Here is a 113530-nt window from a genome sequence, read left to right as displayed (position 1 = left end):
CTCGAGCCAGAAGCCGATCTCGCGCAGCGCTTCCACCGGACCGGGCGTGTCGGCCCTGTCCGGTTCGGCGATGCGATCGGCGTCCGTCACGCGGCTAGTGGATCCGGCTGTACTTCACGAATGCCACCCCGTCCTCGAACACCCGGCTGGTGATCACCCGGAACCGCGCCGCCTCCGGCAGGCGTGGCCCGGAGCCGAACAGCGAGCGGCCGCGGCCGAGCACGATCGGATACAGCTTGAGGAAGATCTGGTCGATCTCCGGAAGCAGTACCTGAGCCAGCTCGCCGCCGCCGCACAGCCAGATGCCGAGTCCCCGGTCCCGCTTGAGTTCTCGGACCCGCCCCAGCGGATCGTCCGAGATCAGCTCGACGGCCGGGTCCGGGCTCTCCGGCAGCGTCGTGGACACGACGAACTGCCGCAGATGCGCGTACGGGCTCGAGGTGCCGGTCCGCACCCCGAAGTCGTGCGTCTTGCGGCCCATCAGCACCGTGTCGAAGTTGGCATTGCGCTTGTCGATGCCGCGCGCTTCCCGCACCTTGGTCGGCAGGGTCTCGGGATACTGCGCGGTGATCGCCGGGCCGTGGTCGCCGCCGACCGGGAAGAAGTCGACCGACCCATCCTCGGTGGCGATGAACCCATCGATCGTCGACGCGACGTAATAGGTGAGCTTGCGCATATGTCCTTCCTCCAGGCGACCGGGCGGGGGTCCCGGACCGCATGAGGAAACGGTAGCTCGCTCGGCTCAGCGGTGGCGCGGCTTCGGCTGGCAGCGCGGACAGTAATAGGAGGAACGGTTCATGAAACGCTCGCGGACGATGGGCGCGCCGCAGCGCAGGCACGGTTCGTCCGCCCTGCCGTAGACGGCGAGCGCGCGTTCGAAGTAGCCGGACTCGCCGTTGACGTTCACGTAGAGCGCGTCGAACGAGGTGCCGCCGGCGACGAGCGCCTCGCCCATCACGGCGGCAGTCGCGTCGAGCAGCGCGCGGACCGCGGGGCGGGTGAGACCGGAAGCCGGACGACCGCCGTGCATACGGGCACGCCAGAGGGACTCGTCGGCGTAGATGTTGCCGATGCCGGAGATCACCGACTGGTCCAGCAGCACCCGCTTGATCTCGGACTGCTTGGCCCGGATCGCCGCCACCGCCGCCTCGCGATCGAAGCGCGGGTCCAGCGGATCCCTGGCGATATGGGCGACCGGCTCGGGCACCAGCGTCCCGTCGACCTCGACGAGCGGCGCGAGCGCCCAGCCGCCGAAGGTGCGCTGGTCGATGAAACGCAGCTGGGTGCCGTCGTGCAGGGTCGCCTGGATGTGCGCGTGCTTCTCCAGCGGCGCGTCGGCGGGCTGCACCAGCATCTGGCCGCTCATGCCGAGATGCACGACCAGCGCGTCGTCGCCGTCGTCGAAGGTGAGCCAGAGGTACTTGCCGCGCCGTTCGGCCGAGGCCACCCGCTGCCCGGCCATGCGGGCGGCGAGATCGGCCGCGCCCTCGAGGTGGCGGCGCACCGAGCGCGGGTGCGTGACGGTCACCGATTCGATGGTGCGGCCGACGACGTGCTCGGCGAGTCCGAGCCGGACCGTCTCGACCTCGGGGAGTTCGGGCACGTCAGGCTTCGGCGGTCAGCGCCTGGTAGGCGGCGCCCGCGGCCTTCTGCTCCGCTTCCTTCTTGGACCGGCCGATGCCCTGCCCGTAGGCACGGCCGCCGATCACCGTGGTCGCGGTGAACTCCTTGTCGTGGTCGGGCCCCGTCGAGGTGATCTCGTAGCTGGGCACGCCGAGTCCGCGTTCCGCCGTGAGTTCCTGCAGGCTGGTCTTCCAGTCGAGACCGGCGCCCATGCGGGGACCGCGCTCGAGCAATTCGGCGAACAGCCGCAGCACGACGCCGCGCGCCACGTCGATGCCGTGCTGCAGATGCACCGCGCCGAGCAGCGACTCCATGCCGTCGGCGAGGATGCTCGGCTTGTCCCGGCCGCCGGTGAGCTCTTCGCCCTTGCCCAGGAGCAGGTGGACGCCGAGCCCGCCCTCGCCGAGCCCGCGCGCCACCTCGGCGAGCGCGTGCATGTTGACCACGCTCGCCCGCAGCTTGGCCAGTTCGCCCTCGGACTTGTCCGGGTGCTCGTGGTACAGCCGCTCGGTGATGCTGAGGCCGAGGACGGAGTCGCCCAGGAATTCCAGGCGCTCGTTGGTCGGCAGCCCGCCGTTCTCGTAGGCGTACGACCGGTGCGTCAGCGCGAGGCGTACCAGATCCGGTCGCACGTCGACGCCGAGAGCTTCGAGCAGGCTGGCATGTTCACCGGACGAGCCGGCTTCGTCCTTGCTGACGGTCACGTCGATACGACAGGTCGAACTGTCAGACGGCGGCGGTGACCTGGCGGCCCTTGTAGGTGCCGCAGGACGGGCACGCGATGTGCGGCAGGGTCTTCTCGCCGCAGGCGCGGTTCGGGCAGGTGATCAGGGTCGGCGCGGTGGCCTTCCACTGGCTGCGCCGCGACCTGGTGTTGGAACGGGACATCCGGCGCTTGGGAACGGCCACGACTAACTCTCCTCTGTGCTAATTGCTCTGCCGGTTCGGCTGACGGTCTTGCGTTTATCGGTCTGGGTCGGCGTCCGCGTCGGGACTGCCGTTGCCGGGCGATTCGGTGGCGAACTTCGCCAGCCCGGCCCAGCGAGGGTCAAGTATCTCATGCCCATGATCGGAACCCGCAATCGCCATCCGCACGCCACATTCCGGGCACAGCCCGGCGCAGTCCGGCGTGCACAGCGGCTGCAGCGGCAGCTCGAGGCCGATGGCGTCGACGATGACCGGTTCCAGGTCGATGAGGTCGTCGTCCATCCGGTAGACCTCGTCGTCCTCGGTGGTCTGCTCGGTGGTGCTGTCGGGGTAGGCGAACAGCTCCGTGACCTGAAGGCGGACCTCGTCGGTGAACGGCTCGAGGCAGCGCGAGCACTCCCCCGCCGTCGGCGCGGTCACCGTCCCGGTGACCAGCACACCTTCGGACACCGCCTGCAGCTGCAGGTCGAGTTCGACCTCCGACCCCTCCGGGATGTAGATCAGGTCCAACCCGATCCGCGCGGCGGTGGTGACCGTGCGCTGCTGCTCCCGCATGGTGCCGGGGCGGCGCCCCAGGCTGCGGGTGTCCAGCACGAAACCCGCGTCCACCTTGCGGTGCGAGGCCGCACGGTGACGCGACGCGGAACCGGAACCGGCGGGCATCACGAACTCACTCACGATCGAAGGGAAATGGGCAACCACTCAACAATACGCGAGGGGTCGGCCGAACCTCAAAACGCCGACGGCCCTGGGGCGTCGGTTCCGCGGGCCATCCGCGGTGGCGTCGGCGCGGCGACGGGCCGCGGCCGGGGTCAGCGGCGGAATTCCGCCGCGTAGTCGGGCACGCCCGCACCGCTGCGCAGCTGCTGCCGTCCGCGACCGACGACGCGCAAGGTGCCGTTGAGCGTCTCCTCGAACTGCGCGAGCGTCGAGTCCACGTAGTGGTCGCACTCGTCGCGCATCCGGTCGACCTCCTCGTGCGCGCTGTCGATGAGTCGCGCCGATTCGGCGTGCGCGGCCCGCACCACCTCGGTCTGGGTCACCAGGCGTTCCTGTTCGGCGAGGCCCTCGGCCACCGAGCGCTCGTAGGACGCCTTGCCCGCCTCGATCATGCGCTCCGACTCGGTGCGCGCCCGGCCCGTCACCGCCTCGTACTCGGCATTGCCGTCGGCCACGATGCGCTCGGCCTCGGCCTGCGCGGTGGCGACCAGGTGATCGGCGTGCGCGCTCGCCTCGGCGACCATGCGGTCGGCGTGCGCCTTGGCGTCGGCGAGAATGCGATCGGCCTCCTCACGGGACGCGCCGATGGTCTGCTCGGCCTGTTCGTTGGCGGTGGTCACGGTGAACTCGGCGGCCGCGCGGGCGTCCGAGACGATCTTGTCGCGGTGGTCGAGCACGTCCTGGGCGTCGTCGAGTTCGCCGGGCAGCGCGTCGCGCACGTCGTCGAGCAGTTCGAGCACGTCACCGCGGGGCACGATGCAGCTGCGGGTCGGCGGGATCCCGCGCGCCTCTTCGACGATGGCCACCAGCTCGTCGAGTGCCTCGAATACGCGATACATGCTCACTACCCCGCTCTCCTGCTGACTCAGGCGAAACTCTCCGCCGACGCCCAGTGTGCCCCTCATCACGGCGGATGCCGAGTCCTCTTTCGGTGTGTCGTGACAGTGTCTCGCACACCACAAAATCAAGTGGAGGAAGACCCTCCACTTCGTGCTACATTTTTTCAGGAGAGGGTCGCGACAAGATCTTCTTAAGCAGACCGCAGGCCCGACGCCGGACTGTGGGAGCACAGGAGGCCAACGGAACGGACTCCTACCGGGATGTTGACCAGTTTCAGTTGTTCAGTACATACTGAACATAAGGAACAGAGGCACTCGGGAAGGAAGGCGGCGACCGCCGCGGTTGTCCATACCGAAGGCTCAGGTTGGATCGGAAGAACAATGACGGTTCTGGAAGTACCGCACTCGGCAGGAGTGCCGATCGGCATCTACTCGCCGTGGGCCTTCCCGTACCCCACGGTGCGCACGGTGTCGGTCGCCCGGTTCGGGCAGCTGCTGCAGTACCTGCGTGGTGATCGCGCCTTCGCCCAGCTCGTGCGTTTCGCGCTCGTCGGCGGTTCCAGCAATGTCGCCTACGTCCTGCTCTTCTTCGCCATGCACGGCGTCGGCCCGATCATGGCCAACATCGCCGGATCGGTCGTCAGCACGATCATCGCCAACGAGCTGCACCGCCAGCTCACCTTCCACGCCGCGGGCCGGGTCGGCTGGTTCACCGCGCAGTGGGAGGGCGGCGGACTCGCTCTCGTCGGCCTCGGCATCACCACCGCGGCGCTGGCGGGGCTGGAGATCTGGGCACCCGGCCTCGGCGACACCGCTCAGGCGGCGGCCGTCCTCGCCATCACCGCCGCGGTCGGCGGCATGCGCTTCCTCGCGCTGCGCGGCCTGGTCTTCTGACTTCGGGCCCGAACGACATCCGCCCCGGTTCCGAACGATTCGGAACCGGGGCGGCTTCTTTGTCCGTGGGCTCAACCGCGCCGTTCGGCGAGGCGGTCGAGCAGGCGCTTGTGCACCGATGGCGGGAGCATGTCGCTGACGTCGCCGCCGTAGGTCGCCACCTCCTTGACCAGCGAGCTGGACAGGAAGCTGAAGGTCGGGTTGGTGGCGATGAAGAAGGTGTCGACGCCGGAGAGCTTCTTGTTCATCTGGGCCATCTGCAGCTCGTAGCCGAAGTCGGTGGCGTCGCGCAGGCCCTTGACGATGGCGGTGATGCCCTGCTCCTTGGCGAAGTCCACGGTCAGGCCCTGCCAGGAGGCGACCCGCAGGTTCGGCAGGTGCGCCGTCGCCTCGCGCAGCATCTCCATCCGCTCCTCGACGGTGAACATGCCCTGCTTCTTCGGGTTCACCATGACGGTCACCACGACCTCGTCGAATTGCGCCGCCGCGCGGGCGAATACGTCGAGATGCCCGTTGGTGACCGGATCGAACGACCCGGGACACAGTGCTCCAGCCATGAGCCGACGCTACCACCCGGTCACGGCCGGTAGTCGGCCAGTTCCAGACGGGTTTCGCCGTAGCGGCGCGGCTTGGCCGGGACGAAGGCTGCGGGCCAAGCGATTTCGGGGGAACGACTGGACCGCTCCACGACGATCAGCGCGTCGGGGTGCAGCCAGCCACCGTCGGCCAACGCGGTCAGGTCGGCGGTGACCGCCGCCGTGTCCACGTCGTAGGGCGGGTCGGAGAGCACCAGATCGAACCGGCCCGCGCCGCCCTGGGCGAGCACCGCGGCGACCGACCCGACGCGCAGTTCCGCGCCGGGCAGGCCCAAGTCGGCGATATTGCCGCGCACCACGGCCGCCGCCTTGCGATCCGACTCGACCAGCAGCGCGTAGGACGCGCCGCGAGACAGCGCCTCCAACCCGAGCGCGCCGGATCCCGCGTACAGGTCGAGCACCCGGACGCCGTCCAGATCCATCCTGGCGTCGAGCGCGCTGAACAGCGCCTCGCGCACCCGGTCGGAGGTCGGCCGGGTGCCCGCGGGCGGCACCCGAAGGCGCCGCCCGCCCGCCGCACCGGCGACGATCCGGGTCATTCCGCGGTGGACTCGCGCACAGCGAGTTCGACCAACAGGTCACCGCCCTCGACCTGCTGCACCTTGCCGATCGCGACACGGGCGACGGTGCCCGCGCGAGGCGCGGTGATGGCGGCCTCCATCTTCATGGCCTCGATGGTGCCGATGGTGTCGCCGGTCTCGACGGTGTCGCCCTCGGCGACCGCCAGGGTGACGACACCGGCGAACGGCGCGGCGAGATGGCCGGGGTTGGTCTTGTCCGCCTTCTCCGCGACCGGGATCTCCGTGGCGATGGACCGGTCCCGCACCGCGATCGGCCGCAGCTGGCCGTTGAGAATGCACATCACCGTGCGCATACCGCGCTCGTCGGGCTCGGAGATGGCCTCCAGACCGATCAGCAGGGTGACGCCCTTCTCCAGCTGCACGCGGTGTTCCTCGCCGCGGCGCAAACCGTAGAAGAACTGGTTGGCGCTCAGACCCGAAGTGTCACCGTACTTTTCGCGATGGGTGAGGAATTCCGCCGTCGGGCCGGGGAACAGCAGCCGGTTCAGCGTCGCGCGCCGCTCCAGCGAATCGCCTTCCAGCCCGGCCTGATCCGTCGCCGAAAGCGGGGTCTCCGGCTTGGCCGCGCCGCGTCCGGCCAGCGCCTTGCTGCGGAACGGTTCGGGCCAGCCGCCCGCCGGGGTGCCGAGTTCGCCGCGCAGGAAGCCGATCACCGAGTCGGGGATGTCGTAGCGGCCGGGATCGGCGGCGAAGTCCTCGATGTCGACGCCGGTGCCGACCAGCGCGAGCGCGAGGTCGCCGACGACCTTCGACGACGGCGTCACCTTCACCAAGCGGCCGAGCAGCCGGTCGGCCGCCGCGTACTTGGCCTCGACCTCCTCGAAGCGATCGCCGAGGCCGAGCGCGATGGCCTGCTGGCGCAGGTTCGACAGCTGACCACCGGGGATCTCGTGGGTGTAGACGCGTCCAGTCGGCGCGGGCAGCCCGGATTCGAAGGGCGCGTACACCTTTCGCAGCGCCTCCCAGTACGGCTCCAGATCGCAGACGTTCTGCAGATCGAGTCCGGTGTCGTGCTCGCTGTTGGCCGCGGCCGCGACGATCGCCGAGAGCGCGGGCTGGCTGGTGGTGCCCGCCATCGCGGCGCTCGCGCCGTCCACCGCGTCGGCGCCCGCCTGCCAGGCCGCCAGGTAGGTGGCCAGCTGACCGCCGGGGGTGTCGTGGGTGTGCACGTGCACGGGCAGGTCGAAGTTGCTGCGCAGCGCGGTGACCAGGGTCGCGGCCGCCGGGGCGCGCAACAGACCCGCCATGTCCTTGATCGCGAGCACGTGCGCGCCCGCGTCCACGATCTGCTCGGCCAGCTTGAGGTAGTAGTCGAGCGTGTAGAGCGTCTCGTTCGGGTTCGACAGGTCGCCGGTGTAGCTCATCGCGACTTCGGCGATGGCGGTACCGGTTTCGCGCACCGCGTCGATGGCCGGACGCATCTGGTCGACGTTGTTGAGCGCGTCGAAGATACGGAAGATATCGATGCCGGTGGCCGTCGCCTCGGAGACGAAGGACCTGGTCACCTGCTCCGGGTACGGGGTGTAGCCGACGGTGTTGCGTCCGCGCAGCAGCATCTGCAAGCAGATGTTCGGAATCGCCTCACGCAGCGCGGCGAGCCGCTCCCACGGGTCCTCGTAGAGGAAGCGCAGCGCCACGTCGTAGGTCGCGCCGCCCCAGCATTCGACCGAGAGCAGCTCGGGGGTCATCCGCGCGACGTGCCCGGCGACCTGCAGCAGGCCGTTGGACCGCACGCGGGTGGCCAGCAGCGACTGGTGCGCGTCACGGAAGGTGGTGTCGGTGACGCCGACCGCCTTCTGCTCGCGCAGCGCCTGCGCGAAACCCTCCGGGCCCAGGCGCAGCAGCCGCTGGCGTGAACCGTCCGGCGGCGGCACGCTCAGGTCGATGGCGGGCAGCTTGTCGTGCGGGTACACCGTGGTCGGGCGGTCACCGTGCGGCTTGTTGACGGTGACGTCGGCCAGGTACTCGAGAATCTTGGTACCGCGGTCGGCGGACTGGCGCAGCGTCAGCAGCTGCGGACGCTCGTCGATGAACGAGGTGGTGACCCGGCCCGCCTTGAAGTCGGGGTCGTCGAGCACCGCCTGCAGGAACGGGATGTTCGTGGTGACGCCGCGGATGCGGAACTCGGCCAGCGCGCGCCGCGCACGGGCCGCCGCCGCGGGCAGGTCCCGGCCGCGGCAGGTCAGCTTCACCAGCATGGAGTCGAAGTAGGCGCCGATCTCCGCGCCGAGGTTCGCGCCGCCGTCCAGGCGGATGCCCGCGCCGCCGGGGGTGCGGTAGGCGGTGATGCGACCGGTGTCGGGACGGAAGCCGTTGGCCGGGTCCTCGGTGGTGATGCGGCACTGCAGCGCCGCGCCGCGAATGGCGACGGAGTCCTGGCTCAGGCCGAGGTCGGCGAGGGTCTCGCCCGCCGCGATGCGCAGCTGCGACTGCACCAGGTCGACGTCGGTGATCTCCTCGGTCACCGTGTGCTCGACCTGGATGCGCGGGTTCATCTCGATGAAGACGTGGTTGCCGCGCTCGTCGAGCAGGAACTCCACGGTGCCCGCGCAGCTGTAGCCGATCTGGCGGGCGAAGGCCACCGCGTCGGCGCAGATGCGTTCGCGCAGTTCGGGATCCAGGTTCGGTGCGGGCGCGAGCTCGATCACCTTCTGGTGGCGGCGCTGCACCGAACAGTCCCGCTCGAACAGGTGCATGACGTTGCCGTGCTGGTCGGCCAGGATCTGCACCTCGATGTGGCGCGGGTTCACCACCGCCTGCTCGAGGAACACCGTCGGGTCGCCGAAGGCGGACTCGGCCTCACGCGAGGCCGCTTCGATGGATTCGCGCAGCTGCTCCGGCGCGGCGACCCGGCGCATGCCGCGCCCACCGCCGCCCGCGACCGCCTTGACGAAGATCGGGTATTCGAGTTCGTTTGCGGCGGTGAGCAATTCGTCCACGTCCGCCGACGGCGCGCTGGACTTCAGCACCGGAAGGCCCGCCGCCCTGGCGGCCTCGATGGCGCGTGCCTTGTTGCCCGCCAGCTCCAGCACCTCGGCCGAGGGGCCGATGAAGGTGATGCCCTCGCGCGCACAGGCCGCCGCCAGGTCCGGATTCTCGGAGAGGAATCCGTAACCCGGGTAGATGGCGTCGGCGCCCGCGGTCTTGGCCGCGTCGATGATCGCCTCGATGGAGAGGTAAGCCCGGACCGGGTGGCCCTGCTCCCCGATCTGATAGGACTCCGCGGCCTTCAACCGATGGACCGAGTTGCGATCCTCGTGCGGAAAGACGGCGACCGTCCCGATGCCGAGTTCGTAGGCCGCGCGGAAGGCGCGGATAGCGATCTCGCCGCGATTGGCAACCAAGACTTTCGAGAACATTGCCCCAAGGTACCCGGCTCTCGGTACAGCACCGACAGGGAAGTCCCCTTCGCAGCAATCTTCACAACCAGACCTAGCAGGCTTGCGAAGTTGCGTTCATCAGGGCGTCACATCTCACCACCTGCCCGGCCGGTCTGTGCGTGGTCTTGCCGGGGGCGCGCACGGAATATCCCGTCGTCCGTTTATGCTGGACAACGCAGCTGGTTCTCCAGTGCGCCCGACGAGATGGAGCCCCGACGTCGAGCGCCGGAGTCGAAGTCCGCTCCCGGTTTGCCGGGCGGCGGGCGAGAGGGAACCCGGTGGGAATCCGGGACTGTCCCGCAGCGGTATGCAGGAACGAACACCGTCATCACGCACTGGGTGCAGACCTGGGAAGCGACGGCCAGTAGGTCGGCGGGAGGAAATCCCCCCAGCCGGTGCCCGCGAGTCCGAAGACCTGCCAGCCGTGCCGGATACGCCGTATCCGGCGGCCACCGCCTCGTGGATTGGGCGCGCGGACCATCAGCGCCGACTTTTTGGGCTCCGTGTCTCTTCGGTTGCCCAACGACATCCGCTGGTCGCCGCGTGCTCGCATGGCGATGGCTCACGTCCTGAAAAGCACTGGAGCACACCGTGACTGTTTCCGAACACACACCATTCACCGCGACGGTTCTCGGGCTACCGCGCGTGGGGCCGCGACGCGAGCTCAAGCGCGCCACCGAGTCGTACTGGGCCGGGCGCATCGACGCCGAGCAGCTGCACACCGTTGCCCGCGATCTGCGCCGCGCCCAGCTGACCGAGCTGCAGGCGGCCGGACTGGACTCGATCCCGGTCGGCACCTTCTCCTACTACGACCAGGTGCTCGACACCGCCGTGCTGCTCGGCGCGCTGCCCGAGCGGGTGGCCGGGATCGCCGATCCGCTGGACCGGTACTTCGCCGCCGCCCGCGGCACCGACTCCGTGGAACCGCTGGAGATGACCAAGTGGTTCGACACCAACTACCACTACCTGGTTCCCGAGATCGGCTCGGAGACGACCTTCGCGCTGCACCCGGAGAAGCTGCTCGCCGAACTCGCCGAGGCGATCGAGCTCGGCGTGCCCGCGCGTCCGGTGGTGGTCGGGCCGGTCACCTTCCTGAAGCTGGCCAAGGCCACCGGCGGCGCGGCGCTCGACCGGCTCGGCGAGCTGGTGCCGCTCTACCGCGAACTGCTGCGGCAGCTGGCCGCCGCGGGTGCGGCGTGGGTGCAGATCGATGAGCCGGTGCTGGTCACCGACCTCACCGAGGACGAGATCGAGCTGGTCCGGCGCACCTACACCGAGCTGACCGAGGCGAGCGAGCGGCCCGCGATCCTGGTCGCCACCTACTTCGGCACGCCGGGCGACGCACTTCCGGCTTTGGCGGGCACCGCCGTCGAAGGCATCGCACTGGACTTCACCTCGGCGCTGGAGCTGTCCGCGGTGGCCTCGCTGCCGTCGCTGGCGAACAAGCTGCTGGTGGCGGGCGTGGTCGACGGGCGCAACGTGTGGCGCACCGACCTGGATCGCGCGCTGACCACCCTCGGGACGCTGCTCGGCAGCGCGTCGTCGGTGGCGGTGTCGAGCTCCTGCTCGCTGCTGCACGTGCCGTACTCGCTGGCGCCCGAGACCGGGCTGGACGACCGACTGCGCTCCTGGCTCGCCTTCGGCGCCGAGAAGGTAGCCGAAGTACGGCTGCTGGCAACGGCTTTGGCGCAGGGCACCGGGGCCATCGCCGACGAGCTCGCCGCCGCGCGCGCCGCGGCGGAGTCGCGAACCACCGACCCGCGGCTCTCCGACGCGCAAGTTCGGGCCCGCCTCGACTCGCTCGGGCCGGACGCCACCAAGCGCGCGCCCGCCGACGAACGCCGCGCGCTGCAGGCGCAGCGACTGGGTCTGCCCGCGCTGCCCACCACCACGATCGGCTCCTACCCGCAGACCCCGGAGATCCGGCTGGCCAGGGCGGCGCTGCGCAAGGGCGATATCGACCAGGCCGAGTACGTGCGGCGGATGCGTTCCGAGATCGCCGATGTCGTTGCGCTGCAAGAAAAGCTGGACATCGACGTGCTCGTGCACGGCGAGCCCGAGCGCAACGACATGGTGCAGTACTTCGCCGAGCAGCTCGACGGCTTCGCGGCCACCGAGAACGGCTGGGTGCAGTCCTACGGCACCCGCTGCGTGCGGCCGCCGATCCTGTTCGGCGACGTCACCCGGCGCGCGCCGATGACCGTCGACTGGATCACTTACGCCCAGTCGCTGACCGACAAGCCGGTCAAGGGCATGCTGACCGGCCCGGTCACCATCCTCGCCTGGTCGTTCGTGCGCGACGACCAGCCGCTGGCCGACTCGGCGCGCCAGGTGGCGCTGGCCATCCGGGACGAGACGGTGGATCTGCAGGCCGCGGGCATCCGCATCATCCAGGTCGACGAACCCGCGCTGCGCGAGCTGCTCCCGCTGCGCGCCGCCGACCAGCCCGCGTACCTGGACTGGTCGGTCGGCTCGTTCCGCCTGGCGACCTCCGGCGTCTCCGACGCCACCCAGATCCACACCCACCTGTGCTACTCGGAGTTCGGTGAGGTCATCGACGCGATCGCGGGCCTGGACGCCGACGTGACCTCCATCGAGGCGGCCCGCTCCCGCATGGAGGTGCTCGACGACCTCAACGCCGCGGGCTTCGACCTCGGCGTCGGCCCGGGTGTCTACGACATCCACTCCCCGCGCGTCCCCAGCGTCGAGGAGATCACCGCCTCGCTCCGCGCCGCCCTGAAAGCCGTTCCCGCCGAACGGCTGTGGGTCAACCCGGACTGCGGTCTGAAGACCCGCGGCCCGGTCGAGGTGGAAGCCTCGCTGCGCAACATGGTCGCGGCGGCCAAGGCCGTGCGCTAGAACTCCGGCCGGGCCGCGCTCCCCGCGCGGCCCGGCCGCTGTGCTCTCGACCTTCGCCTGTCCACCTCCGGCGGAAGTGTTCTCAGTAGCTCTCCGCCAGAAGCGATCTCAGCCGTCCTCCGGCGGACGCCTTTGCCGCCGCCTTCGCGACGCATATCCCTCGCACGCCTCCCCCGCCTGCCGCACCGGACGACTCCGCGCTTTCGGACTCACCCCCTGCCGCCACGACGGCACACACCTCGAACGCTCCATGCCACCCCTCCTCATACGTCGACGAACAATTTCTCCCCTGCTGCTTGTTCGACGCGCGCCAGTGCCATTCGGTTCCCCCGGGCCAATGCCATTCGTCGATCGAACGGTGTCGGCCGCCACATGCCGCACCGAGTTCGGCCCGCCCGTGCTCTGATTCGAGGCCGAGGCTCCGGCCGACGAACCGCTGCCCGAGGGTGACATCCTCGATGATGACTGGCTCTCGGGACAATTCCCGATCGTTCGCTGATCGAGCCGTGGCTGCCGAGGCGGTGCGAAAGGGCTGGGGTCAGCGAAAGGCCAGAATGGCCAGCTCCGTGCCGAATCCGACTGCCAGGCGCCCATCCGGCGTCACCGCGACCGCGTTCACCATGGCGGGGAACACCAGCTTCTCGCCGATCTGTTCGCCCGTCGTGATGTCCCACACGCGCACCGTGGCATCCCAGCTTCCGGTGACGGCGACCGGGCGGCCGTCCACCGTGCCCGCGGCCACCGTGCACACCACGTCGGTGTGGCCGCGCAACGGTTCGCCGATCGGCTGGCCTGTGGTCAGGTCTGCTGTCCGCGCTGTCTTGTCGTCGCTGCCGATGACCACGATCGGGCGGCCTTCTACCGACGCCGTGGCAACTGCCCGCACCGAGCAGTCGTGGTCGAACAGGGGCTCGCCGATCTGCTTCCCAGTTGTCGCGTCCCACAACCGAACTGTCCGGTCGTCGGCGCCCGTGACGGCGACAGGCCGCCCGTCCAACTGTCCCAACGTCACCGCGATCACCTTGTCGGCGTAACCGCGGCGGCGGCCGGCGGGAAATCCGCCGATCGGCGCGCGGGTGGCCAGGTCCCATACCCGCATGGGTCTGCCGCTGCGATGTCCGCCGCTGGTGACGGCCAGTAGGCGGCCGTCCACTATTGCCATGGCCCGCGCGATGGTGGGTCCGTCGGGGTCGGTCAGCGGTTCGCCGATGGGCTCACCCGTGGTCAGGTCCCACAGCCGGAGTGCGTCATAGCCGCCGGTGACGGCGACCGGGCGGCCGTCCACCGTCCCGGCTGCCACCTTGTGCACCTCGCCGGTGTGGCCGTCGAGGGAGACGCCGATGCGCTCACCTGCGGCGAGATCCCAGATGCGGGCCGTGCCATCGCCGCTGCCGGTGACGGCGACCGACCGCCCGTCCACCATCGCCGTCGCCACCGCGACGACGGCGCCGCCGTGCCCATCCGAGGGTTCGGCGTTCCGGCGACGCGCCGTCAGGCTCCACGTGCGGACCGTGTGATCGGTACCGGTGACGGCACCGGCGGTGAGGGCAACGGGGACACCGCCGACGTGCGCCACCGCCACGGCGCCCACCTCATCGGAGTGTCCGGTCAGCGGATCGCCGAGCTGCTCGCCGGTCGTCAGGTCCCACATCCGGGTTGTGCCGTCCCCGCCGCCGGTGAGGGCTACCGGGCGGCCGTCCACGATGGTTGTCGCGACGGCCCCCACTTTGTGGGAGTGGCCGATCAGCGGATCACCAGCCGGTTCACCGGTGGTGAGATCCCATATCATCGCCGTCTTGTCATTGCTTCCGGTGACGGCGACCGGCCGACCGTCCACCACGGCCGTCGCCACCGCAAGCACCTGATCGGTGTGGCCGGTCAGTGGATCGCAGACCTGTACGCCTGTACCGAGATCCCACAGCCGGATCGTGGCGTCCCAGCTGCCGGTGACGGCGACGGGACGATCGTTCACCACGGCCGTCGCCACCGCCACCACCCACCGACTGTGGCCGGTCAAGGGAACACCGATCTGTTTTCCGGTGCCGAGGTCCCACACACGCGCCGTGTGGTCGGTACCGCCGGTGACCGCGACGAGGCGGCCATCCACCACGGCCGTCGACACGGAGAGCACCCAGCCGTCGTGGCCAGCCATGGGTTCGCCGATCTGCTCATGGTCGACCAGGTCCCACACACGCGCCGTGCCGTCCTCGCTTCCGGTGACGGCGACCGGGCGCTCGTTCATCACTCCCGTCGCCACCGCTCGAACCGAACCGTCGTGGCCGACCAGGGGCTCGCCGACCTGCTCGCCGGTCATCAAATCCCACATCCGAATTGCCCTGACGTTGCCGCCGCTCCACGACGGGCCCACGGCGACGGCACGGCCGTCCACCACCGCTGTCGCCACGGACGGCGCCTTCCACCCGGTCAGGGCGTATCGAAAACGGGAATCGACCTGGCTGGCAGTCGCCCACTCCACGCCCCACCGCGCGTGTCCGCCCCCGTCCACAGGCACGGCGGTGATCCGGCCGGCCAGCCCCCGGTGTCCGTACCGGTGCGCCGCACCTTCCACACCCACGATCCACTTCGCGGTCGTCCGCTGATCGAACCGTGGCGGCACGAGCGGACGGCTCGGCTCAGCTGGGCAGGCCGAAGGCGCGGTTGATGGCGGCCATGTCGAAGTAGTCGCGCCAAGCGGTGATGGCGCCGTCGCCGACTTCGAAGACGCCCATGACGGGGAGCGGGGTGTCGCGGCCGTTGCCGCGCAAGGTGTCGGTGCGTTCGTTCATGACGACGTTGCCGGAGGTCACCTGGTGGTGGATGTCGAAATCGATGGCGTCGAAGGTGGTGAGGAACCCGGCGATGAAATCGCGGATGGCAGTGCGGCCGACGATCGGTTCCATCGGAATGTTGTGGTAGACAGCGTCTTCGGCGAAGTACGAGGCGATTCGATCGGGGTCGGGATCGGACCAGCTTCGGCACATCGCGCGGACGAGTTCGTCGGGACCGGTCATTGGCGCGCTCGTTTCCTAGGGCGGGGCATCGGGTCGCACCGATTCAACCAAACAATTGCTTGGTAGAACAGGGGTGGCGCTCGGCGGCAGGTAGGGTTGCCGACTCCGCGGACCGATCCCCGTGCGACGGTTCGTCCCGTCGTCGCAGCCCGAGGCTGTTCGCTCAGGTCGGTAATGTCTGTCCGGTGACCGACGCCAGCGACCTGATGCGGATGTATCTGGTCGATCCAGACCAGCCTTTCCCGCCTGTCGAGCTCGCGGATCCGACCGGACTGGTCGCTTTCGGCGGGGATCTGTCGTCAGAGCGGCTGTTGAGCGCCTATTCCGCGGGCATCTTTCCCTGGTACAACCCCGGCGAAACGATCCACTGGTACTGCCCGGACCCGCGGAGCATTCTGGTGCCGACCGACCTGCGGGTGACCAAGTCTTATCGTCGATCTGTCACGAAAGCCGACTACGGGGTGACCATGGATCGCGCCTTCGCCGATGTGATGTCGAATTGCGCCGGACCGCGTGACAAGGAGGACGGAACCTGGATCGGCTCCGACATGATGGCGGCCTACCTGCGGCTGCACCACCTCGGTCATGCGCACTCGGTCGAGGTATGGCGCGACGGCGACCTTGTCGGCGGCCTCTACGGCGTCGCATGCGGCCGCTCTTTCGCCGGCGAGTCCATGTTCTCCCGCGCCCGTGACACCTCCAAGGTCGCGCTGTATTGGCTCTGCGCCCAACTGGCCGCGTGGGATTTCGCCCTCGTCGACTGCCAGGTCACCTCCAGCCATCTCACCTCCCTCGGCGCCATCGACCTCTCCCGTGCGGACTACCTGCACCTACACACCCAGGCCGCCGCCCGCCCCGGCCTCTCGGGCCCCTGGCAGTTCGAAATCCCGGTCCCCAACTCCCCCAACCACCTACCGGCGTGAACGATCAAGGGAGAACCACGTCCACGATCCCGGTCGCCAGCTGACCCGCGACCTGGGGGTTCGGGCGAAACTTGGGATCGGTAGGTGGCGCGCGCAGCGTCTACTTACCTCATGACAACTTCTCAACCTCCCACGAACCAACCGCAGTCCGCCGGCTTGGACAAGAAGACCAGCGCGATCCTGTCCTACGCACTGGGGTGGCTCACCGGAGTCATCTTCCTGTTCGTCGGCAAGAACGACCCCGACGTGAAATTCCATGCCTCGCAATCGATCGTCTTCTTCGGAGCGGTCTCGGTGGTCAATATCGTTCTGAGCATCGTCGGCTCGCTCCTCGGAGTCGTGGGGATCATCTTCAGCCTCGCCGGACTCGCGGTCGCGGTCTTCGCGGTCGTCGTCTGGGTCATGGCCATGGTCCAGGCGAACAACACCGGCGGTGTCCGCGCAGAACTTCCCCTGGTCGGAAAACTCACCGCCCCCTATGCCGATCGGCTGGCCAACTCGGTCGAGTAGCGGCATATTCGAAGTCCGCAACGAGATTCGCAACCCTGCGGGCAACCAGCTGCGACAGTCCGAAGACCGAAGACCGACGGCCCGAGTTGTCTCGGGCCGTCGGCGTCCGCGCGGAACGTCCGATATCGCCGCGATCCGGGCGGTCTTCGGGGCAGCCGCGGGCCGCGAATGCCGCCTCCCGTGCTGACCGAAACGGTCCGGGCCGTCCGTGCTCACCCCGCTCGGCTGGCGGTCCCATCACCTCCGCGATGCCGAGCCTTCGGATTGACGTAGAGCCGAACACCCTGGTACATCACCGTGTTCGGCACACCGTCGTCGTTATCCGGGTCGCCGGTGCCTCCAGGATCCGGCAGTTCCGCCCTCTCCTCGAGGACGATCTGCGCCCGCGCCGCACCAGGATCGAACATCTCCTGAAACGGCCCGGCGAACGACCCCCCGAGCCCGCGGCGCTTCGCCCGAACAGCCGCCCACCCGAACAACCCCAATGGGCCGCCGATGGTGGCGATCAGCAGCAACAAGTCCCCACCCATGCCCACGAGCGTACCGATGCCTTCGAATATGGACCTGGCCTGCAGCACTCGTGGCGCCGTCCAGACCGCACCGCCCGTTGTGCCTACTACTGCTTGCCGGGGTGCACCCCATCCCCGTCGGACCCAGTGGAAGCGCTGTCGTTTCGCCGGGCATGTCGGATGCCCGCCCACCCCAGCGGGAATTGGACACGACCGGTTCTGATGTCGCCGATGAGTTGCGCGTAGCCGTCGCGGACCTCGCCGAGATGGACCCATGCGGAGTGCCGAAGCTCCTCGCAGTCGGTGTGCAGCACCGTCCACCATGCCTCGGCGTAGGACTTCGCGACGTGACTGATCACCTCACCGAAGGTGTGAGTGTGGCGGCGGGCGCACCGGCTGTGCCGGACGTAGAACGCCGCCCACGAGTTGATCTTGTCGACGACCTTCGCGATTTCCGCGTGCAGGGCCGCCTCGGTGGCGTCGGGCCGCGGCGGATTCAGAACCGTCGAGATCAGAGCGGCGTGTAGATCGCCCAGTTCCCGTGCCCACGCGACGAGCGGCAACGGCTCGGCGAGACGACCACCGATCGCGGCCAATAGTTGTTCCGGCGACAGCAGAGCTCCCGCGTCCGTCGCGGGATCCTCCGGCGCCTCCGCCGTACCCGCGTCCAGGGGACTCACTTGTTCTCCATCGCGGGCCGACGCTTCGAGCAGGCCGGACTATCCGACCATGTGGTGGACTTCGCGGACGTTACGTGCTCGGACTCGCGGGCCGCGAGGCGGTGGATGGTGACCATCTGACAGCGAGGGCTCATGGCGCGGGGTGACCACAGGTTATGGCTGATGACGACGTCGTGGTCACCGCCTTGGCGGGATAAGCGCATGGTTGATTGCCCGAAGGTAGATGAACTATTGATACCGGCGAGTGCACCGCTGTGACTCGGCGCATAATGCTAATACTGACTGCACACTCAGTCAACGCCGGGGTAACGCCGTCACTGGGCGCTAGAGTGTGCGGGAAAATTTGGACCGAAGAGGGGTGGTATCGGTGGGTAGGCGTGTGGCTGAGCCGGGCAAGTCGGGTGCGATCCTCGATATCTTCACGCGCCATGTTGCCGAGAAGGGCTACGACGGGACCAGCTTCAGTGGCGTCGCGAGCGAGTTGGGCATCTCGCAGGGCTTGATCGTGCACCACTACGGTACGAAGGCGCGGTTGCTGGAAGCCCTGCACATTTCCTATATGCGGCAGCGGATCGATGAGGCAGAGCGCATCGTAGCGGAGTTTCCTGCGCCTGCCGAACGGATGGCCGCGCTGTTGTTCGCGTCCATGCTCTATCAGGTGCATGATCGAAATCGGACCGTCGCTTTCCAGCGCGAGGTCGCGCGGTTCGCCCAGCAAGAGGAGACCTCCGAGGGGCGTAAACTGCGACGGCGCTACATCGAAATGCTGCGCAACGTGCTCGAGTCGGGCGTTGTTTCGGGTGAGTTCCGGCCTGTCGATGGAAGTATCCGGACCCTGCTCATCTTCGGTGCCGCGCAATGGGCGTGGACGTGGTTCGAGCCGGAAGGGCGTAGGTCCGCCGAACAGGTCGGCGCCGAACTGGTCGATTTCACTCTTGGCTCTTTACTGGTGGATCGGAGTTCGTTGCCGCGTCTCAGCGATCCCGACGGCCCGATTGTCGCCGCGGTAATCGCAATCATCACCGCAGAAGGGACGCCGAAGGAACTGCCGGACATCTGACCACGCACTCGGCTCGCCGGGCCACAACCACCGCGCCGGAGACGTGCACCGCTCTCGAAGCCCAGTTGCCGGATCAGCGTGGCCACCGCCGGATCGAACGCGGCGGGCAGGCGCTGGACGCGACCGGAGTTCAGTCCAGCGCGGAAGCCCGACCACTTGGCGGCGGTGGCGGCCGTCGGGCCGGAACGGAGTCGGTCGGGCATCAGAAGATCCCCTCACGAACCTCCGGTGCCCGGCCGAGGACCTCGGGCGCCGCGGTGAATGTCAGCTGATCGAGTTCGCCCGCACCGTGTTTCGCGGTGCCTCGCGCCGCGTCGAGGAAACGGTCCTGCTCCGCACGATCTACTACCCCGTCGGCCAGCGTCCGAAACTTCTCGATGTCGTGGGCGCGGGGAACGGGCGCGCGCCGCGCGGAAACGCCTCGTCGGCGGCGCGAGCGCGTACGATATGGGTCTTCATGCACCCTTCGGGTTCCAGACGGCTACCGGCCCAAGGGCCTCTCTTCGCACGCTACGCAGCGGACGCCGAAGCAAGAATGCCGTGCAAATGCCGATTTCTGTGGGCGAGAAGTACCGGTTCTGCGATGTTTGCGAAGACGAAGCCGCTAGGATTCGCCCGTGCGCAAGATGTATGCGGGCGCCCGGCTGCGGCGACTGCGCGAGGAACGACGGATGACGCAGGCGGCACTGGCGAAATCCCTCGATCTCTCGCCCAGTTATCTCAACCAGCTGGAACGCGACCAGCGACCGCTCACCATTCCGGTGCTGTTGAAGCTCAACTCCACCTTCGACCTGGACGTTCAGTTCTTCGCCGCCGACTCCGACGCCCGTCTGGTCTCCGACCTGCACGAGGTGCTCGTGGACGCGGCGGGCGGCGACAGCGCCCCGCTGACCGAGGTCGAGGAGCTGGCCACCCGCCAGCCTGAGGTGGCCCGCATCCTGGTCGCCATGCACCGACGGTTGCGCGCCGCCACCGACCAGCTCGATCTGCTCTCCTCCCGGGTGGCCGCGCCCACCGGCGGGCCCGGCGTCCCGATGCCCTACGAGGACGTCCGCGACTTCTTCTACGACCACCACAACCACATACCGCACCTGGACCACCTCGCCGAACAGCTCTTCGAGGAGTGCGGTCTCACCATCGGCTCGCTGGACCGCCAGCTCGCCAGGATCGCCGAGGAGCGAGCAGGGGTGACCGTTCTGGTGCGCGGCGACGGCGCCGATCCGTCGATCCCGAAGCGCCACTACGACCCCGAGAGCCGCACGCTGACCCTGGCCCGCAGGCTGCGCCCCGGGCAGCGCGCCTTCCAGATCGCGACGACCCTGGGCTTCCTGCTCTTCGGCCCCGAGCTCGACGCGGTGCTCAGCGAAACCCCCTCGCTCACCGGCGAATCCCGCGCGCTGGCCCGAATTGGACTGGCCAACTACTTCGCGGGCGCGCTGATCCTGCCCTACGGCCGGTTCCTGCGCTCTGCCGAGGAACTGCGCTACGACATCGACCTGCTGAGCCTGCGTTTCGAGGTCGGTTTCGAGACCATCTGCCACCGCCTGAGTACGCTGCAACGGCAGGGCCAGCGCGGGGTTCCGTTCTTCCTCGTCCGCACCGACCGCGCGGGCAATATCTCGAAACGCCAGTCCGCCACGGCTTTCCACTTCTCTCGTGTCGGCGGCAGCTGCCCGCTGTGGGTGGTGCACGAGGCGTTCGCCCACCCGGGCCGCATCCTCACCCAGATATCCGCCATGCCGGACGGCAGGCGCTACCTGTGGATCGCCCGGACGGCGTTCATCGCGCCGCACGGATTCGGCACGGCGACGAAGAATTTCGCCATCGGGCTCGGCTGCGACATCGAATACGCCGACCGCCTGGTGTATTCGACCGGGCTGCACTTGGACGACCCCGGCGCCGCGGTGCCGATCGGCGCGGGATGCAAGGTATGCGAGCGGCCCGCCTGCCCGCAGCGAGCGTTCCCGCAGATCGGCAGTCCGCTGGCGGTGGCGGAGAACACCAGCACCGATCTGCCTTATCCGCGGATGCTGCGCTGACCCTCACCCGCGCAGGTGGGTCAGCTTCTCCGGATTGCGAATCGCGTAGACCGTGCGCACCTTTCCGGTGTCGGCGTCGACGTCCAGCAGCAGGACGGCCGCAGGCGCACCGCCGGAATAGACGACCGCGGACGGCTCGCCGTTGGTCCACCCGTACCGGATCGTCATGTCGGGGACCGAGGTCAACACCATAGGACTGGTGAGCAGGCGCGCGACCTTGTCCGGTCCGTGCACCGGCCGCAGCGCCGCGCGAAGCAGGCCGCCGCCGTCGGACAGGAACGTGACGTCCGGCGCGAGCAGTTCCAACAGACCCGTCACGTCCCCGCTGAGCTGGGCGGCGAGGAAGCGCTCGGTCACCGCCCGCTGGGTGCGCGCGTCGGCCTGGTAGCGCGGACGCTTGGCGCGCACGTGGTCCCTGGCTCGGTGCGCGAGCTGGCGGATCGCCGGGGTCTCCCTGCCCAGCATCGCGCCGATCTCGGCGTGCGGATAGCCGAACACCTCGTGCAGCACGAACACCGCGCGCTCGAGCGGGGTGAGCGTCTCCAGGACGACGAGCATCGCCAGCGACACCGACTCGCCGCGCAACGCGATCTCGGCGGCGTCCGCGCTGTCCCTGACCTCCGGGGTGTCGGCGACCAGCGGCTCGGGCAGCCAGGGCCCGACGTAGGTCTCACGCCGGCGGGCCAGCGTCTCCCGGCGCGAGAGCGCGTTGTTCACCGCGATCCGCACCAGGTACGCGCGCGGGCTGGTGATCTCGCCGAGGTCCGAGCGGTGGCGCGACTCCCAGGCCAGCCAGGTGTCCTGCAGGACGTCCTCGGTGTCGGTGACGGTGCCCAGCATGTTGTACACGATCGAGAAGAGCAGTTCGCGATGCTCGGCGAAGACGTCCGTCGCCTGTTCGTCCATGGTCTCGATCATCGTTCCTCCTGTGCCGGAAAGCTCGCGCGGCTGTCGTACCCCGAGAGTGTTTCGAGGCGCGGAACGTGACATCCGGGCCGCGGAATGTGATCTGACTCTCGCCACGTCACCTCCCCTCGGCGCCTCCGCTCTTGGTTGGCGACAGGACGAAAACCGTCCGGATTCGCAGAGAAGGACCCGACAGTGCGATCACCGACCGAAACACCCTCGTATCTGGCGACCCGTCGCGGCAAGCTCACGCTGGCGCTGCTGTGCACGGTCGCCTTCCTCGACTTCGTCGACGGCTCGATCGTCAACGTCGCGCTGCCGACCATTCAGCGCGAACTCGGCATGGACGTGGCGACGCTGCAGTGGGTCACCAGCGGCTACCTGCTGACCTACGGCGGGTTGATGCTGCTCGGCGGCCGTCTCGCCGACCTGCTCGGCCGCCGCCGCGTGCTCGTGGCGGGCACGCTGCTCATCGCCGTGGCCTCGGCGGTCGGCGGTCTCGCCGACGACAGCGGGCTGTTGATCGGCGCGCGGCTGGCCCAGGGCGTCGGCGCGGCGCTGATGCTGCCCGCCGCGCTGTCCATCCTCACCACGACCTTCCGCGAGGGCTCCGACCGCACGACGGCGCTGAGCGTGTGGGGCGGAGCCGCGGGCCTGGCGTCGGCGGCGGGCGTCTTCCTCGGCGGCGTGCTGGCCGAGGGACCCGGCTGGCGCTGGGTGTTCTACGTCAACACTCCGGTCTGCCTGCTGGTGCTCGCTGCCATCCCGGCGCTGGTTCCCAACGATCGGCGCAACGAGATCCGCGGTGGCTTCGACCTTTTCGGCACCGCGCTGGGCACCGGCGGCCTGATGCTGCTGGTGTACGGCCTGGTCAAGGCGCCGGAGCACGGCTGGGGCGACGCGACGACGCTGGCGCTGCTCGGCGGCGCGGCGGCGCTGCTCATCGCGTTCGTGGTCAACGAACACCGCTCGGCCGATCCGCTGGTGCCGCTGTCGATCTTCCGTATCCGCGGTCTGGCCGCGGCGAACGTCACCCACCTGATCGTCGCGGCGGGCATGCTCGCGATGTTCTTCTTCGTGACGCTGTACATGCAGTCGGTGCTCGGCTACGGCGAATTCAAGGCCGGTGTGGCGTACCTGCCGGTGAGCCTGACCATCGGTGTGGCGGCGGGACTCTCGGCGAAGCTGTTCACCAGGGTGGGCACCCGGCCGGTCATCGTGGGCGGCGCGGCGATCACCGGGCTCGGCATCGTGTGGCTGTCGTTCATTCCGACCGACGGGTCCTACCTGGCGCACCTGCTGCCCGGCATGCTGGTCATGTCGGTGGGCGCGGGCGCGGTGTTCGTCGCGAACACCACCGCCGCCAACGCGGGCGTGCCCGGCGACCAGGCCGGACTGGCCGCCGCCCTGCTCAACACGGCCCAGCAGATCGGCGGCGCGCTCGGCATCGCCGTGCTGACCGCGATCGCCACCTCCCGCACCACCGCGCAGTTGGCGGCGGGCGAGCCGCAACTGGACGCGATGACCGACGGCTTCCAGCGCGCGCTGCTGGTCGGCGGACTGATCGCGGTCGCCGGGGCGATCATCGGGCTGTGGACCGCGGACTCGCGCGGTGAGAACGACGCCGACTCAGCCGAGGACCAGCCGAAAGTCTTTGCGGCATAACAGCATCGAACGACCGAGGGACGGACCAGCGAGGTCCGTCCCTCGGTCGTGTCATGACTTGGCCAGGTACGCCCGTCGCTCACGGCGACGTGCATCACGCCAGCCGCGCCCGGGTGCTCGCGGGACGGGGCCGGCCCGCGGTGGCGTCACGACTTCGCCAGATACTCCAGCCGCGCACCGTCGACGGCGGCGCGCATCATGCTCGCCAAGCCGGGGTGCTCGCGCAATCCGGGATCGGCCTCGACCAGTTGCCTGGCCAGATCCTGCGCCGTGGTGATGACTTCCAGGTCGTCGAGCAGGGACAGCAGCTTGAGCGAACTCGCCGTACCGGACTGCGCCGCGCCGAGCACATCGCCCTCGCGGCGCTGGCGCAGATCGAGCACGGAGAGCTCGAAACCGTCGGTCGTCGCGGCCACCGCTTCCAGCCGGGTCATCGCCGAACCGCCGGGCGCAGCGTCGGTGATCAGCAGACACAGGCCCGGGTGCTTGCCGCGACCGATCCGGCCACGCAACTGGTGCAGCTGGCTGACGCCGAACCGGTCGGCGTCCACGATCACCATCACCGTCGCGTTCGGCACGTCGACGCCGACCTCGACGACCGTGGTGCACACCAGCACATCGATCTGCGCGTCGTTGAAGGCGCGCATGACCTGGTCCTTCTCGTCCGCGGGCAGCCTGCCGTGCAGCAGGCCGACCCGGACGCCCGCCATCGGCCCGGCGCGCAGCATGTCGAAGACATCGACCACGGCCTGAGTGGTCGGGGCCTCCTTCTCCTCGGCCGCCTTGGCCTTACCGCGGCCTTTGCCGGAGCCGCCGTTCTCCTCGTCGTCGCCGATGCGCGAGCACACGACGTAGGCTTGGCGGCCCTCTTTCACCTCTTCGAGAATGCGTTCCCACGCCCGGTCCACCCAGTTCGGATGTAGTTTGCGCGGAACGACTTTCGACGTGATGGGCGAGCGGCCGCGGGGCAGCTCGGTGAGGGTGGAGGTCTCCAGGTCGCCGAGGGTGGTCATCGCGATGGTGCGCGGAATCGGCGTCGCGGTCATCACCAGCAGGTGCGGGCTCGTCCCCGCTTTCGCCTTGGCGCGCAACGCGTCCCGCTGTTCGACGCCGAAGCGGTGTTGTTCGTCGACCACCACCATGCCGAGGTCGAAGAACTCGACGTTGTCCTGGATCAGCGCGTGCGTGCCGATGACGATGCCCGCCTCACCGGTGACGGCCTCGAGCAGCGCGGCCTTCTTCGCCGCGGCCGACATGGAACCGGTCACCAGCACCACCCGGGTGGACTGCTCGGCAGCGCCCAGCTCGCCCGCCGTACCGAGCTCGCCGAGCATCGCGCGCAGCGACCGATAGTGCTGGGCGGCAAGCACTTCCGTCGGCGCTAGCAACGCGCACTGCTGACCGGCGTCGACCACCTGGAGCATGGCGTGCAGCGCGACGATCGTCTTGCCCGAGCCGACCTCACCCTGTAGCAGCCGGTGCATCGGCTGGGTGCGGCCGAGATCGGCGGAGATCTCCGCGACCACCTGCCGCTGACCGGCGGTGAGCTCGAAGGGCAGCTGCCGGTCGAAGGCCGCGGCGATGCCGTCGGTGCGCGGCGGGCACGGCCGCGCGACCCGGCCAGCGACCTCGTGCCGCCGCTCGGCGAGCACCAGTTGCAGCGCGAGTGCCTCGTCGAAGCGCAGCCGGTCCTTGGCGCGGTCGATATCGGTTTTGCGCTCCGGCAGATGGATCAGCCGCAGCGCGTCGGAGACCGGCATGAGGGCGCGGTCCTCGCGAATGTCCTCCGGCAGCGGATCGTCGATCGGGTCGAGCTGTTCGAGCACCTGGCGCACGCAGGCCAGCAGATCCCAGCTCTGCACCTTCGCGGTGGCCGGGTACACCGGGATGAACTCGCGCTCCATGAACGAGACGTCCACTCCCCCTGCGCCTTTCGCGCTCTGCGCCAGACCGCGTAGATCGCCGCCGCCGCGCACCTTGGTGAAGGTGCCGACCGAATCGTCCTCGGTCTCGGGCAGGATCAGGTAGCCGGGATGGCTGAGGTTCCAGCTGCCGGGCCGCCAGTAGCTGACCGTGCCGGACATCATGGCCCGAAGTCCTTCTTTGACAACGTATTTCACCTTGTCGCCGTTGAAGAACGTGACGTCGACCGGGCGTCCCGACCCGGTGTCGAGCAGAACCTTGAGCAGCGATCCGCGCCGGTTGCGCATCGGTTTGAGCTCGGTCTTGGTGATCCGGCCGATGACGGTGATGTGCGAACCGTCCTCGGGCGCTTCCTCCGTGAGCGGCTGGCCCTGGGTGGCGTAACGCAAGGGGTAGTGCCGCAGCAAATCCTCGACGGTGTTCATGTCGAAGGCCTCGGACAGCGAATCCGCGGCCTTCGCACCAAGGATGTGGTCCAGCCGATCGCTCAGTGTCGCCATGTCTCCACCCTCGTACTGATGCCTCTCATTCCACCCCGATCTGCGCCAGATCCCCTTGCTGGCCACCGGAATACACCGTGACCTCGACGCCGGGAAAACCTTGGGCGATGTGCGCGCTCAACTCCTCGGCCAGCCCGGCGGGCGCGTCCGCGCCCATCAGCAGGGTGACCAATTCGCCGCCGAGGCCGAGCATCCGGTCCAGCAGCGTCAGCGCCGCGCCGCGCACGTCGCGGTCGATCACCACCACGTCGTGGCCGACCAAGCCGAGCCCGTCGCCCGGCTCGCAGGTGCCGACCATGGTCAGCGCGCGCTCGGTGGCCGCGCGCAGCGAACCCCACCGGGTCGCCGCGGCGGCCTCCGACATCGCGAACGCGTCGTCCACGGCGATCCGGCCGCGATCGTGCACCGCCAGCGCCGCCAGGCCCTGGACCATGGAACCGCTCGGCAGCAGCAGCACGTCGCGGTGCGCGTCGCGCGCGGCGACACCGACGGCGACCAGTTCGTGCGCGGGCAGCGCGCCGTTCGGAAGCACGAGCACCTCGCGGTGCGGCATCCGCCGGATCGCGGTGAGCAGTGCGGTCGAGGTCACCGGGTGCGCGCCGAGCACGACCGCGCCCGCCGCCTCGAACAGCGCGGCGGCTCCCGATCCCGCCGCGACGGCGAGCACACCGCGATCGGCGGGGCCCTCGGCGCGGCCTCGATCTACGCCGGTCTCGCCGACGCGCGCCCAGCTCTCTCCGGAAGACCGCTGCGGCTCGAGGTGGTCGCGGCCGACCGGGGCCGTGATGGCGAAGCTCTCGATGCGGATATCGCGCACGACGCCCGCCGCGAGCCCGGCCTCCACCGCCGCGCCGGCGTCGGCGCAGTGCACGTGCGCGGACCAGTTCCCGCTGCCGTCACCCACCACCACTACCGAATCGCCGAGTTCGGCGAGGCGCTCACGCAGTCGGGCGACGCGCGCCAGGTCGGTTTCGGTCAGCAGGTACATGACCTCGAAGTGCGCGCCGTCGAGCTCGGTGCCATCGTCCGAAACGCCTGCCATTGCGGCGAATTCACCCGGCAGGTAGTCGGGTCTCGTCGGAGTCTCGCCGAGGGCGACGGCGACCAGCGCGTCCAGCAGCACCACCAACCCGCGCGCGCCCGCGTCCACCACACCGGCCGCCCGCAGCACCCCGAGCTGGGACGGGGTGTCGCCGAGCGCCTTGGCCGCGCCGTCGGCGGCCGCGACGGCGACCTCGGCGAGTGTGTCCTCCGGGCAGGTCACCGCGCAGTCGGCGGCGCACTCCAGCACGGTGAGCAGCGTGCCTTCGACCGGATCGCTCAGCGATTCGCGGACCAGCGCGGCGGCGCGGCGCAGGGCGGAACGCAGGGTCTCGGCGGTGAGCGGTCCGTCCGTCGTCGCTTCGGCGATGCCGCGCAGCACCTGCGAGAGGAGGATGCCGCTGTTCCCTCGCGCGCCCGCGGTGGCGCCGCGCGCCAGGGCCGCGGCGACTCGGTTCGCGCTCGTTTCGTCCGGCGCGGCGTCGGCCGCTCGGACCGCCGCGCGCATGGTGGCGAGCAGGTTGGTTCCGGTGTCGGCGTCGGCGATGGGGAAGACATTGAGCGCGTTGATCTCCGCGCGCCGCTCTTCGAGACCGTCCAGACAGAGGCGGCTCCAGTCCCGCAGCGCCGCGCCGTCGATCTCCTCCCGCTGCCCCGGCACCGTCACCTCGCTCCCTTCGCACCGCCCGCACAACACCGCCGTCCGCCAGGTTAGCTGGCGATACCGACAGCGGCCGCGTGACACCGAATCGGTATGCTGTCGGGGTGTTCGACGGCTGGGACGGCCCGTCCGACCGGGTCCCGGTTTGGCGGATCGGCGTGGCATTGGCTACCCTTGCTGGGTTGCTCGTGCGGCCTGAAGCTGGCCTGCGCTGGTCGACGTCAGTCGGCAGGGCACATCACGACATTGTTTCCGGACATGCCGCATCATTGTGCGGCGGTCCCCACATGACATGAAGGAGTTCGCGACTATGGCTGCCGTCTGCGACGTCTGCGCCAAGGGCCCCGGCTTCGGGAAGTCGGTCTCGCACTCGCACCGGCGCACCAACCGTCGCTGGAACCCGAACATCCAGACCGTGCGCGCGCAGGTTGCCCCGGGCAACACCCGCCGTATGAACGTGTGCACCTCCTGCCTGAAGGCGGGCAAGGTGGTTCGCGGCTGATTCGCCCCCCGGTCGATCAGCATCAAGACAAACGCCCCGGCGCCCGACAAGGGTGTTCCGGGGCGTCGTCGTCGGTAGGTGTTCCGAGATACCGATCCGAGGGCAGCGCATGGCCGAGGTGAGCACGCGAGCATGGCGGGTCACGCCGCTCGCCGCCGAACACGTCCAGGGCCTGGCCGAATGCCATATCGCCTGCTGGCGTGAGGCCTACCGCGGCCTGGTCCCCGATCACGTCCTCGACGCCTTCGACGTGGACCGGCGCGCCGAAGCGTGGGACCGCGTCCGCCGCGCGCATCCCGACAGCACGCACGTGGCTGTCGTCGGCGACAGCGTCGTCGGCTTCGCCAGTTCGGGCCCGCCCAGGGACCGGGCGCCGGTCGCACCGCTCGAACTCAACGCGTTGTACGTGCGCGCCGACTGGTACGGCACCGGTCTGGCGCGCGAGTTGCTCGACACCGTTGTGGCCCCCGGCCAGCCGTGCTCGCTGTGGGTGTTCGAGAACAATCCGCGCGCCCAGGCCTTCTACCGCAAGCACGGTTTCGCGCTGGAGGGCGCGCGCAAGGTCGAGGATTTCACCATCGCTATGCAGGTGCGGATGGTGCGTCCGGCGCGCACGACCGAAACCGCCCGGTAGCGGGAACGAGCGTCGAGGCGAGCCCGAGCAAACGATAGGGTTCCCCTCATGACCTCCACCGCGCAGACCGAGTACGTCACGACCACCGACGGCGTCCTCCAGATCACGATCGCCACCGCCGCCAATGGCACCTCGATGGATTTCGCCGGAATCAACGCGGGCACCGCAGCGCTGATGGACCTCGGCCCGGAGATCGGCGCGGTCGTGCTCACCGGGTCGGGCGCGAACTTCTGCGCGGGCGGCAACGTGCGCGGCTTCGCCGCCGCCGAGGACCGCGCCGCCCACATCCACGGACTCGCGACGGATCTGCACGCCTTCGTGCGCGCACTGGACGAGACCCGCGTCCCGGTGCTCGCCGCGGTGCAGGGCTGGGCGGCGGGCGCGGGCATGAGCCTGGTCTGCGCCTCCGACATCGCACTCGGCGGCCCGTCCACCAAGCTGCGGCCCGCCTACCCGGGCATCGGCCTGAGCCCCGACGGCGGCATGTCGTGGACGCTGCCGCGCATCGTCGGCGCGGGGCGCGCCGCCGAGATCCTGCTCACCGACGCCGTCCTGGACGCGGACGAGGCCGTCCGGCTCGGCATCCTCAGCCGCCTCGTGGCCGACGCCGACGTGCGCGCCGCGACGCTCGCGCTCGCACAGGAACTGGCGCGCGGCCCCCGCTCCACCTATGCCAGCATCAAATCACTGCTGGCGCAGTCGAATTCGGCGTCGCTGAGCGAACAGCTGGACTTGGAGCGCGATTTCATCGCCGCAGCGGCGAACAGCCGTACCGGCCGGGAAGGCGTGGACGCTTTCGTGGCGAAGCGCAAGCCGGACTACAACAACCCGGCCTGACCTACTTCAGGTTCTCCACCACGAACTTCGCGACCGCGTCGGTGAACGAGTCGTTGTCGTCACCGGCCGCGGTGTGCGCCGCACCGCCGATCTCGACGAGTTCGGCGTGCGGCACCAGCGCCTGGAACGCCGCCGCGCCCTCGGCGCTCACCACGTCGGACTGCGCGCCGCGCACCAACAGCACCGGGACGCGCAGGGCGCTGGCCGCCGTCTCCATCTGCTCGACCATCGCGCTCGGATCCTCGACGCGGTCGCGCAGCATGTCCGGGTCCCAGTGCCAGTACCAGCGGCCGTCCCGCTGGCGCAGATTGCGCCGCAGGCCGTCGGTGTTCTCCGGCCGCGGCCGGTGCGGCAGGTACTCGGCGACCGCGTCGGCGACCTGGTCGAGGGTGTCGAAGCCGTCGCGGTGCTTGCTGAGGAAGTCGATGACCCTGGCGACGCCCTCGGGCTCGGGCCGGGTGACGATGTCGACGAGGACCAGGGCGCGAATCGACGCACCGCCCGGCGTCGCCGTGGTCAGCAAGCCGGTGATGCCGCCCATGCTGGCGCCGACCACGACCGCGCCCCCGCCCGGTGCGCTCGCGGCGTCCAGCTGTTCCAGCACGAGCGTCAGGTCCGCGACCATCGTCTCGCGCGTGTAGTCGCGGTCCGGCGACCACTGGCTGTCGCCGTGGCCGCGCGCGTCCAGGGTGACCGCCCGCATCCCGGCCGCGGCCAGCTTCGCGCCGGTCTGCTTCCACGAGTGCCTGGTCTGTCCGCCGCCGTGCAAGAAGACGACGAGCGGGCCGCCGACCGGGCCGAATTGGTCGGCAGCGAGCTCGAGCCCACCCGAACCGCGCAAGCGCAGCCGAGTGGGCTCGAGAAGATTGTTCGCATTACTCACGATCTGAGCATCGCACAGGGCGCCTACGCCTCGTCGTGAGCCTCGGTGAACGCGGTGCTCAGCAGTCCAGGCGCATGGCGCTGAAGGTGCGCTGGAACAGGCAGGCGACCTTCGCGTTCACCGACGCGGAGATGGTGGAGGAGCCGGTCGAGGTGAACTCCTCGGCCACCGGCGCGGTCTCGCTGGTCGCCGTGGCGGGCTCCAGGGGAAGCGGCGCGGCGGTCGCCGCCGACGTCGCGCCCGCGATAGCGGCGGCCATGGCCAGCGTGGCGGTGGTGCCGCGCAGGGCCCCGCGAACGGTGTTGTGCTGCATTGCAGTGCTCCTCATCTGGTTTTCGTGCGGTGATGCGGGTGGTGCTCGTTCCCGGCGGGCCGGGAGGAAAGAAGGATCAGGGCAGGCGCCAGTCGACGGGTTCGGCGCCCAGTTCGTCGAGCAGCTCGTTGACCCGCGAGAACGGCCGCGAGCCGAAGAAGCCGCGAGACGCGGACAGCGGCGAGGGATGCGCGGACTCGATGTAGGGCACCTCGGCCTCGCTCAGCAGCGGCTTCAGCGTCGAGGCGTCGCGGCCCCAGAGAATCGCCACCAGCGGCTCGTCCCGCGCGACGAGCGCGCGAATGGCCTGCTCGGTGACCGCCTCCCAGCCCTTGCCGCGGTGCGAGGCGGGCTTGCCCGGCGAGACGGTGAGCACGCGGTTGAGCAGCAGCACGCCCTGGTCCGACCACGGGCTCAGATCGCCGCAGGAGGGCGTCGGGTGGCCGAGATCCTTGTGCAGCTCGGCGAAGATATTGGCGAGGCTGCGCGGCACCGGCGAAACGTCCGGCGCCACAGAGAAACTCAAACCCATGGGGTGACCGGGCGTCGGGTACGGATCCTGGCCGACGATCAGCACGCGAACTTTGTCGAACGGTCGCTGGAAGGCGCGTAGCACGTTGTCGCCCGCGGGCAGGTAGCCGCGTCCCTCGGCGTTCTCGATCCGCAGGAATTCGCCCATCTCCCTGATCCGGTCCGCGACCGGTTCCAAGGCCTGTGCCCAGCCAGGATCCATGATTTCCGACAGTGGTTTCGCACCCATGACCGCACAACCTATCGTGGGTCGGGGCCGGACGCAGAGTCCGCCCCACGGAACGATTCCCAACCGTTGCCGCCCTCGTGCCGCGCGCCGTCCACGGTGACCCCGGACCCGGACGTCACCCGGCCGATCGCGCGCCAGCCTTCGGGCAGCTCAGCGCCACACGGCCAGGTTCCGGCGAAGGCGTGATCCTCGCCTCCGGCCAGAATCCATTGCGCCGCATCGGTATCCAGTCGGCGGGCCAGCGCGTCGAGGGCGGGGTCGCGCAGCGCGGCCGCGTCGAGATCGATCCCGACTCCCGAGGACTCGGCGATGTGGCCGAGATCGGCGAGTAGTCCGTCGGAGACATCGGTGAGCGAGTGTCCCGCCCGCCAAGCCGATCCGAGCACCGCCTCGTACGGTGGTTGCGGGACCCGGTGGGCGGCAAGCGCTTCGGCGAACTCCTCGGCGTCGGCGCCCGCGGTGAGCGCGGCGAGCCCCGCGGCCGACCAACCCAGCCGACCGGCCACCGCCACCGTGTCGTCCACGCGCGCACCGGCTCTGGTGACCGGCGCGTGGCCGCGCAGATCGCCGAACGCGGTGACCGAGACGACCAGTTCGGGACTGCGCACCAGGTCGCCGCCCGCGATCGAGCCGCCCGCGCGCGCCGCTTCCGCCCACATGCCGTCGGACAGTTCGTCGATGACGTCGACGGGCGTCTCCGCGGGGCAGCCAAGCGCCACCACGAAAGCCGTCGGCGCCGCGCCCATGGCGACCACGTCGGCGGCGTTCTGCGCGATCGCCTTGCGGCCGATCTCGCGCGGGCTCGACCAGTCGCGCCGGAAGTGCCGCCCCTCGACCAGCATGTCGGTGGTCACCACGAAGCGGCCGTCGGGCGCGGCCACCAGCGCCGCGTCGTCGCCGGGACCGAGCAGCACGGCGGGCGCCTGCACTCTGCGGGCGTTGATGCGCTCGATCAGCGCGAACTCGCCCAGCTCACGCACCGTCCGCGGCGCCGCGCTCTCGCTGATGACCGGTCCCTTCCCGAGGTAGTGCCAGCTGGAATCGGCTCGACGGTACCCTGTGCTGGGCAATCGAGACCACCGAGCCGGTCCGCGGCACCCGCCGCGACGCAGCCCGCGCGACCCGCGCCGACCGGCTCCAGCGAGCGCGAAGAGGAAGGACCGGTACGCATGGCGGCGGACTCGTCGGACAGCGACTCGGCGAAGGGGCAGGAACCCACCGAAGGCGAGAAGCCGGCCGACCTCGGCAAGGGCGAGGCCGCCTCGGGTTCCGCCGAGAAGATCAGCGCCACCGAGCAGCCCAAGACCGCCGAGGAACCCGACACCGACGGCACCCCCGGGGTCAGCGGTGAGACCGAACCGGCGGAAAAGCCCAGCGCCGCCGAGGAACCCGAGAGCGGAAGCGACGAATCCCGCTATCCCCCGGCATTGATCGCGACCGCGGTCGCGCTGCCGGTCGTCCTCGTGGTCGCCGTCTTGGTCGCCGCCGTCCTCGCCCGCCGCCTGCCGGTGGAACGCGAGCCGCTGGTGCTGGGCCCCGTGCCCGCGCCCGCCGCTACCGGCGAGGCCTGCACCAAGCTGCTGCCCGCGTTGCCCGCCGACCTCGGCGAGTTCACCAAGTCGACCCTGGTCGAACCCGCTCCGCCCGCCACCCGCGCCTGGCAGCGCCCGGAGGGCGGAGACGCCATCGTGCTGCGCTGCGGCCTGGACCGGCCGCTGGAATTCCACCGCGCCTCACCGTTGCAGATCGTCAACGACGTGCAGTGGTTCGAAGCGCGCGACGACGCCGCCAAGGCGAGCACCTGGTTCGCCGTCGACCGCGAGACCTACATCGCGCTGACGGTGCCGGACGGTTCGGGACCGACCCCGCTGCAAGAGGTCTCCGACACCATCACCGCGAACCTGCCCGCCAAGCCGCTGGACCCCGGTCCGCTGCCGAACTGATCCGCACGCCCGGGATCGGCGCCGTCGCGACCACGGACTTCGGCGCCGATCGAGACTGCGCTGAAGCACCAGCCGCGTCGGCCCGCCGCTCGGATACCCGCCGATAGCAGCGGCATTCGCACCCACCGAGACAACCGACCACAGCCACGCCGCAGCGGGCAGTCTCGTTCCGCCTGCCCGCTCGGAATTCGCGCCGCCGTCAACGGCCCTCGCACCGGCCCGGAACGGTCGACCTCAGCCACGCCGAAGCAGCCAGCCGCCTTCGACCCGCCCGCGCGATCCCGACGAACGCGCAGCGGACCAGGGCTTACCGTTCAGCGCAGGCCGGTCCCGCGAGCCAGCGCGGTCTCGATCAACGTCGAGACCAGCGCGCCGTACTCGACCCCGGTCGCCTCCCACATGCGGGGGTACATGGAGATCGCCGTGAACCCCGGCATGGTGTTGATCTCGTTGATCACCGGCCCCTGGTCGGTGACGAAGAAGTCCACGCGGGCCAGACCCTGGCAGTCGAGCGCGCGGAAGGCGCGGACCGCCAGTTCCCTGATCTGCTCGGCCACCTCGTCGTCCAGCTTCGCCGGAACGTCGAACTCGCAGACGTCGTCGAGGTACTTGGTGTCGAAGTCGTAGAACTCCGGAGCGTCGTCGTCGGGCATCCGTATCTCGGCGATCACGCTGGCCTCGATCCGGCCGTCCGGGAATTCCAGCACGCCGCACTCCACCTCGCGACCGACGATGCCCGACTCCACGATCACCTTCGGATCGTGCGCGCGCGCCGTCGCGATGGCGGTGTCCAGCTCGCTCCAGTCGTCCACCTTCGTGATGCCGAGCGAGGAACCGGCCCGCGCGGGCTTGACGAACACCGGAAGTCCGAGCCGCTCCCGCTCGGCGGCGGACAGCGTCGCGACACCGGGACGCAGCACCACCTGCGTGCCGATCGGCAGGCCGTCGGCCGCGAGCAGTTTCTTCGTGAACTCCTTGTCCATGCCCGCCGCGCTGGCCAGCACGCCGGGGCCCACGTAGGGGATGCCCGCGAGCTCGAGCATGCCTTGCAAGGTGCCGTCCTCGCCGAACGGGCCGTGCAGGATCGGGAAGACCACGTCGACCGAGCCCAGGGCGGCGGAAGGATCATCGAGGGCGACCAGCGACCCCGCGCGCTGCGGGTCCGCGGTCAGGGTCAGTGCGGTGCCGGACGCGTCCACGGCGGGCAGTTCGTCGTCCTTGCGGCGCAGCGCGGCGACGTCGGCTCCGCCGAGCACCCAGGCACCCTCGGCGGTGATGCCGATCGGCACGGCCTCGTACTTCTCCGGATCGAGGTTGCGCAGCACACTACCGGCCGACAGACACGAGACGGCGTGCTCACTGCTGCGCCCGCCGAACACCACGGCCACCCTGATCCGGTTCGTCATGCACCGAACCGTACCCGCACCGAGCACCGCCGCGAGCGCGGACCGGCCCGCTGCGCGGTGGTCATAGCGACCGTTACCCTGCGGCGATCACTCCGGCTTGACCCGCCGCCCGAGCAGATTGCCGACGGCTTCGCGCACCGAGAGGCCCTCGTGACACACCTGGTGCACCGCGTTGGTGAGCGGCATTTCCACGTCGTGCGCGGCGGCCAGCGCGCGCACCGATGTGCACGATTTCACACCCTCGGCGACCTGTCCCTGGGTGGCCTCCTGCGCCGCCTCCATCGATCCGCCCGCGCCGAGCACGTGCCCGAAGGACCGGTTGCGCGACAGCGGCGAGGTGCACGTGGCGACCAGGTCGCCGACACCGGCCAGGCCCGCGAGCGTCACGGGTTCGGCGCCGAGCGCGACGCCGAGCCGGATGATCTCGGCCAGACCGCGGGTGATCAGGCTGGCGATGGAGTTGTCGCCGAGACCCATGCCGGAGGCGATGCCGCAAGCCAGCGCGATGACGTTCTTGCAGGCGCCGCCGATCTCGCAGCCGATCACGTCGGTGTTGGTGTATGGCCGGAAATAGCCGGTGTAGCTGGCCTGCTGAACGGCCTCGGCGCGCGCGGCGTCGGAACAGGCGATCACGGTGGCGGCGGGCTGTCCCGCGGCGATCTCCTTGGCCAGATTCGGTCCGGACAGCACCGCGATGCGGCTGGACTCCGTGCCGGTCACCTCCGCGATGACCTGGCTCATCCGCAACAGTGTGCCGGTCTCGATGCCCTTGGCCAGGCTCAGCAGCGTCGCGTCGTGTTCGGTGATCGCCGTGTGCAGCGCGGGTTTCCACGTCTCGAGATTCGCCCGCAAGGACTGGGACGGCACGGCCAGCACCACGAGCTGCGCCCCCGCGAGCGCCTGTTCGGGATCGTTGGTGGCGGCCACCGCGGGCAGCTGCACGTCCGGCAGATAGAAGGGGTTGCGGTGCTCGGTGGCGAGAGCCTCGGCCACCTCGGCCCGGCGCGCCCAGATGGTGACCTCGGTTCCGGCGTCTGCCAACACCTTCGCGAACGCCGTCCCCCACGATCCCGCACCAAGTACTGCCGCCCTCGTCATCTGCCCAATATGCCATGGAAGGATTGGTGCCATGCGCCCGCACGCCGTGCACGCCGTGATCGCGGTGAAGAGCCTCGATCTGGCCAAGAGCCGACTGGCCGAGCGGCTGCGCCCGGAGCACCGGGCGCGGCTGGTGCTCGCCATGCTCGCCGATACCGTGTCGGCCGCCGCGGCGGTCCCGCAGGTGCGTTCGGTCACCGTCGTCACCCCGGATCCCGCGGTCGCCGAGCTGGCGGACGGGCTCGGCGCGCACGTCCATCCGGAACCGCGCATCACCGACTCCGACGGACTGAACACCGCGCTGTCGGACGCGGCGGCCGCGTTGCGCCGTCGCCACGGGGCGGTCGAACTGCTGGCGCTGCAAGCGGATCTGCCCGCGCTGCGCACGGAAGAACTCGCCGACATGCTGACGGTCGCGCCCGTCGGGCGGCGCGCGGTGGTCATCGATCATGCGGGGACCGGCACGGCCGCGCTCGTCGTCCGCGACCGCGCCGCGCCGCTGGATCCGCGATTCGGCGCCGACTCCGCGCGGCGGCATATCGCGGCGGGCGCAGCCGAGCTGACCGGCCACTGGCCCGGGCTGCGCCTGGATGTCGACACCGCCGCGGATCTCGACCTGGCCGTCGAACTCGGCGCGGGCGACGCCACCCGCGCTGTCCTGCGCGACATCGGCTGGTCCTGCCGTGTTCACGAACCTGTTCGCCGCGTGTGCTAGCCGGTCGCCGAAACGGCGTGATCCGCCCGGCAATCCCGATGTCGACCTGCACACCGCGCGATTCGTAGGGGATGATCGGTGACGTGAGCGATACGGAAACCGTCAAGCAACAGCAGCTGCTTCCCACGCCTCCGCCCGCCGTGACTCCGCTGCGGGCCGAGCAGGCGACGCAGCAGTTGCCACGCGATCGCTACTTGAACAGGGAGCTGAGCTGGCTCGACTTCAACGCCAGGGTGCTGGCGCTGGCCGAGGACGCGTCGCTGCCGTTGCTCGAACGCGCGAAATTCCTGGCGATCTTCGCCTCCAACCTCGACGAGTTCTACATGGTCCGGGTCGCCGGGCTGAAGCGCCGCGCCGAGACCGGGTTGTCGGTGCGCTCGGCCGATGGTCGCTCGCCGAGCGAGCAATTGGAACTGATCGCCGTCCGCACCCAGGAGATCGCGGACCGGCACGCGCGGGCCTTCCTGGATTCGGTGCTGCCCGCGCTCACCGCCGAGGGCATCGCCATCATCGAGTGGCGCGACCTGAACGAGGATGAGCGCCAGCGTCTCTCGGCCTACTTCCAGGATCAGGTCTTCCCGGTGCTGACCCCGCTCGCGGTGGATCCGGCGCATCCATTCCCCTACATCAGCGGGTTGAGCCTCAACCTCGCCGTGACGGTGAAGGACTCCGCCACCGGCGGCGAGCACTTCGCCAGGGTCAAGGTCCCCGACAACGTGGACCGGTTCGTGCGGGTCCGGCGCAATTCGTCGGGCAACCCGGTGGCCGCCTTCCTGCCGATGGAAGAGCTCATCGCCGCACACCTGGATCAGCTGTTCCCCGGCATGGACGTGGTGGAGCACCACTCCTTCCGCATCACCCGCAACGCCGATTTCGAGGTCGACGAGGACCGCGACGAGGACCTGCTGCAGGCGCTCGAGCGCGAACTGGCCCGCCGCCGCTTCGGATCACCGGTGCGGCTGGAGGTCTCCGACGACATGACCGAGCACATGCTCGATCTGCTGTTGCGCGAACTCGACGTCGATCCCGGCGACGTGATCCAGGTGCCCGGCCTGCTGGACCTGTCCTGCCTCTGGCAGGTGTACGGCGTCGACCGGCCGAACCTGAAGGACGCGCCGTACGTTCCGGCCACTCCGCCCGCCTTCGGCGAGCGCGAGACCCCACGCAACGTCTTCCAGGCGCTGCGCGAGGGCGACGTGCTGGTGCACCACCCGTACGACTCGTTCTCCACCAGCGTGCAGCGTTTCATCGAGCAGGCCGCGGCCGACCCGCAGGTGCTCGCGATCAAGCAGACCCTCTACCGCACCTCCGGCGACTCCCCCATCGTCAACGCGCTCATCGACGCCGCCGAGGCGGGCAAGCAGGTGGTCGCGCTGGTGGAGATCAAGGCCCGCTTCGACGAGCAGGCCAACATCAAATGGGCACGGGCGCTGGAGCAGGCGGGCGTGCACGTGGTGTACGGCCTCATCGGTCTGAAGACGCACTGCAAGACGTGTCTGGTGGTGCGGCGCGAGGGTTCGACCATCCGCCGCTACTGCCACATCGGCACCGGCAACTACAACCCGAAGACGGCCCGACTATACGAGGACGTCGGATTACTCACGGCGGCACCGGAAATCGGCGCCGACCTCACGGATCTGTTCAACTCGCTGACCGGCTACTCGCGAAAAGCCAACTACCGCAACCTGCTTGTCGCACCACAGGGCGTACGCGCGGGCATCATCGATCGCATCCAGCGCGAGACCGAACTGGCGCTGCAGGGCGCCGAGGCGCGAATCCGCTTGAAGGCCAACGCGATCGTGGACGAGCAGGTGATCGACGCGCTCTACCGCGCCTCGCAAGCCGGCGTGCCGGTGCAGATCGTGGTGCGCGGCATCTGCGGGCTGCGCCCCGGTGTGCCGGGCATGAGCGACAACATCGAGGTGCGCTCCATCCTCGGCCGCTTCCTCGAGCATTCGCGGATCATGCACTTCCAGGCCCAGGACGAGTACTGGATCGGCAGCGCCGACATGATGCACCGCAACCTGGACCGCCGCGTCGAGGTGATGGCCCAGGTGAAGGATCCGAGAATCTGCGAGCAGTTGGGCGGTGTCTTCGACTCGGCCCTGTATCCGACCACCCGCTGCTGGGTACTCCAAGCGGACGGCAGCTGGCATGCCGCACCGGCACGCACCGGCGTGGACGGTGAGCAGGTCCGCGACCACCAAGAATTCCTCATGCGACTGCGGAGACCGGAACAGCAGTGAAAGCGACGACGGGATACGAGATGGACGGGGGACCGTTCTGGGATCCCCGAGTGACGGCCAATATTCACGCCGCTGGCGCCGTGCTCTGGCGCCGCGCCCCCGGGAAGCCCGGCGGTGTGGAGATCGCGGTCGTGCACCGGCCCAAGTACCAGGACTGGTCGCTGCCCAAGGGCAAGATCGATCCGGGTGAGACCCCGGTGCTCGCCGCCGTACGCGAGGTGCGCGAGGAGACCGGCCTGGATTCCCGCCTCGGCCGGTACCTCGGGCACGTCACCTACCCCATTCCTGGGCACCGCAAACTCAAACGCGTCGATTATTGGGCGGCGGAAGTGGCGGGCGGCGAATTCACCGCCAATACCGAAGTGGATGTGCTGACCTGGTATCCGCTGGACCGGGTGATGGACGAGCTGTCCTATCCGATGGATCGGCAGGTCGTGCGGGCCTTCAGCCGAGTGCCCGCCGTCACCGAGACCCTGTTGCTGGTGCGGCACGCGAAAGCCGGCCACCGCTCCCGTTTCGACGGCCCGGACGACGAACGGCCGCTGGAGCGGGCCGGGCGCGACCAAGCGCAGGCGTTGGTCCCGCATCTGCTGGCCTTCGGCGCGAGCGAGATCTATTCGGCCGATCCGGTGCGCTGCGTGCAGACGATGCAGCCGCTGGCCGAGAAACTCGGCGCGGAGATCCATCTGGAGCCGCTGCTGTCCGAAACCGGTTACGCGGCAGCGCCGGACGAGGCCCGCGAACGCGCCGTCGAGCTGGAGCCACAAGGCGCGGTGCGGGTTCTGTGCAGCCAGGGCAAGGTGATTCCCGATCTGCTGAATTGGTGGGCGGGCCGGTCCGGGCTCACCGTTCCGCCTGCCCGCAATCGCAAGGGCAGCGTCTGGGTGCTGTCCTTCGCCGACGGCCGGATGGTGGCCGCGGACCACCTGGACCGGTCGCTGTCGACAGGCTTGGTGAAGCCGTAGAACGGGGGTTTCCGGCCCCCGAAAACCGGACGCGGACAGACCGAAACGGCCCCGGGATCGAACACCGGGGCCGTTTCCGGTCCGTATGGGTGGGGTAGTCGGCCGGGCCGCCGACTACGCCTCAGCGCGCGCGGCGGGCCGGAGCCTTCTTGGCCGCGGTCTTCTTGGCCGGAGCCTTCTTGGCCGCCGTGGTCTTCTTCGCGGCGGTGGCCTTGGTGGCCGTCTTCTTGGCCGCCGTGGTCTTCTTCGCGGCGGTGGCCTTGGCGGCCGTCTTCTTGGCAGGTGCCTTCTTCGCGGCGGTGGTGGTCTTCCGGGCGGTGGTCTTCGCCGGAGCCTTGGCCGCGGCCTTCTTGGCCGTCGTCTTGGCGGGCGCCTTGGTGGCGGTCGCCTTCTTGGCGGCGGCCTTCTTCGCCGCCGTCTTCTTGGCGGCCGCCTTCTTCGCCGCCACAGGGGCATTCACGCCACGCTTGACCGCAGGACCGGTCGCCGCGAGCTTCTGCTTGCCCGCGATGACCGCCTTGAATTGGGCGCCGGGACGGAACGCGGGCACCGAAGTCGGCTTCACCTTGACGGTTTCGCCGGTGCGCGGGTTCCGAGCCACACGGGCGGCACGCTTACGCTGTTCGAACACACCGAATCCGGTGATCGTGACGCTCTGGCCTTTGTGCACCGCGCGCACGATGGTGTCCACAACATGCTCGACTGCCGCGGTAGCCGTGCGCCTGTCCGTACCCAACTTTTCGGTCAGAACGTCGATCAGTTCCGCCTTGTTCATTGAATCCTCCGCAGACTAATGGCCCGTCGTCGGACCGACTAGGTACCACGGTAAACCCACTTTGAGCAAGAGTCTATGTGCCACGCCAAAATTCATGGTGGTTTAGCACACGTCTAGCTACCGCTCGCCATGACGTCCAGCTATCGCACCTGATTGATTACGCCTGCGAAATATGGGCGGGCAGGGTGGTGGGCTTCCAAGTCGGCCTTGCCTTTTCGAACTCGGCGATGACGTCGCTACGCCGCAGTGTCAGACCGATGTCGTCCAATCCCTCGAGCAGGCGCCACCGGGTGTAGTCATCAATATCGAACGGCAACACGACGGTTCCCGCCGTCACGGTGCGCGCCTGGAGATCCACTACCAATTCGAGACCCGGCTGTTCCTCGATCATCTTCCAGAGCAATTCGACATCGTTCTGTGACATCTGCGCCGCCAACAGGCCGCCCTTGCCCGCATTGCCACGGAAGATGTCGGCGAATCGAGGCGAGATGACCACCCGAAAGCCGTAGTCCGACAGCGCCCATACGGCATGCTCGCGTGAGGAACCGGTACCGAAATCCGGGCCCGCAACCAGCACACTACCCCGGTTGTACGGCTCGGTGTTCAAAATGAAGTCGGGCTCTGTTCGCCAGCCCGCGAACAGGCCGTCCTCGAATCCGGTTCGAGTGACCCGCTTCAGATAGACCGCCGGGATGATCTGGTCGGTGTCGACGTTGGAGCGGCGCAGCGGCACGCCGATCCCCTTGTGCACGGTGAAGGCTTCCATCAGATTCTCCTGGATACGTAGTGGGTGTCGCGCGGCGTCAGTTCAGATCCGCGGGCGAGGACAGAGTTCCGCGGACCGCCGTCGCGGCGGCCACCAGCGGGGAAACCAGATGGGTACGCCCGCCTTTGCCCTGCCTGCCTTCGAAGTTGCGGTTCGAGGTGGAGGCGCAGCGCTGGCCCGGCGAAAGCTGATCCGGGTTCATTCCCAGGCACATCGAACAACCGGCCTGCCGCCATTCGGCGCCCGCCGCGGTGAAAATCTCGCCCAATCCTTCTTTTTCCGCCTGCGCGCGAACCCGCATCGAGCCCGGTACAACCAGCATTCGCACGCCGTCGGCGACGCGCCGTCCCTTCAAAATCCCGGCCACAGCGCGCAAATCCTCGATGCGTCCGTTGGTGCACGATCCGACGAATACGGTGTCGATCGGGATCTCCCGAAGCGGAGTTCCCGGCTCCAAATCCATGTACCGCAGCGCTTTCTCCGCGGCCTCGCGCACCGTCTCGTCGGCAATCTCGGCGGGGTTGGGCACGGTCTCGCCCAGCGGCAGACCCTGACCCGGGTTGGTGCCCCAGGTGACGAACGGCGTCAGCTTGCTCGCGTCGATGTGCACCTCGGCGTCGAAAACGGCGCCCTCGTCCGTCTTCAGCGCGTCCCAGGCGGCCACCGCGGCATCCCAGTCGGCGCCCTCGGGCGCGTGCGGGCGGCCCTTCAGGAACTCGTAGGTGACCTCGTCCGGCGCGATCATGCCGGCGCGGGCGCCCGCCTCGATGGACATGTTGCACATCGTCATCCGCGCCTCCATGGACATGGCGCGCACGGCCTCGCCGCGGTACTCCAGGACATAGCCCTGGCCGCCGCCGGTGCCGATCTGGGCGATGACCGCGAGGATCACGTCCTTACTGGTGACCCCGTGCGGCAGCTGACCGTCGATGTTGATGGCCATCGTCTTGAACGGGCGCAGCGACAAAGTCTGTGTCGCCAGCACGTGTTCGACCTCGCTGGTGCCGATGCCCATCGCCAGCGCGCCGAAAGCGCCGTGCGTGGAGGTGTGGCTGTCGCCGCACACCACGGTCGTGCCGGGCTGGGTCAGGCCGAGCTGCGGACCGACCACGTGCACGATGCCCTGATCCAGATCGCCCATCGGGTGCAGCCGGACACCGAATTCCGCGCAGTTGCGCCGCAGCGTCTCGACCTGGGTGCGGGAAATGGGGTCGGCGATCGGCTTATCGATATCGATGGTGGGGACGTTGTGGTCCTCGGTCGCGATGGTCAGGTCGGGGCGGCGCACCGGCCTGCCCGCGGCCCGCAGTCCGTCGAAGGCCTGCGGACTCGTCACTTCGTGCACCAGGTGCAGATCGATGTAGATCAGATCGGGCTCGCGCGAGGCGCCTTCACCCTCGCCGCGGGCTACGACGTGCTGATCCCACACCTTCTCGGCCAGGGTGCGTGGGCGGTCGGCCATTCTCGATCACCTTTCGGACGAGCAGCGGGGCCGCGCGATTCGGGCTGAGTGCGCGGCGCCTGCTGCACAGAGTTGTGGATTCGGGTCGACGGACATCTCGACCGTGCCGCCCCGCCCTGGCCGCTCGCCTCGGCGGCGGCTTTCTCGGCGGAGTTTGACTATCTCAATATCCGAGACGCTAATATCGTTCTATGAGACAGCATAGCGGTATCGGCGTCCTCGACAAAGCAGTGGCAGTCCTCTATGCCGTCGCGGAGCACCCCTGCGGTCTCAACGAGCTGTGCACCCGTACCGGCCTGCCGAGGGCCACCGCGCACCGGTTGGCCGTCGGGCTCGAGGTGCACCGTCTGCTCGCTCGCGACAACAACGGGACCTGGCGACCGGGTCCGGCCCTAGCCGAACTCGCGGCGGGCGCCACCGATCCGCTCCAGGAGGCCGCGGCGGCCATTCTGCCCCGGCTGCGCGAGATCACCGGCGAGAGCGTCCAGCTGTATTGCCGCGACGGCGGCGCCAGGGTCTGCATCGCCGCCATGGAACCGCCCGTCGGCCTGCGCGACACCGTGCCGATCGGCGCGCGGCTACCGCTGACCGCGGGCTCGGCCGCCAAGGTCTTGCTCGCGTGGGCGGATCCGGAGTTGCAGCGCACCATTCTCGCCGACGCGGTATTCGGTGAGCGCGCACTCGCCGAGGTGCGCAAGCGCGGCTGGGCGCAGAGCGCGGCCGAGCGAGCCGCGGGCGTGGCCAGCGTCTCGGCGCCGGTGCGCGATACGGCGGGCAACGTGATCGCCGCGGTCTCGGTCTCCGGCCCGATCGACCGAATGGGCCGCAGGCCCGGCGCACGCTGGGCGGCCGATCTGGTCGCCGCCGCGGACGCGCTGCACAAGCGCCTGTAACACGTTTCAGATTCGTTCTCTAGAGTTGGCCCATGGGAGTCAACCAACGGGCGCAGATCGTCATGTCGGACGCCGAGATCGCCGAGTTCCTGAAGCGCAGCCGCATCGCGACGCTGGCCACCCTCGGTCCGCAGGGCAGGCCGCACCTGACCGCCATGTGGTTCGCGCTGATCGACGGCGAGATCTGGTTCGAGACCAAGGCCAAATCGCAGAAAGCGGTGAACCTGCGCCGCGATCCGCGCGTCACCTGCATGATCGAGGCCGGGCAGACCTACGACCAGCTGCGCGGGGTGTCCATCGAGGGCCGCGCCGAGATCATCGACGACCCGGAGCGGCTGTTCGCGGTCGGCGTGAGCGTCTGGGAGCGCTACACCGGCCCCTACAGCGACGAGGTTCGGCCGCTGGTGGAGAACATGCTCAACAAGCGGGTCGCGGTGCGCGTGGTGCCCGAGCGGGTACGCAGCTGGGATCACCGCAAGCTAGGCCTGCCCGCGCTGCCGCTCGGCGGCACCACCGCCAACGCCTTGGACTAGGGCATACCTCCGCGTTCGCTCCGGCCACGCGCGGCCTACCGGCGGCGTTCGCTCCGGCCACGCGCGCTTTGCGTACCTCGGCGTTCGCTCCGGCCACGCGCGGGCTACTGGCGGCGTTCGTCCGGCTGTGTCGCCCGGATCGCGCGCTCCGCATCGAAAATCGAGCTGACATCGGCGCTGTCGCGCGTTAGCGTCGAGTCGTTCGACACGATTCGGCCGGGCAGCGCCGCCCAGCGGGTGGCGCTGCGCCGCGGCCGCGACGACGAGGAGCAGGCGATGACGGAATCGGGTAGTTCCAACGGCAGTGCCGAAGATGTGAAGCGCAAGTTCCGCGAGGCGCTGGAGAAGAAGAACGCCCAGCACGCCAAGTCGACCGACCACTTGGACGGCCACTCGAAGGCGACCGCCGCGCACGGCAACGCCAGCCACAAGCGGGAGTTCCGCCGCAAGAGCGGATAACCACCCATCAGGAACGGGGCGCCAGGGATCGCGAACGGCACATCATCCGCGACCCCCTCGAAGGCGCCCCGTCCTTTATTTCCTCGCTCCGAATCGCCTTCGAATACATCGCACGTAGTTCGCCGCGCCGACGAGTTACAGCGCCCACCCGCGCCGCCGACTTCACCCCGACCGAGCTGATCGCCCAGCTCCGCGAATCGTCACCCTCCGCCCGCCGCGCCCCAGGCGCTGGCCCCTCGACCCACTGGTCGACATCATCGTGCACGGCCAAGACATCGCCCGCCCCTAGGGCCGCCTCCGGCACACCCCCACCGACCGCGTGACGACCTCCTTGGACCACGTCCTCCCGGCCGCTTCTACGGCGCCCAGAAACGCCTCCGTGACGCACGCCTGCCCGCGACGGACACCGTTTGGACCCCCAAGCGAGGGCAAAGGGAAGTCGAGCCCACAGCGATCGGCCTACTGCTCCTCGCCACAGCCCGCCAAGCTGCGCGCGCCTGATGCCGCGTCCAGAATGGTCGACACGGCAAACCGCCTGAAGGCCCCTTCCATCCGGCCAGACCGACTGCCTGTGACCTTCATCCACCCGACCTGCGCGCCCGGTGATCCGACCGGGGGTGGCAGGTGGGCCGACTGGCGGTGGCTAACGATCGAATCGCGTGGCCAACCTTCGTGACGGGACACCAGCAGCCCCGTCTAGCCCGTGAACACACCGCAGGCTGCGAACGCCACCCAGGGGCCGCCCCCTGCGCCGGCACGACTCGATCGACCGCTCCTCCTTCGCCCCGGGCGTGCTGCTCGGTGTCCGGGAGATCGGTGGTCGGCCGGGCCTGACCGTCGGGCTCGATCCGTTCTTGGACACGCCGCGAACCGAGAAAGCCCCACGAACACACCAACCGCTCGTCACAGACGACTCGCCCGGCCGCTTCCTTCCCACACCGCAGAGAGGACCGGCGAACGCCGAACAACCGAATCCGGCCACGCTCACCCAAAAGCCGCCCAAGCACAGAACACGTCCGAGAGCCCAAGCAAAGACTCGAAGCGACGACCCACACCAAACGGGACCACCCGCCAAGGGGGTCCGGGGGGCAAAGCCCCTCCGGGCGGGGCGTGGGGGTCGCACCCCCACAAAACACCTGCGAAGCAAGAAAGGCCCATGCTCTCCATGAGCATGGGCCTTCCACTTGCGTAGCCCCGACGGGATTCGAACCCGCGCTACCGCCTTGAGAGGGCGGCGTCCTAGGCCGCTAGACGACGGGGCCAGGACTGATCATTCACTTTCGTGATGATCTCCGTTGATCTTTCGATCTTTGGAAGCTCGGTTAGTTTAGCTGACCGAAGCTCGGCGACCAAATCGCCGGATGCTGAACCACTTTCGGTCGCGAACCGAGAGACGAACAACATTCTCCGCTGGGGTACCAGGACTCGAACCTAGAATGGCTGAACCAGAATCAGCTGTGTTGCCAATTACACCATACCCCAGTGACCAGTCTTTCGACCCCGCCGTCTGGCTGACTTCGGGGCCGCGTTCCGGCCGAGAAAGAGATTACCAAACCCCTACCGGTAAACTACAAATCGGCTGGTCAGAGCCATGTTTTCGGCCGAAATCGCGGTCCGGGGGCCAGCCCGCGCACGTCGAGCGAACCGGTCCCGGCGACCCGCTCGGACCCGGGCGCACCGCCGGACGGTCATCCGTCCACGGCACGCTCGGGTCCGAGCGGGCGTGAGGTAGATCTCAGTCGGCGGGAGCGGTCCACTGCCGCGCGGCAGCCAGCCGAGCCATCGTCGTCTCGCGGCCGAGCAGTTCCAGCGACTCGTACAGCGGCGGGCTGATGTGCGATCCGGTCACCGCGACCCGCACCGGCGCGAAAGCCTTGCGCGGTTTGAGCCCCAAATCGTCGATCAGCGCGGTTTTCAGCGCCTCTTCGATAGCCGGGGTGGTCCAGGACGCCAAAGGCTCCAGCGCGGCGAGCGCGGCGTCGAGTACCGGCACGGCGTCCGCGCCCAGATTCTTCGCGCCCGCCGCGGGATCGATGGCGAACTCTTCGGCAGGCGCGAACAGGAATCGCAAGAGTTCCCAGGCGTCGGCCAGAACCACGATTCTGGTTTGCACCAATTCCGCCGCCGCGGCGAACACCTTCTCGTCCACCTCGGCGCCGATGTGGTTGCGTTCGGTGAGGAACTCGCGCAGCCTGCCGGCGAAATCACCGGGTTCCAGCAATCGGATGTGCTCGGCGTTCAGCGCGTCGGCCTTCTTCTGATCGAAACGCGCCGGATTCGAATTCACTTTCGATATGTCGAAGGCGGCAACCATCTCGGCCATCGAGAACACGTCGTGATCGTCGGCGATGCCCCAACCGAGTAATGCCAGGTAATTCAGCAAACCCTCGGGGATGAATCCGCGGTCGCGGTGGGCGAACAGATTCGACTCTGGATCACGCTTGGACAACTTCTTGTTGCCCTGCCCCATGACGAACGGCAGGTGGCCGAACTCCGGGGTGAACTCCGCCACCCCGATCCGGCGCAGCGCGGCGTACAGCGCCAGCTGACGGGGCGTGGAGGAGAGCAGATCCTCGCCGCGCAGCACGTGGGTGATCCTCATCAGCGCGTCGTCGACCGGGTTGACCAGCGTGTAGAGCGGGTCGCCGTTGCCGCGGGTGAGCGCGAAGTCGGGCACGGAGCCCGCCTTGAAGGTGGTCTCGCCGCGTACCAGGTCGTGCCAGGTGAGGTCCTCGTCGGGCATACGAAGCCGGATCACCGGGGCCCTGCCGTCGGCGCGGAAGGCGGCGACGGCCTCGGCGCTCAGGTCGCGGTCGAAGTTGTCGTAGCCGAGCTTGGGATCCCGGCCCGCGGCGAGATGGCGCGCCTCGACTTCGTCTGGCGTGGAATAGGATTCGTAGGCCTCGCCCGCCTCGAGCAGCTTGCGAACAACGTCGAGGTGCAGTTCGCGGCGCTGCGACTGGCGGTAAGGGCCGTAGGGCCCGCCGACCTCGGGACCCTCGTCCCAGGTGAGGCCGAGCCAGCGCAGCGCGTCGAGGATGGCGCGGTAGGACTCCTCGGAATCGCGTGCCGCGTCGGTGTCCTCGATGCGGAAGACGAAGGTGCCGCCGGTGTGGCGGGCGTACGCCCAGTTGAACAGCGCCGTCCGGATCAGGCCGACGTGCGGTGTACCGGTGGGTGACGGGCAGAAACGGACCCGTACTTCAGTCATGGCTCTCTTTCGATCAGCGTTTGGCGGCAACGGGATTGGTGAGGGTTCCGAGACCCTCGACGGTGACGGACACCTGCTGCCCGTTCTGGACGGGGCCGACGCCCTCCGGTGTTCCGGTCAGGATCACGTCGCCGGGAAGCAGCGTCATGACCGTGCTCACCCATTCGACCAGCTTCGGAATGTCGTGCAGCAGTAGCGAAGTGCGGCTGCGCTGGCGGACCTCGCCGTCGAGCTCGGTGACGATCTCCAGATCCGAAGGGTCCAGCGACGTTTCGATCCACGGGCCGAGCGGGCAGAAGGTGTCGTAGCCTTTGGCGCGTGTCCACTGGCCGTCCTGGCGCTGCTGATCGCGGGCGGTGACGTCGTTGGCGACGGTGTAGCCGAGGATCACGTCCTTGGCGCGGGCGGCGGGCACGTCCTTGCACGGGCGGCCGATGACGACGGCGAGTTCGCCCTCGTAGTCGACCTGAGAGGAGCTGGGCGGCAAGATGATCGGGGCGTTGGGCCCGACGATCGCGGTGCTCGGCTTCATGAAGATCACCGGCTCCTCCGGCGCGGGACCGCCCATCTCCGCGGCGTGCGCGGCGTAGTTCTTGCCGACGCACACCACCTTGCTGGCCAGGATCGGCGCGAGCAGGCGCACGTCGGCCAGCGGCCAGCTCCGTCCGGTGAACGTCGGCGTACCGAACGGGTGTTCCGCGATCTCTTTGGCGATGCTGTCGCTTTCCTCCCCCTCGATGCTGACGAACGCGACCCCATCGGGACTGGCAACTCGACCTAGACGCATGCCCCGAAGTCTATCGACCGGCATCGACCTGCCCGAACGCACCCGACCGAGCGGTCCGATCGGCGCGGCGGCGGGCCCCGGAATGCCGTCCGGCGAGAAATCGGGTCGCGCACGGGTGTAGCGTGAGCATCGGTGTTCACTCAGTGAGACCTGAGTTCCATATTATGAGATTCGAGGTGTGGCCCATGGCGACCGTGACAGAAGTACGCGCGGGACGACGGTGGTCCATGCTCGGTCTCGGCGTCTTCGCGCAGGCCGCCAGCGCGGTGTTCGTGCACGGGACCCCGTTCCTGCTGCCCGCGCTCACCGCGCGCGGAATGTCTTTGCCCGCCGCGGGTCTGCTGGTGGCGATGCCCACCGTCGGGTTGGTGTGCACGCTGATCGCGTGGGGTTACGTGGTGGACCGGATCGGTGAGCGGAAAGTGTTGGTCGGTGGGCCGCTGGTGATGTTCGCCGCGGGCGCCGCGGCGGCGGTCACCACCAACGACATCGCGCTCGGTGCGCTGCTGTTCCTCGGCGGAGCGGGTGCGGCCAGCACCAACGGCGCCAGCGGTCGCGTCATCGTCGGCTGGTTCCCGCCGGAGCGGCGGGGGCTGGCGATGGGCATCCGGCAGACCGCGCAACCCCTGGGTGTCGGCGTCGGCGCGCTCGCCGTGCCCGCGGTCGCTGCGACGCAAGGCATTTCGACCGCGATCCTGGTGCCGGCGATCATGGCGGGCCTCGCCGCGGCGGGCTGCTACCTGGGCATCGTGGATCCGCCGCGCCCGGAGGGCAAGGGCGTCGACCGGGCCAATCCGTATCGCGGCGACACCACCCTGTGGCGCATCCACGCCGTGTCCGTGCTGCTGTGTGTGCCGCAGGGCGTGGTGTGGACCTTCGCGCTGCTGTGGCTGCACCGCGACATCGGCTGGTCGCTGCCCGCCGCGGGGGCACTGGTGACCGTGACCCAAATCCTCGGTGCGTTCGGCCGAATCGGTGCGGGCGCGTGGTCGGATCGGATCGGCAGTCGGCTCGGTCCGCTGCGGACGGTGGCCATCGCCGCCGTGTTGTCCATGGCCGCACTGGGTCTGACCGCGTGGACGCAGTGGTGGTGGGCCGCCATCCCGCTGCTGATCGCCGCCTCGGTGATCACGGTGTCCGACAACGGTCTCGCCTTCACGGCCGTCGCCGAGATCGCGGGACCATACTGGAGCGGGCGCGGACTCGGCATCCAGAACACCGGCCAGAACCTCGCGATCGCCGCCATCCCACCGGTTTTCGGCGCTCTGATCACCGTCGGCGGTTTCCCCGCCGCCTACTTGGCCGCCGCAGCCCTGGCCACCGCCGCCATCCCGCTGGTCCCCACCGACAGCCGCACCCCGCGCTGATCGGCTGCTTCCGGGGGGCGTCCCCGTCGGCAACGACCGGGACGCCCTCCGCACCGCGCGGTGGCCCTCGACTGACAGGGTCACGCGGACACATACCGAATCCCGCTGCGACGCACCGACCTCGCGCACACGCGGTAGCCGATCATCGATGCCAACCATGGCCCTCTTCGCGAGACTGTCCCGCCCGCGCTCTGCGGGGCGCGGCCTCCCCTGCGAACGGCCGACCGAAATCCGCCGCGCCGAAGCACATCGCACGCCTCGACGGCATTCTCCGTACCTATGACGGGCTCGATTGGAGTGCGCGCCGGGTCGGACCGAAGAACGGCTCGAGCGTAAACCGCTGCGGGCGAACGCTACTCACACCTCGAGCAACGCCGCCGGGTCCACCTCGACGCGAAAGTGGTTGTGGTGGCCGATGTTCGCGCGCAGTGTCGAACCGGGGCCGACGGGCGGGTCGGCGCGGTAGATATCGCCGTCGAGGACGAGTGGGTGGATGCGCACGTGCGGATGGTGTTCGACGATCCAGTACTGCCGGATGCCGACGGCCGCGTATTCCCTGACCTTTCGCACCCGGTCGGTGCGCTCGCTGCCGGTCCCCGGCGCGATCACCTCCACGGCCAGCTGCACCTCGGAGCCGGGCAGCAACCGCGGCGGGTCGGCGACGATGGCGGAGCGCACCACTTCGCGTGGCACCACGACGATGTCGGGTTTCCGGATACCGCCCGGCGTGCTCACTTCCCAACCACCGCCGAGGCAGACGTGCACCTCGACGTCGGCGGCGACGTCGAGGAAACGCGCCAGCCGCTGCGCCACGTGATTGTGCCGAGCGCCGCGGTCGACCTCGACGAGCCAGCCGTCCTCCAGCTCGAAACTCTTGCCATTCGGCAGCGCGTGCAGGTCCCGAATCGTGTAGGGACCCGGCTCCGGCTTACGGCTCGTCCGTCGCTTGGCCACCTGGTCTCCCTGTTCCGCACTCGACCCGAGGGTAACCGGTTCGAGCGCGACGAATCCCCGCGCCACGGGCGGGCGCGGGGATCCGCGGTCGATCGCTCAGACCGAAGCGGCGATGCGGTCGCCGACCTCGACGGTGGACGACGCGCCGGACCGCGCGGCCAGGTCCTTGGCGACGGCGGCCTCGATGCGGGCGGCGGCCTCGGCGTTGCCGAGGTGCTCGAGCAGCAGCGCGACCGACAGAATCGCGGCGGTCGGGTCGGCCTTCGACTGGCCCGCGATGTCGGGGGCGCTGCCGTGCACCGGCTCGAACATGCTCGGGTTGGTGCCCGAGGCGTCGATGTTGCCGCTGGCCGCCAGGCCGATACCGCCGCTGACCGCGGCCGCGAGATCGGTGATGATGTCGCCGAACAGGTTGTCGGTGACGATCACGTCGAAGCGGCCGGGATCGTTGACCATGTGGATGGTCGCCGCGTCGATGTGCTGGTAGGCGGTGGTGACCTCGGGGAACTCCGCGGCGACCTCGTCGACGGTGCGCTGCCACAGCGACCCGGCGAAGGTCAGCACGTTGTTCTTGTGCACAAGGGTGAGGTGCTTGCGGCGCGCCTGCGCCTTGGCGAAGGCGTAGCGGACGACGCGCTCGATGCCGAAACGGGTGTTGGTGCTCACCTCGGTGGCGACCTCGTGCGGCGTCTCGACGCGGATCGCGCCGCCGGTGCCGGTGTACGGCCCCTCGGTGCCTTCGCGCACCACGACGAAGTCGATGTCGGGGTTGCCCGCCAGCGGGCTGGTGACGCCGGGGAACAGCTTCGAGGGGCGCAGGTTCACGTGGTGGTCCAGCGCGAATCGGGTGCGCAGCAGCAGGCCGCGCTCGAGCACGCCGCTGGGCACCGACGGGTCGCCGATGGCGCCGAGCAGAATGGCGTCGTGCTGCTTCAGCTCGGGCAGCACCGACTCGGGCAGGATCTCGCCGGTCGCGTGGTAGCGCTTCGCGCCGAGGTCGTACTCGGTCTTCTCGACGCCGGGCACGACGACGTCCAGCACCTTGAGCGCCTCGGCGATGACCTCGGGCCCGATACCGTCACCGGGGATGACAGCAAGCTTCATGACAACTCCGTTCATTTTCGACCGGACCTGGCCGGACGCTCGGCGAGCAACGCCACGGTACTAGGCGACTCGCCGCATCCGGCCACCCGGGCGGGACGCTCGCGACCTCCCGGCACACCGCCGGGAACATGCCGCGCGCCGCCACCCTGCGGTGACGGCGCGCGGCACGGTTCTCGCTCGGCGCTCGGCGCGCCGAACGGATCAGAACAGGTCGACCAGCGCGATCTTGGCGGCGCCGACCGACTCGGCGATCGCGGCCTGCACGTCGGCGGGCACTTCCTTGTTCACGCGGAGGACGACGGTCGCGCCTTCCTTGTCCACGTCCTGGCTCAGCTGCGCGGCCAGGATGTCGATGTCGGCCTCGCCGAGCTTGGTGCCGATCTTGCCCAGCGCGCCCGGCCGGTCCTCGTAGTTGAGGATCGCCAGGTTCAGGCCCTCGGCCCGCATGTCGTAGTTGCGGCCGTTGATGTTGACGATCTTCTGCACCTGCTGCGGCTCGGTCAGCGTGCCCGCGACGTTCAGCGTGCGGCCGTCGCCGAACACGGCGCGCAGGTCGACGACGCTGCGGTGGCTCGGGCTCTCCGGCGCGGTGGTGACCTGCGCGGTGATACCACGCTCCTTGGCCAGCGCGGGCGCGTTGACGAAGGTGACCTGGTCCTCGACCAGCGCCGAGAAGATGCCGCGCAGCGCCGAGAGCTCCAGCACCGCGACGTCCTCGGAGGCGAGCTCGCCGCGCACCTGCACCTCGATGCTGACGGGCAGCTCGTCGGACAGCTTGCCGACCAGGGCGCCCTGCTTGCGCACGATCTCCAGCCACGGGGCGACCTCTTCGCCGACCGCGCCGCCGGTGACGTTCACGGCGCCAGGCACGAACTCGCCCGCCAGGGCCAGCAGCACCGACTTCGCGACATCGGTGCCCGCACGGTCCTGCGCCTCGGAGGTGGACGCGCCCAGGTGCGGGGTGACGACGACCTGCGGCAGCTCGAACAGCGGGCTGTCGGTGCACGGCTCGGTCTCGAACACGTCCAGACCGGCGGCGCGCACGTGGCCCGACTTGATGGCGTCGGCCAGCGCGGCCTCGTCGATCAGGCCGCCGCGCGCGGCGTTGACGATGATGACGCCCGGCTTGGTGAGGGCGAGCTTCTCCTTGCTCAGCAGGCCCTTTGTTTCCGGGGTCTTGGGCAGGTGCACCGAGATCAGGTCGGCGCGCTGCAGCAGCTCGTCCAGGGTGACCAGCTCGATGCCGAGCTGGGCGGCGCGCGCCGGGGAGACGTAGGGGTCGTAGGCGATGAGCTTGGTCTCGAACGCGGCGAGGCGCGCGGCGAACAGCTGGCCGATGCGGCCGAGGCCGACGACGCCGACGGTCTTGCCGAAGATCTCGACACCGTTGAACTTGCTGCGCTTCCAGGTGCGCTCGCGCAGGGTCGCGTCGGCGGCGGGGACCTGGCGGGCGGCGGCGAGCAGCAGGGTGACCGCGTGCTCGGCGGCGGTGTGGATGTTGGAGGTCGGCGCGTTGACGACCATGACGCCGCGCTCGGTGGCCGCGGGCACGTCGACGTTGTCGAGGCCGACGCCGGCGCGGGCGACGATCTTCAGGTTCTTGCCTGCCTCGAGCACCTCGGCGTCGACGGTGGTGGCGGAACGCACGAGCAGCGCGTCGGCCTCCGGAACCGCGGCGAGCAGGGCCGGGCGGTCGGGGCCGTCGACCCAGCGAACCTCGACACCGTCACCGAGCGCGTCGACGGTCGACTGGGCGAGCTTGTCGGCGATCAGAACAACAGGACGGCCTGCTTGGCTCACTGTGGGGTACTCCTGGGGAAATGGGGGTCGGCAGTTACCGCCGACAAGCTTAGTGGTCGGCATTTCGTCCGGCTGTACCACCCGGTAGGCGGCTGCCGTCAGTGTGTGAGGTGGGCGGACGACCGAAAGCGAATGGCGTTCTGCCGTAAGGCCACCGGGTCCACGTCGATGTCAGCGACGGTCCGGCGCATGCGCGCTGCCCGAAAGCAGCGGTCGTGTCCGAAACGCTCGGAGAAGACGGGAAGACCCCGCACCGAGGGGGTGCGGGGTCTTCCACGGTCGTGCCGATCGGACGGCACGGACCCGATCGAGTCGCTCGATCGCGGAGTCGAATCAGCGGCCGCCGAAGGATCCCGTCCACAGGGTGTTCAGCACACCGTTCAGCGCGGCGCCGAGGGTGTCGAACAGGCCGTTGATGGCGGCGCTACCGGTGTCGATGATAACGGGGATCATAAGAATTCCTCTTCCTCGAAATTATCCAGTCGAACTGGCTGACACACGGCACATCGGCGGCGATGCGAATGCGGTTACGAAATTCTGGGAAATTGTGACGCGCACTACATTCAAATCTCCAATGCGGTGCAGGTCACCGAACATCCCATGAATTCACCCTCAAAAATCGGCCTTTACCTGCATGTTTGCAGGGTTCGAACGCTGGTCGACTGTCCAGATCATTCGCGTGCGCAGCATTTGCCGATTCATGAGAGGACTCTGAGGAATCGCCGGAGAAACTCTGAGAACGACAACTTCCGCGCGCTTGCCTATTAGCCCGCGGGACACGCTGCGAACATGAACCCGCCCTGGAAACCAGGGGCATACCAATGCCGGTGTTTTTCTGGACGAAGCCAGTTGGGTTATTGACAGGCAATTCGTCGTATATCTCGCAGTGGCAGCCGAGAACACCGTTTCGCGGTCGACACCGAGCGCCACAGCAACCTGCGCCCGGGTCGCCGCCGTCAGCGCGACCGCTACTCGCCGCGGGGCTCGGCCGGTTCGACCGCGTGCGGTGTTGCCCGCACCGCGTGGTGCTGCTGCTCGGCAACCTGAGCATCGCGCTGGCGCCGAACTGCGGCGCGCTGCTCGCCCGGCACATACCGATCGGCATCGGAGTGGGCACGGTGCGGGCGATCACCGCCGGGGTCGCGACGCGCCTGGCACCCGCCCGTGCGGCCGCTTGGGCCACCTCGGTGGTGCTCAGCGGTGTGCGGCGGCCTCGACAGTGCGGCCGTGGCGCTGGCGGTCGCCGCACTGCGGACCGTCGCGACCGGATCGGGACGTGTCGACGTCGAGGCCGCCTGTGGGGACGTGGCGACACACCCGCGCTTGCGTCGGTGTCCGGATCGACAGTTGATGGCACGCACCACGTTTCGGCCCGAAAAATGAGCTGAAGCGCGGACACCCTCGCACCTACGATCGAGGCATGTCGTTGCGCGCTGTTCCGGAGTCGATGGATCCGACCGTGGTCGGGTCCGTCGACGCCGAGCTGGACCGGATCGAGCGCGAGCATCGCGTGCGGGTGCCGCTGGCCATCGAAAGCGGTAGCCGCGCTTGGGGTTTCCCGTCGCCGGACTCCGACTACGACTGCCGCTTCGTGTACGTGGCGCCGTTGGACACCTATCTGTCGCCGTGGCGGACGCGCGATGTGATCGAGACGCCGCTCGTGGGCTTGCTCGACGTCAACGGCTGGGAGCTGGGTAAAGCGTTGCGGTTGCTGGTCAAAGGCAACGCGGTGCTGATCGAGTGGCTGATGTCGCCGATCGTGTACCGCGGCGACGCGGGATTCCGCGCCGAGCTGCGGGCGCTGGCCGAGCAGGTCGCCGCCCGCGATCAAGTGGCGCGGCACTACCTGCACCTCGGCGCTCGGCAGTGGGAACTGTTCGACCGCAACCGATCACTGAAGAAGGTCTTCTACGCGCTGCGTCCCGCGATGGCGCTGCGGTGGCTGCGCGAGCATCCCGAAGCGGCGGTGGCGCCAATGCATCTGCCGACGCTGCTCGCGCAGTGCGAGCTGCCCGCCGACCTGGTCACGGCCGTGGCCGAGCTGACCGAACTCAAGTCGCGGACAAGGGAAATGGGCAGCGGAGCCGTGCCCGCGCCGATCGCCGACTTCATCGTGGGCGAATTCGGCAGTGCCACGGACTCTTTCCCACGCTCCGGCGAACGGGACCTGGGACGGGCACGGGACCTCACCGCGCGGTTCTTCCGCGCGCAGGCGCTGTCCGCCCGGTAGCGGCTGCCGGGCGGTGCGGGGATACACCTACTCGACGACTCGCACGCCGATCGCCTCCGGCCCCGACTTGCTTTGGCGCAGCTCGAACTCCACCCGCTGCCCGGCCGTCAAGGATCGGAACCCGGAACCCTGGAGATCCAGGTAGTCCACGAACACGTCCTTGCCACCACCGTCTTGGGCGATGAAACCGAAACCCTTTTCGGTGTCGAACCACATCACTGTGCCCTGAGCCATACGCCGCACCTTCTCCGAACGCGCAGAACCGGGGAAGGGTACAACGCCGGGTGCCGCTCGGTCCATCGTGCGACGGTTCGGGCGGGTCTCACCCAGCCCGAAACGACGAGAGGCCCCGCACCGTAATGGTGCGGAGCCTCGAAGTGCGTGTCGAATCAGGCGACGACGCGGACGTCCTGAGCCTGCGGACCCTTCTGTCCCTGGCCGATCTCGAACTCCACGCGCTGCCCCTCATCGAGGGACCGGAAACCCGAACCGCTCACAGCCGAGTAGTGCACGAAGACGTCGGGACCGCCGCCGTCCTGGGCAATGAAGCCGAAGCCCTTCTCGCTGTTGAACCACTTAACAATGCCTTGAGCCATTTCATACTTTCTGTTGACGAGCCAGGGACTTGCATAGACACCCCGGTCTCGTAGATCCACAATGCCATCATCCGACGAATTTCTCCACATTCGGCCCCATCCACTGTGAGCTATTCAACGCTCACGGGGGTCTGTGTCTCTCACCTCGCATCCGGGACCGGGTGTCGACCGCCCAGCGAACAGGCCTGTACACCGACGTACACGACCGACCTTACGTGCGAGTCATCGCCCTCGCACGTAGCGCAGCTGCGCGGGCTTGTTCGCATCGTAGTCGCCGCGGCCAGAAAGGTATTGCGGCACACCGACTTCCCACCATGCACCGGCCTCGGTCCAGTCGGCGGCCCGAGTCTTCACCACGACGACCGCGGGACGGGATGTCGCGACGGCGGTAGCCCGCGCTTGTCGATAGACATTTCGAAACTGGTCGGTATCTGTCGCAGTGAACACCGAGCAACCCAGCGCGGAGGCGTGCGCCACGAAATCCACTCGCGGCGGGTCGACGAGGGTGGTGCGGCAGTCCGCGTACTGATTGTTGAACGCCGCACCGCCCTGCCCCTCCTGCAAGCGCGCGATCACCGCGTAGCCGTCGTTGTCGCACATCACGGCGACGAACGGGTGCCCGGCGAAGGCCGCCGAGAACAGTTCCGAATTCAGCATCAGATAGGAGCCGTCGCCGAGCAAGGTGGTGACCAGACCGTGCTCGCGCGCCATGGCCGCACCCCACGCCCCCGCGAGTTCGTAACCCATACAGGAGAATCCGTACTCCACGTCCATGCTCGGCGTCCCTCCGGCGGCCCGCCAGCCGCCGATCAGCTCGCCGGGCAGCCCGCCCGACGCCGTCATGACGTAGTCCTCCGGCGTCGCGAGCTCGTTGACGATGCCGACCACCTGGGCGTAGCTGGGCGTGCCCGGTGTCGGGGCGCGCAGCTTGTCGATCCGGGCATCCCAGGTCTCCCGCAGCGGCGCGGCGCGGCCGGTCCAGTCCGCAGGGGCGATCCATCCGGACAGGTGTTCGGCCAGTTCAGAGAGGGTGGCTGCCGCATCGCCGACGACCGGCAGCGCGCCGTGCTTGACGGCGTCGAAGCGGGCCGCGTTGACGGTGACCAGGCGAAGGTCGGGCGCGAAGACCGTCCACGAGGCCGTCGTGAAGTCCTGCAGTCGGGTGCCGACGGCGAGCACCAGGTCCGCGTCCGCGGCGAGCGCGTTCGCCGACGCCGAGCCGGTGATGCCGAGCGGGCCCGCGTGCAGCGGGTGATCGTGGGGCACCAGCGTGCGGCCCGCGGTGGTCTCGGTGATCGGAATGCCGTGCCGCTCCGCGAATTCCACCGCGATCGGGCCTGCGCCCGAGTAGCGCACGCCGCCGCCGAGCACCAGTAGCGGTCGCCGCGCGGCGCGGATGGCCGCGGCGGCCTCGGTCAGCGCCCGCAGGTCGGGGCGAGGCCGCGGCACGCGGTGCAGCACCGGAGTGAACAGCGCGTCCGGGAAGTCGAAGGTCTCGGCCTGCACGTCCTGGGGCAGTGCCAGGGTGACCGGTCCGGCGTCGGCTGGATCGGTCAGCACGCGGGCCACCTGCGGCAGCGTCGCGATGAGCTGTTCGGGTTCGGTGATCCGGTCGAAGTAGCGGCTCACCGCCCGGAACGCGTCGTTCACCGTCGCGGTCGCGTCCCCGAAGTGTTCGACCTGTTGCAGCACCGGATCGGGGGCGCGTCCGGTGAAGGTGTCGCCGGGGAGCAGCAGCAGCGGCAGCCGGTTGGCGTGCGCGACGCCCGCCGCGGTCACCATGTTCAGCGCGCCGGGCCCGATGGAGGACGTGGCGACGCCGACTTGGCGCCGGTGTGTTGCCTTGGCGTAGCCGACGGCCGCCAGTGCCATCCCCTGCTCGGTGTGCCCGCGCCAGACGGGCAGCTCGTCGCGGCGTTCGTGCAACGCCGTGCCGAGGCCGAGCACGTTCCCGTGCCCGAAGATCGCGAAGACGGCTGGGAACAGCGGCACGTCCGCGCCGTCCAGCGTCTCGGAGCGCTGCGCGACCAACCAGGACACCAGGGCCTGCGCGGTGGTCAGTTCCATGACAACCGTCCTTCCGGGCCGGTGACCGGGCAGCGCGGGTCGGCCTGCTCCCCCGCCCAGCCGTCCCGCACCCAGGCGTGCGCCGGATCGTCGCAGAAGGCCATCGACCGTTCGGGCGCCGGACCGGCCAGCACGTTGAGGTAGTACATCGGGTAGCCGGGCGCGGCGACGCACGGACCGTGGTAACCGCGCGGCACCAGGAAGACGTCGCCGTCGCGGACCGCCACGTTCTCGTCCACCTCGGCGGTATAAGTGCGGTGCAGGCCGAAGCCCTCGCGGGACGGGGTGACGCCGTCGCGGCCCGCGATGCGGAAGTAGTAGATCTCCTCGTTGACCACCTCGCACGCGCTCGCCTCGTCGTGCTTGTGCGGCGGGTACGACGACCAGTTGCCGTCCGGCGTGATCAGCTCGCAGGCGTTGAGCTTGTCCGCGTGCCCCCAGACGCCGGGCACGCCGAAGTTGTTGACCTGCCGCGTCGCCCGGCCCGCGCCCCGCACCTCGACCGGAACCTCCTCGGCGGGACCGTATTTCGGCGACAGCCGCCGCGCGCATCTGGCCATCGGCATGGCGAGCACCGCGCCGTCGGCGCTGGACAACGCGACGTCGGCGTCGCGCGGTACGTACGCGAAATCGGTCACCCGGGTGAAAACCGAGTCGCGCCCGCGTAATTCGAGGACGTGCGCGTCGGCCCGGACGACGCAGGAGCCGGACAGCGGCAGCACGAACGCCTCGTACTCGCCGGTGGCCAGGGTTCTGGTCTCGCCCGGCGCGAGTTCGACTACGCGCAGGCCGGTGTAGCGCCATCCGGCGTCCTCGGCGGTGAGCCGGACCGGGTCTCGGCCGTCGGCCAGTGTCCCGGCCGGACGATGCAGTGTCATCGGGACTCCTTCAGCATCCGCGCCGCCGCGTCGACGGCGGCGGCGACATCGCCGTCCGGTGGATAGAGCAGGGTGCGCCCCACCACCAGGCCGCGCACCACGTCGTGGTGCAGCGCGCCGCCCCACGCGGCCAGGTCCGCGGCCGGGTCACCCGAGGGCACTCCGCCGAGCACGACAACCGGCAGCGTCGTCGCGTCCAGCACCGAACTATCCTCGGGGGCAGGAATTTTCAGCCAGGTGTAGGCCGAGGTGACCCCGAGGCCGGAGGCGACGGTGATGGCCCGCGCGAGCGCGGGCGCGTCCTTGCTCATCACCAGCGCGCCGGACGCGTCGCGGTGGTAAGGAAGCGGTTCCACCATCGCCATCAGACCGTGCGCGGCGAGCTCGGACACCGCCTGCGCGCAAGCGTGCAGGGTGGGCACCGTGCCCGGATCCGAATCGACCAGCCGGAGAAGCATTTTGCCGCCGTCGAGGCGGTAGCGGACCAGTGCGTCGGCGTCGTAGCCGGTGAACCGGTCGTCGATCTCCCACTCGGCGCCCGCCAAGCCGCCGCGGTTCATCGAGCCGATCACCACCTTGTCGTCCAGCGCGTCGAGCAACAGCAGCTCCTCGACCACGTCCGGCGATCCCAGCACACCGTCCACCGCCGGATCGGCCAGCGCGATCAGCAACCGTTCCAGCAGGGTGCGCCGGTCGGCCATCGCGGTGCGGTCCGATCCGACGCCGAGGGCGCCGCGCGCGGGATGGTCGGCGGCCACCAGGAACAGCGTCTCGCGCTCCGACAGCAGGGCGGATCGTCGAATTCTCTTGGCGTAGGCCCGTTCGACGGCCGCCGGGTCCGTCGCGCGAATTCGCAGCAGTTCGGCCCAGCGGTCGTCGGTCAGGTACGGGTTCATCGGCACAGCAACTCCTCGATCTCCGCGGCCGTCGGCATGGCGTCCGCGCAGGCCAGCCGGGACGCGACCAGCGCGCCCGCCGCGTTGGCGTAGACGCCGATGCGGTGCGGGTCCCAGTCGGCGAGCAGCCCGTGGATCAGCGCGCCGCCGAAGCCGTCGCCCGCGCCGAGCCCGCACACCACCGCCACCCGGCACGGCGGCACGGTCCAGCGCTCGTCGGCGGTGGCCACGAGGACGCCCTCGGCGCCGCGCTTGATCACCGCGAGCCGGATGCCGCGCGCCAGCAGCCGATCGGCCGCCGCATCGGGATCGGTCGTGCCGATCCCGATGCCGACCTCGGTGCGGTTGCCCACGACGACGTTCACGTGGTCGAGCATCCAGCCGATCTCGGCGCGCGCGGTCGCCTCGTCCGACCAGAACATCGAGCGATAGTCCAGGTCGAGGACCGTGTGCCCGCGCCGGGCGCGCCGCTCCAGGATCGCGCGCTGGGTGCCGCGCGCGGGTTCGGCGCTGACGCCGGTGCCGGTGACCCACAGCAGCGGCACGGCGTCGACGAGATCCCACGGCACGTCCTCGGGTGTGAGGGTGAGGTCCGGCGCGATCGGTGCGCGGTAGAAGAGCAGCGGCGGATCGGCGGGCGGGTTCAGCTCGCAGAAGACCACCGGCGTCAGCAGATTCGGCGCGGTGCCGACGTAGTCCGCCGCGACACCGAACTCGGTGAGCGCCGCGCGCACGTACGCGCCGAAGCCGTCCGGGCCGACTTTGGTGAGCACCGCCGAGCGACGGCCGAGGCGCGCGGCGGCCACCGCGACGTTGGTCGCCGTGCCACCCAACGATTTCGCGAAGGACCGCACCTCGGCGAGCGGGACGCCGCCCTGCTCCGGATACAGGTCGACGCCGACGCGGCCGATGGTCAGCGCCTCGATCGTGCCCGCCCCCGCGGACCCGGTCACGAGCCGATCACCCGCGCCAATTCATGTTGTAGCGCGTCCAATTCGGCTCCGCCCGCCATCTGCCTGGTCAGCTCGGGCAGGTCGATCTCGGACTTCTCGTAGGCGCCGAGCACCGCGCCGCGCTCGAGCAGCAGGAAGCGGTCGCCGACGGGGTAGGCATGGTGCGGATTGTGCGTGATGAGGACGACGCCGAGTCCGCGCTCGCGCGCCTGTACCACGTACTTCAGCACCACCCCTGCCTGTTTCACACCCAACGCGGCGGTCGGCTCGTCGAGGATCAGCACCTTGGCACCGCGATGCACCGCCCTGGCGATCGCGACACACTGCCGCTGTCCGCCGGACAGGGTGCCGACCGGCTGCTCCATGTCCTCGATCTCGATACCCATGTCGGCCAGTGCCTTCCGGGCGATCTCGCGCCCGGCCTTCCGATCGAGTAGCCGGAATGGCCCGGTCGTGGGCTCGAATCCGAGCACGAAGTTGCGCCAGACACTCATCAACGGCACCACCGCGAGATCCTGGTACACGGTCGCGATGCCGCGATCCAATGCCGCACGCGGCGAATCGAATCGGACTCGCTCGCCCTCGACGCGCAAGTCGCCTCTGTCGTGCCGGTGCACCCCGGCGAGGATCTTGATCAGCGTGGATTTGCCCGCGCCGTTGTCGCCGAGCACACAGGTGACCTCGCCCGCCCGCACCACCGTCGACACGTCACGCAGCGCGACGACGCCGCCGTAGCTCTTACCGATGCCGATCGTCTCGATCAGGGGGGCGGTCATCGGCGCACCCTTTCCGCTCGCTTCTGGAATCGGTTGTTCACCAGCACCGCGGCCAGCAGCAGGACCCCGAGGAACAGCATGAACCAGTCGCTGTCCCAGCGTGCGAACACGATGCCCTGGCGGGCCATGCCGAAGATGAGCGCGCCGATGGCCGCGCCGATCGCCGAGCCGAAGCCGCCGGTGAGCAGGCAGCCGCCGACCACGGCAGCGATGATGTAGTGCAGCTCGAGCCCCACGCCCTGGTTGGCCTGCACACTGGCGAATCGCAGGATGTTGCAGGAGCCGACCACCCAGCCCGCGAACGCGGTCCCCATGAACAGCAGGATCTTGGTCCGGTCCGCCGGAACACCCACCGCCCGCGCGCTGGACAGCGAGCCGCCGACCGCGAAGATCCAATTGCCGAACTTGGTGCGCACCAGGATGATCGAGGCGATCGCCGTGAGCACGATCCACCACACCACCGAGGCCTGGATGCGCGCGTCGCCGATGTTCAGCGTGGCCGCGAACACCCAGCCCGCCGACTCGTAGCCTTCCGCGGCCCGCACGCCCGACACCTGCACCGTGTCGGTGACCAAACGGGTGACGCCGAGGTTGAGACCTTGCAGCGCAAGGAAAGTGCCGAGGGTGACGATGAAACTCGGTAACCCCGTGCGCATCACGACCCAGCCGTTGAACGCGCCGACGGTCAGCGCGAACACCAGCGAGGCCAGCAGCGCGAACCAGACGTTCCACCCCGCGTGCACCGCGAGCAGTGCTGTAACGAGTGCGGTCGAGGCGGTCATCACGCCCGCCGACAGGTCGAATTCGCCGCCGATCATCAGCAGCGCCACCGCGACCGCCATGATGCCGAGCGTGGAGGCGTCGTCCAACCAGGTCGCGATCCCGAGCGGACTGAGGAAGCGATCGGTGACGAGCGAGAAGAAGACGAACACCAGCAGCGCGCCGAGGGCGGCTCCGATCTCCGGTCGCACCGCCAGGCGCTGGAGCAGGCTCGGTCCTTCGGTGCTTGGCGTGACCTCGGTGCGTTCGGTCGTCGTGGTCATGTTCGTGGTCCTCACCGGGTGCCCTGGGCGACGAGCGTGGCGACGGCCTCGACGTTGTCGGCGTCCACGAAGCCGGGGCCCGTCTGCACCGGCGCGCCGCCGCCGACCGTGTTCAGATTCGCGCGGTACAGCTCGAGCAGCACGATCGGCAGGTAGCCCTGTTCGTACTGCTGCTGATCGACCGCGAACAGCAGCGCGCCCGCCCGGATGGCCTCGACCACGTCGGTGTTCAGGTCGAAGGTCGCCACCGTGGCGGCGGATCGCGATTCGCGCACCGCGTCCACGGCGCGGGCGGCGACCTGGGAGTTCAGCGTCAGCACGGCATCGATCGAGCGATCGGCCTCCAGCGCGCCTTTGATCCGGGATTGGGCGTCGGTGGGGTTGTTGATGTCCACCTGGAGTGTCGTGCCGTTGCCGAAGGCACGGGTCGCGCCGTCGCAGCGCTGGTTGGCGCCGATATTGCCCGCCTCGTGGATGACGCACAGCAGCTTCTCGCGTCCGGCGTCGGCGAGCCGCCTGCCCGCCGCCTGGCCCGCGAGGCCCTCGCTCTGCCCGACGTGCGCGAACGCGCCGTACTTCGCGCTCTCGCTTTCCCCCGAATTGATGGTGACGACCGGGATTCCGGCCGAGACCGCGCGCTCCACCGAGGGCCGCAGCGCCTCCGGGTTGGCCATCGAGACCACCAGACCGTCCACGCCCTGCGCCACCGCGTTGTCGATCAGCTTCGCCTGCTGGCCGGGATCTCCGGAGGAGTTGTATTCCACGGCGACGCCGAGTTCCTTGCCCGCGGCTTCCGCGCCGTTCTTGACGACGTTCCAGAAGGCGTCGCCCGCGCTGCCGTGGGTGACCACCGCGACCGACTCCAATTCGCCTGCGGCGACGCGTGTTCGGGTGGGGCCTGCGACATCGGCACCCGGGCCGCTACAGGCGGCCAGTGCGGCGACGGCCGCCAGCGAAACGGCGGCGCGCAACGAGAATCCATGGGTAACAGCGACTTTTCGTCCGAACATCTGACGCGCCCCTACCGTCGCGACGCCGATGCGAGGCTCAGATCGGCAAGGTAGCGCAGACTGTGTCGCGCGTCGCGGCTCGCCGAGGTCACGGGATCGGTCGAGCGCAGCGCCGTGTCCTGCTCGATGACGTACCAACCGCGATAGCCCGCCGCGCGGACCGCGCGCACGAGTGCCGCGATATCGATGTCGCCCTCGCCGAGCGGCGCGTAGAGCCCCCGTCGCACCGCCTCGCTGTATTCGATTGCGCCGCTGCGCACTTCGGCGGCTTGTTCGGCGCGCACGTCTTTGAGGTGGACGTGTCCGATGCGGTGCGGGTACCGGCGGGCCAGGTCGACGGGGTCGGTTCCGCCGAGCAGCAGATGGCCTGTGTCGAGGCAGAGATCGAGGTCGGAGTCCGCGAGGAACCGTTCGACCTCGGCCTCGGTCTCCACGTGCGTGCCGACGTGCGGGTGCAGCGCGGTGCGCAGACCGTGCGCCGCCGCGAGGTCGCGGACGGCCGCGGCGGTGTCCAGCAGGGTTCGCCACTCGGTGGAGTCGAGTTCGGGGCGCGCGTCGTAGCCGTCCAAGCCCGTGGCGGCGGCCAGCACCAGGACCTCCGCCCCGGTGGCGGCGAACAGCGTAGCGGCCCGTCGCGCGGCGGCCAGCGCATCCTCCGGTGCACGGTGCAGCGGCAGCGCGAGGAACCCCCCGACCGCTCGGATGCCGAAGCCGTCGAGCAATGCGCGCAGCACCGCCGGGTCGTCCGGGAGGTAGCCGGGTGGGCCCAGTTCGGTCGCGGTGATGCCGAGCCGCGCCATCTCGGCCAGCACTGCCTCCGCCTCGAGCACGTGGCCCCAGCCGGGGACTTCGCACACGCCCCAGGAGATCGGCGCGGCCGCGATGCGCAGCGGGTAGAGAGGTTCGTTCATCGTCTCTCCGACCTTCGAGGTGAACAGGTGCCCTCGCTTTGGAGCGCTCCAACTATGTAACGCAGGCCACATCGTGTCAAGGGGTGCGACTCCCGCGCGTTTCCTGGCCTCGACCTCGTATTTCTTTGCCCGGCACGGCAAAAGCGCGCGGAGCGACCGCCTGGCAATGTCCGATTAGAGCGCTCTATTGCTGGCGCGGAGGAGCCCGTGTAACGTCCGATCCGGCAGCCGACGGCGAGTTCGGCGAGCCGACCCTGGAACGGCGGAGGGAGGCGAGATGGCGCGACCGACGATGGAGGACGTCGCCGCCCGGGCGGGCGTCTCTCGTGCGCTGGTCTCCCTCGTCATGCGGGATTCGCCCAAGGTCAGCGCGCACCGGCGCCGCGCCGTGCTGGAGGCCGCGCGCGAGCTGGGCTATCAGCCGCACATCATGGCCAGATCGCTGGCCAGCCGGACCTCCAATATCGTGGGCGTCCTCGTCTCGGATCTGCGCAACACCTTCTTCGCCGACGTGGTGGAGGGAATGGACGCCGCCGCGCAGCGGTCCGGGCTCGAACTGATCCTGAACACCGGCCGCCGCAGCGCCGCCCGCGAGCGCACCGCGCTGGAGAGCCTGCTGTCGTTCCGGCCCGGCGGGATCATCCTGCTCTCGCCCGTCCTGCCCGCCGCGGCGATTCGCCAAGCGGCGCAGCAGGTTCCGGTCGTGCTGGTCTCGCGCGGCTCCACGATCGCGGGCGTCGACACCGTCAACGATGACGGCGAGCTGGGTGCGGCACTGGCCGTCGATCATCTGGTCTCGTTGGGCCACAGTCGAATCGTGCACCTCGACGGCGGCGCCGCGTTCTCCGCGGCCGCCCGTCGCCGCGGCTACCGCACCGCGATGGCGCGACACGGCCTGGAACCGATGGTGATCTCCAGCGAGCACACCGACTCGGCGGGCATCGCCGGGGTGCGCAAGTTGCTGAAGATCTTCTCCCCCGGCGACTTTCCCACCGCGCTGGTGTGCGGCAACGACTTCAACGCGGTCGGCGCCATGTCGGCGCTCGAGGAAGCCGGACTGCGCGTGCCGGACGACGTCTCGGTCGTCGGCTACGACAACACCTCGCTCGCCGCGCTGCGCCACATCGCGCTCACCACCATCGACCAGCCGCGCGTCCGTATCGGGGAGCTGGCCGTGGAAGCGCTCGCCGAACGTCTGCGCGGCGAGCGCACCGACCCCGTCCGCCGCAGACTCGAACCCGAGCTCGTCGTCCGCGGCACCACCGCCGCGCTCCGCTGAAACGCCAGGCACGCAATCGTTTTCCTACCGAGGAGGATCGATGAGCAGCACCGTCACATTAGGCCTCGCGGGCGTCGGCCGCATAGGCACGGCGCACGCCGAAACCCTGCACGGACTCCCGGGTGTCGATCGCGTTGTCGTCGCCGACATCGACACCACCCGCGCGCACGCCGCCGCGGCCAAACTCGGCGTCGAGGCCGTTGGGGATATCGAGTCGCTCCTCGCCTCCGACCTCACCGGGCTCGTCATCGCCACCGCGACCGACTCCCACCCCGCCCTGATCGAAGCCGCCGTCGACCGCGGCATCCCGGTCTTCTGCGAAAAGCCGGTCGCCGCCGACATCGACGGCACGCTAGCCGTGCTGGACCGTGTGCGCGCCAGCGCCGTTCCCGTGCAAATCGGCTTCCAACGACGCTTCGACGCAGGCTACCGCGCCGCCCGGGCAGCAGTCGCCAGCGGCGAACTCGGCTGGCTGCACACCCTGCGGGCCACCACGCTGGACCCGGCGCCGCCGCCCGCCGACTACATCCCGCGCTCCGGCGGCCTGTTCCGCGATTGCGGCGTCCACGATTTCGACATCATCCGCTGGGTCACCGGCCGCGAAGTCACCGAGGTCTATGCCCGCGGCGCGAACCGCGGCGACGAGTTCATCACCGCCGCAGGCGATATCGACACCGCCGCCGCCGTACTCACCGTCGACGACGGCACCCTCGCGACCGTCAACCTCGGCCGCTACAACGGCGCGGGCTACGACGTCCGCCTCGAGGTGCTCGGCTCCCGAGGCAACGCCATCGTCGGCCTCGACGACCGCGCCCCGCTCCACTCCGTCGAACCCGACCACCCCGCCTCCCCCTACCCCGCCTACCCCGGCTTCATGGAGCGATTCCGCCGCGCCTACACCGAGGAACTCACCACCTTCGTCGCCGTCGCCACCGGAACCACGCCCAGCCCGTGCACAGGGGCCGACGCCCTCGAAGCCTTCTACATCGCGGAAGCCTGCGAACTCTCCCGCGCCGAGCGCCGCCCGGTCACACTCACCGAAGTACGCCGCTGAGCCCGCTGCCCATTACGAACGGAGACCTCCACCCCCAGGCACACGACCGATACGTCAGCCGAATATGTCGGACCCCACCGCCAAACTGGTGCCACCAGGACAACCGCCCGCCGCCCACCGGCGGGCCCGGAACACCGGGGGTCCCATGCTCGACGTCGCGCTCACCACCGTCTCCATCACCTGCATCGCCACCGCCCTCCTCACCCTCACCGCAGGCGGCATCACCGACTCCCTCGCCACCCGCGCCATCAAATCCTCCGAATCCTGCTTCATCGGCGACACCATGCCCACCGACAAGTTCTTCGAGAACCGCCAGAGGCATGAGCGGCTGCGCCGAATCACGGTGCGGTTGATGACGAGTGGGTTGGTGACGTTGATTGTCGGGATCGCAGTGCTGGGGTTGGCGGCCTGGCAGTTCAAACACCCGGCGCGTTGACGAGCCTCACGTCCCTGTCCACTTCCCGCATGACGGCGACCGCTGCTACAGGACCTCGAACGCGAAAACTTCACCCTGAAAAGGCTTCTCGCCGAACCCGAACAACCACGACCGGCCGCACTCATAGCTGGGCTACCGAACCGCACGGGCCTACGCTGCGATCTGTACCCACTAATCGGCTCTCACGCGTCTGGTGTCGTATGCCCACATCGCGATCTCGACGCGGTTGCGGGCGCCGAGCTTGGTCATCAACGATGCGACGTGGGTCTTGACCGTGCTCAGGCCGACGAAGAGTTCGGCGGCGATCTCGGCGTTGGTCCGGCCCCGTGCCACCAGCGCGAGCACCTCCTTCTCGCGCTCGGTGAGCGGGTCGATGGGCTGAACCGGTGCCACCGGCGCCTGGTCGGCGAAGGTCGCCAGCAGCCGACGGGTGACGTTGGGCGCGATCAGCGCGTCCCCCTTGGCCGCCGCGTGGATAGCCTGCACGAGGAGCTCCGGCCCGGCGTCTTTGAGTAGGAAGCCGCTGGCGCCGGCGCGTAGGGCACCGAGGACGTACTCATCGAGGTCGAAGGTGGTGATCACGACGACCGCCATCGGGTCGGTCACGCCTGGCCCGGCCAGGCGCCGCGTCACCTCGACGCCGTCGAGCCCGGGCATCCGGATGTCGACGAGGAGGACATCGGGACGCAGCCGGGTCGCCAGGTCGAGCGCTGCGAGCCCGTCTGCTGCCTGCCCCACGACCTCGAGGTCGGGTTGCGCGCCGAGGATCATCACCAGCCCGGTCCGGACCAAGTCCTGGTCGTCGGCTACGACAACACGGATGCTCATGCCAGAGTCTCCACCGGCAGCACGGCCTCGACCACCCAGCCACCCTCGGGCCTCGGCCCCGCGGAGAGCGATCCGCCGAGGAGCTGGGCGCGTTCGGTCATGCCCAGCAGGCCGAACCCGGGCTCCGGGGCTGGCCCCGGCTCGGTCTGTCCATCGTCGCTGACACGCAGCCTGACGGCGTCGCCCTCCCGGCGTACGTCGATCCCGACGCGGGTCGCGCTCCGGGCGTGCCGTACTGCGTTGGTCAGCGACTCCTGCGCGAGCCGGTAGAGCGCGGCATCCACGGGTCGTGCCAGCCGGGTCAACGAACCGTCCAGCGAGACCTCGACGGTGGGCGTCGCGTCGGCGCGCGCCAGAGCAGGCAGGTCCGCGACACCCAGCTGCGGTGAGTAGGCGACGGCTTCCTCCTCACGCAGCAGCCGCACCATGGATCTCATCTCCGCCAGGGTTCGCGACGCTTCGGACTCGATCGCGGCCAGGATCTCGGCAGCTTTCTCAGGCTCGGTGCCGGCAACCACGCCACCGGCCTGCGCCTGCACCGCGATGGCCGAGACGTGGTGGGCCACGGTGTCGTGCAGCTCGCGAGCCAGCCCCACCCGCTCCCGATTGCGGATCTCGCGCTGTTGGCGATGCCAGAGGTCCGCGCGGTAGCGGAACACCGCCGCGAGGGCGACGAACAACAGCAACAGGACGCTCCCGCCGAAAACGTCGGCCCAGCCCGCGGAGGAGACGTACATCCCCAGCGCGACGACGACCGTCACGAACGCCGTCCCCAAGACCATCTCCCGGCCCGAGCCCCACCGCACCAGGGAGTAGAGCAGGATCAGGACGGCCATCATGGAGTAGAGGCCGATGTCCCCGGCGTGGGCAGTCAGCTGGAGGACCGAGAGCAGCCCCGCGACACCCCATCCGACCAGGGCGGCCAGCAGGGGGCGACCCCGCCGCCAGAGCAGGGCAGGCATCAGCGCCAGGGCGAGCACCATCACAAGGGGTCGCCAGGCCAAGTCCGGCCGAGCGATGCCCTCGACCAAGGCGGCGGCCGCGAACACCCCCACCAGCAGCCAGTCGAGCCGACCGATGGGTGGGGAGTCAGCAGGCCGCGGCTCATGCCAGATGGGGCGCCGGAAAGTGACCACGGCTCCAGCCTAGGGATCGGCGCGCCTCGGCGTACCCGCCGAAAGTACGAGAGAGAGACCATGCCGTCGGCCAGGCGAACTCCAGTCTCCGGGCCGAGGCGCCCGCCGCCGGGCTCGGCGATCGTAGACCTACCGATCCTCACCACAACAACGGAGCCCATGATGAGAACAGGTCAACCCACCACCGCCACACTGGAAGACCAGCCGATGCCGGTGAGAGCCAAGCTCGCCGCGACGTGGACAAGCTTCATGTTCCTATACGCCTACGTGGACATTCTCAACTTCTTCACGCCCGGCGTCATCGAAGACATCCTCGACGGCAAGGTCTTCGAGTTCGACCTCTCCCAGACCTTTTCGACCACGGCGCTGACCCTCATGGCCATCCCGATCTTCATGGTCGTGCTGTCGATGACGCTGCCCGCCCGGGCGAACCGCATCACCAACCTCATCGTGGCCTCGCTCTACGTCCCCGTCACGGCGTTCAACGCGATGGGCGAGTCCTGGCTGTACTTCTACGGCCTCGGCATCGTATTGGAATTGATCCTGCTCGCCCTCATCGTGCGGTACGCCTGGACCTGGCCCCGCACCGCAGCGTCGGCGACCACGGCGACCAGCCTGGACCGTGAAACCGTTCGCGCCCAACAGCAAGCGTGAACCCAAGAGCAGTCCCCGTCCTGTTCGGAGCCATCTGCCTGGTGCCGCGGTGTGGGCCTCCTGGCGGTGGGAGCGGCTTCGCCGAATCACGGTGCGGTTGATGACGAGTGGGTTGGTGACGTTGGTTGTCGGGATCGCAGTGCTGGCGTTGGCGGCCTGGCAGTTCGAACACCCGGCGCGTTGAAACCTCGCGCTTCAGCTAGACGCGACGCCATCCGCGAAATCGAACTCGCCATCGCGCGCTCCTGCCCGAAAAGCGGACCATTCGCCCTCGTCGAAGCTGAGCAACTCCCGCCCCGACAACGATCGGACCAGGGTTGTATCGCCGCGGACCTCAACGGCGACAACGCCATTGGCGTCGCCCGCCAGCTCCTGGACCTCGTGGACGAATCTGCTCCAGGCGGCAGCGTCGAAAACGATGGTGCCATCGGCAGGCCGTTTGCTGTGCCGTAGATGGACGCTGCCTTCTGCCGGTGCGACTTCCACACAATTCTCACCAGCGCCGCTGTAACTCGAGGTTCGCCATGCAAGGCGGTCGTCGATGGTCAAGCGGTACTCCTAACGCACGCGTGCAAGCCTCGCGATGCGGTCCCGGATGAGATCAGCCGAGTCCGTCTCCGAGAGCGCCGCTTCGCAGAGCCGGTCGGCGATCATCCTATACTCGTCGACTTGCCCTGCTTCCTGCACATACAAGGCGCCAGCTGGATATTCGATGTATCCGATCGACTGAGCTTGGTCGAAGTCGAGCAGCATGAAGTCACCATCCAGTCCGTCGTGCACCGTCACGGTCACCGGCATCACATGTAGCTCGACATTGTCGAGGCTGATCAGATCGACCAAGTGCTCGAGCTGTGCGCGCATGACCGAAGGACCGCCGACCACGCGGTCGAGCACGCACTCCTCGATCACTGCGCGAAGACGCAGCGGCCGATCCACATCCGTCAGGCGTTGCCGAGCCATCCGTGCCTGCACGACCTGCGGAACGTCGATCGGCGGAACGCGCAGGTGACCGTCGAGCAATGCGGTCGCGTACTCGGCAGTCTGTAGCTGTCCAGGCAACAACTGCGGCTCGTAGGTAAAGGCGCGGCTGGCGAGACCTTCCAGTCCGACAAAGGTTTTGAACCAACCCGGTAGGACGTCTCGAAACGGTGCCCACCAGATCGTCTGGTCGGCGCGTCCCGCCAGCGACGTGACTCGATCACGGTAGGCGACCTCGACGCCATAGAACGTCAGAAGTCGATCGACATCGTCCGGTTGCTGTTGCACCTTCGCCGTCTCCAAGGCGTTGATGCGTGATTGCGCGCATCCGAGCAGCTTCGCCGCCTCCGTCTGGGTTTTGTCGGCGCGCTCACGGGCGACGCGCAGATCGTGCCCGATCAAGAAGCGCAGCGCGAACGGATCGGACCGTGTACCGGGATCAGACACCGGACTCCCCTCATCGGACTTCGACAAGAACTTGAACCGAGCAGCTGTCGTGGCTAGATATATCAGTTCTCTAATCGCAGGATACTTCAGATATATCTCGTCTATGATCACATAGGCGGCAGGACGGCCAGGCGGGAGGCAAGCGGTCGACTTCGAGCAGCCACGATCAAACGAGTCAAAGGGGATGACATGTTCGAACGTCTGGTCATCGGCAGTTCGGTTGCTACACAACGGGGTTGCGAGGTACGAGTCGCATCCGGCGACGACGACAGCGACGCCGTAACGCTGAGCTTCGGACCCTCACACGGAAGCGAGTTCGAGCTCTCACTGGATTTGGAGACCTTGGGTCAAGTCGTTCGTTTGGGTGCCGACGCGCTCGCCCGAACCGGTCGTGGATTCGACCCAGCCCAGCCGCCGTTGGATGAGTCGGCAGATCCGTCCGAGATCGACTTCACCCCAACCGTTACAGCACCGGCAATCGAAGTCGTAGTAGCCCGCGATCCTGACGGGCTCACCGAGATACAGGTTTTCGTCGACGGATCCCCGAGATCGGTTGCCGAGTACCGCGTCGATGCAGGAGCCGGATGGACATGGACCGACTGGACGCGCGCTCGCGACGACAATCTCGCCAATGCCTCGCCTGCCGCCCGCGCAGCACTCAGGGAAGTGTACGCGAATCCGCCAGGCGGCCGGTACATCTGCGGCCGCGGTAATGCGGGCTGGCTCGACGTCGCACCGTCAGACACTCACACCAGTGTCTGCCGACAGCCACCAAGCGGTGCAGCGGGTCACCAGTGCTCCGGCAGGGAGTAACTCATGTCTGCCGCGCTGGCTTCGAATGCCGCAGGATGAAATGAGCCAGCGCGTCAACGCTTTCGAGCAACCGCGCCGGGGTCTGACTGAGGTCCAAGGCGTGACAGTGGATGGTCACTCCGCAGTTGACGATCGCATGGGTGCGCACCGGTTCGTTGCCCTTCGCGTACACGAGGTGTCCTTCCGAGAGGCCGAGCGTCACGCAATAGGCGAACAGTTGATAGATATCGGCGTCCGGAATGCTCTTCGGCCGTATTGCTTTGTACTTGGCGTCCACGACGGCGACGTGCTCGTCGTTCTGACACCAAACGAGATCCGGCCGCATCTCGATCTTCGAACCAGTGTCCAGCCACAGCTTCGCCTGAGGCAGCCCGTGACCACCGATCCGGCGCATCGCCACACTCAGCGCCGAGGTCACGAAGTCCTCGAAGATGCGCCACATGTCGAACAGGAACCCCGTGACGCGTAGATTCGACACACCCTGTTCGAAGGAGCCGTTCCGCATGATCACATCGGAAAGCCGCAGCGCGTCGTGATACCGGCCGTTCAGGCGCGTGGGTTGCCATGCTGGCAGCCCCTTGACCGGCGGCACAACGGTAATGTCCTCGAGCGCCTGGCGGATCTGCAGGAGTTTCCCCCGGGCGCCACCACTGATATCGGACAACGACAGAAGCCGCAGCGTGGCCAGCAAGATGAGTCGGTTCTCTGGGATGTCGGTGGTGAAATCGTCGTACTCGACAGCGATCGGCAGCGGACGGCCGAAGTTCTTCGTGACCTGTTCGCCGATCCGGACCCGACCGCGGACTAGTTGGAGCCGATCGGTTCGCGTCCGATAACCCTGCAGGAGACCCCCTTCGATTGCTCGGGAGGCCAGGCGGGTGAACGACTCGGCGACGGCCGGAAACAGCCCATCGGCCCGCTCGAGATGGACGGCCTCGTCACGCCAGACCGCGGGATTCGAGCAGTAGCCGATGAGGAACAACAGTCTGTTGATCTCGGTCACCTTGGGACGCACATTGATCTGGACGGATCCAACTTTGACCGAGCCGACCTTCTGACCGGGCTTGATGGTGAAGTTGCCTCGGCCGACCGCCTTGGTGATCGTCGCGATCTTCAGCTTGTCTAGGGACGCGTGTTCGTCCTCCGTCAAGGCGATCGGCCGCGCCTTCCCGACTTCGACGAGATCGACTGGATCGGTCATCGGGATGGGGCTCACTCTCGCCGGTCCGCGAGGCGCTCACGGATCGCGTCGAGCGCGTAGCGATCGTGGACGTCCACGTTCGGGTCGCCGTAGTGATGCTCCTCCAGGGACGGGAGGATGGAGGTCCGCCAAGCGATGTCCATACCGACCTTGGTGGCCGTGCTCGCTCGCATGAAGTACGAGGGACCGATCTTGAACTCATGGTCCTCGATCATCGAATTCAGCACGTCGAGAACATCGGCGGGCTCGTGGTCGCGGTTTTGTTCGTCCAACCATTTGCGCAGCATGCTCTTGGTTGGTTCCTCCGAGGGATGCAGAAGGACAAAGGAGAAGCGCCGGCGCATGGCGGAATCCAGCAACGCGATGGATCTGTCCGCGGAGTTCATCGTTCCGAGGATGACGACGTTTGGTGGAAGCCGGAACGTCTCCACCTTGTCGGAGTAGAGCAGGTCGATGCTCTCGTTCCGATACTCGAGCAGGTAGTACAGCTCGCCGAAGATCTTCGCCAGGTTGCCGCGATTTATCTCGTCGACGATGAGCGTGTAGATCTGACCTGGATTGTTCCTGGCCTCCTTCGCGAGCAGCCGCAAAGGTCCCCAGTGAAGGTGGTAGCCGAGTTGGCCGTCGACCGATTGGGTGGGCCGAAACCCCTCGAAGAAATCCTCGTACGAGTACGAGGGGTGGAACTGGACGATCCTGATGTTCTCCGGCCGGGAGAGATGCCGCGAGATCGCCTTGGCCAAATAGGTCTTACCCGTACCAGGCGGACCGTAGAAGATCAGCTGTGGTCGATCGCGTAGCAAATCCACGCACTCCTGTAGCCATTCCTTCGACACATACAGGCTGGCCGCGAGCTCCTTCGTCGCGTCCGGGATTTCGGCGGGCGACTCATCGGCCGCGCCAGCCGGCTGTGTACGCCATGAGAAGCCGAAAGCGGTACTGAGGATATTCATCAGTGCCGCCGCATTCTCGAGGGTGAGCTGGAGGGATTGGCTGCTCTTCGGGGACGATTCGCGCTGGTCGGATCCGAAAGTCGAGAGGTGGACCAGCTTCGTTCCATCGGATTCGTCGGTAATCACCTTGTACTGACAGGTGACCGCGTCTTCGACCTTGTGTGGTCGGATCCGTTGCGTACTCGGCACTATCTCGCGGATTCGAGCCATCGATTGAACCTCCCCAACCAGCCTGCCGCTGCGGTGGCGACCTCTGAACCGAGTTTCACAATAGCCTCGCTATCCGACACGGCCAGGCAGACACGAGAACGCCCCACGGTGCACGGCGGGGCGAGCATGGTTGAAACCCTTACGCAGGCAGAAGGCGGCTGATCACTTCTGTCAGCTGGCGCACGTTGCGGCATTCGTGCATGGTGACGTGCTCCGCGTAGGTCAGCGCGGCGGAGTCTCCCGTGGACCAGGAGCGGGCGGGTTCGGGGTTGAGCCAGTGGGCGTGTTTGGCTCGGTCGGTCATCGCTTGCAGGGCAGGGAGGTTGGGGTCGGTGCGGTTGGTGCGGGCGTCGCCGAGGATGAGCAGGGAGGTGCGGGGGCCGAGGGCGTCGAGGTGGGTGTCGGCGAAGGTGCGGAGGGCTTCGCCGTAGTTGCTGCTGCCGAAGCGGGAGACGTTGGCCTCGCGGATGATTCGGGTGGAAAGGCCGGGGAGTGGTGGTTCGCCGGGGGTGAAGAAGCCGGTGATCTCGTCGCAGGTGTCGATGAAGCCGAAGCTGCGGACCTTGCTGAATTGGTCTTGCAGCGCCTGCACGAGTTGCAGGGTGAATTCGGCGAAACCGGTGACGGAGCCGGAGAGGTCGGCGAGGACGACGAGGTCGGGGCGGCCGTGTTTGCGGGCGCGCAGCACCGGGTCGACGGGGACGCCGCCGGTGGCCATGGAGCGGCGCAGGGTGCGGCGCATGTCGATCTGGCCGCGGACGGCCTTGCGGCGGCGGGCGGCGAGGCGGGTGGCGAGTTTGCGGGCCAATGGGTTCACGAGGCGGCGCATTTCGGCGAGATCTTGTTCGCGGGCGCCGAGGAAATCGATTCGGTCCGTTGCCGTTTCGACGCCACGGCGGGCGATGTAATCGGTGCCGCGCAGGTCGGCCGAGCGGAGTCGGGCCTGGGTTTGGACGGCAGTGCGGAACGAGCGCAGCCTGCGTTGGGCCTCGATGGTTCGGACGGCGGAATCGAGTTCGCCCGCGCCGCCCATGCTCGCCACGACGCGGTCCAGAAGTTCTTCCGGGCGAAGGGCTTTCATGGTCTGGTACGAGGACCAGCCCGCGCCGGACGCGGTCGTGACGGGCTGGGACGATTGGCCCGCGCCGCCCGCCCCGCCGTAACCGCCCAGCTCGGTGAGGGATTGGCTCGCGAGTTCGGCGAGCGCGGCCTGATCGTCGGCGGCCAGCGCGGCGGCGAGACGTTCGCGCAGCGTCTCGACGGACTCGGGAATCGTTGCGGGCGTCGGCCGTTCGGCGGTCAGGAAATAGAGGTCGAAGAGCTGGTCGAAGACGGCGCGTTGGCCGTTGCGGCGCAGCAGGCAGGCGGCCAGGCCGGAGCGCAGGAGTTCGCGGTTCTCGACGCCGAGGGCGACGATCGCCGACGCGGCGTCGACGGTTTCGCTGGGGCCCGCGTGGATTCCGTGCTCGCGGAGGAGGCCGACGAAGTCGACGAGACGGTCGGTGAGCGTCTCGTTCGAACCGAGCCCGTTCATCGCCGGTCGCTCTCCGGTTCCGACAACGCCAGCCGCTCGACCGCGATCCGATGGTCCGCTTGGTATTTGAGCAGCACACCGAGCGTCGACCGCACCACGCCGTTGGTCAGATTCCGCGCCCCCAGCGCCACGAGCGTCTTCGCCCAATCGACGGTCTCGGCGATCGACGGCGCCTTGCGCAGCGGCAGCTCACGCAGCGCGCCGACCACCCGCACCACCGGCTCCCCCAGCGCCTCGTCCAACTCCGGCACCTTCATTCGAACGATCGCGCGCTCGAGCTCGGCCGTCGGATAGTCGATGTGCAGGTACAGGCAGCGCCGCTTGAGCGCCTCGGATAAATCCCGGTTGGCGTTGGAGGTGACGATGACGAACGGCTTGCGGACCGCGGTGACGGTGCCGAGTTCGGGGATGCTGACCTGGAAGTCGCCGAGCACCTCGAGCAGCAGGCCCTCCAGCTCGACATCGGCCTTGTCGAGTTCGTCGATGAGCAGCACGGTGGGGTCGGGGTTGCGGATGGCGGCCAGTAGCGGGCGGTCGAGCAGGAACTCCTCGGTGAAGACGTGATCGCGGGTCCGGTTCCAGTCCGCGCTGTCGGCGGCGGTGATGCGCAGCAGCTGCTTGGCGTGGTTCCACTCGTAGAGGGCGCGCGCCTCGTCGATGCCCTCGTAGCACTGCAGGCGGATCAGCTCCGCCTCGGTCGCCGCGGCGACGGCCTTGGCCAGCTCGGTCTTGCCGACGCCCGCCGGACCCTCGATCAGCAGCGGCTTGCCGAGGTGCCCGGCGAGGAACACGGCCGTGGCGATGTCCAGCGACGGAAGGTAGCCCGCGTCGGTCAATCGCTGGCTCACTTCATCGACCGATTCAAAGAACTTACTCATCGGTAGCAAGTCTACGTGGTAGTTATGGGCCGGTCGGCACCCGTGCGGAGCCGCCGTAGCAACTGCTCGGCGTGATGGATCGGCTGATCAACGAGCCGCGATGAGCGAATCGAGGCCGGATTCTAGATCTCGATCTCGATGAAATCCGCGTTCCGTGATCAGATGCACCGCGGCCCGCGCTTCCCGCACGTCGTCCTCGGTTGCCGCAGAAAGCAAACCATGAAGGTCGGCGAGGTCCTGTGGACGGGTGCGGTCATCACGAGCAAGGAGCTTCAACGCGATCAGATGCCCGGTCGTTGCCACCGGGAGAACAAGGTCTGCGACGATCTCCAGTTCTTCGGCGGCGGAGACGATCTCCGATTCGATCCCCGAGCTCGCGAACAGCAGATCGACCAGAATTGGCACCCCGTCGAACGAACGCCGCAAGCGGATCGTCGCCAGGCGGCCATTGTCGTGTTCGACCGAGGCGTTCATGAAGTAGCCGCAGTCGAACAAGTGCCGCACCAAGGATTCCGCCGCGTTGTCGTCCGCAACCGCGACGGCCAAGTCGATGTCGTGAGTGAACCGGGGAATCGAACGGGCAGAAACCGCGAAGCCGCCGACGAGTGCCCAGCGGTAGCCGAACTTGTCGAGATCGGTTGCCGCGCGGCGCAGTGCCGCCTCGAGCGGGTTCACGCGAAGCGAGTGGACGAGTGACCGAGCGCGTCACCGAGGGGGGCGCCGGGGCGAGACAGGAGCCACTCGTGAACCTTCTTCTCGAGCTCGCTCTCGGAAGCGTCCGGAAAGGTGCGTCGCATGCGAGCGCGGTACATCTCGAGGCCGAATTGGGACATCTCCAACGCACGACGCAGGCGCTGAGCTGGCGTTCCGTCGGTCATTGATCCAGTCTATCGGTTTGTTCGCGCCCCGGCGGAGCTCGGACGCGCGGTCCCGTTTCACGCCCCCGGCTCGGCGGCGCGCACGCGTCCGCTTTCGATCGCCGCGAGCAACGCCTTGTGGTCGTCGAGGGTCTGATCCGCGTACGCGAGGGCGAAGTCCACCATCGCGCGGTCGAACGCGTCACCGGCGCCGAGGTAGGCGGCGATGGCGACGCGGTCGCCGGAGCGGGCGTGGGCGCGCGCCAGGCTCTGCCCGCAGAGCCTGGCGTAGGCGGTGAGCACCGGGCGGGACATGTTCTCGAGCAACGCGGAGCCCTTCATGTCTCGCAGCTGGCGCCAGTAGTAGTGCCGTCCCTCGGGGCCGGTGGCCCAGCCGAGGAAGATGTCGCTGGCGGCCTGCGTGAGTCGCTGGCCGTGCACCACCCGGTGACCTTGGTGCTGGAACCGGCTCGGCGCGAGGTGCGGGCTCAGCACGGACTCTTCGGCCTCTTTGACCTGGAGGAACAGCGGTCCCGCTGTGTCGCGGTCGGCGAGCAGGACGATGAAGCATCGGGTGCCGACGCTGCCGACGCCCACCACCTTCCGTGCGACATCGACCAGCCGGTGCCGGTCCAACAAGACACGGCGCTCCTCCGGCAGGCTGCGACGGTAGTCGGCGAACACCGCCGAGACAGCGTTCGCCTCCTGCTCCGCCAATGGCGTGACCAGAGGCGGACGGTGCCGGATGCGCGGGTTGCCGTCGGCGTCGGGCTCGGTGAGCTTGGCCAACGCCTGCAAGCTGGTGCGGGCGCGGGCGGCATCGAGGGCCCGTTCGACGCCCTTGCGCCGCTTGGGTTTACGCATCAACGCCGCGACCTCGTCGGCGTCGATTCGCTCGTACCAGACCGTCATCCCGTCGAGCCGGGCCAGTCGGCGCATCGAGTCGCGGTAGCCGCGGGACGCGGCGATTACGGCCCGCTCGGCGTCGGTGTCGGCGCCGAAGTTCTCGCGCGCGGCTACCGCGACGCTGGCGGCCAAGCGCCGCACGTCCCACTCGAACGGACCGGGCAGTGTTTCGTCGAAGTCGTTGAGGTCGAACACCAGCGAGCGCTCCGGCGAAGCGAACAGGCCGAAGTTCGACAGGTGCGCGTCACCGCACAGCTGCACGGTCAGCTCGGTGCTGGCCGACGCGGCGAGGTCGGCGGCCATGATGGCGGGCGCGCCGCGCAGAAACGGAAACGGCCCCGCGGCCATCCGCGCGTAGCGGATCGGAACGAGCTCCGGGACTCGGGTGGCGGCCTGGCGTTCCAGGATGGTAACCGGATCGATGCGGTCGGACGGAACTCGCCAGGCGCCGAGCGCGGAACGCGAGACCCGTTTGCGCGCCGCGCGTCCGAGCGAGGCGGCGGCCGACCCGGGGACAGCGGCGGACGAGGTCGTCATTTGCCCAGTGTGATGGGCCGTGAACGGGGTGGCAAGGTTCACTCGATCCGGCGGCGCGTTCGAAAGGCAGTCGCGCACACCATCCAGCCACTCGCAATTGCTCGAGAATTGCCACCTGGCGACAGCGGGATTCGGCGGCTGGACAGCCCGCCGAATGTCCGGCCATACCTCAACGATGGATGAGATCGCGCCCCAACGCCTGCGCCCGTCCGGTCCGGGCGCAACCCCGGCTTCGCCCTCAGGGTATCCCCCTATCGGCGTAGTACTTCAGACTGAAAATTGTTCGCGAATGCCGAACGCCCAGTGACCTTTCGGCTCGAGTGGTGCAGAGTGTAGGCGTGCGGTCGCCGACGCGACGGTATGTCCGGGGGTCGCGTTCCCGCGACGACGACGGCACGTCCTATCCAGACCTGTTCGCCCAGCTCAGGCGAACGGATCCCCGCGAGGGATGGCGAACGAGCGGTTCGCCGCAGAGTGAAAGGATTCACGTTGTCCACCACACGCAAGTCCGCGACCGGACGCATGCTGGCCCGAGTGGCCGTCGCGGGCGCGGTCGCCGCAATACCGTTGGCCGCCTTGGCGGTACCCGCATCGGCCGAGCCGGGCGCCCCCACCATCACCGAGGTCCGCCACCACCACCCGAGGGATTGCCACGGGAACTGGGGCTGGGATTTCTGGGACAACGACTGGAACAGTTGGAACCAGTGGGATCGCTGCGACGGCTGGCCCGGCAACGGCTGGCACGGCAACGGTCTCTGGGGCTGGCCGCGCGGCTCCTTCGGCAGCAGCTAGAAACGCAACGGCCCGGCACCCCTCGGGTGCCGGGCCGTTTTGTGCGACGACGCTTACGCGGTCTCGGTGATCGGCCGGTCGACCCAGCTCATCAGGCCGCGCAGCTTGGCGCCGGTGACCTCGATCGGGTGCTCGGCGTTCTTCTTGCGCAGACCCTCGAGCTCCTTGTTACCGCCCTCGACGTTCGCGACGAGGCGCTTGACGAAGGTGCCGTCCTGGATGTCCTTCAGGATCGCCTTCATCCGCTCCTTCGTGTCGGCGTCGATGACGCGCGGACCCGACAGGTAGCCACCGAACTCCGCGGTGTCGGACACCGAGTAGTTCATCCGCGCGATGCCGCCCTCGTACATCAGGTCGACGATCAGCTTCAGCTCGTGCAGCACCTCGAAGTAGGCCATCTCCGGCGCGTAACCGGCCTCGACCATGACCTCGAAACCGGTCTTCACCAGTTCCTCGGTGCCACCGCACAGCACGGCCTGCTCACCGAACAGGTCGGTCTCGGTCTCTTCCTTGAAGGTGGTCTTGATGACGCCCGCGCGGGTGCCGCCGATGCCCTTGGCGTAGGACAGCGCCAGCGCCTGGCCCTCGCCCTTCGGGTCCTGGTCGATGGCGATGAGCGCGGGAACGCCCTTGCCGTCGACGAACTGGCGGCGCACCAGGTGGCCGGGGCCCTTCGGCGCGACCATGCCGATGGTGACGTCGGCCGGGGGCTTGATCAGGCCGAAGTGGATGTTCAGGCCGTGGCCGAAGAACAGCGCGTCGCCGTCCTTCAGGTTCGGCTCGATGTCGTTGGTGAAGATGGACGCCTGCGCGGTGTCGGGCGCCAGCACCATGATCACGTCGGCCCACTCGGAGACCTCGGCCGGGGTGCCGACGGTCAGACCAGCCTCTTCGGCCTTCACCCGAGACTTCGAACCCTCAGCGAGACCGACGCGGACGTCCACGCCGGAGTCGCGCAGGCTCAGCGAGTGCGCGTGACCCTGGCTGCCGTAGCCGATGACAGCGACCTTGCGGCCCTGGATGATCGACAGGTCGGCGTCGTCGTCGTAGAACATCTCGACTGCCACTTGATTGGTTCCCTTCGGATCATCCCCGCCGATGCGGGGAAACGATGTGCGCATCTTGCGCTTGTACTGGGACGGGGCTCATCTCCGCGTGCGCGCGGGGACCAACACCGACCGTCGATCGCGACCACCCTAGCGGGTGGCCGTAATGGACTTGGGGCCGCGGCCGACAGCGACCACGCCCGACTGCACGATCTCGCGGATACCGTACGGCTCGAGCATGCGCAGCAGTGCGTCCAGCTTGGACCGGGTTCCGGTCGCCTCGATGGTCAGCGCGTCCGGCGAGACGTCGATCACCTTGGCGCGGAACAACTGCACGGCCTCGATCACCTGGGTGCGCACGCTCGCGTCGGCGCGCACCTTGACCAGGATCAGCTCGCGCGCGACCGACGCGTCGGCGTCCTGCTCGACGATCTTGATGACGTTCACCAGCTTGTTGAGCTGCTTGGTGACCTGCTCGAGCGGCAGGTCCTCGACCGTCACGACGATCGTCATGCGCGAGATCTCGGGGATCTCGGTGCCGCCGACCGCGAGCGACTCGATGTTGAACCCGCGGCGCGAGAACAGACTCGCCACCCGCGCCAACACGCCCGGCTTGTCCTCCACGAGGACACTCAGGGTGTGGGTGCTACTCATGCCTGCCCCTCGCTAACGCTCGGTGCCGGCATGCGTAGCGCACGCTGGCACATGGTTCGTTCGCTGCGCTCACTCACGCCTCGGTCCCCTTGTTCTTCTCGTGCGACATCGCCTCGTGGATGACGGCGGGCTCGGCGGCCTGCTCGTCCTCGTCGAACAGCGGGCGGATACCGCGGGCGGCCATGATCTCGTCGTTGCTGGTGCCCGCGGCGACCATCGGCCACACCTGGGCGTCCTTGCCGACGATGAAATCGATCACGACCGGACGGTCGTTGATGGACTGCGCCTCGCGGATCGCGGCCTCGACGTCCTCTTCCTTCTCCACGCGGATGCCGTGGCAGCCGAGCGCCTCGGCGAGCTTGACGAAGTCGGGGATGCGCAGGGTGTGGGTGCCCAGGTCGGTGTTGGAGTAGCGCTCCTCGTAGAAGAGGGTCTGCCACTGCCGGACCATGCCCAGGTTGCCGTTGTTGATCAGCGCGACCTTGATCGGCACGCCCTCGACGGCGCAGGTGGCCAGCTCCTGGTTGGTCATCTGGAAGCAGCCGTCACCGTCGACCGCCCACACTTCCTTCTCCGGCGCGCCCATCTTGGCGCCCATGGCGGCCGGGACGGCGTAGCCCATGGTGCCGAGACCGCCGGAATTCAGCCAGGTGCGCGGCTTCTCGTATTTGATGAACTGCGCAGCCCACATCTGGTGCTGGCCGACGCCCGCGCAGTAGATCGCGTCCGGTCCGGCCAGGCGGCCGAGCGCGTCGATGACGAACTCCGGCGACAGCGAGCCGTCCTTCGGCGGGGTCCAGCCCAGCGGGTACTGCTTGCGCACGCCGTCCAGGTAGGACCACCACTCCGAGATGTCCAGCAGCGGAGCCGCGCCCGCGGCCGGGTCGGCCTTCAGGGTCTCGATCAGCTCTGTGATGACCTCGCGGCAGTCGCCCACGATCGGGACGTCGGCGTGCCGGTTCTTGCCGATCTCGGCCGGGTCGATGTCGGCGTGGATCACCTTGGCGCCGGGCGCGAACGAGTCCAGCTGACCGGTCACGCGGTCGTCGAAGCGGGCGCCGAGGGTGATCAGCAGGTCCGACCGCTGCAGGGCCGCGACCGCGCCGACGGTGCCGTGCATGCCGGGCATGCCCATGTTCAGCTGGTGGCTGTCGGGGAACGCGCCGCGCGCCATCAGGGTGGTGACCACCGGGATGCCGGTCAGCTCGGCCAGTTCCAGCAGCTCGGCCGAGGCGTCGGCCTTGATCACGCCGCCGCCCACGTACAGCACGGGGGCCTTGGACTCGAGGATCATCCGCGCGGCCTCGCGCACCTGCTTGCCGTGCGGCTTGGTGACCGGACGGTAGCCGGGCAGCCGCATCTCCGGCGGCCAGCTGAAGGTGGTCTGCGCCTGCAGCACGTCCTTGGGGATGTCGACGAGCACCGCGCCCGGACGGCCGGAGGCGGCCAGGTAGAACGCCTCGGCGATCATGCGCGGGATGTCGGCGCCGTCGGTGATCAGGAAGTTGTGCTTGGTGATCGGCATGGTGATGCCGGAGATGTCGGCTTCCTGGAAGGCGTCGGTGCCGATCAGGCCGCGGCCGACCTGGCCGGTGATCGCGACGATCGGCACCGAGTCCATCTGGGCGTCGGCGATCGGCGTCACCAGGTTGGTCGCGCCGGGGCCGGATGTGGCCATACACACACCGACCTTGCCGGTCGCCTGCGCGTACCCGGTGGCCGCGTGACCCGCGCCCTGCTCGTGGCGCACCAGCACGTGGCGGACCTTGGTCGAGTCGAAGAGCGGGTCGTACACCGGGAGAATCGCGCCGCCGGGGATGCCGAATACGGTGTCGACGCCGAGCTCCTCGAGCGACCGGACGACGGACTGCGCGCCGGTGACCCGCTCGGGCGGGACCTGGCGGCGGTTCGCCGTGGTCGTCGGAGTGCCAGCGGGCGATGCCTGCTGAGTAGCCGAAGGCGCTGGCCTGCGGGCCGAGGGCCCGGGCCGTGCGGTTGGTGCGCTCACCGTCTTCGTTTCCTAACTTGTCGTTCTTGACCCCGGACAACACTGCTGTGCTCGACACGATCGGTCTTCGCGACCCGCCGCGCCGGAAACTGCCCGAACACAAAAAAGCCCCCGACCAGCGCATGGCTGTTCGAGGGTGGCGCGTCGCAACGCGAGCTGACGTATTCGACCTAGGTAGTCAGGCTCAACGCTGGACGCGCCGGCCGATTACGAGCAACTCGTTTCGATTCACGCGCACGACGTTAAGCGGGCGTGAAGCGATGAGTCAAACAGATGACCCAGTACGTCCCATTATGTGGGACTCCAGTGGTTGCTTGTGTCCGATTACCAGGATGCGAGGATGGTGGTGTGTCATCACCGCATCAGTCCGTGCCACCGGCTAAATCGTCCCATACCTCCGACGCGGGATCGGATACGGGTCGGCCGGAGGCCAAGGTCATCCGCATTCAGCCGCTCGCCTACCTCGGCGTGGTCGTGCTCGCGCTGTGCGTGTTCCTCTTCTTCGTCGGCTGGCCCGCCGCCCTGTGGTGGCTGCTGGCACTGCCCGTGGTGGTGGCCGCTTGGGTGGCGCGCACTCGGACCGTCGTCTCCGACGCCGGGCTGGACCTGCGCAGCCTCTTCGGCTCGCGGCACATCGACTGGGACCAGATCAAAGGTGTGAGCATTCCCAAGCGCGGATTCGTGCGCGCGCACCTGACCGACGAGTCGCAGGTGCGGCTTCCCGCGGTCAGCTACGACCAGCTGCGCACGCTGATCGCGGCGTCGAAGGGACGGCTGCCCGATCTGTTCGGCGCGGCCGCGGCGGCCGAGGCCGAGCGGGACGCGGAGGAGCGGGCGAGCGCGGAGTCTGTTGGAGACGCGGGCGAGGGATCGACCGGGGGCGCGGAGGCTGCCGAGGCAACGGAGAAGGATCGCAAGGCCGACGACTGAAGTCGCCGCCTGTCGGTGCCCTCTGCGGATCGCGTAAGGCCGGAGCGAACGCGGAGGTACGCAACACGGCCGGAGCGAATACCGAGGTGGACGGTCGACGTGCGCAGGCCAGGTAGTTCGCAGGCGGTACGAGAGCCGCTCCCGCACTTGGTTCTTCCCGCGCTTCGGAATATCGGCTGGACACGCGACGCTAGTCTTGGCGTAGCCGCGCCGCCGACGGACAACCGCCCGCGCGGCTGGACGGTTCGGGTACCGACACACACCCGATGACACCGTCCGCGCCGACGACCACCACCCGCGGCGACACGAACGCACCCGCGACGCGCGGCACATCGCCTACCGCGACCGGCGACATCGGCCCGGCACCCCCGGGAGTACCGTGGAACAGCCGCCGAGCGAGTTCCGCGTACGCCGAGCGAACTCCGCGCAGTCGCACCACAGCCCCCGCGACCCTCCGAGGACCCTCCATGCCACCGCTTCGTTCACGCACCACCACCGCCGGACGCAACGCCGCAGGCGCACGCGCGCTGTGGCGGGCCACCGGCCTCACCGACTCCGACTTCGGCAAGCCGATCGTCGCCATCGCGAACTCCTACACCCAGTTCGTGCCGGGCCACGTGCATTTGAAGGACGTCGGTGAGATCGTGGCGGAGGCGGTCCGCGCCGCGGGTGGCGTGCCGCGCGAGTTCCACACCATCGCCGTGGACGACGGCATCGCGATGGGCCACGGCGGCATGCTCTACTCGCTGCCCTCCCGCGAGATCATCGCCGACTCGGTCGAATACATGGCCAACGCGCACACCGCCGACGCGCTGGTGTGTATCTCCAACTGCGACAAGATCACTCCGGGCATGCTGAACGCCGCCATGCGGCTGAACATCCCGGCCGTGTTCGTCTCCGGCGGTCCGATGGAGGCCGGTAAGGCCGTCGTGGTGGGCGGTGTCGCCCAGGCTCCGACGGACCTGATCACCGCGATCTCGGCCAGCGCCAACAGCAATGTCACCGACGAGGGGCTGGACGAGGTGGAGCGCAGCGCCTGCCCGACCTGCGGCTCCTGTTCCGGCATGTTCACCGCCAACTCGATGAACTGCCTCACCGAGGCGCTGGGTCTGGCGTTGCCGGGCAACGGCTCCACGCTGGCCACGCACGCCGCCCGCCGCGCGCTGTTCGAGAAGGCGGGCCGGGTGATCGTCGACATCGCCAACCGCTGGTACCGCGAGGACGACGCCTCGGTGCTGCCGCGAAACGTGGCCAACCAGAAGGCGTTCCGCAACGCGATGGCGCTCGACGTGGCGATGGGCGGTTCCACCAACACGGTGCTGCACACCCTCGCCGCCGCGCAGGAGGGCGAGATCGATTTCGATCTGAGCACCATCGACGAGATCAGCCGCGAAGTGCCTTGCCTGTCCAAGGTCTCGCCGAACTCGGATTACCACATGGAGGACGTGCACCGGGCGGGCGGCATCCCGGCCATCCTCGGCGAGCTGCGCCGCGCCGGGCTGCTCGAAACCGACGTGACCACGGTGCATACCGCGAGCTTCGACGAGTGGCTCGACACCTGGGACATCCGCTCCGGCAAGGCATCCGACGAGGCCGTCGAGCTGTTCCACGCCGCGCCGGGCGGGGTCCGCACCACCGAGCCGTTCTCCACGGACAACCGGTGGTCCTCGCTCGACACCGACGCCGCGGGCGGCTGCATCCGCGACAAGGAGCACGCCTACACCGTCGAGGGCGGTCTGGTCGTGCTGCGCGGCAACATCGCGCCGGACGGCGCGATCCTCAAGACCGCGGGCATCGACGAGGATCTGTTCTCCTTCCAGGGTCCCGCCGTCGTCGTGGAATCGCAGGAGGAGGCCGTGTCGGTCATCCTCGGTAAGCAGATCAAGCCGGGCGACGTGCTCGTCGTGCGGTACGAGGGCCCCGCGGGCGGTCCCGGCATGCAGGAAATGCTGCACCCCACCGCGTTTCTGAAGGGCGCCGGTCTCGGCAAACAGTGCGCGCTGATCACCGACGGCCGCTTCTCCGGTGGCACCTCGGGCCTCTCGATCGGCCACATCTCCCCCGAGGCCGCCAGCGGTGGCGTGATCGGTCTCATCGAGAACGGCGACCAGATCCGCATCGACGTCGCCACCCGCGCGCTCGAGGTGCTCGTCGACGACGCCGTGCTCGCCGAGCGCCGCGCCAAGATGGAAGCCTCCGAGCGGCCGTGGCAGCCCGTCGACCGCGAGCGCCCGGTCACCACGGCCCTGCGCGCCTACGCCGCCCTCGCCACCTCCGCCGACAAGGGCGCCGTCCGCCGCGTCCCCTGATCGCCCGAACGACGAAGGCCCCGGTTCTCCACCGGGGCCTTCGTCGCCTCGGAACAGCCCGGCCGCCACAAGCTTGCACCGACCGGGACACGCTGCACACCTGGCTGGACCGAGCGCTCGTGGTCACCGACGTGCGCGGCCTCTTCCACGACTGACCCTCGGAACTCGCTGAGGCCGTGGCGCCAGCGATCGGGTCTGCTCGACTCTGCGGCGACTGGCCGTCCGTGGGATCCGATCCGCTGCTTCAGCACGGACGAACCCGCGTACGGCCGCCGCGGACCAGTGGAATGATCGAATGGTTCGTCGGTGCGTTCGAAACAGCACCCATATGAGGGCTTGATCGTCGACGGCGACGCTGACATCGCGGATAGCCGAATTTGCTGAGTTGGAATGCGTCTGGGCTCGACGATGAGGCTTGTGCGGTCCACTGAACAGCGGCGAGGAGAGATCCGATGACCGAAGTGACGAAAATTCCGCCGAACGGCACGCCGACCTGGCTTGATCTCGGGATTCCTGATCATCACCGAGCGATGGAGTTCTACGGCGCGGTATTCGGCTGGCAGTTTCTGGAAGGGCCGCCGGAAACCGGCAACTACACCATGTGTCTGGTACGCGGGAAGCCGGTGGCGGCTCTGATGAAGAATCCCGATGCCGACGCGACGGAGTTCTGGTGGAATCTGTACTTCGCCACCGATGACTGCGACCGCACGGTCGAGCGGATCACCGACGCCGGTGGCCACATCCCCTTGCCGCCGATGGATGTGATGGACCAGGGCAGGATGGCCATCGGTATCGATCCCGCGGGTGGCCAGTTCGGGTTGTGGCAGGGCCGCGCCCACATCGGTGCGGAGATCGTGAACGAGCCCGGCACACTGGCCTGGCCCGAACTGGTCACCGCCCAGCCGAGCGCGGCCCGCGACTTCTACGCCGCGGTGTTCGAATTCACCCTGGAGAACACGCCCGGCGACCTCGACTACACGGTTCTGCGTCGACCCGATGACCGGCCGATAGGCGGCATCCACGGAGAGCCGTCGGCCACCAAGTCCGAGTGGCTGACTTACTTCGAGGTCGAGGATGTCGACGCAACCGTCGCGCGCGCCACTGCGGCAGGCGCAACAGTGGTCCGGCCCGCCCATGACACCCCGTACGGGTATCTCGCCGGTCTGGACGACCCCTTCGGCGCAAGCTTCCGGATTATCCGATCGGCACAGCCTGGCTGAGAGCTCGGTCGATCAGTCGAAGGGGCCGATGCCGGTGAAGGGGTTGCCGCCGTGCAGATACCAGTAGGTGCCCGCGGCGGCGGCGATGGCGGCCAGCAGGGCGGCAAAGGAGCCCCAGGCGGGGCGGGTGGACCAGCCGCGGTTGCGGTCGAGGGACCAGCGGCCGGGGCCGGTGAGGATGACGGCGGCGGCGGTGCCCGCGAGGATGGTCTCGAGTTCGACGCCCGAGGGGACCGAGCCCTTGTACTGGAAGCCGGGGATCATGCCCTGCTTCCACGCCCACGCGGTGAGGATCACGGCGAGCACCGCGCCCGCGGCGAGCGGGGTGGCGAGGCCGAGGATCAGCAAGACGCCGCCGCCGAGCTCGCCCGCGACGAGGAGGACGGTGGCGATGCTCGGGTGGTCCCAGCCGCCGTCGGCCATCATGTCGCGGGTGCCGTCCAGGCCAGGGCCGTGGAACCAGCCGGTGAGCTTCTGCAAGCCGTGATAGATGAAGGTGCCGCCGACCACCAGCCGCAGCAGGAACAGGCCGAAATACAGAGTGCCGCGCCGATTCTCGGCGGTGCGGCGCCGCGCGGCCTTGCTCGGCTCGTTCGGCGGGTTGGCGGCGGGCGGGATGCTGGCGTAGGAGTACGCGGGCTCGCCCGCCTTGGTCTGCTCGACGCTGGGCACGTCGGGATCGAGGCCGAGCTCGTCGTCGGTGCGCGGCACGTCGGCGGGACGCGGCTTGGACATGTCGACTACAGGGAACTGCTGGGTCGGCGAATCGAACGGGCTGGTCACCGGTTGGCGGGCGGTGGTGAGCTGCTCGCCCGTGATCGGGCCGGTGGGAAGCTGATTCGGCTTGTCGGTCACGGTCGCGCCTCGCCGATACGTCGCTCGTTCATGGGTCTACACCCTATGTCGCGCCGCGCGACGACGGGAGTCGAAGCCCGACGGCGTGTCAACACGCCCCCGGGAGCGGCGCGGGCGAGGGTATTTCCGTAACGTCTGGGGCATGAGGTTGGTTGTCGTGGGACGTCTCGCCATGAGTGTGGCGCTCGGGTCCGCTCTGCTGGCCGGGTGCGCCAGGTTCGACGATTCCGCGTCGAGCCCGTTCACCCCCGAGCCGACGTTCGAACCCGCGGATCCCAAGTCCCCGAAGCAGGCGCCGCCGTCGACGACCCGCCCGAGCGGGCCGTGCATCGACCCCGATCCGGCCGTGGTCGCAACTTGCCTGGACACCACCGGGGGCATGGTCGGCGTGGCCGAGGGCGCGCTGGTCGCCGAGCGCCGCACCGGGCGCATCCTGAAGGTGGTCGATCCGGATCAGCCGCCGATCGAGATCGCGCGCCTGGACGTGGACGGCTCGGCCGACGGCGGACTCAGTGACATCGCGCTCTCCCCCACCTACCGCGAGGACGGCCTGCTCTACGCGTACATCACCACGGCAAGCGACAACCGGGTCGTCCGGGTCGCCGAAGGCGGCCCGCCCAAGGACATCCTCACCGGAATCCCTAAGGGCGCCAGCGGAAATCACGGCGCGATCGAATGGGCGAGCCCCGATCAGCTGCTGGTGCTGACCGGCGACGCGGGCAACCCCGGCCTGGCCTCGACCCCCTCCTCGCTGGCCGGGAAACTGCTGCGAGTGAACTCGCCCGCGCCGGGCGGTGCGGCGGCGCCGGAGGTCGCGGCCTCGGGCATCGGCGTCGCGGGCGATCTGTGCCGCGACGGCAAGGACAACGTCTGGTTCACCGACCGCACCCCCGTCGAGGACCGGCTGCAACGGCTGGGTGCGGACGGCGCGATCAGCGTCGCGTGGACTTGGCCGGACCGGCCGGGCGTCGCGGGTTGCGCGGCGGCCGCCGACGGTGTGGCGGTCTCGCTGACCTACGCCAAGGCGCTCGCCATCGCCGCCGCCGACGAGAACACCCACGCCGTGACCACGGCCCCCAGCCTGCTCGCCCAGGACCGCTACGGCCAGCTCGGCGGCGCGACGGTGGGACCCGACGGCAACATCTGGGTCGGCACCGTCAACAAGACCGACGGCCAGCCCGGCCCCAACGACGACCGCGTCGTCCGCATCCCGCCGCAGAGCGCCAGCGGCACCGGACCGGACTAACCGGCATACGGCGCGGCCGCGAGCACGAACGCGGGCCGGCCGCGCCGCGGTGCTCGAAACGGCTCGCCCCACCACCTGCCCGTGAGCACGAACGTGGCCCGACCACGCCACGGTGCTCGAAACGGCCCCCGCAAACGACCGCGCCGCCCGCTACCGATGGTGGCGGGCGGCGCGCTGTGTTCGATCAGGAGCAGGCGGCGAGAACGAGCTCGCGGACGCGCGCGGCGTCGGCCTGGCCCCGGGTCGCCTTCATGACATCGCCGACGATCTTGCCCGCGGCCTGCACCTTGCCGGAGCGAATCTTCTCGGCGATGTCGGGGTTGGCGGCGAGCGCCTTCTCGACCTCGGTCTGCAGGGCGCTGTCGTCGCTGACCATGCCGAGCCCCTTGGCCTCGACGATGGCGGCGGGCTCGCCTTCGCCCGCGAGGACGAAGTCGACGACCTGCTTGGCGACCTTGCTGTTGACGGTCTTGGCCTCGACCAGCTTGGTCACCTCGGCCACCTGCGCGGGGGTGATCGGCAGGTCTTCGAGGCCGACCTCGCGCTCCTTGGCCTTCTCGGTGAGGTAGTTGACCCACCACGAGCGCGCCTCGTTCGGCGGCGCGCCCGCCTCGACCGTGGCGATGATGGCGTCCAGCGCGCCCGCGTTCACCACGTCGCGCATGACCTCGTCCGACCAGCCCCAGTCGGCCTGGATCCGCGCCCGGCGCAGCCACGGGTACTCGGGGATGGTGGCACGAAGGCTCTCGACCCACTCCGCGTCCGGCGCGATGGGCTCGAGGTCCGGCTCCGGGAAGTAGCGGTAGTCCTCGGCGGTCTCCTTGCGGCGGCCCGGCGAGGTGGTGCCGTCGGCCTCGTGGAAGTGCCTGGTCTCCTGCACGATGCTGCCGCCGTCGGCGAGCACGGCGGCCTGGCGGCGCATCTCGAAGCGCACCGCGACCTCGACGCTCTTGAGCGAGTTGACGTTCTTGGTCTCGGTGCGGGTGCCGAATTCGGTGGCGCCGATGGGCATCAGCGAGACGTTGGCGTCGCAGCGCAGCGAGCCCTGCTCCATCTTGACGTCCGAAACGTCGAGGGACTTGAGCAGATCACGCAGCGCGGTCACGTACGCGCGGGCCACCTCGGGCGCGCGCTCCCCCGCGCCGGTGATCGGCTTGGTGACGATCTCGATGAGCGGCACGCCCGCGCGGTTGTAGTCGAGCAGCGAGTGGCTAGCGCCGTGGATACGGCCGGTGGCGCCGCCGACGTGCACCGACTTGCCCGTGTCCTCTTCCATGTGGGCGCGCTCGATGTCCACCCGGAAGGTGCTGCCGTCGTCGAGCACCACATCGAGGTGGCCGTCGGTGGCGATCGGCTCGTCGTATTGGCTGATCTGGTAGTTCTTCGGCTGGTCGGGGTAGAAGTAGTTCTTCCGCGCGAACCGGCCCCACGGGGTGATCGAGCAGTTCAGCGCCAGGCCGATGCGGATCGCCGACTCCACCGCCTGCTGGTTCACCACCGGCAGCGATCCGGGCAGCCCGAGGCACACCGGGCACACCTGGGTGTTGGGCTGCGCGCCGAATTCGGTGGCGCAGCCGCAGAACATCTTTGTCGCCGTGGACAGCTCGACGTGGACCTCCATGCCGAGCACCGGCTCGTACCGGGCGATGACGTCGCTGTAGTCCATCAGCTCGACGGTGGTTGTGCTCATGCCGATCAGTTTAGGGAAGAGGTCGGTGGACACCGCGCCGACCTCCGCGGTTCGGTTCCGGCGAATTACTTCGGCGGGAACCGCTGGGTCAGCCAGTTCGTCACGTAGGTGAGGACCTGCGGATCGATGGTCGTCTCGATGGCGGTGTACTCGCTGGGCAGGCCGGTCTGGGTGGGCTGCATCAGGTGGTTGAGCCCCGGGAAGACGTGCACGGTGGCGTCCGGGTCGGCGGCCAGCAAGGTGCGCGCGGGCGGCTCGTTCTGGGCGACGAGGACCTGAAGATCCTTCTCGCCGAAGAAGGCGAGCACCGGAATCCGCAGCGCGGAGAGCGAGGGCGCGGGATCGTGGGCGATCAGCGCGGCGAAGTACGGGGTGATGTCGGCGCCGACCTGGTCGTCCGGCACCCGCTCGCCCTCGGGCAGTGCGGCGTTGTTGCGCTTGGCCAAGTCCTTGGCCCCGGCCAGATCACCGGCCTTCAGCAGCGCCACCATCTCGGTGGTGTCGCGCACCTGCTTGTCGATCTGCTCGGGCGGCACGCCGTTGGCGGCCAGGATCGCCCTGGTCTGTTCGATGAGCACATCGCCGCCGGGCACCGTCGGCCCCGCCATCAGGATCGCGAAGGCGACGCCGCTGTCGGGCCGTGCGGCGACCATCGGCGCCAGGTAGCCGCCCTCGCTGTGGCCGAGCAGGCCGACGCGCGCCGGGTCGATGTCGGGGCGGCCACGCAGGTAGTTCACGCCCGCGGCGACGTCGTTGGCCAGGTCGGTGTAGTTCGACTCCGCCAGATTGCCGCCGGTGCCGCCGACGCCGCGGTCGTCGGTGCGCAGCACCGCGTAGCCCGCGCGGGTGAGGGTGTCGGCGAGCAGCAGGAAGGGCTTGTGGCCCATCAGTTCTTCGTTCCGGTCCTGCGGTCCGCTGCCGGTGACCAGCAGCACCGCCGGAAACGGTCCGGCGCCTTCGGGTTTCGTGAGAGTGCCCGCGACGGTGATGTCGCCGCTGGCGTAACTCACGTCCTCGGAGCTGTAGGGGAACGGCGGTTTCGGTTCCTGCGGCCGGTCGAGCTGGGCGACGGCGCCGCGTTCGAGCGTCAACGGGTACGACTGACCGAACTGGATGAAATCCCCGGTGATCCGGTCGGGGCCCGCGTCATAGCTGCCCTTGAACACCGGGTCGCCAGGGACGTCCGGAATGGCGAAGGCGACGCCGCTCCGATCGGACTTCACGTCCTTCAGCGGTTCGTCCCGCACGCCTTGCAGCGGGATGTCGATGGTCGCGGTGCCGTCGCCCGCGAAAGTCACCCCGATCTCCAGCGGCTGGTCGGGGATCTGGATCGCGCCGTGCCAGTCACCGGTGGTGGGTTCCGGCGGGTTGGATTCCTCCGTACAGCTCGCCACCAGCGCGGCGACCACGAACAGGACCACGGCGAGCACTCGACCGGTACGCATGCAGCGACAGTACCCACGACACCGCCGAATAGGGATCAACCGCGAGTCGCACGCACCGTACGCCGCGGGAATGATCTGGGCTCCAGGAAATCCCAGAAGGCGATCACTCCCCGCGCGCGTACTGCACCGATGCCGCGACCGCCGCCATGTCCAGCCCAGGGTCCGCGACCTCGCCGAACTCGAGCATCGCGTCCTCGACCGTGCTACGCCGCGCCGAGGCGATCAGCTCTCGCCGCGCGTAGTCGCCGAGCGGGTATCCGGCGGCGCGGGCCCGTTTGCCGAGCACGGTCAGCGTCTCGGCGGGCAGGTCGTAGAGCGTGACGAGCGCCGAAGCGTCCGCGTCGATCTCGGGCGCGGTGTCACGCCCTTCCGCTTCGAGGAACTCGACGACGGCATCCTCCGGCACGCGCGCCCCGGCCCGCGCGACGAGCTCCGCGCGCAGGTAGTCGGCGACGGGAAGTTCGGCGGCGCGGGCCCGGCGGCGCAGCACGGCGGCGGTGTCGGCGGGTAGATCGTCGATGGCAAGTCCCATGGCGGCCAGGGTAATTACCGCGCGGACGGGTGTCAGCCGAAGAACGCCTCGGCTTCCCGGTAGCGGTCGGCAGGCACCCGCTTGAGCTGTTTGGTCGCCTCAGCGAGCGGAACGAGGCCGATCGTGGTGCCGTGCAGGGCGACCATTTGACCGAACTGACCAGCGTGCACCGCTTCGGCGGCGTGCAGACCGAATCGGGTGGCAAGCACACGGTCGTAGGGGGTCGGGCTGCCGCCGCGCTGGACGTGGCCGAGCACGGTGGTGCGCACCTCCTTGCCGATGCGACGTTCGATCTCGGCGCCGAGCTGCTGGGCGACGCCGGTGAACCGCTCGTGCCCGAATTCGTCGATACCGCCCTCGCGCAACGCGAAACCGGAGTCCGGCGCCGGATGCGATCCCTCGGCCACCACGCAGATGAAGTGCTTGTCCCCGCGCTGGAAACGGCGCTTGATCATGGCGCAGACCTCGTCCACGTCGAACGGGACCTCGGGCACCAAGGTCAGGTGCGCGCCCGCGGCCATGCCGGAGTTGATCGCGATCCAGCCCGCGTGCCTGCCCATCACCTCGACCAGCATCACGCGCTGGTGCGATTCGGCGGTGGTGTGCAGGCGGTCGATCGCCTCGGTGGCGATGCTCAGCGCGGTGTCGTGGCCGAACGTGACGTCGGTGCAGTCGATGTCGTTGTCGATGGTCTTGGGCACGCCGACCACGGGGACGCCCTCGTCGGCCAGCCAGCTGGCGGCGGTGAGGGTGCCCTCGCCGCCGATGGGGATGAGTGCTTCGATGCCGTTGTCGTCGAGCGTCTGTTTGATCTGGCCGAGCCCGGCGCGCAGCGTGTCGGGATTGGTGCGTGCGGTGCCGAGCATGGTGCCGCCCTTGGTGAGCAGCCGGTCGGTGCGGTCGTCGTTGAGGATGTTGATCTTGCGGTCTTCCAATAGGCCGCGCCAGCCGTCCTGGAAGCCCACGATCGCGTCCCCGTACCGTCCGTTCGCGGTGCGAACGACGGCGCGGATGACCGCGTTCAGTCCTGGACAGTCCCCGCCTCCGGTCAAGACTCCGATGCGCATGGCCGCTATCTTGCCCCGCTCGGCGAGGCCTGGCAGCCCCGCCCCCGTGAACCCTGGGTTACGTCCCGCTCAGCGCCGCATTCGCCGCTCGGGTCACGACCGGCACTTGCCCCCGGTCAGTTCGTCGAGGTGTTCGGAGACGAGCGTGGCCATCTTGTCGAGCACACTCATGCCGTCCGAGAACGCGCCCGAATCGGGCTGGGCGGCAAAGGCGATCGCTACTTTTCCGGTCGGGACGTCGATGATGCCGAACTGACGTACCAGGTAGTCGCCGGAGGCGTCCGGTCCCCAGCCGCCCTTGAACTCCGCGCTGCGGAAGGCGCCGAGGCCCCAGCGGTGGTTCGGGACGATCTCGGCCATCAGTTCCAGCACCGTCTCCGATTCCGGCAGGCACGGCAGCCGCGAGGCGAACCGCGCCTGCTCGGCCAGCGACCATTCCGCCTGGCCGAACGCCGAGTGCTCGGCGCGGCTGCGCGTCGCGGGCACCGCGGTCTTGCTGTCGCCGCCCTCGCGCAGCACCGCCTCGATGGCCTTGGCCGCCTCCTGCGGGCTGCCGAGCCCCTGCCAGAGCGTATCGGCGGCGGCGTTGTCGGAGGAGGTGATCGCGGCCGTCATCGAGTAGGTCGAGACGGACGGATTGCGGCGCTGCGCGGCGATGACCAGCGGCACCTTCATGGTCGACCAGGCGGGCCCGGTGGTCCAATCGCCGAAGGTCAGCATTCGGTCGCTGCCGCCCACCGGCATGATCGCCATGCCGAAACTGCCGCGCACACCGGCGCGCAACTCCTGGAAGCCGGCCGCCAGCGTGCCGGGCAGCGTGAATTCCAGATTCATCTGATCGCTGCGCGATGCCGCCTCGGTGATGGTCGTCGCCTCGGCGGCGTCGCCACTGGGATCGGCGCCGCACGAAGTCAGCAACGCCAGAGCGAGCGTGCAGGCACCCAGCGCCTTACCGAGGCGCCCGATTCGATCAGTAAACATAAACCACCGCGTTCTCACCGCCGGTACAGACCACGAGCTGGCCTTCGGCTGCGCAATTCATCGTGTAGGTCCGGCCGGTGACCGGGCTCGTGGCCACCACCGACCGGGATCCGCCCGCGCTTCCCGCCGCGGAGTAGGCCCTCCGCACTTCCTCGGCGAACGGGCAACTGGTGACCGCGTTGCCGATCGCGGCCCTGGCGAAGGCTCCGGACGGTTGCGCGGCGCCGCAGGGCGTCGCACCGTCGGGTAGCCGGACCGGGGTCGCGGACGTCGAGGTCGGGGCGGTCTTGGGGGCGGCGGGGGTCGCGGCCGCGCTGGGCGCGCGCGCCGAGGTCAAGGACACGCCGGTCCTGCCTTCGGCGGCGTTGTCGATGCCGGAATCGCGCGAGCCGATCGCCTGCCAGGCGACCGCGCCCGAGACCGTCACCACCACGATCACCAGCACAGCGAACAGCAAAGGCAGCACGACCGACCGGCGCGGCTCTCGCGGCGCGTAGGGATCGGCCCCGCCGTAGCGCCCGTCATAGGCGTCGGCGCCGTACCCGTGCGGCGGATACGGTTCGCCCTGCGCGACGTGGTCGGCGTAGGTCGGCTGCGGGAGCGGTTGCGCACCGTGCCGCGGCTGGGGCGGCGGGGCGAACGGCGATTCGGGGTAGCGCTGGGTTTCCGGCGCGGATTGCTGCGCTTCGGGCGTCGGCGGGAAGGGGTATCGCCGGGTTTCGGGTGCGGATTGCTCCGGCACCGGATAGTGCTGGGTCTCCGGCGCGGATTGCCGCTCCTCCGGCGCCGGGTAGCGCTGGGTCTCCGGCGCGGTGTACTGCGGCGCCGGAGCCTGCTGCTCCGCGTATTGCGGCTGGTTGAACTGGGTTTCGGCGTACTGGCTCGCGCCGTACTGCGGTTCGGCGTACCGCTGGGATTCCGGGTAGAGATGCGCGTCGGGAAACGGGCGCACCTGCGGCAGCGGTCCGGTCGCGGGCGGCGCCTGCGGCTGCTGCGGCGGGAGCGGGGTGAACTGGAAGTCGGCCGGACGGATCTCTGTCGGCGCCGTGGGGTGGATGACCGCTGGAACCGACAGCTCCCCGGTGGATTCCGGCGGAACCGCTCCGCGCACGGTCGGATCCGACTGTCCGAACCTCGCGGGATCGGGTGCGCGCACGACGAATGTGGGGGCGGTCGCCGCGGGCGACGCCGAGCCCACCACGGCGCGGGCCGCGCGGGCCAGCTCGGCGGCGGTCGCGAAACGGTCGGCGGGGTCCTTCGCCATGCCGCGCGCGATGACGTCGTCGAGGGCGGGCGCGATACCGGGACGCTCGGCGCTCGGACGCGGCGGCGGATCGGAAAGATGGGACTTGATCAGCACACTCATGCTCGCCGCCGGGAAGGGTGTTGCCCCGGTGAGGCATTCGTGCAGCACACAGGCCAGCGAGTAGATGTCGGCGCGGCCGGTCACCGGGCCGACGTCGAAACGCTCCGGCGCCATGTAGATGTAGGAGCCGACCGCCATGCCCACCTGGGTCACGGCCGAGTCGCCCTCGGTGTGGGCGATGCCGAAATCGACGAGGTAGGCGAAATCGGCGTCGGTGACCAGGATGTTGGCGGGCTTGACGTCGCGGTGCACCAGGCCGTCGGCGTGCGCGGCGTCCAACGCGGCGGCGATCTGCTCGATGAGGAAAACGGCGCGTTCCGGGCTCATCGGCCCCTGCCCGCGCAGAATGGTGCGCAGGTCGACCCCGTTGACCAGCCGCATGTCGATGAACAGGACGCCGTCGATCACGCCCCAGTCGTGGATCGGGATGACGTGCGGCTCGGCGAGCCGGGCGGCGGCCTGCGATTCCCGGCGGAAACGCACCTGGTACACCGGGTCTTTGGCGAGTTCCTCGGACAGCAGTTTGACCGCGACGACCCGGTCCTTCACCGTGTCATAGGCCTCGTAGACCTCGCCCATTCCCCCCTTGCCCAGCAGCGAGCGCAACTCGTACGGCCCGAACCGACTGCCGACCCGCCATCCAGGTCCGTCCACCCCGTGCAACCTCCACATCCCGGGCGGCGACCCACTGCTCCGGGTTGCCCGTCAAAGAGTGGATTCTCCGGGTGAGACCACCCCGTGGTCAAACGCAAAGACGATCGCGGCGGCTCGATCTCGCAGGTCCAACTTGCCGAATATGTGTCCGACATGGCTTTTCACGGTGACTTCCGAGATGCCCAGCTGCCTGGCGATTTCCGCGTTCGCGCGCCCGCGGCCGATCAATTCGAGAACTTCGTACTCGCGCGCGGTCAAATCCGCTAGTCTGCTGTCGCCGCGAGCGGATACCGGACGGACGGTTCGATAGGCCGAGAGCACCCGGCCGGTCACCGAAGGGTCCAGCCACGCTCCGCCCGCGGCCACCATCCGGACCGCGCGAATCAGATCCTCGGCGGGCGAATCCTTGAGGATGAAGCCCGCGGCTCCCGCGCGCAGCGCGCCGGACAACAGCTGGTCGTCGTCGAACGTGGTGAGCACCAGCACCGGCGGCGCGCCGTCGGTGGCGCGCAGCAGGCGGGTGGCGTCGATGCCGTCGACGCGTTTCATGCGCAGATCCATCAGCACCACATCGGGCTTGTCGGCGGCCACCGCGGCGGGCACCTCGTCACCGTCGGCGCATTCGGTCACCAGGAAACCGTCGCGGCGGCGCAGGATCCGGCGCAGGCCGCCGCGCACCAGTTCCTGATCGTCGACGACGAGGACGGCGATGGCGTCCGCGGCTGGGGCGGCGGCCGTCACGCGCCCTCCCGCATGGTGCGCCACGCCGGAGCGCCGAGGGCGGGCGGCTGCTCGCGCGGTGTCGCGCCCTCGCGCACCGCGCTCGCGGCGTCGAGGAACAGACCGGGCAGCGGACAGTGCAGCCACGCCTTGGACGCGACGAGCGGGAACTCGGCCCGCACCGACCAGCCGTCCTCGGCGGGCCCCGCGGTCAGCCGTCCGCCGAGCAGTTCGGCGCGCTGCCACATGCCGGTCAGGCCCATGCCGTGGCCGCGCTGCGCGGGCAGGCCGCCGGGCAGCGTGTTGACCACCGTCAGCGCCGCCGCGGCGTCGTCCACCGTGAGCAGGACGGTCGCCGTCGCACCTGGCGCGTGCTTGACGACGTTGGCCAGCGACTCCTGGCCGATGCGGTAGAGCGCGAGACCTACCGCCGCCGTCACCGGGGACAGGTCGTCGGTGCACCGGTAGCGCACGTCGAGTCCGGCGCGGACGAAATCGCCGACCAAATCCTCGATATCGCCGACGCTCGGTTCCGGAACCAGCTTGGAGGGTCGTTTGTCGAGTAGTCCCACGGTGCGCCGGATGTCGGCCATCGCCTGGCGGCCGAGGCGTTCGGCGTCGACCAGCGCCTCCACCGCCTCGTCCACGTCGCGATCGGTCTCCAGCGCGTGCCTGGCCGCGGTGAGGTGCAGCAGCGTGATGCTCAGCGAATGCGCGATCACGTCGTGCACTTCGCGGGCGATCCTGCGCCGTTCTTCCTCGGCCGCCTGAGCCGCGCGCATGTCCTGATAGTGCCGTTCCCGGTAGAGGAAGCGCCGTTGGTACTGGAGCATCAGCCCGCACATGAAGCCGAGCAGGATGCCCATGCCGTACATCGGCAGGCCCGAGAAACGTTCGGTGTCGGCGCTCCACATCACGTTGCCCGCTATGTCGAAGGCCACCAGCTCGGCGACCGCCCCCACCGCCACCGCGGCGCCGACCCGCACCGACGCGAGCGCCGCGACCTCGCCGACGACGATGACCAGGACGAACGGCGCGAAATCGGCGGCGACCGGTTGCACCAGGAACAGCGCCGCCGCCCCCATCCCACACAGTCCGAGAGTGCCCGGATTCGGCACCACGCCGAACAGGCAGAACGCCGGAACCGAGATGAACAGCAACAGCATGGCGAGCAGCGGCACCGCGGTCGGGAAATAGGCGTGCCGCTGCACGGTGGCGGCGACGCCGATCACGAAGGTCGCGATGTCGGCGATGACGATCACCTTCGGCGGATAGTCGAACGGCAACTCCGTCAGACTTCGCCGGAAGGTGCCGATCGGATCGCGCGCGAACTCGGCGAGCCGATCTCGCACCCGCCCGCGCTCCCGGAACGGAACCGCCTGTTCGGCGCCCGCGGGCGGAGGGATGGCCTGCGTCACATCCATCTTGTCAGGCTAGTCGGCCGACGTGCGCCGACGCATCGTGCCGGGAACGGTCGGCGCCTCCTACCACGGTAGGAGATCGATTCGCGTCCTCGGCACGACGACACCCGGACGTCCCAGCCGTAGCGTTGGCTGCAATCTCGTCGCGCGGCCCGACCGGCGGTGCGGCGGACGCTTCACGAAAGGCCGATGTCATGTCCTGGGAAGAACAACACGCTCGGACCGAAATCGTGCACACCGTGCTCGCCCGCGCCGCGGTCGATCCGGAAAGTCCCGACCTGTTCTCGGGGATACCGGGGCTGGATCGGCTGTTCGGCGGCCCGGAGGGGGTGCTGCTCGCGCTGAATTACCGGTGGCGATTGCACTTGGACGTCAAAATGGAGCAGGCCCTGACGCAGGGGCAATCCGCCGTCGAGGCCTATCTCGAGCTCGCCGCGGAGCAGCCAACGCTGCGCGCGGTGCTCGATTGCCAGTATCGTCGCCGCCACCTGGCCGTCGAAGCACTGGCGCGATAGCACCTGAGAAACGAAAGCGATTGGGGGAAGCACTATGTCGGACCCGGCAATGCTGGAACTGTCGGACATCGTCAAGCAGTACCGGGTCGGCGAGCAGACCGTCCGCGCGCTGGACGGCGTCAGTTTGCGCATCGAGGGGGGCGAATTCACGTCCATCATCGGTCCGTCCGGCTCCGGCAAGAGCACGCTGCTGCATCTGCTCGGCGCGCTGGACAGTCCGGACGCGGGGTCGATCCGCTTCCAGGGCGAGGAGATCGGCGCGCTGAAGGAGGAGCAGCAGTCCGAATTCCGCCGCCACCGAGTCGGTTTCATCTTCCAGTTCTTCAACCTGCTGCCCACGCTGACCGCATGGGAGAACGTCGCGATCCCGAAGTTGCTGGACGGAACGGGATTACGCAAGGCCAAGCCGCAAGCCCTGGAACTGCTCGACCGCGTGGGACTCGGCGATCGGGCCGCGCATCGCCCGGCCGAGCTGTCCGGCGGCCAGATGCAGCGGGTGGCGGTGGCCAGGGCGTTGATCATGAATCCGCCGCTGATCCTGGCCGACGAGCCGACCGGCAACCTGGACTCCAAGACCGGCGCGTCGATCCTGGAACTGCTCGGTGACATCGCGCGCAACGGCAATTCGGTCGTGATGGTGACCCACGACATGGGCGCGGTGGAGTACTGCGACCGGGTGATCACGTTGCGCGACGGCAAGATCGGCTCCAACGACCGGGTCGAGCGCGCGGGCGCGGGGCGCGACGAGGACGCGGCGCTCGACGAGGGTTCGGTGCGCGCATGATCCGGGCCGGATGGGATCGGTTGCGGCTGTTCAACTTCGGTGAACTGCTCGCACACCGTGGCCGGACGGTCATGTCCATGACCGTGATGGCGGTGTCGGCCGCGCTGCTCGTCGCGGTGCTGAGCATCTCCGGTTCGGTCACCGGATCGGTGGATCGGCTCACCAAAGCGCTCGGCGGCAAAGCGGCACTGGAGATCACCGGCATCACCGACGCGGGTTTCGACCAGCAACTGCTCCCGCGCATCGCCGCGACGCCGGGAGTCGACCAGGCGGTGCCGATGCTGCGCGCCCAGCTCGGCTCGGGCGAGGATCGCGCGCTGCTGCTCGGTGCGGACGCGAACATCACCGCGCTCGACAGCGAACTCGCCGGACCGATGGGCGAGCACACGACCAAGCTGATCACCACGCCGCGCGGCGTCCTGGTCGGCGCCGCGATGGGCTATGCCGAAGGCGACGAGTTCCCGCTCGGTATAGGCACGGTCACCGTGGCGGGCGTACTGGACGCCGAGACCTCGGACAAGCTCAACGGCGGCCACATCGTCGCCGCGCCACTGGGTTTGGCGCAGTTTCTGACCGACCGCGTCGGCAAGCTGGACTCGGTGCAGATCATCGCCGACGACGGCGCCGACATCGGCGAGCTGCGCGCCGCGCTGACCGCGGTGGTGGACGGACGCGCCGTCGTCGCCGATCCAGATCTGCGCACGGCGCAGGCGGGCGGGGCGATCCAGATCGTCCGCTACTCGACGCTCATGTCCTCGGCGGCGGCGCTGATCGTCTCGGCGTTCCTCATCTACAACGCGATGAGCATGGCGGTCGCCCAGCGCAGGCCGACGCTCTCACTGCTGCGCGCCATCGGCGGCAAACGCGGCCCGATGGTGCGCGACCTGCTCGCCGAGGCCGCGCTGCTCGGCCTGCTCGGCAGCATGATCGGCGCGATCCTCGGAATCTTCATGGGCCGCACCGCGATCGACCGGCTACCAGCGGCGATGGTGCAATCGGTCGAGGCGCGCACCGAGTACATGGTGCCGGGCCACGCCATTCCGGCCGCGGTGGCGGCGTGTGTGCTGGCGAGCGTCACCGCCGCGGCGCTCGCCGCGCGGCAGGTCTACAAAGTGCAGCCGATCGAGGCGCTTGCCCCGGTCGGTGTCGGGCAGACCGACACCGTTCGGCCGGTAGTGCGTTGGGGCGCAGCGGTATGCGGCGTCGGTCTCGCCGTGGCCGCCGTCCTCGTCGCCAAGGCCGACCTCGGCAGACTCTCGCTCGCCTCCATCTCGCTGTCGTTCACGGCGACGTTGCTCGTCTGCTTCGCGGCCACCGGACCGATCGTGCGCACCGCGGCATCGATCGCCCGCCGCTTCGGCGCGCCCGGCGCACTGGGCTCCACCACCCTGGAACGCGCCCCGCGCCGGGTGTGGGCGACGGCTATGACGGTGATGATCGGCGTGTCCGCCACCGTCGCGATGGGCGGCGCCTCCGCGAACATGGTGGACTCGGCCACCGCCACGTTCGAAGACCTCGGCACGGCCGACGTCTACGTCAGTCCCACGGCGATGGAGCAGTTCCCGACCGGGCCCCTGCTGCCCGACGATTTGAAGGACATCGTCGCGAAGGTCCCCGGTGTCGAGGAGGTCAACCCGGCGCAGATGGCCTTCGCCACCCTGGGGACCGGGCGGGTCATGCTGCAGGGGTATCCGACCGCGCTGGGCGATATCCGGTCCAACGCCGTCGATCGAAGCCTGTTGCCGCGCATGACCTCCGGCGAGGGTGTGGTGATCTCCCGCGATGTGGCCCGATCGCTCGGGGTGAGCGCGGGCGCGGAGCTGGCCCTGCAAACCCCGACCGGTCCGCACCGGGTGGAAGTGCTGCAGATCATCCCGTACGTCTCGGCGATCTCGGGCATCGTGATGATGGACTTGGAATACCTGCGGCAGTGGTACCAACGCCCCGGCGAGACCATCCTGTCCGTCGAGGTCGCGCCAGGCGCGGACCGGGCCGCGGTGCAGGCCGCTATCCGCGCCGCCGTGCCGGAGCAGTTCCACGTCAGCTCGGGGCAGGACGCCGTCACCGCGATCTCGTCGAGCATGCGGCAGGGCTCGGTGATGAGCAGGGCGATCTTGTGGATCGTGGTGCTCGTCGCGACCATCGCGCTGCTGAACACCCTGATGCTCTCGGTGCTCGAACGCCGCCGGGAACTCGGCGTGCTGCGCGCCATGGGCACCAGCCGTAAGTTCCTGCTGCGGTCGGTGCTCGCCGAAGCGGCGGGCATCGGATTGGTCGGCGCCGCGATAGGTCTCGTGGTCGGCGCGGCGATCCAGTATCTGGCCACCGTCGCCATCGGTCACGCCATGACCATCGACATCGTCTACGAGCCGAGCCCGATGCTGTTGGTCTACGGCACCGCCGCGCTGGCGTTGGCGCTGCTCGGGTCGATTCCGCCCGCGTTGCGCGCGGCGCGAATGCCGATCGTGGAGGCGCTGGCGGTCGACTGAGCGGCCGCGACAGCGGCTCACAGCGGCGCGGTCGTCCACCAATCCGCGAGCTCGTCCTCGGCGGGCGGCACGGGAGCCTGTGCGTCGCGGGCGGGGCCGCGGTGGCTCGCGTACACGAGGTAGTTCGCGTGGGTGGTCTCGCCGGGGAAGCTCACCACGAGTTTCGCCGTGTAGTAATGCGACGGCACCGGGCCCGGCGGATCCGCGCGGATCCAAAGATGTCGGGTGAACGGCACACCCGACTTGCGACCCGGTGTCGCGGCATTGGTGGGCAGCGTGTCCACCACCGACCGCGCCGCCGCGGCGGACTGGTATTCCAGGACGGTGTAGCTCATGCCGAACGGGTTGTCGACGTCGCGACGACACTCCCAGGCGAGGATCCACGGGCTCGACGTGAGCGCTTCCTCGTCGATGTTCAAACGGTCGCCCCGCTTCTCGGCGTAGCAGGTCGCGTCCTCGTACCCCTCGCCGATGGTCCCCGGCTCCTGCGGCAGCAATGTCGGGAACGCCCGCCTGCTCGCCGCCAGCGGATCCGGCGCGGGGGCGGGGGAAGCCGCCTTCGGGAGAGCGGTCGCCGGAGCGGCCGCAGTGTCGCCTCCCGAATCCGACCGGGACGCCAGCACGACGACCAGGCCGACCGCCAGCGCCACGACCACCACCGAGCCCAGCGCCAGCGCACCGAACAGTCCGGCGAGACTGCGGCGCGGGGGTACCGGTTGGGGTCCAATGGGATTCGGGCCGTGCGGTGGATATCCGGGAGGTGGGCCGGACGGACTGTTGATCGGCCCCGACATCGGCGGCGCACCCGGCGGTGGACCGGCGAGTGGTTGCGCGGCTACCGGGTCTTGTCTTCGCGCCGCGCCGCCATTCCCGTCGGGTGTTCCGCCGCCGGGCGCGGGTGCTGCCCCGTGGACGGGTTGAGCGCTTGCCGCAGCGGACGATTCGACCGCGGCCGTGCCGTCTTCCGAATCCGGTGCCGGGTTTCCGGTTGGGCCTGTCGCAGCTGGAGGCGCACCATCCTGGTCTGGTGCAGCGCGCTGAGCCGAAGATTCCTGTCCGCGTTGCGGCAGCGCTCCTTTGTCTTCGGTCGCAGCATTCTCCGCGTCTCGGTCGATTTCCGAGAGCATCGCGGCACCACTGTCACTCGCCGACGGCGACTCGTCGCCGCGTCTTGCACCAGCAGTCGAATCAGACTCTGCCGCCGCACTTTCCGGTTCGACCTGACCGGCCGGATCGGCCGAGGAGGGCTGTGCGGACATGAGCGACGGTTCGACCGGTTGCGACGCAGAGGAAGCGGGCTGGATCGAAGACGGCGGAGACGCGTTCGGCGACAGCGGTGTCGGCGCGGGTTGCGAAGAGACCGGTGCGCTCGGCGCGGGATGCACCCCCGGCGGATGCGGCATCGGCTGAGGACCGCCGGGTGGAGACATGCCCGGCGGCGGCACCGGGACAGCTTGGGGTGGTAGCTCGGCGGGCGGGGCTGCCGACGGCGGCACATTCGATGGCGCCGGAACCGCTTGGGGCGGGGGCGCGGCAGTCGGGGCTGCTGGCTGCGGCACCGGAACCGCCCCGGGCGGGGCTACGCCCTGCGGCGCATTCGGCGGCGCTGGTACCACCTGAGGCGGTGGCGCGGCAGCCGGGAGCACGGGGTGCGGCATCGGTGGCGGAGGGGGCTGCGGCGAAGGCGGAGATGCGGGCCGCGGTGGGGCTTGCCTCGGAACCGGTTGCGGCGGAATGGGTTGCGGCGGCATCGGCCGCATCGGCGCGGGCGGCCTGGGCTGCGGGTAGCCGGGTGGTGCGGGGTACGGCTGGGGCGCGTAGGTGGGCGGCGGGAGGACGGGGAGCGGCGGCGGGCCCACCGCGGTCAGCGCCTTGCGGGCAGCGTCGGCGAACTCGGTACAGGAGCGGTAGCGGTGTTCCGGGCGTTTCGCCATGCCCGCGGCGAGCACCGCGTCCAGCGCGGGGTTCAGGGTCGGTCGGCGCAGGCGGACCGAGGGCAGCGGCATCTGGAGGTGGCCGTGGATGATGTCGGCAGGGTTGGCGGAGTCGAACGGCCCGACCCCGGCGAGCAGCCAGTACAGCGCGCAGGCCAGCGAGTACTGGTCGGAACGGTTGCCCAGCGGCGCGCCGGTCATCTGTTCCGGCGAGGCGTAGGCCAGTGTGGCGGTGAACATGCCGGTCTGGGTCAGGTGGGTGGAGTCCTCGCGCAGGCGAGCGATGCCGAAGTCGGCCAGGAAGACCCGCTCGCCCTGTCCGCCGCTGGACCTGGCGAGCATGATGTTGGCGGGCTTGACATCCCGGTGCAGCACTCCCATGCCGTGCGCGTAATCCAGTGCGTCCGCGACGCCTTCGATGATCTGCACGGCCCGCTCCGGCGGCAGCGTCATCGGGTTCACCGCCGCCGCGTCGACGCCGTCGACGTACTGCATGGAGATCCACAGCTGACCGTCCTCGGAGCCGCGATCGTAGACCGCCACGATGCTCGGGTGATCCAGCTGCGCGGCCAGGTCGGCCTCGCGCTCGAAGCGGGCCCGCACCTCGTTGTCCAGGAACAGATCGCGGTTCAGCAGCTTGAGCGCGGTGAGCCGGGACAGCCGGGGATGCCGGGCCAGGTAGACCGAGCCCATACCGCCCTGCCCGAGCAGCCGTTCCACGGTGAACCCCGCGAACACCTCACCGCTAGTGAGCAAGGCGACCCCCTTCCGGTCCAGGACAGCCAGCGTAATGGAACCCGGACGGACCCCCGAGATCCACGCGGTTTCGAATTCTGCGCCGTCATCGGCAAAACTAGGTACAGCACATCATCATCGCGTCACTTCCCACGAGCGAGCACGGTGGTGGGTTCTCGGCCGGTGAATCACCCGGACGGGTTGGACGGGTAGATGGCACCGCCGAGGGTCGCGCGGCATGCGCGGGGCGGTGGGGAGGTTGACGGTGGTGAAGTCGGCTCGAATCGCTTCCGCGTGTCGTCCGGTGCTGCGCGGGACCGTCGCGGCGACGATGCTGGCCATGGTCTCGTGCGGCCTGATGCCCGAGCGGGTGGAGAAACCCGCCGCGGCGACAGTGTCAGCGCAGACGGTGGGTACCTGGAAGGCGGGGCGCACGGTGAGCCTGCCGGATTCGCTCGCGGCCGATTTCACCCAGTTGCAGCCCGGCCTGCACGGACAGGTCGGACTGGCGATCATGCCGGTCGGCGGCCGCCGAATCACCGTCTTCGGGGACTGGACCACCGGCATCGCGTGGTCCACCATCAAGGTTCCGCTGGCCATCGCCGCGCTGCGCCACGACCCGGAGGGCGCCATACACGACGCGGAAGCTGCCATCACGGTCTCCGACAACGCCGCGGCGGGCGCGCTGTGGAATTCGCTGGGCGACGGGCTGGAGGCGGCGCAGGCCGTGCAGCAAGTGCTCGACGAGGCGGGCGACGCGGTCACCGGTGTGGCGGGCCCGCGCACCCGGCTGGACTACGAGGCGTTCGGCGCGACCGAGTGGACGCTGACCGATCAGGTCCGCTTCGCCTCGCGTCTGCCGTGCCTGCCGCAGACCGAGACGGTGACCCGGCTGATGGGCGAGATCACCCCCGACCAGGGTTGGGGTCTCGGAATACTGGAGGGCGCCGAGTTCAAGGGCGGCTGGGGCCCGGACGACGAGACCGGCGTCTACACGGCGCGCCAATTCGGTCTGCTGCCGTCCCGCTCCGGTTTGGTCGCGGTCGCCCTTGCGGCACAGGCGGATTCGGGAACTTTCGCGGACGCGACCGCGCTGCTGGACAGCTTGGCCGCGCTGCTCGGCCGCCATGTCGACGAGCTGCGCGGCGGCAAGTGCCCGGCCTGATCAGCCGGGCGTGACCAGCCCGGATTCGTAGGCGAGCACGACGGCCTGCGCGCGGTCGCGCAGGTTCAGCTTCGAGAAGACCTTGGAGACATGGGTTTTCACGGTCTGCTCGGCCACGAACAGCGCCTCGGCGATCTCGGTGTTGGACATGCCCTTCGCGATCAACTCCAGCACCTCCCGCTCCCGCGGGGTGAGGGCGGCCAGCTGCGGTGCGGGTTTCACCCGCGCGGCGGCTCGGCGGCTGGTGACATCCGCGATGAGCCTGCGGGTGACGGTCGGCGCGAGCAGTGCCTGCCCCTCGGCGACCACCCGCACCGCGCGCACCAACTCCTCGGCGGGCGCGTCCTTGAGCAGGAATCCGCTGGCGCCGAGGCTGAGCGCCTCGTACACGTAGTCGTCGATGTCGAAGGTGGTCAGCATCAGCACCCGCACGGGCGGGTCGAAGCCCGCCGCGAGGATCGCGCGCGCCGCGTCCAAGCCGTTCATCTCGGGCATGCGCACGTCCATCAGCACGACGTCCGGGCGCAGCCGCTTGGCCTCGGCCACCGCGACCTTGCCGTCGGGGGCGTCGCCGACGACGCTGATGTCCGGTTGGGCGGCGAGCAGCGCGCCGAACCCCTGGCGCACCATCGCCTGGTCGTCGGCGATCAAAACCGTTATTGCCACGCGCCCACCCTAATTGCCACGCCCGCGGCCGTCCGATCGCGGAGGTACGCCGCGCGCATGGCCGGAGCGAAGGCGGAGATACGCCTACTGCACCGTCGGCGTCGCGACCGGCACCGCGGCGGGCGTCGCGAGTACCGCTCCCAACGGGAGCCGGGCCTGCACCTCGAACCCGCCGTCGTCGCTGGGACCGGCCGTCACCTCGCCGCCCGCGGCCAACGCCCTGGCCCGCATCCCCGCGATGCCGTGCCCGCCGTTGCCGACCGGCCGCGCGGGCGCGGCGCCCGGCCCGTTGACCACCCGCAGGTGCAACTCCAATCCGCAGACGATCGCCACCCGCACCGGCGCACCGGGCGCGTGCCGTGACGCGTTCGACAGCGACTCCTGCGCGATCCGGTACAGCGCGAGCCCGGTGGTCTCGGGGACCGAGCGCAGGTCGCCCTCGATGGTCCAGTCGATCGGGACGCCCGCCCGCCGGGCGCCGTCGAACAGCGTGAGCACGTCCTCGGCCTTCGGCTGGGGTGCGTGTTCGGGCAACTGACCGTCGCTGCGCAGGACGCCGAGCATGCCGCGGATCTCGTTGAGCGCCTCGCGAGCGGTGGCGCCGATCGATTCGAACTCGGCGCGGGCGGCCGGTGTCACGCCCTCGACGCGGTAGGGCGCGGTCTGCGCCTGCACCACGACCAGGGACATGTGGTGGGCCACGACGTCGTGCAGGTCGCGGGCGATACGCGCCTTCTCCTCGAGAATGGCGCGACGGGCCCGTTCGAGCTCGTTCTCCTCCTCTTGGCGCACCAGTTCCCGGCGCGAGAGCACCAGCCACCGGACCAGCAGGGCGAACAGCACCACCGCCGCCAGCGCGATGGGCCAGCCCCATGCCGCGTTGGCGAACGCCTCGCCCTCACCGGGCATGGTTGTGCCGAACAGCAGCGAGGTCGCGCCCCACGCGATGGCCACGGTCTGCACGGGTGCGCGCAAGCCGACCGCGAACAGCAGCGCGATCAGCGCGATCACCTGCACTACCTGGAACGGCAGATCGTTGTTCGGCTGGTGCGGGATGGCCAGCGCGATGAGCAGCGCCGAGCCCGCGGAGATGGCCCAGCCCAGCGCCGGGTTGACCCGCACGAGCAGGATCGGGAAGGCGGCGAACGCGGCGATGAACGGCTGTGCCCCCGGGGAAACGGCGTGCGTCACGTGCAGCGTCGGCCACGCGACCGAGTAGAGGATGAGCGCGGTGAGCACGACGGACGCGTCGAACCAGCCGCGCGCGTCCATCCGCTTCGCCAGGTCACGGGTCTTCTCCTTCATAGCTACGACCCTAGGAACCCCGGCCCGGCCCGTGCCTCATACCCACGGGTGAATTTCCACCCCGTACCCCGGGGTGAGCCGACCCGGCCGATCCCCCGGCAGCACGGCGGCGCAAACCCCACCTCGGCGGGAGGCCGGTGGGCGTGTGCCGTTCTTAGCGTCGAGGCCCATGAGGACCGAGACCATCGCCGCCACCGACCGCCACCCGACCGCACCCCTGGGGTTGCGCCGGGTCGCGGCGCTGACGGCCGCGGCGCTGACCACGATGTCGGCCACCGTCGCCATGGCCCCCGCCGCACAGGCGGCCACCGTCGCGCCGCCCGTCGTCGAGAACGTCGCGGCCGCCACCGCGGTCGCCGTGTTGACCGCACATGAGACCGCCTCTGCCGCAACCATTCCCGACGATTTCATCACCGTGCTCGGTTATCGACCGGTCCCGGTGCACGGCCTGCTGACCAACCCCGGCGGCGACTGCTCCTCCCCCGTCCCGCTGCCCGCCGAATTCGAGACCGCCTGCAAGGCCCACGATCTCGGCTACGACCTGCTGCGCTATGCGGATCGGCGCGGCGAACCGCTCGGCCCGTGGGCGCGCCAGGCCGTGGACGCGGCCCTGGACCGCCGGATGCGGGAAGCGTGCGACGCGCGCACCGAGTCGTGGGGCCGTGCCAGGTGCTACACGATGGCCGATATCGCCGACACCGTGGTCGATTTGAACTCACGCCGCCAGCACTACGGCGCTCCGGTCGTCGAGACGATGCTCGGCGCGGGCGTCACGGCGTCCGGATGGAGTGGCTGGCTGGTCGGTCTCGCCGGACTCGGCGCGCTCGGACTCGGCACGCTGCTCGCGCTCGTCCTCGGTGCGCTTCGTCGCGCGTCCGGCGATCGGTCCGCGGGTGCCGGGTCCATCTCCAGCGGCATCGCAAACGCATCGGCGACCCGAAACGCTTGCACGCCAAGCACTTCGAGTCGCGATCTGACGACGCTGGCCAGTTCGGCGCCCATCCGGCACAACGCTGTCACCGCGGGAGTTTCGGCATGACCACGACGACGCAGCGACTCTCCGAAAGCCCTCGCCCCGTCCCCACGACACCGCTCCCGAAGCGCCGGAGCCGGGCAGCCATCGCCGCGCCGCGCATCGGGACGACACTGGCAGTCGGTGCGGGAACACTTCTCTCGCTCGCGCCGGGTCTGCTGCCCCGTACGCCCGGTGCGCAAGCCGTGCTCACCGCCCTGCTGATCTGCGGTGCGCTCGGGTTCGCCGGCGCGCTGCGATTCTCGCTCGGCCGCTGGGACTTCGACGTCGACCGACGCTTCGCTCGCTACCGCCTGCCGCTGCTGGGAGTGGTCGGCTTGGCTGTGGCTATCACCGCTTGGCGCGCCGGGCACTGGCAGAACGATCTGCGTGCCGCCATGGGTACCCCGCCGATCGACCCCGGCTATTGGCTGCACTGCGCGCTGGCCACCGCGCTGCTCACCGGCGTCGTCGTCGGGATCACCAAGGCGCTCGGCTGGGCGCTGCGCACACTCGGCCTGCTCCGCGGACTCGTGCTGGGAGTGGTCACTGCGGCGGTGGGCTACCTCGTGCTGACGCCCGCGGTGGTGGGATGGCGGCAGCAGGTGTACGCGGCGGCCAACGTCGCAATGGATCCCGCTCTGACGCAACCCGTTTCGCACACCAGATCGGGCAGCGCCGGGTCGGCGGTCAGCTGGCCTTCGCTGGGAGCTCAGGGGCGCAAGTTCGTCAGCGGAACGCCGGAGGGACCGGTGCGGGTGTACGTCGGCGTGGATTCCGCGCCGGATCTCGATTCCCGTGTGGCACTGGCCATCCGGGAGTTGGAGCGCTCGGGCGGGCTGTACCGGTCGAATATCGTGGTCGCCTTGCCGACTGGGTCCGGCTGGATCGACGCCAACGCGGTGACCGGATTCGCCGAACGCTTCGGCGGTGACGTGGCGGTGGTCGGTCTCCAGTACTCCTACGCGCCGAGCTGGGTGACATTCGTCTTCGGCCGCGCCGACGCGGTGCGGGCCGCCCGCGCCCTCTTCGACGCCGTGGAGCAACGCCTGAGCGCCATGGCCGAGCCGCCCCGGCTGTTCGTCTACGGCCAGAGCCTCGGCGCGCTCGGCGGCAGCGCGATCTTCGCCGACGACGCCGAGCAGGACCGCCGCACCTGCGCCGCGCTCTGGGCCGGTCCGCCCGCGGGCGGCGTGCACCGCGCGGGCGCGACCGTGCTGGCCAACAGCTCCGATCCGGTGGTGCACTGGTCGCCCGCCCTACTGTGGCGCGCGCCCGACCTGACCGGCGTGCGCGTGGACGCCCCCGTCCCGCGCTGGCTGCCGGTGGTGAGCTTCCTACAGACCACCGCGGACCTGCTCGCCGCATTGGACGCGCCGCCAGGCCACGGCCATCGCTACGGCACCGACCAGGGCACCGCGCTGGGCTCGTGTTGAGTCCGCCGCGCGGCGCCGGGCTCGTGTTGAGAGCGCCGGTCGGCGCCGGGCACCCGCCGAGCCCGCCGGTCGTCATCGGGCACCCGCCAAGTCCGCCGGTCGTCATCGGGCACCCGCCAAGTCCGCCGGTCAGCACCGGGCACCCGCCAAGTCCGCCGGTCAGCACCGGGCACCCGCCAAGTCCGCCGGTCAGCACCGGGCACCCGCCAAGTCCGCCGGTCAGCACCGGGCA

The 113530-nt window shown here is 69.2% G+C and carries 102 protein-coding genes, 2 tRNA genes, 1 pseudogene and 1 riboswitch (1 of these 106 cut by a window edge); of the genes and pseudogenes, 36 read left to right on the top strand and 69 right to left on the bottom strand.

Features of this window, described 5'->3' with window-relative positions; all coding sequences use genetic code 11:
• From ABZV58_RS07215 to ABZV58_RS07185, 7 genes are all read right to left on the bottom strand, one after another.
• Positions 1-90, bottom strand: the beginning of a protein-coding gene (locus ABZV58_RS07215; RefSeq protein WP_354999292.1) for a PHP domain-containing protein. Its footprint begins 969 nt before the window's first position; only the first 90 of its 1059 coding nucleotides appear in the window; its start codon is at positions 88-90; the stop codon falls past the left edge of the window.
• Positions 91-94: 4 nt separating this feature from the next.
• The gene (locus ABZV58_RS07210; RefSeq protein WP_354999291.1) at positions 95-676 is read right to left on the bottom strand and encodes a dihydrofolate reductase family protein; all 582 of its coding nucleotides are present in this window, start codon (positions 674-676) and stop codon (positions 95-97) included.
• A 66-nt stretch (positions 677-742) separates the two neighbouring features.
• Entirely contained in the window at positions 743-1603 is an 861-nt protein-coding gene (gene mutM / locus ABZV58_RS07205; protein ID WP_354999290.1) for a bifunctional DNA-formamidopyrimidine glycosylase/DNA-(apurinic or apyrimidinic site) lyase, read from the bottom strand.
• Position 1604: 1 nt separating this feature from the next.
• Positions 1605-2327, bottom strand: coding sequence for a ribonuclease III (gene rnc / locus ABZV58_RS07200; RefSeq protein ID WP_354999289.1), 723 nt, complete (start codon positions 2325-2327; stop codon positions 1605-1607).
• A 22-nt stretch (positions 2328-2349) separates the two neighbouring features.
• On the bottom strand, positions 2350-2532 hold the full coding sequence (rpmF, locus tag ABZV58_RS07195) for a 50S ribosomal protein L32 (protein ID WP_014987105.1): 183 nt from the start codon (positions 2530-2532) through the stop codon (positions 2350-2352).
• Positions 2533-2586: 54 nt separating this feature from the next.
• The gene (locus ABZV58_RS07190) at positions 2587-3213 is read right to left on the bottom strand and encodes a DUF177 domain-containing protein (RefSeq protein WP_354999839.1); all 627 of its coding nucleotides are present in this window, start codon (positions 3211-3213) and stop codon (positions 2587-2589) included.
• Between the two features lie 149 nt (positions 3214-3362).
• Positions 3363-4109 (bottom strand): DivIVA domain-containing protein, encoded by a 747-nt coding sequence (locus tag ABZV58_RS07185; RefSeq protein WP_354999838.1) that lies wholly within the window; start codon positions 4107-4109, stop codon positions 3363-3365.
• Positions 4110-4490: 381 nt separating this feature from the next.
• Between ABZV58_RS07185 and ABZV58_RS07180 the strand changes: the two genes are divergently transcribed.
• Complete coding sequence (locus ABZV58_RS07180) at positions 4491-5003, top strand: GtrA family protein (protein WP_354999288.1); 513 nt, start codon at positions 4491-4493, stop codon at positions 5001-5003.
• A 71-nt stretch (positions 5004-5074) separates the two neighbouring features.
• Here the strand turns inward: ABZV58_RS07180 and coaD are convergent, their stop codons facing one another.
• Genes coaD through ABZV58_RS07165 form a run of 3 tightly spaced genes read right to left on the bottom strand, consistent with a single transcriptional unit; the run spans position 5075 to position 9539 of the window.
• A complete protein-coding gene (coaD, locus tag ABZV58_RS07175; protein ID WP_354999287.1) occupies positions 5075-5560 on the bottom strand; it encodes a pantetheine-phosphate adenylyltransferase in 486 nt (161 codons plus the stop codon).
• A gap of 20 nt (positions 5561-5580) precedes the next feature.
• A complete protein-coding gene (gene rsmD / locus ABZV58_RS07170; protein WP_354999286.1) occupies positions 5581-6138 on the bottom strand; it encodes a 16S rRNA (guanine(966)-N(2))-methyltransferase RsmD in 558 nt (185 codons plus the stop codon).
• Complete coding sequence (locus tag ABZV58_RS07165) at positions 6135-9539, bottom strand: pyruvate carboxylase (protein WP_354999285.1); 3405 nt, start codon at positions 9537-9539, stop codon at positions 6135-6137. The genes rsmD and ABZV58_RS07165 overlap by 4 nt, the downstream gene beginning before the upstream one ends.
• Before the next feature lie 249 nt (positions 9540-9788).
• A riboswitch (cobalamin riboswitch) is annotated at positions 9789-9998 on the top strand.
• A gap of 153 nt (positions 9999-10151) precedes the next feature.
• Here ABZV58_RS07165 and metE point away from each other — a divergent pair.
• Complete coding sequence (gene metE / locus ABZV58_RS07160) at positions 10152-12419, top strand: 5-methyltetrahydropteroyltriglutamate--homocysteine S-methyltransferase (protein ID WP_354999284.1); 2268 nt, start codon at positions 10152-10154, stop codon at positions 12417-12419.
• Between the two features lie 538 nt (positions 12420-12957).
• Here metE and ABZV58_RS07155 read toward each other — a convergent pair.
• On the bottom strand, positions 12958-14823 hold the full coding sequence (locus tag ABZV58_RS07155; RefSeq protein ID WP_354999283.1) for a WD40 repeat domain-containing protein: 1866 nt from the start codon (positions 14821-14823) through the stop codon (positions 12958-12960).
• A 229-nt stretch (positions 14824-15052) separates the two neighbouring features.
• Positions 15053-15430 carry a limonene-1,2-epoxide hydrolase family protein gene (locus ABZV58_RS07150; RefSeq protein WP_354999282.1) on the bottom strand — a complete coding sequence of 126 codons (378 nt, stop codon included), beginning with the start codon at positions 15428-15430 and terminating at the stop codon, positions 15053-15055.
• Between the two features lie 185 nt (positions 15431-15615).
• On the opposite strand from ABZV58_RS07150, the gene aat reads away from it, so the two are divergent.
• Together aat and ABZV58_RS07140 are read left to right on the top strand one after the other, a co-directional pair.
• Positions 15616-16353: a leucyl/phenylalanyl-tRNA--protein transferase gene (gene aat, locus ABZV58_RS07145; protein WP_354999281.1), complete on the top strand. Its 738-nt coding sequence runs from the start codon at positions 15616-15618 to the stop codon at positions 16351-16353.
• Positions 16354-16464: 111 nt separating this feature from the next.
• A complete protein-coding gene (locus ABZV58_RS07140) occupies positions 16465-16863 on the top strand; it encodes a DUF4870 domain-containing protein (protein ID WP_354999280.1) in 399 nt (132 codons plus the stop codon).
• A gap of 212 nt (positions 16864-17075) precedes the next feature.
• On the opposite strand, the gene ABZV58_RS07135 is transcribed toward ABZV58_RS07140, so the two are convergent.
• The gene (locus ABZV58_RS07135; protein ID WP_354999279.1) at positions 17076-17441 is read right to left on the bottom strand and encodes a hypothetical protein; all 366 of its coding nucleotides are present in this window, start codon (positions 17439-17441) and stop codon (positions 17076-17078) included.
• Positions 17442-17479: 38 nt separating this feature from the next.
• On the bottom strand, positions 17480-18052 hold the full coding sequence (locus tag ABZV58_RS07130) for a hypothetical protein (RefSeq protein WP_354999278.1): 573 nt from the start codon (positions 18050-18052) through the stop codon (positions 17480-17482).
• 379 nt (positions 18053-18431) lie between these two features.
• On the opposite strand from ABZV58_RS07130, the gene ABZV58_RS07125 reads away from it, so the two are divergent.
• Together ABZV58_RS07125 and ABZV58_RS07120 are read left to right on the top strand one after the other, a co-directional pair.
• Positions 18432-19112, top strand: coding sequence for a TetR/AcrR family transcriptional regulator (locus ABZV58_RS07125; RefSeq protein ID WP_354999277.1), 681 nt, complete (start codon positions 18432-18434; stop codon positions 19110-19112).
• A gap of 617 nt (positions 19113-19729) precedes the next feature.
• The gene (locus ABZV58_RS07120; protein WP_354999276.1) at positions 19730-21151 is read left to right on the top strand and encodes a short-chain fatty acyl-CoA regulator family protein; all 1422 of its coding nucleotides are present in this window, start codon (positions 19730-19732) and stop codon (positions 21149-21151) included.
• 3 nt (positions 21152-21154) lie between these two features.
• On the opposite strand, the gene sigJ is transcribed toward ABZV58_RS07120, so the two are convergent.
• Complete coding sequence (sigJ, locus tag ABZV58_RS07115; RefSeq protein WP_354999275.1) at positions 21155-22069, bottom strand: RNA polymerase sigma factor SigJ; 915 nt, start codon at positions 22067-22069, stop codon at positions 21155-21157.
• A 183-nt stretch (positions 22070-22252) separates the two neighbouring features.
• Between sigJ and ABZV58_RS07110 the strand changes: the two genes are divergently transcribed.
• A complete protein-coding gene (locus ABZV58_RS07110; RefSeq protein WP_354999274.1) occupies positions 22253-23722 on the top strand; it encodes an MFS transporter in 1470 nt (489 codons plus the stop codon).
• A gap of 146 nt (positions 23723-23868) precedes the next feature.
• On the opposite strand, the gene recG is transcribed toward ABZV58_RS07110, so the two are convergent.
• Together recG and ABZV58_RS07100 are read right to left on the bottom strand one after the other, a co-directional pair.
• Positions 23869-26145, bottom strand: a complete 2277-nt coding sequence (gene recG, locus ABZV58_RS07105) for an ATP-dependent DNA helicase RecG (RefSeq protein ID WP_354999273.1) — start codon at positions 26143-26145, stop codon at positions 23869-23871.
• Between the two features lie 25 nt (positions 26146-26170).
• The gene (locus ABZV58_RS07100; protein WP_354999272.1) at positions 26171-27853 is read right to left on the bottom strand and encodes a DAK2 domain-containing protein; all 1683 of its coding nucleotides are present in this window, start codon (positions 27851-27853) and stop codon (positions 26171-26173) included.
• Positions 27854-28157: 304 nt separating this feature from the next.
• Here ABZV58_RS07100 and rpmB point away from each other — a divergent pair, with 304 nt between their 5' ends.
• The 3 genes from rpmB (at position 28158) to ABZV58_RS07085 (ending at position 29820) form a co-directional block, all read left to right on the top strand.
• Positions 28158-28349, top strand: a complete 192-nt coding sequence (gene rpmB, locus ABZV58_RS07095) for a 50S ribosomal protein L28 (RefSeq protein WP_011210730.1) — start codon at positions 28158-28160, stop codon at positions 28347-28349.
• Between the two features lie 109 nt (positions 28350-28458).
• Entirely contained in the window at positions 28459-28983 is a 525-nt protein-coding gene (locus ABZV58_RS07090) for a GNAT family N-acetyltransferase (protein ID WP_354999271.1), read from the top strand.
• A gap of 48 nt (positions 28984-29031) precedes the next feature.
• Positions 29032-29820 (top strand): enoyl-CoA hydratase-related protein, encoded by a 789-nt coding sequence (locus ABZV58_RS07085; protein ID WP_354999270.1) that lies wholly within the window; start codon positions 29032-29034, stop codon positions 29818-29820.
• A 1-nt stretch (position 29821) separates the two neighbouring features.
• Here the strand turns inward: ABZV58_RS07085 and ABZV58_RS07080 are convergent, their stop codons facing one another.
• From ABZV58_RS07080 to ABZV58_RS07065, 4 genes are all read right to left on the bottom strand, one after another.
• Entirely contained in the window at positions 29822-30703 is an 882-nt protein-coding gene (locus ABZV58_RS07080) for an alpha/beta hydrolase (RefSeq protein WP_354999269.1), read from the bottom strand.
• Between the two features lie 58 nt (positions 30704-30761).
• Positions 30762-31016: a hypothetical protein gene (locus ABZV58_RS07075; protein ID WP_067781970.1), complete on the bottom strand. Its 255-nt coding sequence runs from the start codon at positions 31014-31016 to the stop codon at positions 30762-30764.
• Positions 31017-31092: 76 nt separating this feature from the next.
• Complete coding sequence (locus tag ABZV58_RS07070) at positions 31093-31776, bottom strand: uracil-DNA glycosylase (protein ID WP_354999268.1); 684 nt, start codon at positions 31774-31776, stop codon at positions 31093-31095.
• An 11-nt stretch (positions 31777-31787) separates the two neighbouring features.
• Positions 31788-32783, bottom strand: coding sequence for a thiamine-phosphate kinase (locus ABZV58_RS07065; protein ID WP_354999837.1), 996 nt, complete (start codon positions 32781-32783; stop codon positions 31788-31790).
• A gap of 162 nt (positions 32784-32945) precedes the next feature.
• Here ABZV58_RS07065 and ABZV58_RS07060 point away from each other — a divergent pair, with 162 nt between their 5' ends.
• On the top strand, positions 32946-33719 hold the full coding sequence (locus ABZV58_RS07060) for a DUF3515 domain-containing protein (protein ID WP_354999267.1): 774 nt from the start codon (positions 32946-32948) through the stop codon (positions 33717-33719).
• A 314-nt stretch (positions 33720-34033) separates the two neighbouring features.
• Here ABZV58_RS07060 and ABZV58_RS07055 read toward each other — a convergent pair whose 3' ends face one another.
• Positions 34034-35125 (bottom strand): D-alanine--D-alanine ligase family protein, encoded by a 1092-nt coding sequence (locus ABZV58_RS07055; RefSeq protein ID WP_354999266.1) that lies wholly within the window; start codon positions 35123-35125, stop codon positions 34034-34036.
• Between the two features lie 87 nt (positions 35126-35212).
• On the bottom strand, positions 35213-36223 hold the full coding sequence (locus ABZV58_RS07050) for an NAD(P)H-dependent glycerol-3-phosphate dehydrogenase (RefSeq protein ID WP_354999265.1): 1011 nt from the start codon (positions 36221-36223) through the stop codon (positions 35213-35215).
• 31 nt (positions 36224-36254) lie between these two features.
• Here ABZV58_RS07050 and cofC point away from each other — a divergent pair, with 31 nt between their 5' ends.
• The 3 genes from cofC (at position 36255) to ABZV58_RS07035 (ending at position 40149) form a co-directional block, all read left to right on the top strand.
• A complete protein-coding gene (cofC, locus tag ABZV58_RS07045) occupies positions 36255-36938 on the top strand; it encodes a 2-phospho-L-lactate guanylyltransferase (RefSeq protein WP_354999264.1) in 684 nt (227 codons plus the stop codon).
• A 71-nt stretch (positions 36939-37009) separates the two neighbouring features.
• Positions 37010-39184 carry an RNA degradosome polyphosphate kinase gene (locus ABZV58_RS07040; protein WP_354999263.1) on the top strand — a complete coding sequence of 725 codons (2175 nt, stop codon included), beginning with the start codon at positions 37010-37012 and terminating at the stop codon, positions 39182-39184.
• Positions 39185-39204: 20 nt separating this feature from the next.
• Positions 39205-40149, top strand: a complete 945-nt coding sequence (locus ABZV58_RS07035) for an NUDIX hydrolase (protein ID WP_354999836.1) — start codon at positions 39205-39207, stop codon at positions 40147-40149.
• Positions 40150-40270: 121 nt separating this feature from the next.
• Here ABZV58_RS07035 and ABZV58_RS07030 read toward each other — a convergent pair whose 3' ends face one another.
• From ABZV58_RS07030 to leuC, 3 genes are all read right to left on the bottom strand, one after another.
• Positions 40271-40924, bottom strand: coding sequence for an HU family DNA-binding protein (locus ABZV58_RS07030; protein WP_354999262.1), 654 nt, complete (start codon positions 40922-40924; stop codon positions 40271-40273).
• Between the two features lie 157 nt (positions 40925-41081).
• Positions 41082-41690: a 3-isopropylmalate dehydratase small subunit gene (gene leuD, locus ABZV58_RS07025; protein ID WP_354999261.1), complete on the bottom strand. Its 609-nt coding sequence runs from the start codon at positions 41688-41690 to the stop codon at positions 41082-41084.
• Between the two features lie 37 nt (positions 41691-41727).
• Positions 41728-43152 carry a 3-isopropylmalate dehydratase large subunit gene (gene leuC / locus ABZV58_RS07020; protein WP_354999260.1) on the bottom strand — a complete coding sequence of 475 codons (1425 nt, stop codon included), beginning with the start codon at positions 43150-43152 and terminating at the stop codon, positions 41728-41730.
• Positions 43153-43343: 191 nt separating this feature from the next.
• Here leuC and ABZV58_RS07015 point away from each other — a divergent pair, with 191 nt between their 5' ends.
• The 4 genes and pseudogenes from ABZV58_RS07015 to ABZV58_RS07000 form a co-directional block, all read left to right on the top strand.
• Positions 43344-44045 carry an IclR family transcriptional regulator gene (locus tag ABZV58_RS07015; protein WP_067781941.1) on the top strand — a complete coding sequence of 234 codons (702 nt, stop codon included), beginning with the start codon at positions 43344-43346 and terminating at the stop codon, positions 44043-44045.
• Between the two features lie 32 nt (positions 44046-44077).
• Positions 44078-44578, top strand: a complete 501-nt coding sequence (locus tag ABZV58_RS07010) for a PPOX class F420-dependent oxidoreductase (protein WP_354999259.1) — start codon at positions 44078-44080, stop codon at positions 44576-44578.
• A 276-nt stretch (positions 44579-44854) separates the two neighbouring features.
• Positions 44855-45037, top strand: a complete 183-nt coding sequence (locus ABZV58_RS07005) for a DUF5302 domain-containing protein (RefSeq protein WP_354999258.1) — start codon at positions 44855-44857, stop codon at positions 45035-45037.
• Between the two features lie 752 nt (positions 45038-45789).
• Positions 45790-45897, top strand: a pseudogene (locus ABZV58_RS07000) (4-hydroxy-tetrahydrodipicolinate reductase); the annotation flags it as partial.
• 329 nt (positions 45898-46226) lie between these two features.
• Here the strand turns inward: ABZV58_RS07000 and ABZV58_RS06995 are convergent.
• The 4 genes from ABZV58_RS06995 to ABZV58_RS06980 all read right to left on the bottom strand — a co-directional run bounded on the left by ABZV58_RS06995 (position 46227) and on the right by ABZV58_RS06980 (position 49035).
• A tRNA-Glu gene (locus tag ABZV58_RS06995) sits at positions 46227-46299 on the bottom strand.
• Positions 46300-46447: 148 nt separating this feature from the next.
• Positions 46448-46519, bottom strand: a tRNA-Gln gene (locus tag ABZV58_RS06990).
• Positions 46520-46772: 253 nt separating this feature from the next.
• Positions 46773-48248: a glutamate--tRNA ligase gene (gltX, locus tag ABZV58_RS06985; protein WP_354999257.1), complete on the bottom strand. Its 1476-nt coding sequence runs from the start codon at positions 48246-48248 to the stop codon at positions 46773-46775.
• A gap of 13 nt (positions 48249-48261) precedes the next feature.
• Positions 48262-49035: a fumarylacetoacetate hydrolase family protein gene (locus ABZV58_RS06980; protein WP_354999256.1), complete on the bottom strand. Its 774-nt coding sequence runs from the start codon at positions 49033-49035 to the stop codon at positions 48262-48264.
• Positions 49036-49220: 185 nt separating this feature from the next.
• On the opposite strand from ABZV58_RS06980, the gene ABZV58_RS06975 reads away from it, so the two are divergent.
• Positions 49221-50402, top strand: coding sequence for an MFS transporter (locus ABZV58_RS06975; protein ID WP_354999255.1), 1182 nt, complete (start codon positions 49221-49223; stop codon positions 50400-50402).
• Positions 50403-50759: 357 nt separating this feature from the next.
• Here ABZV58_RS06975 and ABZV58_RS06970 read toward each other — a convergent pair whose 3' ends face one another.
• The 3 genes from ABZV58_RS06970 to serA all read right to left on the bottom strand — a co-directional run bounded on the left by ABZV58_RS06970 (position 50760) and on the right by serA (position 54260).
• Positions 50760-51356 (bottom strand): Uma2 family endonuclease, encoded by a 597-nt coding sequence (locus tag ABZV58_RS06970; protein WP_354999254.1) that lies wholly within the window; start codon positions 51354-51356, stop codon positions 50760-50762.
• 96 nt (positions 51357-51452) lie between these two features.
• Positions 51453-52460, bottom strand: coding sequence for a 3-isopropylmalate dehydrogenase (locus ABZV58_RS06965; RefSeq protein ID WP_354999253.1), 1008 nt, complete (start codon positions 52458-52460; stop codon positions 51453-51455).
• Positions 52461-52661: 201 nt separating this feature from the next.
• Positions 52662-54260 (bottom strand): phosphoglycerate dehydrogenase, encoded by a 1599-nt coding sequence (gene serA / locus ABZV58_RS06960; protein ID WP_354999252.1) that lies wholly within the window; start codon positions 54258-54260, stop codon positions 52662-52664.
• A 1420-nt stretch (positions 54261-55680) separates the two neighbouring features.
• On the opposite strand from serA, the gene ABZV58_RS06955 reads away from it, so the two are divergent.
• A complete protein-coding gene (locus ABZV58_RS06955) occupies positions 55681-56490 on the top strand; it encodes a nucleotidyltransferase domain-containing protein (protein ID WP_354999251.1) in 810 nt (269 codons plus the stop codon).
• A 27-nt stretch (positions 56491-56517) separates the two neighbouring features.
• On the opposite strand, the gene ABZV58_RS06950 is transcribed toward ABZV58_RS06955, so the two are convergent.
• The 10 genes from ABZV58_RS06950 to ABZV58_RS06905 form a co-directional block, all read right to left on the bottom strand.
• Positions 56518-56724, bottom strand: a complete 207-nt coding sequence (locus ABZV58_RS06950; RefSeq protein WP_354999250.1) for a cold-shock protein — start codon at positions 56722-56724, stop codon at positions 56518-56520.
• A gap of 155 nt (positions 56725-56879) precedes the next feature.
• On the bottom strand, positions 56880-57086 hold the full coding sequence (locus ABZV58_RS06945) for a cold-shock protein (protein WP_011210759.1): 207 nt from the start codon (positions 57084-57086) through the stop codon (positions 56880-56882).
• A gap of 222 nt (positions 57087-57308) precedes the next feature.
• The gene (gene iolD / locus ABZV58_RS06940) at positions 57309-59153 is read right to left on the bottom strand and encodes a 3D-(3,5/4)-trihydroxycyclohexane-1,2-dione acylhydrolase (decyclizing) (protein WP_354999249.1); all 1845 of its coding nucleotides are present in this window, start codon (positions 59151-59153) and stop codon (positions 57309-57311) included.
• Entirely contained in the window at positions 59144-60031 is an 888-nt protein-coding gene (gene iolB, locus ABZV58_RS06935) for a 5-deoxy-glucuronate isomerase (protein WP_354999248.1), read from the bottom strand. The genes iolD and iolB overlap by 10 nt, the downstream gene beginning before the upstream one ends.
• Complete coding sequence (locus ABZV58_RS06930) at positions 60028-60927, bottom strand: aldolase (RefSeq protein WP_354999835.1); 900 nt, start codon at positions 60925-60927, stop codon at positions 60028-60030. The genes iolB and ABZV58_RS06930 overlap by 4 nt, the downstream gene beginning before the upstream one ends.
• Positions 60924-61880 carry a 5-dehydro-2-deoxygluconokinase gene (gene iolC / locus ABZV58_RS06925; protein WP_354999247.1) on the bottom strand — a complete coding sequence of 319 codons (957 nt, stop codon included), beginning with the start codon at positions 61878-61880 and terminating at the stop codon, positions 60924-60926. Before iolC ends, ABZV58_RS06930 begins: the two co-directional genes overlap by 4 nt.
• Positions 61877-62656 carry an ATP-binding cassette domain-containing protein gene (locus tag ABZV58_RS06920; RefSeq protein WP_354999246.1) on the bottom strand — a complete coding sequence of 260 codons (780 nt, stop codon included), beginning with the start codon at positions 62654-62656 and terminating at the stop codon, positions 61877-61879. The genes iolC and ABZV58_RS06920 overlap by 4 nt, the downstream gene beginning before the upstream one ends.
• Positions 62653-63699: an ABC transporter permease gene (locus ABZV58_RS06915; RefSeq protein WP_354999245.1), complete on the bottom strand. Its 1047-nt coding sequence runs from the start codon at positions 63697-63699 to the stop codon at positions 62653-62655. The genes ABZV58_RS06920 and ABZV58_RS06915 overlap by 4 nt, the downstream gene beginning before the upstream one ends.
• A gap of 11 nt (positions 63700-63710) precedes the next feature.
• Positions 63711-64670, bottom strand: a complete 960-nt coding sequence (locus tag ABZV58_RS06910; protein ID WP_354999244.1) for a sugar ABC transporter substrate-binding protein — start codon at positions 64668-64670, stop codon at positions 63711-63713.
• A gap of 50 nt (positions 64671-64720) precedes the next feature.
• Positions 64721-65620: a TIM barrel protein gene (locus ABZV58_RS06905; RefSeq protein WP_354999243.1), complete on the bottom strand. Its 900-nt coding sequence runs from the start codon at positions 65618-65620 to the stop codon at positions 64721-64723.
• 277 nt (positions 65621-65897) lie between these two features.
• Here ABZV58_RS06905 and ABZV58_RS06900 point away from each other — a divergent pair, with 277 nt between their 5' ends.
• From ABZV58_RS06900 to ABZV58_RS06890, 3 genes are all read left to right on the top strand, one after another.
• The gene (locus ABZV58_RS06900; protein ID WP_354999242.1) at positions 65898-66899 is read left to right on the top strand and encodes a LacI family DNA-binding transcriptional regulator; all 1002 of its coding nucleotides are present in this window, start codon (positions 65898-65900) and stop codon (positions 66897-66899) included.
• 40 nt (positions 66900-66939) lie between these two features.
• Positions 66940-67953, top strand: a complete 1014-nt coding sequence (locus ABZV58_RS06895) for a Gfo/Idh/MocA family oxidoreductase (protein WP_354999241.1) — start codon at positions 66940-66942, stop codon at positions 67951-67953.
• 145 nt (positions 67954-68098) lie between these two features.
• Positions 68099-68389 carry a hypothetical protein gene (locus ABZV58_RS06890; protein WP_354999240.1) on the top strand — a complete coding sequence of 97 codons (291 nt, stop codon included), beginning with the start codon at positions 68099-68101 and terminating at the stop codon, positions 68387-68389.
• Between the two features lie 171 nt (positions 68390-68560).
• On the opposite strand, the gene ABZV58_RS06885 is transcribed toward ABZV58_RS06890, so the two are convergent.
• Complete coding sequence (locus ABZV58_RS06885; RefSeq protein ID WP_354999239.1) at positions 68561-69217, bottom strand: response regulator transcription factor; 657 nt, start codon at positions 69215-69217, stop codon at positions 68561-68563.
• On the bottom strand, positions 69214-70353 hold the full coding sequence (locus ABZV58_RS06880) for a sensor histidine kinase (protein ID WP_354999238.1): 1140 nt from the start codon (positions 70351-70353) through the stop codon (positions 69214-69216). Before ABZV58_RS06880 ends, ABZV58_RS06885 begins: the two co-directional genes overlap by 4 nt.
• A gap of 162 nt (positions 70354-70515) precedes the next feature.
• Between ABZV58_RS06880 and ABZV58_RS06875 the strand changes: the two genes are divergently transcribed.
• The gene (locus ABZV58_RS06875) at positions 70516-71007 is read left to right on the top strand and encodes a DUF6326 family protein (protein ID WP_354999237.1); all 492 of its coding nucleotides are present in this window, start codon (positions 70516-70518) and stop codon (positions 71005-71007) included.
• Between the two features lie 195 nt (positions 71008-71202).
• Here ABZV58_RS06875 and ABZV58_RS06870 read toward each other — a convergent pair whose 3' ends face one another.
• On the bottom strand, positions 71203-71556 hold the full coding sequence (locus ABZV58_RS06870; RefSeq protein ID WP_354999236.1) for a DUF397 domain-containing protein: 354 nt from the start codon (positions 71554-71556) through the stop codon (positions 71203-71205).
• Between the two features lie 9 nt (positions 71557-71565).
• Positions 71566-72432, bottom strand: a complete 867-nt coding sequence (locus ABZV58_RS06865) for a helix-turn-helix transcriptional regulator (protein ID WP_354999235.1) — start codon at positions 72430-72432, stop codon at positions 71566-71568.
• A 189-nt stretch (positions 72433-72621) separates the two neighbouring features.
• On the opposite strand from ABZV58_RS06865, the gene ABZV58_RS06860 reads away from it, so the two are divergent.
• Complete coding sequence (locus tag ABZV58_RS06860; protein ID WP_354999234.1) at positions 72622-73245, top strand: hypothetical protein; 624 nt, start codon at positions 72622-72624, stop codon at positions 73243-73245.
• Position 73246: 1 nt separating this feature from the next.
• Here ABZV58_RS06860 and ABZV58_RS06855 read toward each other — a convergent pair whose 3' ends face one another.
• The 7 genes from ABZV58_RS06855 to ABZV58_RS06825 form a co-directional block, all read right to left on the bottom strand.
• The gene (locus ABZV58_RS06855) at positions 73247-74446 is read right to left on the bottom strand and encodes a restriction endonuclease (protein ID WP_354999233.1); all 1200 of its coding nucleotides are present in this window, start codon (positions 74444-74446) and stop codon (positions 73247-73249) included.
• An 11-nt stretch (positions 74447-74457) separates the two neighbouring features.
• Entirely contained in the window at positions 74458-75609 is a 1152-nt protein-coding gene (locus tag ABZV58_RS06850) for an AAA family ATPase (protein ID WP_354999232.1), read from the bottom strand.
• A gap of 139 nt (positions 75610-75748) precedes the next feature.
• On the bottom strand, positions 75749-77143 hold the full coding sequence (locus tag ABZV58_RS06845; RefSeq protein WP_354999231.1) for a VWA domain-containing protein: 1395 nt from the start codon (positions 77141-77143) through the stop codon (positions 75749-75751).
• Entirely contained in the window at positions 77140-78021 is an 882-nt protein-coding gene (locus ABZV58_RS06840) for a MoxR family ATPase (RefSeq protein WP_354999230.1), read from the bottom strand. Before ABZV58_RS06840 ends, ABZV58_RS06845 begins: the two co-directional genes overlap by 4 nt.
• Before the next feature lie 87 nt (positions 78022-78108).
• Entirely contained in the window at positions 78109-78696 is a 588-nt protein-coding gene (locus tag ABZV58_RS06835; protein ID WP_354999229.1) for a nucleotidyl transferase AbiEii/AbiGii toxin family protein, read from the bottom strand.
• Complete coding sequence (locus tag ABZV58_RS06830; protein WP_354999228.1) at positions 78693-78899, bottom strand: hypothetical protein; 207 nt, start codon at positions 78897-78899, stop codon at positions 78693-78695. Before ABZV58_RS06830 ends, ABZV58_RS06835 begins: the two co-directional genes overlap by 4 nt.
• A gap of 57 nt (positions 78900-78956) precedes the next feature.
• Positions 78957-80321 carry a DUF2252 domain-containing protein gene (locus ABZV58_RS06825; RefSeq protein ID WP_354999227.1) on the bottom strand — a complete coding sequence of 455 codons (1365 nt, stop codon included), beginning with the start codon at positions 80319-80321 and terminating at the stop codon, positions 78957-78959.
• A gap of 489 nt (positions 80322-80810) precedes the next feature.
• Between ABZV58_RS06825 and ABZV58_RS06820 the strand changes: the two genes are divergently transcribed.
• Positions 80811-81113 (top strand): hypothetical protein, encoded by a 303-nt coding sequence (locus tag ABZV58_RS06820; protein ID WP_354999226.1) that lies wholly within the window; start codon positions 80811-80813, stop codon positions 81111-81113.
• A 53-nt stretch (positions 81114-81166) separates the two neighbouring features.
• On the opposite strand, the gene ilvC is transcribed toward ABZV58_RS06820, so the two are convergent.
• The 3 genes from ilvC to ABZV58_RS06805 form a co-directional block, all read right to left on the bottom strand.
• Positions 81167-82168: a ketol-acid reductoisomerase gene (gene ilvC, locus ABZV58_RS06815; protein ID WP_354999834.1), complete on the bottom strand. Its 1002-nt coding sequence runs from the start codon at positions 82166-82168 to the stop codon at positions 81167-81169.
• A gap of 141 nt (positions 82169-82309) precedes the next feature.
• A complete protein-coding gene (ilvN, locus tag ABZV58_RS06810) occupies positions 82310-82813 on the bottom strand; it encodes an acetolactate synthase small subunit (RefSeq protein WP_067781857.1) in 504 nt (167 codons plus the stop codon).
• Between the two features lie 73 nt (positions 82814-82886).
• A complete protein-coding gene (locus ABZV58_RS06805) occupies positions 82887-84821 on the bottom strand; it encodes an acetolactate synthase large subunit (protein WP_354999225.1) in 1935 nt (644 codons plus the stop codon).
• A gap of 348 nt (positions 84822-85169) precedes the next feature.
• Between ABZV58_RS06805 and ABZV58_RS06800 the strand changes: the two genes are divergently transcribed.
• The 3 genes from ABZV58_RS06800 (at position 85170) to ABZV58_RS06790 (ending at position 89280) form a co-directional block, all read left to right on the top strand.
• On the top strand, positions 85170-85751 hold the full coding sequence (locus ABZV58_RS06800; protein WP_354999224.1) for a PH domain-containing protein: 582 nt from the start codon (positions 85170-85172) through the stop codon (positions 85749-85751).
• Positions 85752-86218: 467 nt separating this feature from the next.
• Positions 86219-88060: a dihydroxy-acid dehydratase gene (ilvD, locus tag ABZV58_RS06795; RefSeq protein WP_354999223.1), complete on the top strand. Its 1842-nt coding sequence runs from the start codon at positions 86219-86221 to the stop codon at positions 88058-88060.
• 452 nt (positions 88061-88512) lie between these two features.
• A complete protein-coding gene (locus ABZV58_RS06790; RefSeq protein ID WP_354999222.1) occupies positions 88513-89280 on the top strand; it encodes a VOC family protein in 768 nt (255 codons plus the stop codon).
• A gap of 12 nt (positions 89281-89292) precedes the next feature.
• Here the strand turns inward: ABZV58_RS06790 and ABZV58_RS06785 are convergent, their stop codons facing one another.
• The gene (locus ABZV58_RS06785; protein ID WP_354999221.1) at positions 89293-90135 is read right to left on the bottom strand and encodes a DoxX family protein; all 843 of its coding nucleotides are present in this window, start codon (positions 90133-90135) and stop codon (positions 89293-89295) included.
• A gap of 142 nt (positions 90136-90277) precedes the next feature.
• On the opposite strand from ABZV58_RS06785, the gene ABZV58_RS06780 reads away from it, so the two are divergent.
• Complete coding sequence (locus ABZV58_RS06780) at positions 90278-91381, top strand: PQQ-dependent sugar dehydrogenase (RefSeq protein ID WP_354999220.1); 1104 nt, start codon at positions 90278-90280, stop codon at positions 91379-91381.
• 184 nt (positions 91382-91565) lie between these two features.
• Here the strand turns inward: ABZV58_RS06780 and gatB are convergent, their stop codons facing one another.
• From gatB to ABZV58_RS06740, 8 genes are all read right to left on the bottom strand, one after another.
• On the bottom strand, positions 91566-93071 hold the full coding sequence (gene gatB, locus ABZV58_RS06775; protein ID WP_354999219.1) for an Asp-tRNA(Asn)/Glu-tRNA(Gln) amidotransferase subunit GatB: 1506 nt from the start codon (positions 93069-93071) through the stop codon (positions 91566-91568).
• A gap of 65 nt (positions 93072-93136) precedes the next feature.
• Positions 93137-94516, bottom strand: a complete 1380-nt coding sequence (locus tag ABZV58_RS06770; RefSeq protein ID WP_354999218.1) for an alpha/beta fold hydrolase — start codon at positions 94514-94516, stop codon at positions 93137-93139.
• 103 nt (positions 94517-94619) lie between these two features.
• A complete protein-coding gene (locus ABZV58_RS06765; RefSeq protein WP_354999217.1) occupies positions 94620-95048 on the bottom strand; it encodes a hypothetical protein in 429 nt (142 codons plus the stop codon).
• 32 nt (positions 95049-95080) lie between these two features.
• Complete coding sequence (locus tag ABZV58_RS06760; protein ID WP_067781831.1) at positions 95081-96115, bottom strand: ATP-dependent 6-phosphofructokinase; 1035 nt, start codon at positions 96113-96115, stop codon at positions 95081-95083.
• Between the two features lie 93 nt (positions 96116-96208).
• Positions 96209-97114, bottom strand: a complete 906-nt coding sequence (locus ABZV58_RS06755) for a hypothetical protein (protein WP_354999216.1) — start codon at positions 97112-97114, stop codon at positions 96209-96211.
• Positions 97086-99116, bottom strand: a complete 2031-nt coding sequence (locus tag ABZV58_RS06750; protein ID WP_354999215.1) for a protein kinase — start codon at positions 99114-99116, stop codon at positions 97086-97088. Before ABZV58_RS06750 ends, ABZV58_RS06755 begins: the two co-directional genes overlap by 29 nt.
• Before the next feature lie 51 nt (positions 99117-99167).
• Positions 99168-99857: a response regulator transcription factor gene (locus tag ABZV58_RS06745; protein WP_354999214.1), complete on the bottom strand. Its 690-nt coding sequence runs from the start codon at positions 99855-99857 to the stop codon at positions 99168-99170.
• A complete protein-coding gene (locus tag ABZV58_RS06740; protein ID WP_354999213.1) occupies positions 99854-101260 on the bottom strand; it encodes a histidine kinase in 1407 nt (468 codons plus the stop codon). Before ABZV58_RS06740 ends, ABZV58_RS06745 begins: the two co-directional genes overlap by 4 nt.
• 227 nt (positions 101261-101487) lie before the next feature.
• Here ABZV58_RS06740 and ABZV58_RS06735 point away from each other — a divergent pair, with 227 nt between their 5' ends.
• The 3 genes from ABZV58_RS06735 to ABZV58_RS06725 are packed head-to-tail and all read left to right on the top strand — an operon-like array spanning position 101488 to position 105045.
• Positions 101488-101772 (top strand): hypothetical protein, encoded by a 285-nt coding sequence (locus ABZV58_RS06735; protein WP_354999212.1) that lies wholly within the window; start codon positions 101488-101490, stop codon positions 101770-101772.
• 34 nt (positions 101773-101806) lie between these two features.
• Positions 101807-102556, top strand: a complete 750-nt coding sequence (locus tag ABZV58_RS06730; RefSeq protein ID WP_354999211.1) for an ABC transporter ATP-binding protein — start codon at positions 101807-101809, stop codon at positions 102554-102556.
• On the top strand, positions 102553-105045 hold the full coding sequence (locus ABZV58_RS06725) for an FtsX-like permease family protein (RefSeq protein ID WP_354999210.1): 2493 nt from the start codon (positions 102553-102555) through the stop codon (positions 105043-105045). Before ABZV58_RS06730 ends, ABZV58_RS06725 begins: the two co-directional genes overlap by 4 nt.
• 17 nt (positions 105046-105062) lie before the next feature.
• On the opposite strand, the gene ABZV58_RS06720 is transcribed toward ABZV58_RS06725, so the two are convergent.
• Positions 105063-107735 carry a protein kinase gene (locus ABZV58_RS06720; RefSeq protein ID WP_354999209.1) on the bottom strand — a complete coding sequence of 891 codons (2673 nt, stop codon included), beginning with the start codon at positions 107733-107735 and terminating at the stop codon, positions 105063-105065.
• A gap of 247 nt (positions 107736-107982) precedes the next feature.
• Between ABZV58_RS06720 and ABZV58_RS06715 the strand changes: the two genes are divergently transcribed.
• Positions 107983-108879, top strand: coding sequence for a hypothetical protein (locus tag ABZV58_RS06715; protein ID WP_354999208.1), 897 nt, complete (start codon positions 107983-107985; stop codon positions 108877-108879).
• Here ABZV58_RS06715 and ABZV58_RS06710 read toward each other — a convergent pair whose 3' ends face one another.
• Positions 108880-109545, bottom strand: coding sequence for a response regulator transcription factor (locus ABZV58_RS06710; RefSeq protein ID WP_354999207.1), 666 nt, complete (start codon positions 109543-109545; stop codon positions 108880-108882).
• Positions 109546-109629: 84 nt separating this feature from the next.
• On the bottom strand, positions 109630-110817 hold the full coding sequence (locus tag ABZV58_RS06705; protein ID WP_354999833.1) for a histidine kinase: 1188 nt from the start codon (positions 110815-110817) through the stop codon (positions 109630-109632).
• A gap of 202 nt (positions 110818-111019) precedes the next feature.
• On the opposite strand from ABZV58_RS06705, the gene ABZV58_RS06700 reads away from it, so the two are divergent.
• Positions 111020-111889, top strand: coding sequence for a hypothetical protein (locus ABZV58_RS06700; protein ID WP_354999206.1), 870 nt, complete (start codon positions 111020-111022; stop codon positions 111887-111889).
• Positions 111886-113298: an alpha/beta-hydrolase family protein gene (locus tag ABZV58_RS06695; protein WP_354999205.1), complete on the top strand. Its 1413-nt coding sequence runs from the start codon at positions 111886-111888 to the stop codon at positions 113296-113298. The genes ABZV58_RS06700 and ABZV58_RS06695 overlap by 4 nt, the downstream gene beginning before the upstream one ends.
• Positions 113299-113530 lie beyond the last annotated feature (232 nt).

Source organism: Nocardia sp. NPDC004654 (genome assembly GCF_040609595.1).
Taxonomy (GTDB): Bacteria; Actinomycetota; Actinomycetes; order Mycobacteriales; family Mycobacteriaceae; genus Nocardia.
This window is presented reverse-complemented; position numbering and strand designations above follow the sequence as displayed.

What these genes read in the sequence shown, in the direction of transcription:
- ABZV58_RS07210 (WP_354999291.1), bottom strand. Translation starts at nt 676, where the DNA reads ATGCGCAAGCTCACCTATTACGTCGCGTCGACGATCGATGGGTTCATC.
- ABZV58_RS07190 (WP_354999839.1), bottom strand. Translation starts at nt 3,213, where the DNA reads ATGCCCGCCGGTTCCGGTTCCGCGTCGCGTCACCGTGCGGCCTCGCAC.
- ABZV58_RS07185 (WP_354999838.1), bottom strand. Translation starts at nt 4,109, where the DNA reads ATGTATCGCGTATTCGAGGCACTCGACGAGCTGGTGGCCATCGTCGAA.
- ABZV58_RS07180 (WP_354999288.1), top strand. Translation starts at nt 4,491, where the DNA reads ATGACGGTTCTGGAAGTACCGCACTCGGCAGGAGTGCCGATCGGCATC.
- coaD (WP_354999287.1), bottom strand. Translation starts at nt 5,560, where the DNA reads ATGGCTGGAGCACTGTGTCCCGGGTCGTTCGATCCGGTCACCAACGGG.
- rsmD (WP_354999286.1), bottom strand. Translation starts at nt 6,138, where the DNA reads ATGACCCGGATCGTCGCCGGTGCGGCGGGCGGGCGGCGCCTTCGGGTG.
- ABZV58_RS07165 (WP_354999285.1), bottom strand. Translation starts at nt 9,539, where the DNA reads ATGTTCTCGAAAGTCTTGGTTGCCAATCGCGGCGAGATCGCTATCCGC.
- ABZV58_RS07150 (WP_354999282.1), bottom strand. Translation starts at nt 15,430, where the DNA reads ATGACCGGTCCCGACGAACTCGTCCGCGCGATGTGCCGAAGCTGGTCC.
- ABZV58_RS07140 (WP_354999280.1), top strand. Translation starts at nt 16,465, where the DNA reads ATGACAACTTCTCAACCTCCCACGAACCAACCGCAGTCCGCCGGCTTG.
- sigJ (WP_354999275.1), bottom strand. Translation starts at nt 22,069, where the DNA reads ATGATCGAGACCATGGACGAACAGGCGACGGACGTCTTCGCCGAGCAT.
- recG (WP_354999273.1), bottom strand. Translation starts at nt 26,145, where the DNA reads ATGGCGACACTGAGCGATCGGCTGGACCACATCCTTGGTGCGAAGGCC.
- rpmB (WP_011210730.1), top strand. Translation starts at nt 28,158, where the DNA reads ATGGCTGCCGTCTGCGACGTCTGCGCCAAGGGCCCCGGCTTCGGGAAG.
- ABZV58_RS07090 (WP_354999271.1), top strand. Translation starts at nt 28,459, where the DNA reads ATGGCCGAGGTGAGCACGCGAGCATGGCGGGTCACGCCGCTCGCCGCC.
- ABZV58_RS07085 (WP_354999270.1), top strand. Translation starts at nt 29,032, where the DNA reads ATGACCTCCACCGCGCAGACCGAGTACGTCACGACCACCGACGGCGTC.
- ABZV58_RS07075 (WP_067781970.1), bottom strand. Translation starts at nt 31,016, where the DNA reads ATGCAGCACAACACCGTTCGCGGGGCCCTGCGCGGCACCACCGCCACG.
- ABZV58_RS07070 (WP_354999268.1), bottom strand. Translation starts at nt 31,776, where the DNA reads ATGGGTGCGAAACCACTGTCGGAAATCATGGATCCTGGCTGGGCACAG.
- ABZV58_RS07060 (WP_354999267.1), top strand. Translation starts at nt 32,946, where the DNA reads ATGGCGGCGGACTCGTCGGACAGCGACTCGGCGAAGGGGCAGGAACCC.
- ABZV58_RS07055 (WP_354999266.1), bottom strand. Translation starts at nt 35,125, where the DNA reads ATGACGAACCGGATCAGGGTGGCCGTGGTGTTCGGCGGGCGCAGCAGT.
- ABZV58_RS07050 (WP_354999265.1), bottom strand. Translation starts at nt 36,223, where the DNA reads ATGACGAGGGCGGCAGTACTTGGTGCGGGATCGTGGGGGACGGCGTTC.
- cofC (WP_354999264.1), top strand. Translation starts at nt 36,255, where the DNA reads ATGCGCCCGCACGCCGTGCACGCCGTGATCGCGGTGAAGAGCCTCGAT.
- ABZV58_RS07040 (WP_354999263.1), top strand. Translation starts at nt 37,010, where the DNA reads ATGATCGGTGACGTGAGCGATACGGAAACCGTCAAGCAACAGCAGCTG.
- ABZV58_RS07035 (WP_354999836.1), top strand. Translation starts at nt 39,205, where the DNA reads ATGGACGGGGGACCGTTCTGGGATCCCCGAGTGACGGCCAATATTCAC.
- ABZV58_RS07030 (WP_354999262.1), bottom strand. Translation starts at nt 40,924, where the DNA reads ATGAACAAGGCGGAACTGATCGACGTTCTGACCGAAAAGTTGGGTACG.
- leuD (WP_354999261.1), bottom strand. Translation starts at nt 41,690, where the DNA reads ATGGAAGCCTTCACCGTGCACAAGGGGATCGGCGTGCCGCTGCGCCGC.
- leuC (WP_354999260.1), bottom strand. Translation starts at nt 43,152, where the DNA reads ATGGCCGACCGCCCACGCACCCTGGCCGAGAAGGTGTGGGATCAGCAC.
- ABZV58_RS07015 (WP_067781941.1), top strand. Translation starts at nt 43,344, where the DNA reads ATGAGACAGCATAGCGGTATCGGCGTCCTCGACAAAGCAGTGGCAGTC.
- ABZV58_RS07010 (WP_354999259.1), top strand. Translation starts at nt 44,078, where the DNA reads ATGGGAGTCAACCAACGGGCGCAGATCGTCATGTCGGACGCCGAGATC.
- ABZV58_RS07005 (WP_354999258.1), top strand. Translation starts at nt 44,855, where the DNA reads ATGACGGAATCGGGTAGTTCCAACGGCAGTGCCGAAGATGTGAAGCGC.
- gltX (WP_354999257.1), bottom strand. Translation starts at nt 48,248, where the DNA reads ATGACTGAAGTACGGGTCCGTTTCTGCCCGTCACCCACCGGTACACCG.
- ABZV58_RS06980 (WP_354999256.1), bottom strand. Translation starts at nt 49,035, where the DNA reads ATGCGTCTAGGTCGAGTTGCCAGTCCCGATGGGGTCGCGTTCGTCAGC.
- ABZV58_RS06975 (WP_354999255.1), top strand. Translation starts at nt 49,221, where the DNA reads ATGGCGACCGTGACAGAAGTACGCGCGGGACGACGGTGGTCCATGCTC.
- ABZV58_RS06965 (WP_354999253.1), bottom strand. Translation starts at nt 52,460, where the DNA reads ATGAAGCTTGCTGTCATCCCCGGTGACGGTATCGGGCCCGAGGTCATC.
- ABZV58_RS06955 (WP_354999251.1), top strand. Translation starts at nt 55,681, where the DNA reads ATGTCGTTGCGCGCTGTTCCGGAGTCGATGGATCCGACCGTGGTCGGG.
- ABZV58_RS06950 (WP_354999250.1), bottom strand. Translation starts at nt 56,724, where the DNA reads ATGGCTCAGGGCACAGTGATGTGGTTCGACACCGAAAAGGGTTTCGGT.
- ABZV58_RS06945 (WP_011210759.1), bottom strand. Translation starts at nt 57,086, where the DNA reads ATGGCTCAAGGCATTGTTAAGTGGTTCAACAGCGAGAAGGGCTTCGGC.
- iolD (WP_354999249.1), bottom strand. Translation starts at nt 59,153, where the DNA reads ATGGAACTGACCACCGCGCAGGCCCTGGTGTCCTGGTTGGTCGCGCAG.
- iolB (WP_354999248.1), bottom strand. Translation starts at nt 60,031, where the DNA reads ATGACACTGCATCGTCCGGCCGGGACACTGGCCGACGGCCGAGACCCG.
- ABZV58_RS06930 (WP_354999835.1), bottom strand. Translation starts at nt 60,927, where the DNA reads ATGAACCCGTACCTGACCGACGACCGCTGGGCCGAACTGCTGCGAATT.
- ABZV58_RS06920 (WP_354999246.1), bottom strand. Translation starts at nt 62,656, where the DNA reads ATGACCGCCCCCCTGATCGAGACGATCGGCATCGGTAAGAGCTACGGC.
- ABZV58_RS06915 (WP_354999245.1), bottom strand. Translation starts at nt 63,699, where the DNA reads ATGACCACGACGACCGAACGCACCGAGGTCACGCCAAGCACCGAAGGA.
- ABZV58_RS06905 (WP_354999243.1), bottom strand. Translation starts at nt 65,620, where the DNA reads ATGAACGAACCTCTCTACCCGCTGCGCATCGCGGCCGCGCCGATCTCC.
- ABZV58_RS06900 (WP_354999242.1), top strand. Translation starts at nt 65,898, where the DNA reads ATGGCGCGACCGACGATGGAGGACGTCGCCGCCCGGGCGGGCGTCTCT.
- ABZV58_RS06895 (WP_354999241.1), top strand. Translation starts at nt 66,940, where the DNA reads ATGAGCAGCACCGTCACATTAGGCCTCGCGGGCGTCGGCCGCATAGGC.
- ABZV58_RS06890 (WP_354999240.1), top strand. Translation starts at nt 68,099, where the DNA reads ATGCTCGACGTCGCGCTCACCACCGTCTCCATCACCTGCATCGCCACC.
- ABZV58_RS06885 (WP_354999239.1), bottom strand. Translation starts at nt 69,217, where the DNA reads ATGAGCATCCGTGTTGTCGTAGCCGACGACCAGGACTTGGTCCGGACC.
- ABZV58_RS06875 (WP_354999237.1), top strand. Translation starts at nt 70,516, where the DNA reads ATGAGAACAGGTCAACCCACCACCGCCACACTGGAAGACCAGCCGATG.
- ABZV58_RS06860 (WP_354999234.1), top strand. Translation starts at nt 72,622, where the DNA reads ATGTTCGAACGTCTGGTCATCGGCAGTTCGGTTGCTACACAACGGGGT.
- ABZV58_RS06855 (WP_354999233.1), bottom strand. Translation starts at nt 74,446, where the DNA reads ATGACCGATCCAGTCGATCTCGTCGAAGTCGGGAAGGCGCGGCCGATC.
- ABZV58_RS06850 (WP_354999232.1), bottom strand. Translation starts at nt 75,609, where the DNA reads ATGGCTCGAATCCGCGAGATAGTGCCGAGTACGCAACGGATCCGACCA.
- ABZV58_RS06845 (WP_354999231.1), bottom strand. Translation starts at nt 77,143, where the DNA reads ATGAACGGGCTCGGTTCGAACGAGACGCTCACCGACCGTCTCGTCGAC.
- ABZV58_RS06840 (WP_354999230.1), bottom strand. Translation starts at nt 78,021, where the DNA reads ATGAGTAAGTTCTTTGAATCGGTCGATGAAGTGAGCCAGCGATTGACC.
- ABZV58_RS06830 (WP_354999228.1), bottom strand. Translation starts at nt 78,899, where the DNA reads ATGACCGACGGAACGCCAGCTCAGCGCCTGCGTCGTGCGTTGGAGATG.
- ABZV58_RS06825 (WP_354999227.1), bottom strand. Translation starts at nt 80,321, where the DNA reads ATGACGACCTCGTCCGCCGCTGTCCCCGGGTCGGCCGCCGCCTCGCTC.
- ilvC (WP_354999834.1), bottom strand. Translation starts at nt 82,168, where the DNA reads ATGTTCTACGACGACGACGCCGACCTGTCGATCATCCAGGGCCGCAAG.
- ilvN (WP_067781857.1), bottom strand. Translation starts at nt 82,813, where the DNA reads ATGAGTAGCACCCACACCCTGAGTGTCCTCGTGGAGGACAAGCCGGGC.
- ilvD (WP_354999223.1), top strand. Translation starts at nt 86,219, where the DNA reads ATGCCACCGCTTCGTTCACGCACCACCACCGCCGGACGCAACGCCGCA.
- ABZV58_RS06790 (WP_354999222.1), top strand. Translation starts at nt 88,513, where the DNA reads ATGACCGAAGTGACGAAAATTCCGCCGAACGGCACGCCGACCTGGCTT.
- ABZV58_RS06780 (WP_354999220.1), top strand. Translation starts at nt 90,278, where the DNA reads ATGAGGTTGGTTGTCGTGGGACGTCTCGCCATGAGTGTGGCGCTCGGG.
- gatB (WP_354999219.1), bottom strand. Translation starts at nt 93,071, where the DNA reads ATGAGCACAACCACCGTCGAGCTGATGGACTACAGCGACGTCATCGCC.
- ABZV58_RS06770 (WP_354999218.1), bottom strand. Translation starts at nt 94,516, where the DNA reads ATGCGTACCGGTCGAGTGCTCGCCGTGGTCCTGTTCGTGGTCGCCGCG.
- ABZV58_RS06765 (WP_354999217.1), bottom strand. Translation starts at nt 95,048, where the DNA reads ATGGGACTTGCCATCGACGATCTACCCGCCGACACCGCCGCCGTGCTG.
- ABZV58_RS06760 (WP_067781831.1), bottom strand. Translation starts at nt 96,115, where the DNA reads ATGCGCATCGGAGTCTTGACCGGAGGCGGGGACTGTCCAGGACTGAAC.
- ABZV58_RS06740 (WP_354999213.1), bottom strand. Translation starts at nt 101,260, where the DNA reads ATGGATGTGACGCAGGCCATCCCTCCGCCCGCGGGCGCCGAACAGGCG.
- ABZV58_RS06730 (WP_354999211.1), top strand. Translation starts at nt 101,807, where the DNA reads ATGTCGGACCCGGCAATGCTGGAACTGTCGGACATCGTCAAGCAGTAC.
- ABZV58_RS06725 (WP_354999210.1), top strand. Translation starts at nt 102,553, where the DNA reads ATGATCCGGGCCGGATGGGATCGGTTGCGGCTGTTCAACTTCGGTGAA.
- ABZV58_RS06705 (WP_354999833.1), bottom strand. Translation starts at nt 110,817, where the DNA reads ATGGACGCGCGCGGCTGGTTCGACGCGTCCGTCGTGCTCACCGCGCTC.
- ABZV58_RS06700 (WP_354999206.1), top strand. Translation starts at nt 111,020, where the DNA reads ATGAGGACCGAGACCATCGCCGCCACCGACCGCCACCCGACCGCACCC.
- ABZV58_RS06695 (WP_354999205.1), top strand. Translation starts at nt 111,886, where the DNA reads ATGACCACGACGACGCAGCGACTCTCCGAAAGCCCTCGCCCCGTCCCC.